The 112,528-nt window shown below is 63.5% G+C and carries 104 protein-coding genes and 4 tRNA genes (1 of these 108 cut by a window edge); 59 read left to right on the plus strand and 49 right to left on the minus strand.

Annotation, left to right across the window (positions count from 1 at the left end; genetic code table 11):
- Positions 1–91: 91 nt before the first annotated feature.
- Positions 92–1,474, minus strand: a complete 1,383-nt coding sequence (locus tag G473_RS0100685) for a sensor histidine kinase (protein ID WP_051329725.1) — start codon at positions 1,472–1,474, stop codon at positions 92–94.
- Positions 1,461–2,147, minus strand: a complete 687-nt coding sequence (locus tag G473_RS0100690; RefSeq protein ID WP_029011527.1) for a winged helix-turn-helix domain-containing protein — start codon at positions 2,145–2,147, stop codon at positions 1,461–1,463. The genes G473_RS0100685 and G473_RS0100690 overlap by 14 nt, the downstream gene beginning before the upstream one ends.
- Before the next feature lie 439 nt (positions 2,148–2,586).
- On the opposite strand from G473_RS0100690, the gene G473_RS24345 reads away from it, so the two are divergent.
- Positions 2,587–4,062 (plus strand): Do family serine endopeptidase, encoded by a 1,476-nt coding sequence (locus G473_RS24345; protein WP_051329726.1) that lies wholly within the window; start codon positions 2,587–2,589, stop codon positions 4,060–4,062.
- 117 nt (positions 4,063–4,179) lie between these two features.
- Positions 4,180–4,761, plus strand: a complete 582-nt coding sequence (locus tag G473_RS24350) for a DUF1003 domain-containing protein (protein ID WP_051329727.1) — start codon at positions 4,180–4,182, stop codon at positions 4,759–4,761.
- Here G473_RS24350 and G473_RS0100705 read toward each other — a convergent pair.
- The 5 genes from G473_RS0100705 to G473_RS0100725 form a co-directional block, all read right to left on the minus strand.
- Complete coding sequence (locus tag G473_RS0100705) at positions 4,752–5,456, minus strand: capsid assembly protein (protein ID WP_029011528.1); 705 nt, start codon at positions 5,454–5,456, stop codon at positions 4,752–4,754. The two genes, G473_RS24350 and G473_RS0100705, sit on opposite strands and share 10 nt — an antisense overlap.
- A 1-nt stretch (position 5,457) precedes the next feature.
- Positions 5,458–5,703 carry a Bbp19 family protein gene (locus G473_RS24355; protein WP_051329728.1) on the minus strand — a complete coding sequence of 82 codons (246 nt, stop codon included), beginning with the start codon at positions 5,701–5,703 and terminating at the stop codon, positions 5,458–5,460.
- A complete protein-coding gene (locus G473_RS24360) occupies positions 5,696–7,216 on the minus strand; it encodes a portal protein (RefSeq protein WP_051329729.1) in 1,521 nt (506 codons plus the stop codon). The genes G473_RS24355 and G473_RS24360 overlap by 8 nt, the downstream gene beginning before the upstream one ends.
- Position 7,217: 1 nt before the next feature.
- Positions 7,218–7,604 (minus strand): hypothetical protein, encoded by a 387-nt coding sequence (locus G473_RS30955; protein WP_245579960.1) that lies wholly within the window; start codon positions 7,602–7,604, stop codon positions 7,218–7,220.
- Positions 7,605–7,910: 306 nt separating this feature from the next.
- Positions 7,911–8,297: a hypothetical protein gene (locus G473_RS0100725; protein WP_029011529.1), complete on the minus strand. Its 387-nt coding sequence runs from the start codon at positions 8,295–8,297 to the stop codon at positions 7,911–7,913.
- 116 nt (positions 8,298–8,413) lie between these two features.
- Here G473_RS0100725 and G473_RS0100730 point away from each other — a divergent pair, with 116 nt between their 5' ends.
- The 5 genes from G473_RS0100730 (at position 8,414) to G473_RS0100745 (ending at position 12,578) form a co-directional block, all read left to right on the plus strand.
- Complete coding sequence (locus G473_RS0100730; RefSeq protein WP_029011530.1) at positions 8,414–9,061, plus strand: S24 family peptidase; 648 nt, start codon at positions 8,414–8,416, stop codon at positions 9,059–9,061.
- A 173-nt stretch (positions 9,062–9,234) separates the two neighbouring features.
- Positions 9,235–9,636, plus strand: a complete 402-nt coding sequence (locus G473_RS30130) for a hypothetical protein (RefSeq protein ID WP_154667201.1) — start codon at positions 9,235–9,237, stop codon at positions 9,634–9,636.
- Between the two features lie 321 nt (positions 9,637–9,957).
- The gene (locus G473_RS0100735; protein WP_154667202.1) at positions 9,958–10,308 is read left to right on the plus strand and encodes a hypothetical protein; all 351 of its coding nucleotides are present in this window, start codon (positions 9,958–9,960) and stop codon (positions 10,306–10,308) included.
- A 191-nt stretch (positions 10,309–10,499) separates the two neighbouring features.
- Positions 10,500–11,354 carry a glycosyltransferase family 2 protein gene (locus G473_RS0100740; RefSeq protein ID WP_029011532.1) on the plus strand — a complete coding sequence of 285 codons (855 nt, stop codon included), beginning with the start codon at positions 10,500–10,502 and terminating at the stop codon, positions 11,352–11,354.
- Between the two features lie 6 nt (positions 11,355–11,360).
- Entirely contained in the window at positions 11,361–12,578 is a 1,218-nt protein-coding gene (locus G473_RS0100745; RefSeq protein WP_084437548.1) for a glycosyltransferase, read from the plus strand.
- A 139-nt stretch (positions 12,579–12,717) separates the two neighbouring features.
- On the opposite strand, the gene G473_RS0100755 is transcribed toward G473_RS0100745, so the two are convergent.
- Genes G473_RS0100755 through glf form a run of 3 tightly spaced genes read right to left on the minus strand, consistent with a single transcriptional unit; the run spans position 12,718 to position 16,411 of the window.
- A complete protein-coding gene (locus G473_RS0100755) occupies positions 12,718–13,965 on the minus strand; it encodes an oligosaccharide flippase family protein (RefSeq protein WP_029011534.1) in 1,248 nt (415 codons plus the stop codon).
- Between the two features lie 14 nt (positions 13,966–13,979).
- On the minus strand, positions 13,980–15,215 hold the full coding sequence (locus G473_RS0100760) for a glycosyltransferase family 4 protein (protein WP_161630925.1): 1,236 nt from the start codon (positions 15,213–15,215) through the stop codon (positions 13,980–13,982).
- Positions 15,216–15,244: 29 nt separating this feature from the next.
- Positions 15,245–16,411: a UDP-galactopyranose mutase gene (gene glf / locus G473_RS0100765; RefSeq protein WP_029011536.1), complete on the minus strand. Its 1,167-nt coding sequence runs from the start codon at positions 16,409–16,411 to the stop codon at positions 15,245–15,247.
- Between the two features lie 632 nt (positions 16,412–17,043).
- Between glf and G473_RS30135 the strand changes: the two genes are divergently transcribed.
- On the plus strand, positions 17,044–18,054 hold the full coding sequence (locus G473_RS30135; RefSeq protein WP_035704873.1) for a glycosyltransferase family 2 protein: 1,011 nt from the start codon (positions 17,044–17,046) through the stop codon (positions 18,052–18,054).
- Positions 18,055–18,090: 36 nt separating this feature from the next.
- Here the strand turns inward: G473_RS30135 and G473_RS0100775 are convergent, their stop codons facing one another.
- From G473_RS0100775 to G473_RS0100795, 5 genes are all read right to left on the minus strand, one after another.
- A complete protein-coding gene (locus G473_RS0100775) occupies positions 18,091–18,864 on the minus strand; it encodes a gamma-glutamyl-gamma-aminobutyrate hydrolase family protein (protein WP_035704877.1) in 774 nt (257 codons plus the stop codon).
- A 63-nt stretch (positions 18,865–18,927) separates the two neighbouring features.
- Positions 18,928–19,578, minus strand: coding sequence for a LolA family protein (locus G473_RS24375; protein ID WP_035704880.1), 651 nt, complete (start codon positions 19,576–19,578; stop codon positions 18,928–18,930).
- Positions 19,579–19,817: 239 nt separating this feature from the next.
- Positions 19,818–20,495 carry a carbonic anhydrase gene (locus G473_RS24380; RefSeq protein WP_084437562.1) on the minus strand — a complete coding sequence of 226 codons (678 nt, stop codon included), beginning with the start codon at positions 20,493–20,495 and terminating at the stop codon, positions 19,818–19,820.
- 103 nt (positions 20,496–20,598) lie between these two features.
- Positions 20,599–21,243 (minus strand): LysE family translocator, encoded by a 645-nt coding sequence (locus G473_RS0100790; protein ID WP_029011539.1) that lies wholly within the window; start codon positions 21,241–21,243, stop codon positions 20,599–20,601.
- A gap of 52 nt (positions 21,244–21,295) precedes the next feature.
- A complete protein-coding gene (locus tag G473_RS0100795) occupies positions 21,296–21,748 on the minus strand; it encodes a MarR family winged helix-turn-helix transcriptional regulator (RefSeq protein WP_029011540.1) in 453 nt (150 codons plus the stop codon).
- 235 nt (positions 21,749–21,983) lie between these two features.
- Here G473_RS0100795 and G473_RS0100800 point away from each other — a divergent pair, with 235 nt between their 5' ends.
- The 3 genes from G473_RS0100800 (at position 21,984) to G473_RS24385 (ending at position 26,639) form a co-directional block, all read left to right on the plus strand.
- The gene (locus G473_RS0100800; protein WP_084437551.1) at positions 21,984–23,150 is read left to right on the plus strand and encodes an HlyD family secretion protein; all 1,167 of its coding nucleotides are present in this window, start codon (positions 21,984–21,986) and stop codon (positions 23,148–23,150) included.
- The gene (locus G473_RS0100805) at positions 23,147–24,727 is read left to right on the plus strand and encodes an MFS transporter (RefSeq protein WP_029011542.1); all 1,581 of its coding nucleotides are present in this window, start codon (positions 23,147–23,149) and stop codon (positions 24,725–24,727) included. Before G473_RS0100800 ends, G473_RS0100805 begins: the two co-directional genes overlap by 4 nt.
- A 121-nt stretch (positions 24,728–24,848) precedes the next feature.
- Entirely contained in the window at positions 24,849–26,639 is a 1,791-nt protein-coding gene (locus tag G473_RS24385; protein WP_051329731.1) for a potassium/proton antiporter, read from the plus strand.
- 3 nt (positions 26,640–26,642) lie between these two features.
- Here the strand turns inward: G473_RS24385 and G473_RS0100815 are convergent, their stop codons facing one another.
- Positions 26,643–28,628 (minus strand): ATP-binding protein, encoded by a 1,986-nt coding sequence (locus G473_RS0100815; RefSeq protein ID WP_029011543.1) that lies wholly within the window; start codon positions 28,626–28,628, stop codon positions 26,643–26,645.
- A 224-nt stretch (positions 28,629–28,852) separates the two neighbouring features.
- On the opposite strand from G473_RS0100815, the gene G473_RS0100820 reads away from it, so the two are divergent.
- From G473_RS0100820 to G473_RS0100830, 3 genes are all read left to right on the plus strand, one after another.
- A tRNA-Ile gene (locus G473_RS0100820) sits at positions 28,853–28,928 on the plus strand.
- Positions 28,929–29,024: 96 nt separating this feature from the next.
- A tRNA-Ile gene (locus G473_RS0100825) sits at positions 29,025–29,100 on the plus strand.
- Positions 29,101–29,236: 136 nt separating this feature from the next.
- Complete coding sequence (locus tag G473_RS0100830) at positions 29,237–30,022, plus strand: dioxygenase family protein (protein ID WP_029011544.1); 786 nt, start codon at positions 29,237–29,239, stop codon at positions 30,020–30,022.
- A gap of 3 nt (positions 30,023–30,025) precedes the next feature.
- Here the strand turns inward: G473_RS0100830 and phhA are convergent, their stop codons facing one another.
- Together phhA and G473_RS0100840 are read right to left on the minus strand one after the other, a co-directional pair.
- Entirely contained in the window at positions 30,026–30,946 is a 921-nt protein-coding gene (gene phhA / locus G473_RS0100835; RefSeq protein WP_051329732.1) for a phenylalanine 4-monooxygenase, read from the minus strand.
- Between the two features lie 180 nt (positions 30,947–31,126).
- The gene (locus G473_RS0100840; RefSeq protein ID WP_029011546.1) at positions 31,127–31,603 is read right to left on the minus strand and encodes an Lrp/AsnC family transcriptional regulator; all 477 of its coding nucleotides are present in this window, start codon (positions 31,601–31,603) and stop codon (positions 31,127–31,129) included.
- A 141-nt stretch (positions 31,604–31,744) separates the two neighbouring features.
- Here G473_RS0100840 and hppD point away from each other — a divergent pair, with 141 nt between their 5' ends.
- Positions 31,745–32,860: a 4-hydroxyphenylpyruvate dioxygenase gene (gene hppD / locus G473_RS0100845; RefSeq protein WP_084437552.1), complete on the plus strand. Its 1,116-nt coding sequence runs from the start codon at positions 31,745–31,747 to the stop codon at positions 32,858–32,860.
- 63 nt (positions 32,861–32,923) lie between these two features.
- Here the strand turns inward: hppD and G473_RS0100850 are convergent, their stop codons facing one another.
- Positions 32,924–33,706 (minus strand): NAD-dependent deacylase, encoded by a 783-nt coding sequence (locus G473_RS0100850; protein ID WP_084437553.1) that lies wholly within the window; start codon positions 33,704–33,706, stop codon positions 32,924–32,926.
- A gap of 122 nt (positions 33,707–33,828) precedes the next feature.
- Here G473_RS0100850 and G473_RS0100855 point away from each other — a divergent pair, with 122 nt between their 5' ends.
- A complete protein-coding gene (locus tag G473_RS0100855) occupies positions 33,829–34,296 on the plus strand; it encodes a low molecular weight protein-tyrosine-phosphatase (RefSeq protein ID WP_029011549.1) in 468 nt (155 codons plus the stop codon).
- A gap of 28 nt (positions 34,297–34,324) precedes the next feature.
- On the opposite strand, the gene G473_RS24390 is transcribed toward G473_RS0100855, so the two are convergent.
- A complete protein-coding gene (locus G473_RS24390; RefSeq protein ID WP_051329733.1) occupies positions 34,325–35,179 on the minus strand; it encodes a LytTR family DNA-binding domain-containing protein in 855 nt (284 codons plus the stop codon).
- A 140-nt stretch (positions 35,180–35,319) separates the two neighbouring features.
- Between G473_RS24390 and G473_RS0100865 the strand changes: the two genes are divergently transcribed.
- From G473_RS0100865 to mutS, 3 genes are all read left to right on the plus strand, one after another.
- A complete protein-coding gene (locus G473_RS0100865; protein ID WP_084437554.1) occupies positions 35,320–36,510 on the plus strand; it encodes an acyltransferase family protein in 1,191 nt (396 codons plus the stop codon).
- Between the two features lie 84 nt (positions 36,511–36,594).
- Positions 36,595–37,137, plus strand: coding sequence for a PAS domain-containing protein (locus G473_RS28825; RefSeq protein ID WP_154667204.1), 543 nt, complete (start codon positions 36,595–36,597; stop codon positions 37,135–37,137).
- Between the two features lie 111 nt (positions 37,138–37,248).
- Positions 37,249–39,930, plus strand: coding sequence for a DNA mismatch repair protein MutS (gene mutS / locus G473_RS0100875; RefSeq protein ID WP_051329735.1), 2,682 nt, complete (start codon positions 37,249–37,251; stop codon positions 39,928–39,930).
- A gap of 148 nt (positions 39,931–40,078) precedes the next feature.
- Here the strand turns inward: mutS and G473_RS0100880 are convergent, their stop codons facing one another.
- Positions 40,079–40,714 carry a MarC family protein gene (locus tag G473_RS0100880; protein ID WP_029011552.1) on the minus strand — a complete coding sequence of 212 codons (636 nt, stop codon included), beginning with the start codon at positions 40,712–40,714 and terminating at the stop codon, positions 40,079–40,081.
- Between the two features lie 273 nt (positions 40,715–40,987).
- Positions 40,988–42,352: a pentapeptide repeat-containing protein gene (locus tag G473_RS0100885; protein ID WP_051329736.1), complete on the minus strand. Its 1,365-nt coding sequence runs from the start codon at positions 42,350–42,352 to the stop codon at positions 40,988–40,990.
- Between the two features lie 295 nt (positions 42,353–42,647).
- On the opposite strand from G473_RS0100885, the gene G473_RS0100890 reads away from it, so the two are divergent.
- The 11 genes from G473_RS0100890 (at position 42,648) to nadC (ending at position 53,918) form a co-directional block, all read left to right on the plus strand.
- Positions 42,648–44,168, plus strand: a complete 1,521-nt coding sequence (locus G473_RS0100890; protein ID WP_029011554.1) for a methyl-accepting chemotaxis protein — start codon at positions 42,648–42,650, stop codon at positions 44,166–44,168.
- A gap of 242 nt (positions 44,169–44,410) precedes the next feature.
- On the plus strand, positions 44,411–45,769 hold the full coding sequence (gene ffh / locus G473_RS0100895) for a signal recognition particle protein (protein WP_029011555.1): 1,359 nt from the start codon (positions 44,411–44,413) through the stop codon (positions 45,767–45,769).
- Complete coding sequence (locus G473_RS28830) at positions 45,769–46,902, plus strand: GNAT family N-acetyltransferase (protein ID WP_051329737.1); 1,134 nt, start codon at positions 45,769–45,771, stop codon at positions 46,900–46,902. The genes ffh and G473_RS28830 overlap by 1 nt, the downstream gene beginning before the upstream one ends.
- Before the next feature lie 184 nt (positions 46,903–47,086).
- Entirely contained in the window at positions 47,087–47,440 is a 354-nt protein-coding gene (gene rpsP, locus G473_RS0100910; RefSeq protein ID WP_029011556.1) for a 30S ribosomal protein S16, read from the plus strand.
- A gap of 145 nt (positions 47,441–47,585) precedes the next feature.
- The gene (gene rimM, locus G473_RS0100915) at positions 47,586–48,218 is read left to right on the plus strand and encodes a ribosome maturation factor RimM (RefSeq protein ID WP_029011557.1); all 633 of its coding nucleotides are present in this window, start codon (positions 47,586–47,588) and stop codon (positions 48,216–48,218) included.
- A gap of 4 nt (positions 48,219–48,222) precedes the next feature.
- Positions 48,223–49,074, plus strand: coding sequence for a tRNA (guanosine(37)-N1)-methyltransferase TrmD (gene trmD / locus G473_RS24405; RefSeq protein WP_051329738.1), 852 nt, complete (start codon positions 48,223–48,225; stop codon positions 49,072–49,074).
- A 5-nt stretch (positions 49,075–49,079) separates the two neighbouring features.
- A complete protein-coding gene (gene rplS, locus G473_RS0100925) occupies positions 49,080–49,475 on the plus strand; it encodes a 50S ribosomal protein L19 (RefSeq protein ID WP_029011558.1) in 396 nt (131 codons plus the stop codon).
- A gap of 167 nt (positions 49,476–49,642) precedes the next feature.
- A complete protein-coding gene (locus tag G473_RS0100930) occupies positions 49,643–50,182 on the plus strand; it encodes a hypothetical protein (RefSeq protein WP_029011559.1) in 540 nt (179 codons plus the stop codon).
- Positions 50,183–50,396: 214 nt separating this feature from the next.
- A complete protein-coding gene (nadA, locus tag G473_RS0100935; RefSeq protein ID WP_029011560.1) occupies positions 50,397–51,407 on the plus strand; it encodes a quinolinate synthase NadA in 1,011 nt (336 codons plus the stop codon).
- 41 nt (positions 51,408–51,448) lie between these two features.
- Positions 51,449–53,059, plus strand: a complete 1,611-nt coding sequence (locus G473_RS0100940; protein WP_154667205.1) for an L-aspartate oxidase — start codon at positions 51,449–51,451, stop codon at positions 53,057–53,059.
- A 7-nt stretch (positions 53,060–53,066) separates the two neighbouring features.
- On the plus strand, positions 53,067–53,918 hold the full coding sequence (nadC, locus tag G473_RS0100945) for a carboxylating nicotinate-nucleotide diphosphorylase (RefSeq protein ID WP_029011562.1): 852 nt from the start codon (positions 53,067–53,069) through the stop codon (positions 53,916–53,918).
- Between the two features lie 18 nt (positions 53,919–53,936).
- Here nadC and G473_RS0100950 read toward each other — a convergent pair whose 3' ends face one another.
- The 4 genes from G473_RS0100950 to G473_RS0100965 all read right to left on the minus strand — a co-directional run bounded on the left by G473_RS0100950 (position 53,937) and on the right by G473_RS0100965 (position 59,371).
- On the minus strand, positions 53,937–54,995 hold the full coding sequence (locus tag G473_RS0100950; RefSeq protein WP_029011563.1) for a lysine-2,3-aminomutase-like protein: 1,059 nt from the start codon (positions 54,993–54,995) through the stop codon (positions 53,937–53,939).
- 93 nt (positions 54,996–55,088) lie between these two features.
- Positions 55,089–55,613 carry a methylated-DNA--[protein]-cysteine S-methyltransferase gene (gene ogt / locus G473_RS0100955; RefSeq protein WP_029011564.1) on the minus strand — a complete coding sequence of 175 codons (525 nt, stop codon included), beginning with the start codon at positions 55,611–55,613 and terminating at the stop codon, positions 55,089–55,091.
- 141 nt (positions 55,614–55,754) lie between these two features.
- Positions 55,755–57,569, minus strand: coding sequence for a DUF885 domain-containing protein (locus G473_RS0100960; protein WP_029011565.1), 1,815 nt, complete (start codon positions 57,567–57,569; stop codon positions 55,755–55,757).
- A 113-nt stretch (positions 57,570–57,682) separates the two neighbouring features.
- Positions 57,683–59,371 (minus strand): methyl-accepting chemotaxis protein, encoded by a 1,689-nt coding sequence (locus G473_RS0100965; RefSeq protein WP_029011566.1) that lies wholly within the window; start codon positions 59,369–59,371, stop codon positions 57,683–57,685.
- A gap of 287 nt (positions 59,372–59,658) precedes the next feature.
- Between G473_RS0100965 and G473_RS0100970 the strand changes: the two genes are divergently transcribed.
- Positions 59,659–60,675, plus strand: a complete 1,017-nt coding sequence (locus tag G473_RS0100970; protein WP_029011567.1) for an LLM class flavin-dependent oxidoreductase — start codon at positions 59,659–59,661, stop codon at positions 60,673–60,675.
- 6 nt (positions 60,676–60,681) lie between these two features.
- Here G473_RS0100970 and G473_RS24410 read toward each other — a convergent pair whose 3' ends face one another.
- Positions 60,682–61,485, minus strand: coding sequence for a DUF599 domain-containing protein (locus G473_RS24410; protein WP_084437555.1), 804 nt, complete (start codon positions 61,483–61,485; stop codon positions 60,682–60,684).
- A 140-nt stretch (positions 61,486–61,625) separates the two neighbouring features.
- On the opposite strand from G473_RS24410, the gene G473_RS0100980 reads away from it, so the two are divergent.
- Together G473_RS0100980 and thpR are read left to right on the plus strand one after the other, a co-directional pair.
- Complete coding sequence (locus G473_RS0100980; RefSeq protein ID WP_029011568.1) at positions 61,626–62,669, plus strand: aldo/keto reductase; 1,044 nt, start codon at positions 61,626–61,628, stop codon at positions 62,667–62,669.
- Positions 62,670–62,687: 18 nt separating this feature from the next.
- Positions 62,688–63,239, plus strand: coding sequence for an RNA 2',3'-cyclic phosphodiesterase (thpR, locus tag G473_RS0100985; protein ID WP_029011569.1), 552 nt, complete (start codon positions 62,688–62,690; stop codon positions 63,237–63,239).
- A gap of 18 nt (positions 63,240–63,257) precedes the next feature.
- Here thpR and G473_RS0100990 read toward each other — a convergent pair whose 3' ends face one another.
- Positions 63,258–63,947 (minus strand): Crp/Fnr family transcriptional regulator, encoded by a 690-nt coding sequence (locus G473_RS0100990; protein WP_029011570.1) that lies wholly within the window; start codon positions 63,945–63,947, stop codon positions 63,258–63,260.
- A gap of 314 nt (positions 63,948–64,261) precedes the next feature.
- On the opposite strand from G473_RS0100990, the gene G473_RS0101000 reads away from it, so the two are divergent.
- Entirely contained in the window at positions 64,262–64,717 is a 456-nt protein-coding gene (locus G473_RS0101000) for a hypothetical protein (RefSeq protein ID WP_154667206.1), read from the plus strand.
- A gap of 62 nt (positions 64,718–64,779) precedes the next feature.
- Positions 64,780–66,018 (plus strand): class I SAM-dependent rRNA methyltransferase, encoded by a 1,239-nt coding sequence (locus tag G473_RS0101005; RefSeq protein ID WP_035704930.1) that lies wholly within the window; start codon positions 64,780–64,782, stop codon positions 66,016–66,018.
- Positions 66,019–66,037: 19 nt separating this feature from the next.
- Here G473_RS0101005 and G473_RS24415 read toward each other — a convergent pair whose 3' ends face one another.
- The 5 genes from G473_RS24415 to G473_RS0101030 all read right to left on the minus strand — a co-directional run bounded on the left by G473_RS24415 (position 66,038) and on the right by G473_RS0101030 (position 72,405).
- Positions 66,038–67,345, minus strand: coding sequence for a type II toxin-antitoxin system HipA family toxin (locus tag G473_RS24415; protein WP_051329740.1), 1,308 nt, complete (start codon positions 67,343–67,345; stop codon positions 66,038–66,040).
- A complete protein-coding gene (locus G473_RS0101015; RefSeq protein WP_051329757.1) occupies positions 67,345–67,590 on the minus strand; it encodes a helix-turn-helix transcriptional regulator in 246 nt (81 codons plus the stop codon). Before G473_RS0101015 ends, G473_RS24415 begins: the two co-directional genes overlap by 1 nt.
- Positions 67,591–67,718: 128 nt before the next feature.
- Positions 67,719–70,385 carry a DNA translocase FtsK gene (locus tag G473_RS0101020; protein ID WP_029011575.1) on the minus strand — a complete coding sequence of 889 codons (2,667 nt, stop codon included), beginning with the start codon at positions 70,383–70,385 and terminating at the stop codon, positions 67,719–67,721.
- Positions 70,386–70,427: 42 nt separating this feature from the next.
- A complete protein-coding gene (locus G473_RS0101025) occupies positions 70,428–71,681 on the minus strand; it encodes an aminotransferase class I/II-fold pyridoxal phosphate-dependent enzyme (protein ID WP_051329742.1) in 1,254 nt (417 codons plus the stop codon).
- A gap of 385 nt (positions 71,682–72,066) precedes the next feature.
- A complete protein-coding gene (locus G473_RS0101030) occupies positions 72,067–72,405 on the minus strand; it encodes a P-II family nitrogen regulator (protein WP_029011577.1) in 339 nt (112 codons plus the stop codon).
- Between the two features lie 271 nt (positions 72,406–72,676).
- Between G473_RS0101030 and G473_RS0101035 the strand changes: the two genes are divergently transcribed.
- The gene (locus G473_RS0101035) at positions 72,677–73,921 is read left to right on the plus strand and encodes a UbiH/UbiF/VisC/COQ6 family ubiquinone biosynthesis hydroxylase (RefSeq protein WP_029011578.1); all 1,245 of its coding nucleotides are present in this window, start codon (positions 72,677–72,679) and stop codon (positions 73,919–73,921) included.
- A gap of 248 nt (positions 73,922–74,169) precedes the next feature.
- Here the strand turns inward: G473_RS0101035 and G473_RS0101040 are convergent, their stop codons facing one another.
- The 3 genes from G473_RS0101040 to G473_RS0101050 all read right to left on the minus strand — a co-directional run bounded on the left by G473_RS0101040 (position 74,170) and on the right by G473_RS0101050 (position 76,785).
- On the minus strand, positions 74,170–75,123 hold the full coding sequence (locus G473_RS0101040) for an acetyl-CoA carboxylase carboxyltransferase subunit alpha (protein ID WP_029011579.1): 954 nt from the start codon (positions 75,121–75,123) through the stop codon (positions 74,170–74,172).
- A 180-nt stretch (positions 75,124–75,303) separates the two neighbouring features.
- On the minus strand, positions 75,304–75,963 hold the full coding sequence (locus G473_RS0101045) for a CoA transferase subunit B (RefSeq protein WP_029011580.1): 660 nt from the start codon (positions 75,961–75,963) through the stop codon (positions 75,304–75,306).
- Positions 75,964–76,083: 120 nt separating this feature from the next.
- On the minus strand, positions 76,084–76,785 hold the full coding sequence (locus G473_RS0101050) for a CoA transferase subunit A (protein ID WP_029011581.1): 702 nt from the start codon (positions 76,783–76,785) through the stop codon (positions 76,084–76,086).
- 242 nt (positions 76,786–77,027) lie between these two features.
- Here G473_RS0101050 and G473_RS0101055 point away from each other — a divergent pair, with 242 nt between their 5' ends.
- A complete protein-coding gene (locus tag G473_RS0101055) occupies positions 77,028–77,657 on the plus strand; it encodes a MarC family protein (protein WP_029011582.1) in 630 nt (209 codons plus the stop codon).
- Positions 77,658–77,669: 12 nt separating this feature from the next.
- Here the strand turns inward: G473_RS0101055 and G473_RS0101060 are convergent, their stop codons facing one another.
- From G473_RS0101060 to G473_RS0101080, 5 genes are all read right to left on the minus strand, one after another.
- Positions 77,670–80,600, minus strand: coding sequence for a sensor histidine kinase (locus G473_RS0101060; protein WP_029011583.1), 2,931 nt, complete (start codon positions 80,598–80,600; stop codon positions 77,670–77,672).
- Positions 80,601–80,732: 132 nt separating this feature from the next.
- A complete protein-coding gene (locus G473_RS0101065) occupies positions 80,733–81,131 on the minus strand; it encodes a gamma-butyrobetaine hydroxylase family protein (RefSeq protein ID WP_051329743.1) in 399 nt (132 codons plus the stop codon).
- A complete protein-coding gene (locus G473_RS0101070) occupies positions 81,131–81,361 on the minus strand; it encodes a Trm112 family protein (protein ID WP_035704888.1) in 231 nt (76 codons plus the stop codon). The genes G473_RS0101065 and G473_RS0101070 overlap by 1 nt, the downstream gene beginning before the upstream one ends.
- A gap of 39 nt (positions 81,362–81,400) precedes the next feature.
- Positions 81,401–82,075 (minus strand): LON peptidase substrate-binding domain-containing protein, encoded by a 675-nt coding sequence (locus tag G473_RS0101075; protein ID WP_029011586.1) that lies wholly within the window; start codon positions 82,073–82,075, stop codon positions 81,401–81,403.
- A complete protein-coding gene (locus G473_RS0101080) occupies positions 82,072–82,995 on the minus strand; it encodes a thioredoxin family protein (protein WP_035704890.1) in 924 nt (307 codons plus the stop codon). The genes G473_RS0101075 and G473_RS0101080 overlap by 4 nt, the downstream gene beginning before the upstream one ends.
- Before the next feature lie 258 nt (positions 82,996–83,253).
- Here G473_RS0101080 and G473_RS0101085 point away from each other — a divergent pair.
- From G473_RS0101085 to G473_RS24420, 7 genes are all read left to right on the plus strand, one after another.
- Positions 83,254–83,328: transfer RNA gene (locus tag G473_RS0101085), tRNA-Gly, on the plus strand.
- Positions 83,329–83,369: 41 nt separating this feature from the next.
- Positions 83,370–83,444: transfer RNA gene (locus tag G473_RS0101090), tRNA-Gly, on the plus strand.
- A 252-nt stretch (positions 83,445–83,696) separates the two neighbouring features.
- The gene (motA, locus tag G473_RS0101095) at positions 83,697–84,557 is read left to right on the plus strand and encodes a flagellar motor stator protein MotA (protein ID WP_029011588.1); all 861 of its coding nucleotides are present in this window, start codon (positions 83,697–83,699) and stop codon (positions 84,555–84,557) included.
- 181 nt (positions 84,558–84,738) lie between these two features.
- Entirely contained in the window at positions 84,739–86,394 is a 1,656-nt protein-coding gene (locus G473_RS0101100; RefSeq protein WP_029011589.1) for a long-chain-fatty-acid--CoA ligase, read from the plus strand.
- A 116-nt stretch (positions 86,395–86,510) separates the two neighbouring features.
- Complete coding sequence (locus G473_RS0101105) at positions 86,511–87,035, plus strand: GNAT family N-acetyltransferase (RefSeq protein ID WP_029011590.1); 525 nt, start codon at positions 86,511–86,513, stop codon at positions 87,033–87,035.
- Positions 87,036–87,497: 462 nt separating this feature from the next.
- A complete protein-coding gene (locus tag G473_RS0101110; RefSeq protein ID WP_029011591.1) occupies positions 87,498–88,067 on the plus strand; it encodes a DJ-1/PfpI family protein in 570 nt (189 codons plus the stop codon).
- A 166-nt stretch (positions 88,068–88,233) separates the two neighbouring features.
- A complete protein-coding gene (locus G473_RS24420) occupies positions 88,234–89,103 on the plus strand; it encodes an endonuclease/exonuclease/phosphatase family protein (RefSeq protein ID WP_051329744.1) in 870 nt (289 codons plus the stop codon).
- A 46-nt stretch (positions 89,104–89,149) separates the two neighbouring features.
- Here G473_RS24420 and G473_RS0101120 read toward each other — a convergent pair whose 3' ends face one another.
- Positions 89,150–89,470 (minus strand): DUF1476 domain-containing protein, encoded by a 321-nt coding sequence (locus G473_RS0101120; RefSeq protein WP_029011592.1) that lies wholly within the window; start codon positions 89,468–89,470, stop codon positions 89,150–89,152.
- A gap of 158 nt (positions 89,471–89,628) precedes the next feature.
- Between G473_RS0101120 and G473_RS0101125 the strand changes: the two genes are divergently transcribed.
- From G473_RS0101125 to htpG, 6 genes are all read left to right on the plus strand, one after another.
- Entirely contained in the window at positions 89,629–90,381 is a 753-nt protein-coding gene (locus G473_RS0101125) for an NRDE family protein (RefSeq protein WP_029011593.1), read from the plus strand.
- Between the two features lie 193 nt (positions 90,382–90,574).
- The gene (purC, locus tag G473_RS0101130) at positions 90,575–91,339 is read left to right on the plus strand and encodes a phosphoribosylaminoimidazolesuccinocarboxamide synthase (protein ID WP_029011594.1); all 765 of its coding nucleotides are present in this window, start codon (positions 90,575–90,577) and stop codon (positions 91,337–91,339) included.
- A gap of 202 nt (positions 91,340–91,541) precedes the next feature.
- On the plus strand, positions 91,542–91,784 hold the full coding sequence (purS, locus tag G473_RS0101135) for a phosphoribosylformylglycinamidine synthase subunit PurS (RefSeq protein WP_029011595.1): 243 nt from the start codon (positions 91,542–91,544) through the stop codon (positions 91,782–91,784).
- 19 nt (positions 91,785–91,803) lie between these two features.
- The gene (locus G473_RS24425; protein WP_035704892.1) at positions 91,804–92,355 is read left to right on the plus strand and encodes a hypothetical protein; all 552 of its coding nucleotides are present in this window, start codon (positions 91,804–91,806) and stop codon (positions 92,353–92,355) included.
- Positions 92,356–92,401: 46 nt separating this feature from the next.
- Positions 92,402–92,908, plus strand: a complete 507-nt coding sequence (locus G473_RS0101145) for a hypothetical protein (protein WP_035704947.1) — start codon at positions 92,402–92,404, stop codon at positions 92,906–92,908.
- Positions 92,909–93,013: 105 nt separating this feature from the next.
- Complete coding sequence (htpG, locus tag G473_RS0101150; protein ID WP_029011597.1) at positions 93,014–94,888, plus strand: molecular chaperone HtpG; 1,875 nt, start codon at positions 93,014–93,016, stop codon at positions 94,886–94,888.
- Between the two features lie 201 nt (positions 94,889–95,089).
- On the opposite strand, the gene G473_RS0101155 is transcribed toward htpG, so the two are convergent.
- Together G473_RS0101155 and G473_RS24430 are read right to left on the minus strand one after the other, a co-directional pair.
- Positions 95,090–95,947 (minus strand): DUF4743 domain-containing protein, encoded by an 858-nt coding sequence (locus G473_RS0101155; protein WP_029011598.1) that lies wholly within the window; start codon positions 95,945–95,947, stop codon positions 95,090–95,092.
- Positions 95,948–95,961: 14 nt separating this feature from the next.
- Positions 95,962–97,236 (minus strand): TCR/Tet family MFS transporter, encoded by a 1,275-nt coding sequence (locus G473_RS24430; protein ID WP_051329746.1) that lies wholly within the window; start codon positions 97,234–97,236, stop codon positions 95,962–95,964.
- Positions 97,237–97,417: 181 nt separating this feature from the next.
- Between G473_RS24430 and G473_RS0101165 the strand changes: the two genes are divergently transcribed.
- The 8 genes from G473_RS0101165 to G473_RS0101200 all read left to right on the plus strand — a co-directional run bounded on the left by G473_RS0101165 (position 97,418) and on the right by G473_RS0101200 (position 105,429).
- Positions 97,418–97,597 carry a twin transmembrane helix small protein gene (locus tag G473_RS0101165; protein ID WP_245579961.1) on the plus strand — a complete coding sequence of 60 codons (180 nt, stop codon included), beginning with the start codon at positions 97,418–97,420 and terminating at the stop codon, positions 97,595–97,597.
- Positions 97,598–97,610: 13 nt separating this feature from the next.
- On the plus strand, positions 97,611–98,201 hold the full coding sequence (locus G473_RS0101170; protein ID WP_029011600.1) for a cob(I)yrinic acid a,c-diamide adenosyltransferase: 591 nt from the start codon (positions 97,611–97,613) through the stop codon (positions 98,199–98,201).
- 393 nt (positions 98,202–98,594) lie between these two features.
- On the plus strand, positions 98,595–99,344 hold the full coding sequence (locus G473_RS0101175; protein WP_029011601.1) for an electron transfer flavoprotein subunit beta/FixA family protein: 750 nt from the start codon (positions 98,595–98,597) through the stop codon (positions 99,342–99,344).
- 156 nt (positions 99,345–99,500) lie between these two features.
- The gene (locus tag G473_RS0101180) at positions 99,501–100,439 is read left to right on the plus strand and encodes an electron transfer flavoprotein subunit alpha/FixB family protein (RefSeq protein WP_029011602.1); all 939 of its coding nucleotides are present in this window, start codon (positions 99,501–99,503) and stop codon (positions 100,437–100,439) included.
- A gap of 131 nt (positions 100,440–100,570) precedes the next feature.
- Entirely contained in the window at positions 100,571–101,443 is an 873-nt protein-coding gene (locus G473_RS0101185) for a 3-hydroxybutyryl-CoA dehydrogenase (RefSeq protein ID WP_029011603.1), read from the plus strand.
- A gap of 154 nt (positions 101,444–101,597) precedes the next feature.
- Complete coding sequence (locus tag G473_RS24435; RefSeq protein WP_051329747.1) at positions 101,598–103,337, plus strand: L,D-transpeptidase family protein; 1,740 nt, start codon at positions 101,598–101,600, stop codon at positions 103,335–103,337.
- A 155-nt stretch (positions 103,338–103,492) separates the two neighbouring features.
- Positions 103,493–104,200, plus strand: coding sequence for a peptidoglycan L,D-endopeptidase MepK (gene mepK, locus G473_RS0101195; protein ID WP_245579962.1), 708 nt, complete (start codon positions 103,493–103,495; stop codon positions 104,198–104,200).
- Positions 104,201–104,334: 134 nt separating this feature from the next.
- Positions 104,335–105,429 (plus strand): potassium channel family protein, encoded by a 1,095-nt coding sequence (locus G473_RS0101200; protein WP_029011605.1) that lies wholly within the window; start codon positions 104,335–104,337, stop codon positions 105,427–105,429.
- A gap of 23 nt (positions 105,430–105,452) precedes the next feature.
- On the opposite strand, the gene addB is transcribed toward G473_RS0101200, so the two are convergent.
- The 5 genes from addB to G473_RS0101225 all read right to left on the minus strand — a co-directional run bounded on the left by addB (position 105,453) and on the right by G473_RS0101225 (position 112,096).
- On the minus strand, positions 105,453–108,434 hold the full coding sequence (addB, locus tag G473_RS0101205) for a double-strand break repair protein AddB (RefSeq protein ID WP_029011606.1): 2,982 nt from the start codon (positions 108,432–108,434) through the stop codon (positions 105,453–105,455).
- Positions 108,435–108,652: 218 nt separating this feature from the next.
- On the minus strand, positions 108,653–109,393 hold the full coding sequence (locus tag G473_RS0101210) for a nucleotidyltransferase family protein (RefSeq protein WP_029011607.1): 741 nt from the start codon (positions 109,391–109,393) through the stop codon (positions 108,653–108,655).
- A 21-nt stretch (positions 109,394–109,414) separates the two neighbouring features.
- Positions 109,415–110,446, minus strand: a complete 1,032-nt coding sequence (locus G473_RS24440; protein WP_051329748.1) for an aminoglycoside phosphotransferase family protein — start codon at positions 110,444–110,446, stop codon at positions 109,415–109,417.
- Complete coding sequence (gene tsaE / locus G473_RS0101220; RefSeq protein ID WP_029011608.1) at positions 110,446–110,904, minus strand: tRNA (adenosine(37)-N6)-threonylcarbamoyltransferase complex ATPase subunit type 1 TsaE; 459 nt, start codon at positions 110,902–110,904, stop codon at positions 110,446–110,448. The genes G473_RS24440 and tsaE overlap by 1 nt, the downstream gene beginning before the upstream one ends.
- A gap of 13 nt (positions 110,905–110,917) precedes the next feature.
- Positions 110,918–112,096: an ATP-binding protein gene (locus G473_RS0101225; protein WP_029011609.1), complete on the minus strand. Its 1,179-nt coding sequence runs from the start codon at positions 112,094–112,096 to the stop codon at positions 110,918–110,920.
- 209 nt (positions 112,097–112,305) lie between these two features.
- Between G473_RS0101225 and G473_RS0101230 the strand changes: the two genes are divergently transcribed.
- On the plus strand, positions 112,306–112,528 hold the 5' end (the start) of the coding sequence (locus G473_RS0101230; RefSeq protein WP_029011610.1) for an NAD(P)/FAD-dependent oxidoreductase. It continues 800 nt past the right edge of the window; 223 of the gene's 1,023 nt are visible here — the first part of the coding sequence; the start codon lies at positions 112,306–112,308; its stop codon lies off the right edge, out of view.

The following is a 112,528-nucleotide window of genomic DNA, read 5'->3' on the forward strand; positions in this document are numbered from 1 at the left end:
AAAGGAAAAAGGGAGATACAAGCTCACCCGCCGATGGCCAAACCATCGCACGGAGTGGCCGCAGCAGACATACAAGGGAGATTGGTATTAATCAGGCCGGGAACAGCAGGCTGACGCGCAGGCCCGGCTGGTCCATGCCGGGCCGGTGATCGTCCAGGCGCAACTCCGCATCATGCAGCCGGGCCACGGCGGCGGCCAGTGACAGGCCCAGCCCATGGCCCGGTGTGCCGCGATGGGCTTCCAGCCGCACAAACCGTTCCAGCACCTTGTCCCGCTGGTCGGCGGGGATGCCCGGCCCCTCATCGGCAACGGACAGCAGGGGGCGGCCCGTGCCGGCATCATGGCCGGCGGCCACCCGCACATGCCCGCCGGGGCTGGAATATTTGACCGCGTTCTCCACCAGATTGCTGGCAAGCTGGGCCAGCAATTGCCGGCTGCCGCGCACATGCACGGGGTCCTGGTTATGCAGTTCCAGGGTCAGGCCGCGCTCCTCGGCCAGGGGCTCGTAAAGCTCGGCCACCTCCGCCACCAGGGCGGACAGGTCCACCGGTTCAAAATCGGCCCGCGCCCGGCCGGTTTCAGCGGCGGCGATGGTCAGGATGGCGTTGAACACCCCCAGCAGCCGGTCGATCTCGCCTATCGCCTGTTCCAGCGTGGCGGCCTGCGGGTCGGTCAGGTTGGGGTCCAGTTGCGCCAGTTCCAGCCGGGCGCGCAGGCGGGACAGCGGCGTGCGCAGGTCATGGGCCACATTGTCGGTCACCTGCCGCATGCCCAGCATCAGGCGGCCGATCTCGTCCAGCATGCGGTTCAGCTTCATGACCAGCCGGTCGATCTCGTCGCCCGATCCGGTGGCCTCCAGCCGGTCGGCAAAGGAACCGGCGGTGATGCTGTCGATGGTGCGGTTGATCTTCTCAATCCGCTCCGCCACGCGGCGGCTCATGTAAAGCGCGCCGACGGTGCCGATCACCAGCGCCAGCGACACGGCCCAGATCATGCCCAGCAGGATTTGCCCGCGCAGCAGATAGCGGTCGGTCATGTCATGCCCGACCAGCAGCCAGCCCAGATCGCGCACCGGCAGGATGATGGCAACGGCGGCGCGTTTGGCTTTCGGCTCCGTCCGGTTTTTGATGTCAAACTCAATCCAGCCCGGCTGGCTGGTGGCGATGGGCCAGTTGGCCAGATTGCCGGCCACAATCTCCCCCGCCGGGGTGGCGATAGCATAGATCATGTCGCTGCGCTGGTCGGCTGACCGTTCCGATATCAGCCGCAGCAGACCGATGCGCCCGCGCTCATTCAGGGCGGTGGATAATTCCTGCACCTCCCGCAGCACGGTTTCTTCCGTATGGCGGTTGATGAAGCCGGCGGTGAACCAATAGACAACCCCCAGCACGATCGCCACCGACAGGGTGAACAATGCCAGATGGAAGGCCGCCAGCCGGAAGGTGGTGGTGCGGAAGAAGCTATGCAGGTTCACGTAAGGAATAACCAGCGCCGCGGACAGTATGGATCAGCGGCACCTCATGATCCTTGTCGATCTTCTGGCGCAGCCGGGCGATATGCACGTCGATGACATTGGTCTGGGGATCGAAATGATAGTCCCAGACATTTTCCAGCAGCATGGTGCGGGTCACCACATTGCCGGCATTGCGCAGAAGATATTCCAGAAGCTGGAATTCACGTGGCAGCAGGTCCACCGGCTTGGACCCGCGCTTCACGGTGCGGGCCAGCAGATCCATCTCCAGATCGGCGATCTGCAATTTGGTGACGGGGCCACCGGTGCCGGTGCCCTTGGTGCGGCGCTGCATCACCTCCAGCCGGGCCAGCAGCTCGGCAAAGGCGAAGGGCTTGGTCAGGTAATCATCCGCGCCGGCGCGCAGGCCCTTCACCCGGTCATCCACCGATCCCAGGGCCGACAGGACCAAAGCCGGCGTATCATTGCCGGTGGCGCGCAGCACTTCCAGCAGCGACAGGCCATCGCGGCCGGGCAGCATCCGGTCCACCACCAGCGCGTCATAGGGTTCCGATGCCGCCATGAACAGGCCGTCGCGGCCATTATCGGCATGGTCCACCACATGCCCGGCCTCTTTCAGGCCCTTGCACAGGTAATCGGCGGTGGCGCGGTCGTCTTCGATGACAAGGATTTTCATGATGGCGGCAGTCTAGCCTTTCCCGGCCCTGAAAAGAAGTGTGGCCGGGCGGTTGGGGGACCGCCCGGCCACCAGGCAGGGGTAATGGGATCGAGAGACAGCAGCCTTGGGAACGTCGGGGTGGGGAAGGGAGTTCCCGAAGGCTACAGGATCGACGGGCGGGGTAAGGGGGGGCAGGTGCCCGTCGATCCATGTCGCCACCTTAGCCCCCGCCCCCTGACAGACTCATTTCCTGAACATGAACAATCTTTCATCCGGCGATGTCTTGAACCGGGGCGGGTTTCTCCCCAACCACCGCCGCATGACAGATTTTTCATGGCCCTGTCAGGACGGCGTTGCCCGACCGGGTGCAGGATGCGTTCATCGAAAGAGCCGGTGGCGCCTTTGACCGAAGGGAAAGCCCCGGCCCTGGCAGCAAAGAATATATGGGAGTAATGGAATGACCGTCCTGAAGACTGGGGCCCTTCGCCGCAACATGGCCGCGGCCCTGCTTGCCGGCACCGCCCTGCTGGGCGGGTTCACCACCGGTCTGGTGCCCGTTGCCGCCGCCGCCCCGTCAGAGGTGCTGGAGCGCGGTGGGATCGCCGATCTGGTGGAGCGCGTGTCCCCGGCGGTGGTGACCATCACGGCTGCCAAGAATGCGCCGGAACGTCCCGTGATGCGGGACATGCCGCCGGGTTTTGAGGAATTTCTGCGTCGCTTCGGCGTGCCGGGCCTGCCCGGTGAAGGTGGCGGCGGTGGCAGCCGCGCGCCCCAGGCCCGGGCTTTGGGTTCCGGCTTCGTGTTCGATGCTTCCGGCTATGTCGTCACCAACCGTCATGTCATCGCTGACGCGGACGAGGTGACGGTGACCTTCCAGGATGGGACGGAACGTGCAGCCGAAATCATCGGCGAGGATGAGAAGACCGACCTTGCCGTGCTGCGGGTCAAGACCGACAAGCCACTGCCGGCCCTGAAATTCGCCGATAGCGACAAGGTGCGTGTGGGTGATGTGGCGGTGGCCGTGGGCAACCCGTTCGGCCTGGGTGGCACGGTTACGGCGGGTATCGTGTCTGCCCGGTCGCGGGATATCGGCTCCGGCCCCTATGATGATTACATCCAGCTTGATGCCTCCATCAATCGCGGCAATAGCGGCGGCCCCACCTTCAACCTGTCGGGCGATGTGATCGGCATCAACACGGCCATCTTCTCGCCCAATGGCGGGTCGGTCGGTATCGGTTTCGCCATCCCGTCCAACATGGCCCGGCCCGTGGTGGAAGCGCTGAAGGAAGATGGCAAGATCGAGCGTGGCTGGCTGGGTGTCAGCCTGCAGCCCATGACCCAGGAACTGGCCGATGGTCTGGGCTTGCCTCAGGATGAAGGTGCCCTGATTGCCTCGGTAGAGCCGAAAAGCCCGGCTGAGAAAGGCGGCCTGAAGGCTGGCGATGTGGTGCTGAAGGCCGATGGCAAGCCGATCAAGGATAGCCGCGATCTGGCCCGCCATGTCGGCATGGTCAGCCCCGGTACCAAGGTTGATCTCAGCGTATGGCGGGATGGGCGCGCGCGCTCCATGGATATCACCGTGGCCCAGGCGCCGGGCAGCACCGAAAGCCGCATTGCCCGTGGCGGCATGCAGAAAGAGGACGGCACCGAAGTGGCCGGCCTGAAGCTGACCACCCTGACCGACACCTGGCGTCAGCGCCTGGGTCTGGATGGGGAAGCATCGGGCGTTGTGGTGCTGGATGTGCCGGGCGATGTGGAAGGTCTGCGGGCCGGCGACCTGATCCAGTCGGTCAATAATACGCCTGTTGCCAAGCCTTCCGATGTCCAGGCCCAGGTGGCAGCCGCCGCCAAGGCCGGGCGCAAGAATGCCCTGGTCCGGGTCCGCCGGGGCGATAACAGCGCCTTTCTCACCATCCCGGTGAAGCCGGCATAAGGGTCCGACCGGAGCAGCGAAAGCGTTCATGATGGGGCGCGGCCGTGCTGGGGCTTGCCAGCGGCGGTCGCGCCCTTTCTCATGTGGGTTCTCTTTCCCAGCCAGGGATGAACGGGCATGAATGGCGAAATCCGGCAACTGGCCGAACAGCTTTTGGCCGACGGCGAATCGGTCCTGACCGACCGGGAACGGCGCGTTCTGGCCCGCATCGCCCATCGCCGTGCCATCAGCCGTAATGCGCGCGGGGATTATGAAGCGGGCATGAAACTGGGTGACCGGCTGGCCGATCAGGTGGCCCGCATCGGGGGGTCCTGGGGCTTCGTTGTCGGGTTCGGCCTGTTCATGCTGATCTGGATGGGGCTGAACGCGGCCTGGCTGGGGTTGGATTGGGACCCCTATCCCTTCATCCTGCTGAACCTGATGCTATCCACCCTGGCGGCGATCCAGGCCCCCATCATCATGATGTCGCAGAACCGGCAGGCGGCCAAGGACCGGGCCCAGGCCGCCATGGATTATGAGATCAATCTGAAGGCGGAACTGGAAATCATGGCCCTGCATGAAAAACTGGACCGCCTGCGCACAGGGGAGATGGGAGACATGCTGCGCCAGCAGCAGGAGGATATCCGTTCCCTGCGCGTGCTTCTGGAAGGGCGATTGGGGGCGGGCGGATCGCCCCCAACCTCTTCCCCTCAGCCATAGGCCCGGCGGAAACCGTCCGTGACCTGGGCGATGAAGCCGGGATCACGGTCCCGCCAATAGCGCGGGTCCGCCACCATGCGCTGCAGGGCTGTCAGGTCGGTGCCACCATCGGCCCCGCCGCCGCGCAGCGGTTTCGGTTCGCCCGGCCCCTCACTCATCATCCGATGCAGGGCCAGCACCCCATCGGCGGTGCTGGCCAGTGCCTGGACCAGCGGGGCCGGCAGGTTGCGTTCTGCCCAGGCCAGGATGGCGGCGGCCCGGTCATGCCATTGCGCGGTCCCGCCAAAATGGCTGATCAGCCGTTCCATCTCCCGGTCGGCCTCGAATTCCCCGGCCATGTCGCGCAGCAGCGGCATCATCCTTTCCGCCGCCAGATCATACAGAAGCTGCGCCTGTTCTACGGTGAAGCCAGCCGCCGCCAGCTTCTCGTTGATCTCGGCATCGGGCTGGAACAGGCCGTGGGCGCATTCAATCCGGTAATCGGCGGCCTGGACCGGCGGCGGGGGTGGCACTGGGGCGGACAGGCGGCGTTCCAGTTCCAGATAGGATTTCAGCAGCGCTTCCACCCGGATGGTGCCGCTTTTGGCGTCCCAGAATTTGACCGGCACATGATCCGGGCGCGGTGGCACCGGATTGTCGGTCACCGGGACCGGATCGGCGTCGGTGTGGGCGTCGTTCTGCATATCCATGTCCATCTTATTCCTCCTGTTGTGAAGCAAAGGGGGCGGCGGCCCCGCGCCGGGCCAGGGCGGCCAGCGACAGGACCAGGGCGCGCTGGCCTTCCAGATGGCGCAGCCGCGCCTCCGTAGCCTCGGGACCAAGCGCGATGTGGAAGAGTTGCCGGCGCAGATGCACCATCAGCAGCGCGCCATCGGCACTGGCGAACAGCCGGGCACAGGCCCGTTCCACGGCGCGGATATCGGGGGGATTGGCCTCATCCATACATCCCCTCCATCACCGGTTCGACGGGGGTGGCGGGCAGGGGCTTTTCCCGCCGGATCAGCGCCGGCGGCACGCCTGCCGCATCGGCCAGGAAGCGGGCACAGGCGGCAAGATCGACGGCATCCAGGGCATCCGGCCCCAGGGATGACACGCTTTCCAGCCAGCGCAGCGTCACTTCCGCATCACGCTGTGCCTGGGCACGGGCCAGGGGTGACAGGATGCGGATACTGGCGGCCCGGCCATCGCCGGTAATATCCGGCACCAGCCCGCGCCGCCGCAAAATACCCAGGCAGCGGCGCACCAGCGGCACCAGCAGTTCCGATTGCAGCCGGCCAAAGGTGGCGCCCAGCAGCCGGGTCATTTCCGCACCCCGTTCCAGCACCTCCGTCGCGGTCATGCGTGGCCCGTTGATTGGGGCCAGCCGGTCGGCCAGCAGGGCATGGCGGATGCGGGCGCGCAGATCATCCAGCACAAGCTGGCTGACATCAAACCGCCCCGGACTGGCCAGCGGCGTCAACCCGGCTGACCCTACGGCCTTGGGGATGATCGTTCCCGGCACCAGCCGGATCGCCGCCGGGTTCAACACCCCGTCATCATCCGCCTGCCAGATGCCGGTGACAGCGATGCTGGCATTTTTCAGCACCAGCTCCACCACCTTGTTGGCGGTCTTGATATCCGGCAGGGCTTTCATCACCGGGCTGCGACCATAGGTTTCCCCCGGCGCCTTCAACCAGCGGAAGGCGATGAAGGGCATGTCGGTGAAGCGGCCGCGTGACAGCAGCGCTGGTTCCTCCCCGCCCATCAGGACAAACCAGTTCCATCCGCCTTCTCCGTCCGGCTCCACCGCTTCGATCAGGGGGAAAGGATGGGCGGGATTGGCCATGCCCTGTTCCCGCACGGCAGCGGGCAGGGCCTCGGGGCCGAACCGTTCCTGCAAGGCGGCCAGGGGCAAAGCGGTGCGGCGGAACAGCCGGTCCAGCCGGCCCTCGCCCCCCTCCTCCAGCACCAGATCGGCCAGGGGAATGGCAGTGAAACGCAGGGCGGACGCAGCACCGGGGGCCGCTTCCTCCACCAGCAGGCAGCCGGTGCCGCCGGTGGCGACATCCAGCAAAGCCTGATGCGCCTCCACCGCGAAGTTGGACCGGTCCAACTGGCCCTGCAGCACCGTGGCGGCCTGTTCCAGCAGCGGGGCGATCTGGTCCTGCAGGTCCGGCGCCAGGGCGGGGCCGGGCACCAGTCCGGCCCATCGCGACCAGGGCGGGGTCAGTTGCGCCAAAAGGGCGGCGGCCAACTGATCCACCGCATCGGCGGCGGTGCCATCATAGAGAAAGTCGCCCCGCCGCTGGCCGGGGCTGGCCCCGCTGGTGAAGGCGGCGCTGTGCGGCAGGGCATGTTCATAACAATCCCGCCACAGCGGTTCCCAGGGGGCACGCCGGTTGGCAGCCTGGAGATAGCGTTCCATCAACAGGCGTGCGATGGCGTCATCAGGTGGGGGAGCGGAACGGTTTCCCATCTCATTCCCCCAGCAGGCTTTTGCGGCTGGGGGCCAGGGCACCCGGCGTCAGGATGCCGCGCCAGCCGGTCAGCACCGTGCCCGCCCGCCCGCCGGCCCGGCGCAGCAGGCTGCGTTCCCCGACGGTCAGGGCGGCACCTTCTTCCACTGCCGCTGCCGCCTCTGCTGTGGCGGTGGCGCTGGGCAGAAGCGGGGTGGGCGGGGCCGGCAGCGGGACGGCGGGCGGGGCATCGGCGGCGCGGGGCTTGGGCGCCGAGACGAGGCGGGCCATGGGGTTCCTCCTGTTGGACGGGCAAAGGGGCGGCGGGCCGCCCAGATGGCGGTAAAGCTGCCAGGGGGTGAGGATCAGCGGGGCGTGCAGCCCCAGCAGCCGCTTGGCGACGGGCAACGCAGCTCAAGGGGGCGATCAGTCCGCCCGGCCGCACCGGCTGCCGGCGGGGGGCTGCCAGGACAGTGACGCCATGGCGGGTGAACCAGCCGGTCAGCGCCGGTTCCGTCATTGCCGGGTGGCGGGTCACCTCCATCCGGGTGGAAAGCGGGTCAATGATGATCCAGCCATCGGTGTCGGGCAGGGCGATGAAGACATGACGGAAACCGGGGCGCAGCCAGCGCAACCAGCCGATGCCGGTGGCATCGCAGAACATCAGCAGGGCGCGATCTTCAGCCCTTTGCCCGGCCCTGCCGGCCGGATGGGTCATTGCACGATGCCCTTTTCCCGCAGGACCGGCGTCAACCGGTCCAGCGCCTCCCGCCACAACAGAAGCGCACGGGCGTCCTGGGTGCGGCTGGCATCGGGGGCCAGCATGCGGCGGCCATAATGGGCCAGCACCAGCAGATGCTCGCGCAATAACCGCCGTTGCCGGTACAGCCAGTCCAGAATGCGCAGCATGTCCACCGGTTCGCACGGGCGGGAGAACAGGCCCTGCCCGGCGCGAATCCGGGCACCGTCCTGGCGGGCCTGCTGCGCCTGGATGAACCAGAACCAGGCCTGTTCGGTATCCTCAAAGGGCGTGGCTTCCGTCAGGGGCGGGTGGGCGCGGGATGTGGTCTGGTTGGGGGTGGGGCGATGGGGGAAAAGCATCAAACGCCTCCGAGTAAGGAATATAATCCCTGTATCCCATCGCCATGCATTGATGTCAATGTATTTATGAAAATCATCCTAGGGACGGCGTTTCGTGATTCTGGGATACTTCTCCCATGCTCAAGCATACGGATATATGGCGGGCGATTGACCTGCTGGCCAATCGGCATGGTCTCTCCCCCTCGGGATTGGCCAAGCGCGGCGGCTTGGACCCGACGACCTTCAACAAGTCGAAGCGGACCACGCCCGATGGTAAGCTGCGCTGGCCCTCGACGGAGAGCATCGCCAAGGTTCTGGAAGCGACGGGTAGCAGCTTCACCGAATTTGTTAACCTGACCAGTGGCGACGCCACCCTGCCGGAACCGACCCCGGCGGCATTGCGCCGCGTACCGGTGATCGGCTATGCCCAGGCCGGGGCGGAAGGCTATTTCGACGATGCCGGCTACCCCTCCGGCACTGGCTGGGATGAGCTGGAATTTCCGCATGTTACGGACGAACATGCCTATGCGCTGGAAATTTCCGGCGACAGTATGGAACCGGTCTACCGCGATGGCGACATTATCATCGTCGCGCCCTCGGCCAGCCTGCGCCGGGGCGATCGGGTGGTTGTCCGTACCCGTGCCGGTGAAGTGATGGCCAAGCAACTCTCCCGCCAGACCGCCAACCGGGTTGAGCTGGTGTCCCTTAACCGGACCCATCCCGACCGCAGCCTCGCCATGAACGAGGTCAGCTGGATCGCCCGCATCGTCTGGGCCAGCCAGTAACGGCTTTATTGCCCTTTATCGTGGCTTATTCCCTGACCCGTCTACACCCAGATCGGTGAATAAGATGGGTTAGGTTGGCGTGAGTAACAATCATAAAAGAAGGCAGAAAAATGTTCGCCTTGCGGGCATACTTCCTTTGAAAACAGCTTGTTAACCATATAGAGAAGGGAAGCATGAAACGAGAAAAACTCGCAGTTTTATGTAGTGGTATTATTTTGGGGCTAGCTATAATTTTTTTACCTGATCAATTTTTATTCTCAAAGACTTCACCGAAATCATTTTGGACAGAATATTTTCCCTTACCTTTTGGGGCCGGTTGGTTCATTACATTCATCGTTTTGGTTCCTGTCATCTGGATTAATAACTCGGTATTGAGTGCCATCAAAGGCTCTATCGCCTCTTTATTGCTGTCTATTCTGATAGCAGTTCCAATATCTCTATCTATTATCGGTAGAACACTATCACCCAATGAATTGCTATATCAGTATCCTTGGGTCGGTATCATTTGTGTTCCGCCTTTGCTCATGCATATTATTTTGCGGTGGCTAACCTGTTTTTACGCCAAAAATCGCTAAAAAGCGGTATTGGCAACAAGGCGATGCTTCGCTTCGGTTGACCCAAAAGTGCAGCTTTTCTGAAACCGCTGCTTCCGGCTGCATCGGTGGGGCGCCGTTCCCCCCCCCCCAAGGAACATGGGCCTGGAGTCGCCTCTGCCTTTGGGGGGATAAGCCTGTCTGTTGGCCTCAAATCGCGGTTTGATGGCCTGTCGTTGGCTGGGATATCGGGTGCCCTCTCGCGAAAAATGGATTCACAAAAGAGTATTAGGATTTTTATCCTTTAAAATGGAGTTGGTGCAGTTTAGGTTGAGCCTCGGACTCTTTCCACATGGATGACCGATGTCCCAAACGCCTTCATCACCTGTGCCACCCCCTGACCTTGCTGCCGCCGATCCACTGAACCGTCTTCATCTGTCTTTTGATGGCCGGCCTCCGCCGATGGTGCGGCGGGTGCTGTTGGCGGGCGGGGAGGGGGCATGGGGCGCTCAATGGTGCGAAGGTCAGGCGCGTTTGACGGCCAGTCTTTGTGCCGATGCTGTGGGGGCTGTGGCTGTGCGCCGCTTGGCCCTCTCTGGCCGCGCGGTCCGGCGGGATCGCTGGCTTTTGCGCCTGACGGTGGCGGTGGCCCAGACGCGCCATCAGGCGGTTCATGCCTGGGTCATGAAGGCCAGCAGGCAGCCTGGATTCTGACGGAGTGAGGTGAATTAAGCCATGACTTCAGGGTGTTGTGAATTTTGGCTAGTTGGTCTAAAATCAACGACTTTTGTTTCTTATGAACCGGTTTAGAATTTTGAATGATACAGGTTGATGAGCATGTAAAATGCTAAATTCTATATATATGAGCCGATAGTCTATAATGTTGATTTTATTAGGAAAATGAGATGAATAAGGAATTGGATGTTTTTTTCGGCATAACTGTCGTTATTGTCACTCACAATTCACAAGCCTCAATGGCGCAGACAATGGATTGCCTGAAAAGGCAAACGGTGGCACCAAATGAGGTTATCATCGTTGATAGTGGATCATCTGATACTTCTTATCTGGATGAATATAAAGGATATGCGAAAGTTCTTCTTGAGAAGAATATCGGATTTTGTGCTGCCAATAATTTGGCCATTGATATTTCCAATAAAGAAAATGATGTATTGTTATTAAATCCAGATTTGTTTCTGCCAGATGACTGGATGGAAAAGGCGATATCGATTTTTAATTCGGAAAAATCCGTTAAGGTTGGCGCTTTTTCTGGGCCGCTTCTCGGGTATGATCTTGAGGCTGGGAAGCCCTCTGGCCTAGTTGATGTGCTGGGTATTTACCGGAAATGGTATGGTCTTTGGTTTAACCAGGGGCAGGGGCAACCGATAGAGAATGTCTCTATACCGGATAAGCCCTTTGAGCCGACGGCCCTTTGTGGCGCGCTGATGTTGATCCGTAGAAAGGTCCTGTCCCAGCTTCGGGCGCGGTGGGGCTTTGAGCTGGATCCATCCCTGTTCATGTATAAGGATGATATTGATCTTTCACTCCGGATCAAAGGGCTGGGATGGGATTTGCTCGTCCATCCTGAATTATGGGCCTATCATTGCCGGGGATGGGCAAAGGATCGGAACAAGGCCTCTGTATGGGGCCGGCGGATATCAGCCCTTAATGAAATAAAACTTGCCTACCGTTTTCGCTCTCCATTCATCATCATTTATATGATGAAATATTTTTATGTCCGATATATTGAAACGGGAAAATAAGTTGAAATGATAAAAATATTGCACCTTATTCCAGAAATCCCTGTTCCTACAACATCGGGCGGCAAGGTTGTTTTCCTCGGGCATATGAAGGAATTGGCGTCCACGCCAGGTCTGATCATGCACACCATATGTGTAGATGCCGATGGTGACCGGGAGGCGGGTGCCGCGCAACTGAAGGCCGATTATAAAAATTTTGAGGTTTTTCCGCGCGCTACGCCCAGGTTGGGGAGCGGATGGCGTGGAAAGATTTCTGCGTTGGATGTTTTCATCCGGTCGTCTTTTCCCCGTGCCTTTGCGGCGCGTAACAACGTTGCCGCCCGCTCCCGTATTGTCGAGCTGATGAAGGGGGGGGATGTGGATATGGTGATCGCCGATCACCTGACATCCATGGCCATGATGCCGCCCCCACCCTGGCCGGTTCCCGTCGTCATCATTAATCATAATGTTGAGCAGACGATCCTGCATCAGCAGGCATCCCTGTCGTCCTTCCCGCTGAATTTGGCATTGTCCATCGATGCCCGGCGCATGGCAGCGGTTGAGAACAAGGTCATCAAGGCTGCTGATCTGGTTGTTACCCTCACGCCCGAAGATGCAGCGGAACTATCGGACATTGGCGCGAAGACGCGGCTTTGCCCCTATATAATTCCGCCTGTTGAGGCGGGTTGGCACGATTGCGGTAACCAAGATATCCTGTTCGTGGGGTCTCTCGGTTACTTTCCCAACCGGGAAGCCATTGAATGGATGGTGCATGAATTGGCGCCGGCTTTGGAGCAGAAGCTTCCACCGGCGCGATTGCTGTTCGCTGGGGCCAAGCCGGATGATGTTCCCAAGGATTGGCCGGTTCGTTCGAATACAGTATTCCTCGGGCGGGTCTCTGACGAGCATCTGGCATCCCTTCATAGGGAGTCCGCGCTTTATTGCTGCCCCATGCGCTATGGCTCGGGGATCAAGATCAAAATCCTGGATGCCGCATCTTACGGCATGCCGATTTTATGTTCTGCGGAAGGGCGGAGCGGTATTTCCTGGCTGCCGAATGCGACATTGATCGATCGGACGGATCCGGCGCAACTGGCAGACAAAATTGCAGCGCTCCTTGCGGATCGTCCTGCCCTGCAGGCCATGGCAGGTTCCATAAAGGGCAGCCTGGGGCAGGTCGCCTCTCAGAGGAATGGTCTTCTCGGGACCATCATCCGCGATATCGTTAAAAAAGGAAAAGACAGTTAATAAATATCCGATTCCGGATTGGCATCATCGGCGACCGCCGCCGCACGGTCTTCGTCCGCGCACGCCAAGCCAAAGCATGTTTGCACGGGCAATTGAGCGCTTTGATCAGACCCTATAGGATCTGATCAAAGCAAGCATGTTAACGGAGTTTCCGATGGGCTAGAAAGAAGCGATAGCCCGAAATTAGAAAAACAAAACTTTCAGCGGATAAAATCGCAATTGCTGCGGCAATATGCATTTCTGTTCCCAGAAAATGCAGTATCAGCATGATGCCAAAATTTATGAAGGCCGCTGTCTTCAGCATCATGGCCCACAGTCCGTTTTCTCCGTAATTAAACATATATAAAGAAGAAAAGCATGTTCCTATGCCAACCAATAGGGGGACAGGGGCCAGGATGCGAAGCACGCGGGCAGATTCAAGAAAGTCTGGACCAAACGCCAGTAAGACCAGTTGGTCAGCACCCAGCATCATGATAAGCCCGCCCATAATGCCGACGCCACCCGTCAGTACCATGACTTGACGGATAAGGCGCAGGCCGGCGGCTGGATTGCTCGATGCTAAATTAGCGACGCGTGGCATGGCCGCTTGGATGATTGCAGCCAGAAAGCCTTTACCCGCCCCCAGACAGCGATCCGCGATATTGAACTGCGCTGCGGCCACGGGGCCACCAAACAATCCAACAATAAAAGTTTGTGCGACTGTATAAATCTGGATCACAAAATCAGCAGCAAATATACGCCACGCTTCTTTGATGCGTCTAAAAATAGCGTCTATCGCGGGAACTGATAAAACACTCCCAAAATGCCGGTTAATGAAAAGAAAAGAAACGATAGCCGGAAGAAGTGCTCCCACTGCGCTTAGGGTAATTGCAAGATTTGTGTCTTCCGGCCCTTTAACCAGAATGAATATTGCAATGACTCCGCATAATCGTCCCAACGTGGAACTGATGGCAATGACGCGAAACTGCTCCAAGCCTTGAAATAGCCAAGCCGGCGTAAGCAGGTTTAGAAATGCGATAAAGGGGACAAAGGGCAATACCACGCCCACGCCTGCTTCATGTGGAAGCCAACACCAGACTGCAAAAATGGCAGCGCTACACAGCCCGACCAGCGACATACGGATAGCATATGCTTCCGTGATAATTTTTGCGACGCGGGCTGGATCCGCCTTATGAACAGCGACTTCTCTTGCAGCGCTCCAATTAAAGCCAAAATCGCATATCACGCTCAACAGCGTGCCGGATGAAATCGCCCACGCATATTGCCCGAATTGAGCGGGGCCCAATGCGCGGGTAATGAACGGCAATATGAGCAATGGGATGAGGATGTTGGCTACATTGGTCAGTCCGATATAAGCGATATTCTTGATAATTTTCTTGTCGATCATTCTACTTGCCGCACTCAGGAGGGCTGCTCGCCATTAATAATGGCGCGGATATTGGCCTCCATGGCGTCGCCGGCGGCATCCCACGTCAATTTATGCGTCTCCTTCCAACCGGCGACCGCGATACGGTGACGATATTCATGGTCCCGTATTAACCGGATGAGACCATCAGCAACCGACCGTGGTGATTGGGGCGCTACAACTTCCGCCGTTTCCCCGGGTATTGCATATTGTTCTGTCCCGGGTTGGGTCGTCACAACCGGAAGGCCGCAGGCCATGGCTTCTGCCGGGAAAAGCGGGAAGCTCTCATACCACGACGCGGATAACAGGATATCGGATGCGCGATAGGCTTCGGCCAGCATGCTGGGCTGAAGAAAGCCAAGGCTCTTGTACGGCGCGATGTCATTATTGGGGGGGAGGGCGGCAGTACCGTACACATGCCATTCAATCTGATAGTCAGGCAACTCGCGCCGGGCGATGGCGGTGGCTTCCGCCATCTCCTTAAACCCTTTCCAAGCCACATTGCGGCCCCCATAGCTAATAAGGGTAACCTTCCGGTGATCAGCCGGGACTATTGGCTTAGGAGTGCCGTTGAAGACGGCATGATCAATGGCACTGGGCGTCAGCATGACGTTCGCCTCAGGCACGGCAGTTTTGACCTGATTTAACAGCCAGGGAGAATTGGCCATCATATTCAGGCCAATCTTATAAGACAGTGCCGCCCGTTTGCGGGTTTGATCTGGGTCTGAGCTGTCGTTGGCGAATACAACTTCATAATGCTGCATGAAATAGGCGAGCTTACCCGACCCAAACAGATAAACGGGTAGGGCTGTATCGTATTGAGTTGCTATGGTGATGTCAGCTTCAGGGATCAGCTTGCGCAATATCTGGGCGTGAACAGCCTGCTCCATCTCCGGTGTCCAGAGCTTTGGCATTGAGCAAACCAGCTTCATGAAATCCCGCCTTATATGGGCGGGGCTGCCTTTGGACTTGTTAAGCACCCACGTCGCCAGGCTGCCCACCAGGTCCAATCCTCCGGATATCGCGGATTGTCGGGGCCAATGCTGCAACGTTCCGAATTCTTTAGGGAACCAGTCCGGATTCAGTGAGGGGCGCGTGGGGATGAGGGTCACCTGATGGCCACGGCGATGAAGCTGGTGCGCATGTTCCAGAATACAAACGCTGCCACCCGTGAACTTTTCGCGATCAAGCGGGGGAATGATAATATTCACGCGCAAAGGGTGTGCAGCCATTTTGGTGCCTTGTTCTCTAGGCTGTGGAATCAGATGGAAAGGGGCTTGCCGGTGGTGAACCGCGGCGCAACTTGGGTGTCGAAGCATTTCAGCGCGGCACCGATTGCTTGATGCATATCCAGGTAACGATAGGTGCCCAGCCTGCCCCCAAAGATCACATTCGGCTCTTGGGCCGTCAGGGCCACATAACGCTCATACAGGTCGCGATCCTGCGGCGTGGCAATAGGGTAATACGGCTCATCACCAGCCTTCGCGAAGCGAGAAAATTCACGGGCGATAATTGTCTTCTGCCCGTCAAAAGGCCGCTCTGGATGCAGGTGGCGGAATTCGTGGATGCGGGTGAAAGGTATGTCCGCATCCGCATAATTCATGACCGATGTGCCCTGGAAATCAGGCGTATTTGCGACTTCCCATTCCAGATCGACAGTGCGCCAGCCGAGTTCTCCAAACTGGTAATCATAATAACGGTCGATCGCACCGGTATAGATCACCAGAGTCTTCGAAGGAATTAAGTGGCGAATATCAAAGAAATCCACCCCGAGCATGAGGCTGATCTTTGGATTCGACAGCATATTGCGGAAGATGGCCCCATAGCCGTCCCGCGGCATGCCTTCGTAGCGATCAAAGAAGTAGCGATCATCAAACGTAAAACGAACAGGCAGGCGACCGATGATGGAGGCGGGCAGCTGCTTGGGATCCGTTTGCCACTGCTTCATCGTATAGCCGCGGATAAAGGCCTCATAAAGGGGGCGGCCAATGGACTTGATCGCCTTTTCCTCCAGATTGGCAGGCTCCCCGATACTATCCGCCGCCATTTCGCGGGCGACCAGGGCTCGCGCTTCGTCTGGTGTGAAGTGACGCCCAAAGAAAGAAGATATCGTATGGAGATTGATCGGCATGGAGAAAACACGTTCACCATGCACTGTAAAGACGCGATGACGATAATCAGTAAACTCTGTAAATTTATTGATGTAGGTCCATACTTCCTCTGAATTGGTGTGGAAAATATGCGTGCCATAGGGATGGACTTCAATTCCGGTTTCCTGATTAATTTCAGAATAGCTGTTGCCACCGAAATGAGTGCGCTTATCGATGACAGCGACGGTCAGGCCCAGCTCCCGGGCTGCCCTTTCAGCAATAGTGGTGCCAAAAAAGCCGCTGCCAATAACAACCAGATCAAACCCGTCGAAATTCATGATGAAAAAGCCTTTCGATATAAGCTGCTTCAGCTTGCCGGAGAATATTTTTATAATTGCTGTCAGATATAACGCAAGTTACAGCAATGATACGCTGCCATGAGCAGGGGTCGGTTGAGCCATGAGAAAATAGTCCTGTGTCGCATTCGTCGCTTCCGGGCGGAATCTGTACTCTTCCATATGCGCTCTGGGTGCGCCCCTTTCCTGGGAAGAAGGCCGACCGCACATGGCCGGTCTTATAACGGCCTTTCGTCATGCCTGCAAAACCTGATTTCCCGGCTCGGCGCAAGCCAGCTTTAAAGCCGGATCCATGCGCGGGCCGGCGGCATCGTTGCCGTCCCTGGATCTGCCCGGGGCAGGCTCCCCTTCCCGTAGGCGATCATCCTCATGCGGAACCCGATGGCTGGTGGCCAGGGCATGCAGGAAGGGTGCCACCCGACGGGTTGCCTGAACATGGGGGATGCGGCAGTCGCAGGCGAGGCGCGCGCGAGACGGCTGGAAATGTATACGGCAGAAGGGTATCGTCCACCGTGCGGGCGCGGCGCTCCCCGATATGGTTGTAAAGATGGCTTGGCCCCCGATTTGGTAGTGATTAATTACCTTGCCTTAATTTGGGTAAATTGGAGTAAGTTGTGATATATTGTGTACTGGTTAATTGGAAAAACTGGAAAGACACCATTACTTGCCTGGAGAGCCTGCTTCAGCTTGAGGGGGAGATTCCGCGTATTATCATTTGCGACAATGGTTCGCCGGACGGGTCATTAGGCAAACTGGTCGATTGGGCGGAAGGGCGGCAGGCGGCAGATTTCAGTGGTTCTCCAATAGCCATCCGTCCTGCCGATAAGCCCCTCGCTTATACATGCCTGAGCGCGGATGAGGCGAAGTCAGGTGGGTTCAGTACCGATGCTGACCTGGTTTTTGTCGATATTGGGTATAATTCCGGCTTTGCGGCGGCCAATAATGTTGGCCTGTCTTACGCACTGTCCCGCAGAGACATGTCATTCGCCTGGATATTGAACAACGATACCGTTGCCGATCCTAAAAGCTTGATAGAATTGGCAAAGACCAGCCAGTCCACGCCCGGCTGCGGCATGTGTGGCTCGACGCTGGTCTATTATCACACCCCGGAAAAGATCCAGGCCTATGGTGGTGCCCGGATGGATTGGCGTTGGGCAACCTCCTATCATATCGGGGAGGGAAGCGACTTTGGCAGCCATCTTGCCGTTAAGAACATGCAGATGGATTATATTGTCGGTGCTTCCATCCTCGTTTCCAGGGAATTCCTCGACCATGTCGGGTTGATGTATGAGGATTATTTTCTGTATTTTGAGGAAATTGATTGGGCGGTGAGGGGGCGTGATAAATTTTCCCTGGCTTACGCTCCGCTAAGCTTGGTCTATCACAAGGAGGGTGCCTCCTCTGGTCTGAGTGTCCAGACGGAACCTCGCTATGGGGCACCTGCTGATTATTACCTGCATCGCAACCGCCTACTTTTCACCCGTCGCCATCGGCCCTGGATGCTACCTTTGGTGGCGGCACGTTTGTTAGGCGTCTTCGCGAATTCCATTCTCAAACGCCGCTGGGGGCGGGTGCGGATGTTTCTCACGCTCCATTTCTGGACCTCCAAGGGTAAATTGCCCTGAGACTTTGACTGGGGCCGTGTCCTGGCGGGGAAAGGTTTATCCCCGCCGACCCGCCGCATAGGCCCGCACGGCATCGCCAAAGGCGGTCAGTAAAGCGGCATAGGGCGGGTTTTCCCAGAAATGCCATTCCGGGTGCCATTGTACACCGATGGCAAAGCCGGGGCCGTCGGTCAGGCGAATGCCTTCGATCTGGCCATCGGGTGCCGTCGCTTCCACCGTCAGGCCGGGGGCCAGCCGGTCAATCCCCTGCTGGTGCAGGGAATTGACCATCATTTCCGTCTGGCCCGTGACCTGGGCGAACAGGCCGCCGGGCGTCAGCGCCACCTTATGGGCCGGGGCATATTGCACCTCGACCGGGGCTTCTTTCGGCTCCCGATGGTCCATGCGGCCCGGCACTTCCTGCACACGCGGATAAAGGGTGCCGCCCAGGGCGACATTCATTTCCTGAAAGCCACGACAGACAGCGAAAAGGGGCAGGCCCCGGGCCAGCGCGCCTTTCAGCAGGGGCAGGGTGGTGGCGTCGCGGTCCGTATCCAGCGGCGGGGTGATCATCGCGTCCGGCAGCCCATAATGGCGGGGATGCAGGTTGCTGGGGCTGCCGGTCAGGAACAGCCCGTCCAGCCGGTCCAGCAGGCTATCGACATCCCACCAATCGCCCAAAGCCGGGATCAGCAGCGGCTGGCAGCCGGCACCGTGGCTGACGGCACGGATATATTTATCGCCCACGACATGGAAAGGGTGTGGTCCCAGCTCCCGCGCGTCGCAGGGCAGGCCAACCAGGGGGGTGGATTTGGGCGCGGTGGACGGCATGGGCAACAATCATCCCCAGTCACGAAAGTCGGATAGGGGATGGTAGCTGCTGCCGGGCCGGCGTCAATCCCGGTCCCGGCCGCGGGTCGGGTTGCGGAAATAGAACAGGTTCCGGTTCAACGAGGCGCCGAATTCCGGATTCTGCAAGGCGACATCGGTGGTACGGCCCTGGGCATCCAGCACCCGCCATTGCCGCAGGGCGAACGGGCTTTCTTCAAAGACCAGGGTCAGGCTGCCCAGGCCCGGATCTTTGCTCTGCACCAGGGTGACTTCCAGCACCCCATCCTGGCGGGTCATGTCGGTGACATTCACATCGCCGGACAGGGTGATCCGGTCGCGCAGCAGGAAATCGGCCAGTGTGCTGCCGATGGGGGCGTTCTGCTGCTCCTTCACCTCCGCGTCCCAGTAATAGACGAACTTGCCATCGGCGACGATGAAGTCCTCTGCCGGGGGGGCGAAATCAATCCGCATCCGACCGGGGCGCAGCAGGGAGAAGGTGCCCTGCCGGCTGCGCCCGTCATCGGTGGTCTGGATGAAGGCGGATTTCAGGCTGGTGATGCCGTTCAGATAGGTCTGAACCTTCTCCAGCGTGGCGGGTTTTTCGGCGGCGGGCACCGGGGCGGCCAGCGCAGCGGTGGGCGACACCACCATCGCGGTCAGCGGGGCCAGGGCGAGGAAGGTGAAGGCCAGGGCGGCCGGCATTGTCTTGCGCATGGATGCCTGTCTAACGCCCGATCATGGCAGAAATCGGGGATAAGGACGGTAATACCAGGCCCGATGAACTGGACTCATCGGGTCTGGTTCGGCGGCGACTGCCGCCGCGCGGCACATGCCGCGTAGCCAAGCTGCCAAATGGCAGCGCCGGCGACTGAGGTCGGTGATCGGTGACGATTACCGAGACTTGGGATTATAGCCGGTGGCAACGCACCGCTCCCGCCCCTGGTTCCCCGATTTTATTCGCTTAAAGGTATGGAAGGAAGGCTGGTGCTGCGCAGACGGGGGCGGATCTGGGGGATGGGGTGGAACCCGCCCGATGCCTCGTCCAGGATATGCAACTCGGCGGCGCCCACATCGAACAGCATGCCATGCAGGCTCAGCTTGCCTTCCTGCTCCATGGCCGCGATCCAGGGGAAGGTGCGCAAATTGTTCAGCGACAGCTTCACCACGGCGCGTTCCAGCGTCGGCAGGTCCAGCGGTTCGCCAGGGGTGGTCACGTCGCGCACCTGCTCCAGGGCCGGATCGGCGATGGATACCCACTGGCTGATGAAGTCGCTGTTGGACTGGCTGCGATCATGGGTCAGGGCGGCGACACCGCCGCACAGGGAATGGCCCATCACCACCAGCGATTCCACACCCAGTTCCCGCACCGCAAATTCCAGGGCGGCACTGGTACCGTGATAATCCTCGCTCGGTTTATAGGGGGGCACGAGGTTCGCCACATTCCGGATCACGAACAGGTCGCCCGGTTGTGCTGCGAAAATCAGGGTGGGATCGACCCGGCTGTCACAGCAGGTGATCAGGGCTGCTTTCGGTTTCTGGCCCGCCCAAGCCAAGGTGCGGAACAAACCGCGCTGATGACGGAAATTGGTGCGGCGGAACTCGCGGAACCCGTCGATCAAGTCCTTCAGCATGCGATCGTCCTCTGAAGCCAGCATTTCGTCGCGCAAAATGCGCCGGGTCGCTCCCCTTGTCCAGAAAACGCAATATTCAGGACCACGCGGGTGGCCCATGCGTTCACAGCGCAGCCAGCGCCAGCAACAGCCCCGCGGCGATCAGCAGCAGCCCGGTTCCCCGGTTCAGCCATAAGGTCGCCCGGCGACCAGACAGGCGGCGGGCCAGCGTCCGGCCCCCGGCGGCATAGGTCATGATCCAGCCGAACTCGATCACCAGCATCACCGCGACCAGGATGGAAAGCTGTGGTGCCACCGGCTGGGCCGGGTCCAGGAATTGCGGGAAGAAGGCGGCCATGAAGATCAGCGCCTTGGGATTGCTGGCCGTGATCAGCGTACCCTGCATGAACAGGCCGGCGCGGCTGCCTTCCCGCCCTTTCCCGGTGACGGCGGAGGCCGCTGCCGCCTCTTCCCCTTCAGCCGGTACCGGTGCGCGCAGGGCCTGCACCCCCAGCCAGACCAGATAGGCCACACCCAGCCATTTGAAGATCATGAAGGCGGTGGGCGACGCGGCCAGCAGCACGCCCAGCCCCAGGGCTGACAGGGCGGCCAGCATGCCCAGGGCCGCACACATGCCGATACCGCCCCAGGCCGCCCCGCCCAGCCCGTGCCTCACCCCCATGCTCAACGCCGACAGCATGTTCGGTCCCGGCGTGGCCGACAGGAAGAAGCAGGTGGCAAGGAAAATGCCCAGCGTCTGGATATTCATGATGGCGGGTGCGGCTCGGGTGCGGGGTGGGGGAAATGCCTTGGCGCCCTGGTCAGATGGTTTTGACCGGGGCGCGGCTCTGATCGTTATTGGCATCGACCAGGCGTCGCAGCAAGCCCAGGAAAACGTGGCGCTCGCCTGCGTCCAGCGGGGACAGCAGCCTTTCACTGATCCGGGCCAGGGGTTCCTCGCTGCGGGCCATGAAATCGGCCCCTTCCGGCGTCGGGAAGGTCAGCCTTGCGCGCCGGTTATGGGGGGCCACTTCGCGCCGGATCAGCCCACGCGCCTCCAGCCGGTCCAGCACGCCGGTCACGGTCGTCCGGTCCAGGGCGGCGCGCGATCCCAGCCAGGTCTGGTCCTGCCCCGGATGGGCCGCGATCAGCGACAGCAGCCCGAATTGCGGCGGGGTCATATCCATCATCGCCGTCTCTTCCAGAAACAGCGCGACACTGATCTGCCAGAGCCGGCGGATCAGGAATCCCGGCATCGCTTCAAGCTGGTCCATCGTTTTTCCTGCCATGGTTCCGGCACTTGTTCGGTGTGCCGTTGGAGAAGGTCTAGGAGGCAAGGTAGGCGTTGCCGGCATGGGGTTCCCACTATTCCGCTGCGTGGCTCCCATGCGGATTGTGCGCTGCACAGTGAAATTCAGCGTACTAATATTCAGCATACTGAAAATAAGCATGCAAGAGTCTTGTCGTGACGCGACCGGTTGCGACCCTCCTGCAAGGAAAGCAACCATCATGTCCGTTGAACCCACCCGCCCCGTCCAGACCGATCCCGCCCCCTCATCCAGCCCTGCGGCAGCCCATGACCATGGGCCGGGGGCATTGGGCGCGCGACCCCGCTCGGCCCTGGTGGGGGGGCTGCGTCGGCTGGCAGTGCCGCTATTTGCTGTCGCCAGCGTTCTGGCGCTGGTGCTGGTCGCGACCGACCGTTGGGAAGGCTGGGTAGGGGCATCGGATATCCAGGTGACGGACAATGCCACCATCCGCGCGGATATCAGCCGCCTGGGAGCCAGGGTGTCAGGGGCGGTGCGCCATGTCGCGGTGGCGGATTATCAGAAAGTGAAGGCGGGTGACCTGCTGCTGGAGATTGACCCGGCCGAATATCAGGCTGCGGTGGATCAGGCGGCAGCCTCTGTCGCCAGCGCCAGGGCGGCCCTGGACAATCTCGCCAACCAGATGGACCAGCAGCGTGCTGCCATCGCCCAGGCCGATGCGAAGCGGCTGGCCGCCCAGGCTGGCAATCGACAGACCCGGCTGGAAGAGGAACGGCAGGCCGATCTGCTGAAACGGGGCCTTGCCGGTACCCGGCAGAAGCTGGAACAGGCCAGCGCCGACCATGACAAGGCCTCGGCGGAAGGACAGGCTGCCACGGCGGCGCTGGGCGCCGCCCACAGCCAGTTGGATGTGCTGAAGGGGCAGGAGGCGCAACTGGCCGCCAGCCTGCGTGCGGCGGAAGCTGCGCTGGAGGCGGCACGCCTGCGCCTGTCCTATACCCGCATCACCGCCCCCGTGGATGGGGTGGTGGGGGAAAGGCTGGTGCATGAAGGGGATTATGTTGCGGTGGGCGCCAGCCTGATCGCTGTGGTGCCGCTGCCGCAGGTCCATGTCACGGCCAATTACAAGGAAACCCAGCTTACCCGCGTCGTGCCGGGGCAGAAGGTGGATATCAGGGTCGATATGTTCCCCGGCCAGGAAATCCATGGCCATGTGGCGCGGATGGCGCCGGCCAGCGGCTCCACCTTCGCCCTGCTGCCGCCGGACAATGCCACGGGCAATTTCACCAAGGTGGTGCAGCGCATCCCGGTGCGGATTGAACTGGAGCCCGGCCAGCCGCTGCTGGATCGGCTGCGTCCTGGCATGTCGGTGGAAACCCGCATCCATACGGATCAGGCTGGGTCATGAGTGCGGCCACGCCCGTCAGCGACGGCCCGATCTCCGTCGGCCGTCGCTCCCATCATCCGCTGCTGGCGGTCGCGGCGGTGCTGCTGGGCGCCTACATGACCAATTTCCATTCCCGGATTTTCTCCACCGGTCTGGCGGACCTGCGCGGCGCCTTCGGGCTGGGCATGGATGAAGGGGCGTGGCTGTCCACCATTGCCCAGGCGCCGCAAATCCTTATCGCCCCCTGCGTGGCCTGGCTGGTCACCGTGTTCGGGGTGCGCCGGGTGCTGGTGGTGCCGGCTTTCCTCTATGGCGCCCTGTGCCTTGTCACCCCCTTCATCCGCGATAGTGGCGGGTTGATGCTGATCCATGCGGTGGAAGGGTTGCTGCTGGGCCTGTTCGTGCCGGCCACGCTGACCGTGATCCTGCGCAACCTGCCCATGAAATGGTGGGTGCCGGCGGTGGCGGTCTATGTGTTCCGGCAGGCATTCGCCATCAATTCCGGTATCGATCTGGTCGGGCTTTATACCCAGGACTGGGGCTGGCAGTGGCTGTACTGGCAGGATGTGGTGCTGGCACCGCTGATGGGCCTGTGTGCCTGGGCCGGCGCCCCGCGGGAACCGGTGGACCCCGATCTGCTGCATCGGGCCGACTGGGGCGGCATGCTGCTGTTCGGGTCGGGGCTGGCCATGCTTTATATCGCGCTGGACCAGGGCAACCGGCTGGACTGGCTTGAATCCGGTCTGGTGACGGCCTTCCTGGCCGGGGGTATCCTGCTGCTGCTGCTGTTTGCCATCAATGAATGGCTGGTGGAACAGCCCTGGGCCAGCGCGCGGGTGTTGCTGTCGCGCAATCTCGGTCTCACCCTGCTGGTATCGTTGCTCTATACCTTTGCCTCCGTTTCCAACTCTGCCCTGATCCCGAATTTCCTGTCGACGGTCGGTCATTTGCGGCCGGAACAGGTGGGGCCGCTGCTGTTGCAATGGGGGGCCCTGCCGCTGCTGGTGCTGATGCCGCTCTGCGTCTGGCTGCTGGGGCGGGTGGATGCGCGGGCGCTGGTGATTGTGGGCCTGTCCGCCTTCGGGCTTGCCGCACTGATGGGCACGGGCGTCACGCATGACTGGCGGCTGGATGATTTCCGCCTGATGCTGTTGCTTCAGGCGGTGGGGCACTGCTTCACTTTCCTGCCCATCGTGGTGCTGGCGCTGGCCAATACCAACCCCGCCCGCGCCACCACCGTTTCCGCCTATATCCAGGTATTGCGGGTGGATGGGGTGGTGCTGGCCTCTGCCTTGGCCACCACGGGCCTGCGTCTGTCGGAACAGCTTCACTCCAACCTGATCGGGCTGCATCTGCCCCAGGGCGACAAGGCGGTGACCGATGCGGTAGGCGCCCTTGGCCATGCCATGGCCGGCCAGGGGCAGGCGGCGGCACAGGCGTTCGGCCTGTCCAATCTGGCATCCCTGGTGCAACGGGAAGCGACGGTTCTTTCCTATATTGACGGGTTCTGGGCCTGCTTCGCCCTGGCGCTGGCCGGTATCCTGACCATCGCGCTCACCACCCGCCCGCCGGCCGGTCCCTTTACCCCCGCCCGATAGCCGCATCCGACCAAAATCTCACCGACCTGGACCAAAGGTCAGGTGCGCGCCATGTGCTGTTTCCGCCACAATAGTGGTGTGGGTGCCATGCCTGCACACGCAACGGGGAAGGGGCGGGCGGTTGACAGCGATCAACGAGATCATATTCCTGGTCGGGCTGCTGTTGCTGCTGGCCATCCTGGCCGGGCGGGTCTCCTCCCGTCTGGGTGCGCCCTTGCTGCTGGTCTTCCTGGGGCTGGGCATGCTGGCGGGGGAGGATGGGCCCGGCCGCATCGCCTTTCATGATTTCCACATGGCTTATCTGCTGGGCAGCATCGCCCTGGCCGTCATCCTGTTCGATGGCGGGTTGCGCACCCGGCTGGAGACATTCCGCCTTGTCCGCAGCCCGGCCCTGGTTCTGTCCACAATCGGGGTGCTGGCGACGGTTCTGGTCACCGGGGCGCTGGCATCCTGGGTGCTGGGTCTCGGCTGGGCGGAAGGGTTCCTGATCGGCGCCATTGTCGGCTCCACCGATGCGGCGGCGGTGTTCTTCCTGCTCAATCTGCGGGGCATGCGGCTGCGCGGCCGGGTGGCGGCAACGCTGGAGGTGGAATCTGGCATCAATGACCCCATGGCGGTGCTGCTGACGCTGCTGGCGGTGGAACTGGTGACGGTGGCGGGGCCGGTCGCCCCGCTGGATCTGGTGCTGGAACTGGTGCGCCAGCTTGCCGGCGGCACCCTTCTGGGGCTGGGGGCGGGCTTTCTGCTGGTGTGGCTGGTCAACCGGCTGGATCTGGCGGATGGGCTTTATCCCATCCTGGCCTTGTCCTTCACCCTGTTCCTGTTCGGCGGGGCGCAGGCGGCGGGCACGTCCGGCTTCATGGCTGTCTATCTGGCTGGGCTGATCCTGGGCAACCGCCGGCACAAGGCGGACCGGCTGATCCGGCGCTTCCATGATGGTCTGGCCTGGCTGGCCCAGATCGGCCTGTTCGTCATGCTGGGTTTGCTGGTCACTCCATCCCGGCTGGAGGCGCAGTGGCTGCCCGGTGCCCTGGTGGCGCTGGGCCTGATGCTGGTGGCCCGCCCGCTGGCGGTTTTCCTCTGTCTCGCCCCCTTCCGCTATACGCTGGCGGAGCGGGTTTATGTCAGTTGGGTCGGCCTGCGCGGCGCGGTGCCCATCGTGCTGGCAACCATTCCCGTACTGGCCGGCGTGCCGAACGCGCAGGTCTATTTTGGCGTGGCCTTTGTTGTCGTGCTGCTGTCGCTGCTGGTCCAGGGCTGGACGGTGGGCCCCTCGGCCCGGCTGCTGGGCCTGCTGGCGCCACCCCAGCCGGAACCGCCCACCCGTGCCGATGTTGACCTGCCCGGCGGCACTGGGCAGCTTGCGGTCTTCACCGTGGCGCGTGACAGCGAGGCGGCCCTGCGCGGTCGGGGCCGGCTGATCATCCCCGAAACGGTGCAGATGCTGGCCCTGATCCAGAATGGCCGCCCCGTCCGGCCAGAGGATGCAGTAGGGCTGCAACCCGGCGACACGGTGTTGGCCATGGGGGACAGCGACGCGCTGGCCGTGATGGACCGGCTGTTTGGCCGCCGGGCTGCCAATGGCACGGCTGACCGCCCGGCCGGGGATTTCCAGGTTCAGGGCGATATCCCGGCCCAGTCGGTGGGGCTGATCTATGGGTTTGAAGCCGGCGCGATGGGCCACCGGCCGCTTTCCGCCTTCATCCGGCAGACATTGGGTCGCGATCCGGCCTTGGGCGACCGGCTGCGGGTGGGAGAAATTGACCTGATCGTCGCCGCTGTGGAGGAGGGGGAGGCCTCCCTGGTCGGGATTGATCTCACGCCGCCAGTTTCCGGCTGGGCGGCTTTGCGTGCCCGGCTGACCGGGTTTGGTAATTTTTGGCGCCGCCGACCGCCGTCAGCGCAGATATAGAGGTTACTTGCCCCCATGGGCGGCCAGCAGGCGCTTGGTTTCAGCCGGGTTGGCAGTCATGGGGATGGAGAATTTCACCACCGTGCCCTGGCCGGGGGCGCTGTCCAGCATCAGCTCACCGCCATGGCGCAGCACCAGATCGCGCACCAGCGTCAGGCCCAGACCGGTGCCGGTTTCGCCCTGCGTGCCCGGCCGGCTGGTTTTCGGCCCCGTTTCCATCGCCTCTGCCAGCAGGTCCGGCTCCATCCCCACACCCTTGTCGGTCACCGCCACCTCCAGCCGGTCACCCATGGCGCGCGACGTGACATGCACCGCCCCGTCAGGATGGCTGAACTTTACCGCATTCATCAACAGGTTGCGCAGCACGGCCAGGATCATGGTGCGGTCGGCCAGTACCCAGCGGTCGCCGACCGCATCCAGGATCTGGATATTCTTGGCCTGGGCTGTGGGCGTGACATCGCGGATCGCATGGGCCACCACATCCCGGATGGGGAAGATGGCCGGGGCGAAGGGCGTGCCCGACATCTGCACCCGCGACCATTGCAGCAGGTTTTCCAGCAGGTCGAAAACCTTACGCGCCATTTCATGCACCGACCGGGCGAAATCGGCTGTCTGGTCGGGGGCCATGCGCGGGGCATGGTCGGCCAGTTCCTGGGTCATGCCCAGCATAGAATTGAAGGGCCCGCGCAGATCGTGGGAGATCAGGGAGAAGAAGCGCGTCTTCTCCCTGTTCAGGAAATCCAGCTCATCATGGGCGGCGCGCAGGTCGGTCAAGGCCCGCTCCGCAGCGGCCCTGGCGTCGCGTTCGGCCTGCATGGCGGCATCGCGTACGGCCAGCGACCGCTGCGTCAGCCGCCGCGTCACGAACAGCACTACGGTCAGCGCCGCCAGAAATCCGATGACGGAAATCAGCACATCTTTCATTGCCGGTACCAGGATATTCAGTGGCGGCACGATATAGACGACCCGCCACGGGGCCTGCTCCAGCGCGGCTGACACCAGGAATGGTTCTGAGATGCCGCGCGTGGCACCGTCCGCGGTCAGGCGTTCCGCCGCGTCGGGGACCAGTTGCTCCAGCCGCAGGGGTTCCTGTTCCAGCGCGCTTCCAGTACGCAGAATGATGGTGCCCTCACCATCGATCAGCAGCATCTGGGAGCCGGACCGGGTAACGGCTCCCAGTTTCTGCTTCAGCCCTTCCAGCAGCAGTTCGATCGTGAAGGTGCCGAAATAGCGGCCATGCAGCGACAGTGGCAAGGACAGGGCCGCCGTTGCCGCCGGGCCTTTCTGCGACAGGGTCCAGACTTGCTTTTCCCCAGGGTTCATCTGGGGGGCGGCCTGACGGAAAGGCGGATATGTCACGACCTGCAACAGCAGGTCGCTATCATCACTATGGATCCAGGGATGCACCGCCACCATGCCGCTGACAGACGCATAGATCAGCCGGTTCGTATCCGGAACCAGGCTGCTGGTCACGGCCATCAATGGCAGCATCTGCACCGCCATGGCCGCTTCCTGGCGCCAGATATCCCGGTCGGGCCGGGAAATGCCGGGCTGCTGGCTGGCATCCAGGTCCGACATGGCGATGATATTGCCGATCTGTTCCGTCAGATAGGGCGGGGGCAGCCGGTTCAGCGTATAGGCCTGATCCGGCTGGTCGCCTGGGTTGCTGGACAGCAGGGCCGACAGCAGGGGGCTGCGCGGCACATCCTCGGGCGCTGGATATTCGGCATAGAAATATTCCGCCCGCTGGCGCAGGGCGGCCAGATGGCCACCGGCGATCTGGAACTGCCCGTCCAGGGCGGCGGCCCGGGCGCGAATCTGGCTTCCGATAATGGTTTCAATGGCGGCGATGCGGTCATTGATATGGGACCAGAGCAGATATCCGCCCAGCAATGCCCCGGCAACCAGGGCCACAATCAGCACGCGGTCCGTCCGCGCCGTCCCGGTAACGGGATGCGTCTTGATGCTTGCCGCTTGGGATCGCTTCATGCCTTTGCCTGTTCCGGCGTGCCCCCTTTTCCGCGTTCACCACGCCGGCAAGGATGCTCTATCGTTTCATCAGGAATCTCTACCACCAATCCTGGCATGGCGGCAACGAAAGGGGGTGCCGCGACTGTGGTTCCGTCGGGTATGGTCGGAAGGATAGCGGAAAATTTTTGACGATTTCTGTTGACAGGTCAGCCCCGCCCCCTTATCACCGCGCTCCACGAGATGGGCGCGTAGCTCAGGGGTTAGAGCACTCGCCTGATAAGCGAGAGGTCGGTGGTTCGATTCCACCCGCGCCCACCATCCCGTCTCAACCTGCGCTTTGCAGGGTGAACCGGCCGGCGTCAAGCCGGCTTTTGTGTTTCTGGTGTGCGGGCGATCAGGCCGCCATCATGGGATGGGCGCGTAGCTCAGGGGTTAGAGCACTCGCCTGATAAGCGAGAGGTCGGTGGTTCGATTCCACCCGCGCCCACCATTCTTCCAGCAGCATCAGCTTGATGATCGGGTCGGCCTCGCGCCGGCTTTTTGCATTTCTGGGCCGGTGGCGGCGGGCCTTGTCCTTTGGGCAATTTACCCGGCATCCTGGGATCAACCATTCCAGGGTCAACGCCATGTCCTGTCTGCCTTCCATTTTCATCTCTCATGGCTCGCCCATGCTGGCGCTGGAGCCGCAGGCGCCGGCCCACCAGTTTCTGCGGGATTTGGCGGGGATGCTGCCCCGCCCCACCGCCATCCTGGCCGTCTCCGCCCATTGGGAGACGGTGGAGCCGGCCCTGTCCCTGGCAGCGCAGCCGGCGACGATCCATGATTTCCGCGGCTTTCCGCCAGCCCTCTATGCCATGCGCTATCCGGCGCCTGGCGCGCCGGCCCTGGCGCATCAGGCGGCGGATCTGCTGGCGGGTGCCGGCTTCGCCCCCCAGCTCAGCCCCGACCGGGGGCTGGATCATGGGGCCTGGACGCCGCTCAGCCTGGCCTGGCCGGCAGCGGATATTCCCATCACCCAATTATCGGTGCAGCCGCGCCGCGATGCCGCCTTTCATGCAGCCATCGGTGCCGCCCTGCGCCCCCTGCGCCAGCAGGGGGTGCTGATCCTGGGGTCGGGCAGCTTCACCCATAATCTGATGGAGTTTCGCGGTCAGGCGCCGGACGATCCCGTGCCGGACTGGGTCAGCCGCTTTGCCGACTGGATGCGTGCCGCCCTTGTGGAAGGGCGAACCGCGGATGTGCTGGCCTGGGACCGGCTGGCGCCGGAGGCACGGCGCAACCATCCCACGCCCGAACATCTCTGGCCGCTTTACAGCGCGCTGGGCGCGGGGGAGCCGGGACGGCCGGCACGGCTGCTCCACAGCAGCATCGACCGCGCTATCCTGGCAATGGACGCCTTCGCCTTCGATTAAGCCTTATACCGTCCGGCCCGGCCCATAAAGCCGGTCGGATGGCAGCACGCCGGTGGGGTCGATTTCCGGCATGGCCTTCACCTGGGTATAAAGCGGGCCGAAATCGCGTTCCGTCGCCTGGAAAAGCTGGTCGTAGCTGTCCAGCACGAAATATGTCGCCTGATAATTATCGATCCGGTAGCGGGTGCGCATCACCCGTTCCAGATCGAACCCCACCCGGTGCGGCTTGGCGCTGTCGATGCAGAATTGCGTCTCCCCGCTGGAAGACAGCATGCCGGCGCCATAGGCGCGCAGGCCATCGCGCGTGGCGATCAGGCCGAATTCCACCATGTACCAGTAAAGCCGGGCCAGTTGTTCCAGCGCGCCCGCTGCGATGGCCTGGGGGCCCTTGGCACCATAGGCCTGCAGGTAATCGGCAAAGACCGGATGGGTCAGCAGCGGCACATGGCCGAAGAAATCGTGGAACACATCCGGTTCCACCAGATAATCCATCTCGTCCGGCCGGCGCAGCCAGTTGGTGACGGGGAAGCGCCGTGCGGCCAGATGCTCGAAAAATTCCTTTTCCGGGATCAGGCCGGGCACGGCGACAAGGCGCCAGCCGGTCGCCTTTTCCAGCACCTCCGACGCGCGGCGGAAATCGGGGATGCCGTCTGCCACATCCAGCCGGCGTAAGCCTTCGATAAATTCCGGTGCCGCATAGCGCGCCAGCAGGGCCGACTGGCGGCGATAGAGCGTGCGCCACAGCCCATGTTCTGCCGCCGTATAATGCTGCCAGCCCTGGTCGATCGTGTAATCGGCCGCCATCTGGCGGTAATCGCCGCGCAGGGCCGTACCGGTCTTACCGCTTTCTGCCACGCGGGCGGCAAAATCGCCGCCGCCTTTATCGCCCCGCCCGGCATCTTGGTGTCCGGTGTCATTGCGCATGGTCGCTTCCTCCTCCCATGGGGATGCTTATCTGCGCAATTTTACCGCTGCCGGGCGGCCATTATCTTGCGGATGTGCTCAGGTGCTCACCATTCGGCGCAACATCTGCCGGGAAAACCATGTGGTCACCGCCATATTCTGCCGACGCTGTAGGTGCGCTGCGGCAAGGGGGAAGGGGGATCAGCCGGCTTTGGGCAAAGGCAGGGAGGTGGAATGTTTCACCACATCCAGCACAAAGCTGGATTTCACCTCCTTCACCCCCTTGATCGACAGCAGCTTGCGCATGGACAGCTCGGCAAAGGCGTCCAGATCCTCCACCACCACCTGCAGCAGATAATCCATCGTCCCCGTCATGACGAAGCAGGACACCACTTCCGGCAACAGCAGGATACCGCGACGGAAATCGGCATCGCCTTCCGCATTCTGGTCGATCTTGATCTCCACGAAGGCGACCACGCCCATGCCCAGCTTGCGGCGGTCCAGGATGGCGGTATAGCCCTGGATATAGCCCTGCTCCTCCAGGTCGCGCACCCGGCGCAGGCAGGGGCTGGGCGACAGGCCCACCTGTTCCGCCAGATCGACATTGGAAAGGCGGCCGTTGCGCTGCAATGCGGAAAGAATGCGGATATCTGCCGCGTCCAAACCGTTGGTTCCCATTTTCTGCCCCCAAGTCGAGATGTTGAGCAATTTCTCACCAGAGAGTGCCCGATTTTCCCGTCACTTCGCAAGGACATGCCCCGGCCCCTGCCCGTATCATCCGAAACAAGTTATCGACCAAACCATTCCAGGGAGGATGACATGGCTGACGGCGGCACCGCGCGCGTGGAAAATGGCAAGCTGGTGGGTGACCTGTGGGAAAACCCCATGGGCACCGACGGTTTTGAATTTGTCGAATATACCGCCCCGGATGTGGCGGCTTTGGGTGCCCTGTTCACCACCATGGGCTTCACCAAGGTGGCGACCCACCGGTCCAAGAAGGTCGATCTCTATCGCCAGGGCGACATCAACTTCATCGTCAATGGCGAGGCGGACAGCCTGGCCCAGCAATTTGCCCGCGACCATGGCCCCAGCGCCTGCGCCATGGCCTTCCGGGTCAAGGATGCCGCGTTTGCGCATAAGCGCGCCATCGACCTGGGGGCCAAGGAGGTGAAGGGGGCCATAGGCCCGATGGAACTGAACATCCCGGCCATCGAAGGGATCGGCGGCAGCCTGATCTATCTGGTGGACCGCTATAAAAGCCCGGCTTCCATCTATGATATCGACTTTGTGCCGGTGGAAGGGGCGGACCAGAACCCCGTCGGCTGCGGTCTGGTGGAGGTTGACCACCTGACCCACAATGTCCATCGCGGGCGCATGGACTATTTCTATGATTTCTACAGCAAGCTCTTCAATTTCCGGCAGATCCGCTATTTCGACATTGAAGGCAAGCTGACGGGGCTGAAAAGCCGGGCGCTGACCGCCCCCTGCGGCAAGATCCGCATCCCGATCAATGAGAGCGCCGGCGCCGAAGGCCGGGTTGATCAGATTGAGGAATATCTGCGCGAATATAAGGGCGAAGGTATCCAGCATATCGCGCTCTCCACCAACGACATCATCAAGACCTATGATGCGTTGAAGGCGAACGGCATCACCTTCATGACCCCGCCGCCGGCAACATATTATGACATGCTGGAAGAACGGCTGCCCGGCCATGGCCAGCCGACCGAGGAACTGCGCCAGCGCGGCATCCTGCTGGATGGGGCACCGGGCGGCGGCTTGCTTTTGCAGATCTTCACCGCCACCGTGATCGGCCCGATCTTCTTTGAGATCATCCAGCGCAAGGGCGATGATGGGTTCGGCGAGGGCAATTTCCGCGCCTTGTTCGAGAGCATCGAGCGCGATCAGGTGGAACGTGGCGTGCTGAAGGGCGATTGATTGCCTTTAGGCCGGGCCTAGATGGCGGGGGGCGTTTCGGTGCCCCCCGTTTGTTTTTCAGGCTCAGCGTATCGCCAGCAGGGCATCCACCAGGGCAGGCACCGTCTGGCTGGCAGGGCCATACAGGCCGCTATGGAACAGATGCGCCCCGTCTGTTGCTTCCAGATTGACCTCTACCGTCACCGCCCCGGCGGCGCGGGCTTCCGCCACAAAGCCGGCGGCAGGATAGACATTGCCCGATGTGCCGATGGAGATGAACAGGTCGTTGGGTTCCATCGCTTCCAGCGCATCGCCGATCCTGTCCATGAAGAGCGGCATTTCCCCAAACCAGACGATATGCGGCCGCAGATAGCCGACCCGCCCGCAAGCGGGGCAGGTGTCGGTATCGGACAGGTCACCCGTCCAGGGATGCAGCCCGCCGCATTCGGTACAGCGCGCCTTCATCAATTCCCCATGCATGGCGATCAGGTCGGTGGAACCGGCCCGGTCATGCAGATCATCCACGTTCTGTGTCACCAGCAGCACCGGCCCCTGCCATTCCCGTTCCAGCCGCGCCAGGGCGTGATGGGCCGGGTTGGGCTGGACGGCAGGGTCCAGCAAGGCCTGGCGGCGGGCATTATAGAAACCCTGCACCTTGTCCGGATCGCGGGCAAAGGCGCCGGGCGTTGCCACATCCTCCAGCCGCACCTGGGCCCAGATGCCATCGGCATCGCGGAACGTGTGCAACCCGGATTCCCGGCTGATCCCGGCCCCTGTCAGGATGATGATGGCGGCATCGGGGCGCAGCCGGCGCAGATGGCGGGCGAGATCATCGGGCAGGGAAGCGGGGGCGGGCAGGGGTGACATGGGTTTTGATTGGCCGGATGGTGGCGGAAAGGATGGTGATGCTATCATCCCCATCCTTGCAGGCCCAGACCATGGGACGCGGCCTGCCTCTCACCCGCCTTCTTGTTGGATAGAGACTTTCAATGCCTGCCATCCTGTTTGTCTGCACGGGTAATATCTGTCGTTCCCCAACCGCAGAGGGGGTGTTCCGCCATCTGGTGGCGCAGGCGGGGCTGGAGGACCAGTTCACCATCGATAGCGCCGGCACCCACGCTTATCATGTCGGGGAGCCGCCGGATCACCGCTCCGCTGCTGCGGCGGAACGGCGCGGTTATGATCTCAGCCCGCTTCGCGCCCGTGCGCTGGTCCCGGCGGATTATGACCGGTTCGACCTGCTGCTGGCGATGGATCGCGGCCATCTGGAGATTATGCAGCGCAAGCGCCCCGCCGGCAGCCGGGCGGAACTGTCCCTGTTCCTGGACCATGCCCCGGCGCCCCTGAAAGGCCGCGACGTGCCCGACCCCTATTATGGCGAGGGCCGCCATTTCGGGGAGGTGCTGGATCTGGTGGAAGCAGGTTCACGCGCCCTGCTGCGCAAACTGACGGCGTAAAGGGCAGGGGTAACGCTCTGGTGTCCTGTTATCCCTCCCCGCGCAAGGCGGCCAGGGCCTGGGGATAGCGGCGGGAGAGCGGGATATTCTGCCCATCTGTCAGGGTCAGGGCATAATCACCTGACCCTTCCGGTGCCAGTGCCCGGACATGGGCGGGATTGACCAGCCAGGACCGGTGTGTGCGCAGGAAACCCTGCGCGCCCAGACTTTTGCCAAGCTGGGTCAGCGTGGTCCGCATCAGGGGGCGGGTGCCGTCCTTCAACAGGAATTCCACATAATTCCCGGCTGATTGAGCGGCCAGGATATCGGCTATTGGCACCCGCAGCAGCCGTGCCCCGTCCCTTATATCCAGGCTGGGCGGCCCCAAGGGTGCTGTTGGCAGGGCTGGCACTTTGGCCGGGGGGATCGCTTCCCCTTCCGGCATCCGGGCTGCTGCCTGGGGACGCCCCACGCCATGGGCCAGGAAAATGGCCGCGATAACGACATAGGACAGCACGTCTTTGCGGAATTCATAGAGCATCACCTCCGGGCTCAGCCGGAAATAATAATCCAGGTCGAACAGGTGATTGCACAGGGCCCGCAACCCCGCCATCCCCAGCACATGCAGCAGGGAGAACAGGCAGGCCCCCATCAGGTGGGTCACCGCCTGCCGCTGCCAGGGCGCCGTGACCGGCACCTTGGCCAGGGCAAGGCCAGCGATCCAAGCACAGGCCAATATGGCGATGGCGCTGGTCCCTTCCGTCATCACCGGGAACCACCAGGCGACCGGCCGGCCCAGCCAGGTCCGGTTCTGCAGCTCTGTGAAGACATTGATGCTGTTGGAGACCAGCAGCAGCAGGCAGAGGGAGAGATAGGGCTGCCAGCGCAAGAAGGTGCCGTTCATCCCGCCCCGCGCGCCGTTTGTCCCAGCCGTCCCGCCCGGCATCCCAGCGGCATCGCCATCCGTCCCTGGTGCCTTGCCGTCCCCGGCCCGGTCGCGCCTATCAGGGCCATCGACGATCCTGTCAGGCTCTTGAGGTGACGATGAATACCGCACTGCTATCCGCTCCCCGGATCGATACAGGCCCCGGTCCCACGCCTGGACGGCTGGCCTTTCTGGATTGGGTCAGGGTGGGCGCTTTCGGCCTGCTGATCTTCTACCATGTCGGCATGTTTTATGTGACCTGGGACTGGCATGTGAAGAGCGACCATGCCGGTCATGGGCTGGAACCGCTGATGCTGCTGACCAATCCCTGGCGGCTGACCCTGCTGTTCCTGATATCCGGGGTGGCCACCCGCTTCATGGCCGACAAACTGCCCCTGGCGCCGCTGTTGCGGGCGCGGCTGGCGCGGCTGGGCATTCCGCTTCTGTTCGGCATGGCGGTGCTGGTGGCGCCCCAGCCTTATTACGAGGTGGTGGAAAAGCTGGGCTATGGCGATGGTTTCATCGCCTTCTATGCCCGCTATCTCAGCTTCGATGGCAGCTTCTGCCGGGGCGATGATTGCCTGATACTGCCAACCTGGAACCATCTCTGGTTTGTGGCCTATCTGCTGGTTTACACTCTGGTGCTGGGCGCGCTGCTGGCACTGTCACCGCGCCGGCTGGCAAACCCCTTACCCCCGGCCTGGATGGTGCGCGGCCCCTGGCTGCTGGTGCTGCCGGTCCTTTTCCTGGCGCTGCTGCGCCTGTTCCTGCTGCCGCATTTTGAGATTACCCATGCGCTGGTGGATGATTGGTACAATCACGCCATGTCGTTCAGCGCCTTTCTGTTCGGGTTCGCCATCGCCCGGCAGGATCGGGTCTGGGCACGGGCAGAGGCATTGCGGGTGCCGGCGCTGCTGCTGGGGCTGGTGACCTGGATCGCCTTTGCCACCTATGTCTGGCAATATCGGGAAAGCGACCCGCCAGAGGCGCTGCGCATGGTGATGCGGATTATCTATGCCGGGCAGCAATGGGGCTTCATCATCGCCATCCTGGGCTTTGCCCGCCGCTATCTGAACCATGGCAACCGCTGGCTCTCTTATCTCAGCGTCGGGGTCTTTCCCTTTTACATCATCCATCAGACCGCCATCGTCGTGGCTGCCCACCATCTGAAGGCGCTGGGCCTGCCCGTGGTGCTGGAAGCGGTGCTGCTGATTGCCATCACCATCGCTGCCTGCCTGCTGACCTATGAGGCAGCACGCCGCATCCCCGTCCTGCGACCATTCTTCGGGCTGAAAAGGGGCGGCGGCTAAGCAATTCTTTACATATTGGCGCGCAAGATCGTTTCTGGCGCCGAGACAGGAGGTGCCAGCGTTTTTCGGGGTGGGAATTTGCAGTTGGCGGCGGCAATGGCGGAACAGGCGGCGGATACCGCCGGAGTGGCGGATGTGAGACTGCGCGAGCTGGTGGCCTATTGGGCCGGCCTGCGCGGTGACCGTGCCGCCCCGCCGCGTGCCGCCCTGGACCCCGCCGGCATGCTGGCGCTGTTGCCCTGGGTCGCCCTTCTTGATGTGCAGCAGGACGGGTTCCAGCTACGGCTGGCCGGCACGGCGCTGGAGGCGATCTGCGGCCGGTCTTTGACCGGCGTGCGGCTGGCCCAGCCTGCGGTTGACGGGATCGACCCGGACCTTCTGGACTGGCTGCGCCATGCCTGCCACGCCCGCGTTCCCCTTTCCCTTCAGGCGGTGGTCACGACAAGGCGCGGCCCCGGTCGCCTGCAGGCCGTGATCCTGCCTTTGTCCAGCGATGGGGAGAGTGTGGACAAGCTGTTGTGCGGCTGCGTGCCGGTTGGTGGCATGCGCAGCGGCGGGGCCTTGTTCCGCCGCGACGATCCGGCCCTGGCGCTGACCAATGTCACCGCTATTACCTTGATGGTTTGACGGCGGCTTTGGCTGGTGTAGGGTCCGCCCATCGGACCCCTTTGCCTGCCCAAAGCTGTCACCTTGTCCAAAAACACCAGCACTGCCAGTCCCGCCGCCCCCGTTTCCCCCATGATGGTCCAGTATCTGGACATCAAGGGGCAGCATCCAGGCTCGCTGCTCTTCTATCGCATGGGCGATTTTTACGAGCTGTTCTTTGACGACGCCGTGCAGGCGGCGGCAGCGCTCGACATCACGCTCACCAAGCGCGGCCAGCATCAGGGGGAGGAAATCCCCATGTGCGGCGTGCCGGTGCATTCCCATGAACAATATCTGCTGCGGCTGATCCGCCAGGGTTTCCGTGTCGCCATCTGCGAACAGACGGAAGACCCGGCGGAAGCGAAGAAGCGTGGTTCCAAATCCGTTGTCCGGCGGGAGGTGGTGCGCGTCGTCACCCCCGGTACCATCACCGAGGATGGCTTGCTGGATGCCCGGTCGAACAATTATCTGGCGGCCTTGGCGGAAGCCGGCGGCGAGGGTGGCCTTGCCTGGCTGGACCTGTCCACGGGCGAGTTGACCCTGGCCCCGGTGGACCGCGCCGGGCTGGGGGCAGCATTGGCAAGGCTGGCACCGGGGGAGGTGCTGCTGCCCGAACGGCTGTTCCAGTTGGACGAGTTGGAGCCGGTCTGGGGTGAATGGCGCAACCGCCTGACCATCCAGCCCAATGCACGGTTTGACAGCGAGAATGGCCGCCAGCGCCTGCTGGCGCTTTATGGCGTGGGTACGCTGGATGCGTTCGGTGCCTTTACAAGGGCAGAGGTGGCCGCCGCCGGTGCCCTGGTCGATTATGTGGAACTGACCCAGAAGGGAAGGTTGCCGCGCTTTGATACGCCGCGCCGCCAGGGCGCGGGGCAGGTGCTGGAAATTGATCCCGCCACCCGTCGCAACCTGGAACTGACCCGTACCATGACCGGCGACCGGCGTGGCAGCCTGCTGGCCGCCATCGACCGCACCGTGACGGGTGCCGGCGCACGCCTGCTGGCCGCCCGGCTTTCAGCGCCTTTGACCGATCCGGCCCGCATTGCCCGGCGGCTGGATATGGTGTCGCTGCTGGTGGAACAGACGCATCTGCGCCTGGATATAAGGGCAGAGCTGGGCCAGACGCCGGATATGGAACGTTCCCTGTCACGGCTGACACTGGATCGCGGCAGCCCGCGCGATCTCGCCTGCATCCGCGATGGACTGGCCCGCGCCGTGGCGTTACGCGGGCGGCTGGCCTATGGCGATGCCGGGCCGCTGCCGGAAGGTTTGGCGCGGGTGGCCAATGGGTTGCTGGGCGGTGAAGGGGCGGATCACGAGGCGCTGATCGACCTGTTGTCGAAGGCGTTGGGCCCGGAACTGCCGCTGCTGGCCCGCGATGGCGGCTTCATCGCGGCGGGATATTCCGCCCCGCTGGATGAGTTGAAGGGCCTGCGGGATGACAGCCGCCGGCATATTGCCGGGCTGCAGGCGCACTATGCTGACCAGACGGGCATCCAGTCCCTGAAGATCCGCCATAATAATGTGCTGGGCTACTATATTGAGGTAACGGCCCTCCATGCCGACAAGCTGATGTCGGAAAAGCACCGGGCCGATTTCATCCACCGCCAGACCATGGCAGGCGCGGTGCGCTTCACCACCGTTGCCCTGTCGGAGCTGGAGCGCAAGGTGGCGGAGGCTGGTGACCGGGCGCTGGCGTTGGAACTGGACCTGTTTGCCAAGCTGGTGGCCGAGGTGGTGGCGAAAGCCGATTACATCGCCGCCACTGCCCGCGCGCTGGCCACGCTGGACGTGACGGCGGCCCTTGCCGAACTGGCGGTGGAGCGCAACTGGTGCCGCCCGCATTTGAGCGATGATCTGACGTTTGAGATCAGCGCCGGCCGGCATCCGGTGGTGGAGGAAGCGCTAGCCGACCAGGGCGGCGGGGCCTTTGTCGCCAATGATTGCGGCCTGTCGCCCGGCCAGCGCCTGTGGCTGCTGACCGGCCCCAACATGGCCGGTAAATCCACCTTCCTGCGCCAGAATGCGCTGATTGCTGTGCTGGCGCAGTTGGGGGCCTATGTGCCGGCATCCAGCGCCCATATTGGCGTGGTGGATAAGCTGTTCAGCCGCGTGGGCGCGGCGGATGATCTGGCGCGCGGTCGTTCCACCTTCATGGTGGAGATGGTGGAGACGGCCACCATCCTCAATCAGGCGACCCGCCGGTCGCTGGTGATCCTGGATGAGATCGGGCGCGGCACGGCAACCTTCGACGGTCTGTCCATCGCCTGGGCCTGCGTGGAACATCTGCATGAGGTGGCAGGCTGCCGGGGCCTGTTCGCCACCCATTATCACGAGTTGACGGCGCTGGCGGCCAAGCTGGCCGAGCTTTCCTGCCACACGATGCGGATCAAGGAATGGCGTGGCGAGGTGGTGTTCCTGCATGAGGTGGCAGCCGGATCGGCCGACCGTTCCTACGGCATCCATGTCGCCCGGCTGGCCGGCCTGCCGCCGGCGGTGATCCACCGGGCCGAACAGGTGCTGAAAATCCTGGAAAAGGGCGATCAGGCCAGTGCCGCCACGCGGCTGGCCGATGACCTGCCCTTGTTCGCGGCCCTGGCGAGGCCGGCACCGGCGCCTGTGGCGGCACCCGACCCGGTGGCCGCCGGCCCGTCAGTGGTGGAAGGGGCCTTGCGGGATATCAATCCCGACGACCTGACCCCTCGTCAGGCACTGGAGGAACTCTACCGGCTGCGCCGCCTCCTGACGGAAGGTGAGGGCGGCGACGGAAAGTGATCATACCAGAAGCCCGGTGAGTGGAACTCATCTGGCTTCTGGTACGGCGGCGACCGCCGCCGCGCCGCACATGCGGCGTAGCCAAGCCAACAGATGTTGGCGCCGGCGATTGAGGCTGGTGATCGGCTACGATCACCAGGACGGGCTATTACGTCATCCAGCCGGGGAACAGGGCGCGCAGGCCGGCGGCGATGATTTCGACCGCCACGGCAGCCAGCAGCAGGCCGGTCAAGCGGTTCATGATGTTCAGCCCGGTCTGGCCCAGTTTGTTGCCGATCGGCACGGCCAGCCGCAGGGTGACCAGCAGGCCGGCGCAGACCACCAGGATGCAGGCGACCAGCACGGCGAAATGTTCCCAGCCATGGCCGCGCTGCGCCTCGATGATGACGGCGGAGATGGAGCCGGGACCGGCCAGCAGCGGCAGGCCCAGCGGCACGACGCCGATGGCGGTGCGCTGGCCCGCCTCATCCGCTTCCTGTTCGGTATGTTTCACGGCGCTGACCGTGGCATTCAGCAGCGACAGGGCGATCAGCAGCAGCACGATACCGCCACCGACGCGGAAGCTGGCCAGACTGGTGCCCAGCACGGTCAGGATGGCGTCACCTAAGAAAACCGAACTGACCAGCACCGACGCGACGGTCAGCACGGCTGACTGGGCGATGCCGTTGCGTTCCTTCCGCGAACGCCCCTCCGTCATGCCCAGGAAGATGGGAATGGCGGCAAAGGGGGTGAGGATGGCGAACAGGGCGATCAGGAAACGGGAATATTCAGACCAGGCTTCCATGGCAGTCCGGTGGAGAAGTTATGTATGGGGCTGGATGGGTGGGGCGTTGGGGTGATTGTCGCTGACCGGTGCGGGCCTTGAGGGGGGCACCGGTTGCAGCCCCTTTTCAACCATCTGTGAATTTGGTCCGGGCGACAAGGGCTGTAACAGGCCACCCGCGATCAAGCCGGCGAAGCTACATCAAGCCGCCATGGGGGATAAGGGCGAAGTTGGTTAAAACCCTGCCGCCGCGTGTACGGCTGCCATGAGGGGCGGGCAGGGCAAGGCTGGGGATCAACGCCGGGGCAGGCCGATGGCTCCCAGGGTGCGGGCGTCGGTCAGATCGGCATCGGTCAGGTTGATTCCCTCGCACCGGGCGCCGGAAAGGTCGGCATTCACCATACTGGCGCCCGACAGGTTGGCCCCTGACAGGTTGGCGCCCGTGAGGCTGGCCTGGGTCATCACCGCCCGCTGCATATCCGCCCCGGTCAGGTCTGCCCCGTCAAAACGGGCGCGCAGCAGGTTGGCACTCCACAGCCTTGTCTGGTTGCTCTGGATCTGCACGGGCCCGATCTCTGCCCCTGCCATGCGGGCACCGGTCAGTGTTGTGCGTTCCAGCGAGGCGCCGCGCAGATCGGCCCCGGTCAGGTCGGCGTCGCGCAGATCGGCCAGGGACAGGTCAGCCATGGGCAGGATGGCGCCAGAGAGATTGGCGCCGCGCAGCATCGTGCAATGCATCAGGGCGGCGGACAGGGTGCGGCCGGACAAATCCTGGCCCGCCAGATCAACGCCGGACAGGTCCGCCCGCACCCCCTGCTTGCCCTGGCTGTCCACCCATTGCCGGTGATCATCCAGCATGCGGTTCAGGTCGCGCCCATCCTCCCCCAGCGTCCGGCAGGTGACGGCACCCGTCAGGTTGGCGACGGCGCGGGTGGCATCATCCATGATCACGCCGATCAGGTCGGCGCTCATGAAGCGGGTGGCGCCCAGATCGGCCCCGGACAGGTTGGCCCCGTTCAGCTTGGCGCCGGACAGGTTGGCCTCCCGCAGGTCGGCGCCCTGCAGGTCGCACCCGGTCAGGTTGGAATTGGTCAGGTTGGCGCGGATGAATTTGGTGCCGCGCAGGATGGCATCCGTCAGGTCCGTCTGCATGATGAAGGCATTGGACACCCGCGCCCGTGACAGGTCGGCGGCGCGGATGGTTGCCACCGACATTTCGGTGCTGACCTGGATCGCCTCAAACTCATGCGGGGTGACATCGCCATTGGCACGCACATGCATGATGGTGCCGTCGCGCAGGTCGCAATCGGCCAGCACCGCTTCGGACAGGACCGCCCCGCGCAGACACGCCCCGCGCAAATCGGCTTTGCGCAGGTCCGCCCCTTCCAGATTGGCCAGCCGCAGGTCTGCGGCATAGAAATTGGCCTGTCGCAGATTGGCGCGCGTCAGCCTTGTGCCGAACAGCTTGGCGCCCGACAGGTCGGCATCGGTCAGGTCCAGCCCCGACAGGTCCATATGGGAAAGGTCGCGCAGCTTCAGCATGGCGCGCATGCCCCCGGCCTGCCCGCGCAAAAAGGCCTGGTGCCGGCCGACAATGGCCTGCAATTCGGCCGCCGAGATGCGTGAGCGGTTCGGCTCCTGCCCCATTACTTGCGTCATCTTCGCTCATGCTCCCGACCGATACGGGTTACCCAGTGTGACTATAGCCCGGAGGGTATTCAACAATGCATATGAGTTTCAGGGGCTGGGGCACAAGCGAAGACTAGGGGGTATGCCCCACGTTGCCATCTATTAAAAAATTGTTAATCAAATAGATTTGCACAATATATGATTGCTAATATATGTTTATTATACGTAAGGATGGGATTCTACGGATTTCGCATCCCTCTATTCTCAGATACTCAATGTAAGGAGGTGCCACCCGAAGGGGCCCGGCCAGAGCCAGGATGAACGGATGTTTTTTGGTAAATCGACGCGCACGACGGATGCCGAGGACGAGGCGGTAAAGCAGATGAACCTGCTGGGCCGTTATGCGGGCGTCGGGTTATGGGACGCCTTGTTGCATGATGGCGACCCGATGCATGCCCAAAGCCGCTGGCGTTGGTCGGATGAATTTCGGCGTCTGCTGGGGTTCGAACATGGGGACCAGAACGGCTTTCCCAATATCGTCAGTTCCTGGGCTGACCGGCTGCATCCGGATGATGCCGCTGCCACCTTCTCTGCTTTCAGCGCCTGTCTGAATGATCGGAGCGGTCGCACGGGATATGATGTAACCAACCGCCTGCGGATGAAGAATAACGAATATCGCTGGTTCCGTGCCGTCGGCGGGGTTTCTCGCGATGCACAGGGTCGGCCGTTGCGCGCCTGCGGGTCGCTGATTGATATCCATGATCAGAAAAACCAACTGGAACGCATGGATCTGCTGGACCAGCATGCGGGTGTCGGCCTCTGGGATGCGCTGCTGCATGAAGGCGATGCGATGCATCCGAAAAGCCGCTGGCGCTGGTCCAATGAATTTCGCCGCCTTGCCGGTTTCCGGGATCAGAGTGATTTTCCTGATCTGGTCAATTCCTGGTCCGATCGGCTGCATCCGGACGATGCCGGCCCCACCTTCGAGGCGTTCGGGGCCTGCATGGCCGATAAGACGGGGCGGACTCCCTATGATGTCGCCTATCGGATGAAAGTGAAGGATGGCAGCTATCGCTGGTTCCGGGCCGTCGGCGGTGTCGCGCGGGATGCCCAGGGCCGGCCGCTGCGCGCCTGCGGTTCCCTGATCGATATCCATGGCCAGAAGATGGCCGAGTTGAAGCAGCAGGAGGCGGAAAAGGAAAGAAGGCGCGTCATCCTGGACATTGCCGACACCCTGACCTCGCGCGTGGAAGAATCGGCCAATCGGGCCAACAGCAATACCCAGACCGTGGCATCGGCCACGGAGGAACTGTCCGCCTCCATTGCTGAAATCAGCGAGCGTGCCACCAAGGCTGCCGCCGCTGCTGCCAACGCCTCCACCGAGACCGGCCGCACCAACGAGGCGGTGCAGGCCCTTGTGACGGCGAGCGAACGGATCGGCGTCGTGGTGAAGCTGATCAATGACATTGCCAGCCAGACCAATCTGCTGGCCCTCAACGCGACGATTGAGGCGGCCCGTGCCGGCGATGCCGGCAAGGGCTTTGCCGTCGTGGCCACGGAGGTGAAATCCCTGGCCAAGCAGACGGCCAGTGCCACTGACGAAATCGCTGAGCAGATATCGTCGGTGCAGCAGGAGGCTAACCGCGCCGTTGCCGCCATCCGCGGCATCGGTACCATCATTAATGATGTGCAGGGCATTTCCGCCACCATCGCCTCTTCGGTCGCCCAGCAGGACGCCGCCACCCGGGAAATTTCCGCCAGTGTCAGCCATGTCGCGCGGGATATCAGTGAGGTGACGGAAAATGTGCGCGGGGTGACCCAGCAACTGCGTGGCTCTAGCCGGTAACGCATCAAGGGGTGGGGGCCCCATCAGGCCGGGTTTGCAGTTCAGCCTTCCCGGGCTGATGGTTGACTCAACGCCCCCACCCCTGTATCACCGGCCATCATTCCGGGATGGGCTTGTGCTGTTCCGGTTCGGTCTATCGGCGCTGAGGCGCCCCGCCAGTCCGCGAGTGTCGCGCACTGGCGCTTTTGCGTTTGGGGATACCTGATCGTAAAAGACAACGGGTGCGACGGCAGGAGGATGGTATGTTCGACGGTTTGACGGGACGGCTTGGCGATATTTTCGACCGCCTGCGCAAGCGCGGGGCGTTGTCGGAGGATGACGTCAACGCGGCGCTCCGCGAAGTCCGCATCGCGCTGCTGGAAGCCGACGTCGCCCTGCCCGCCGTGAAGGCTTTTGTCTCCGGCGTGAAGGAAAAGGCCATCGGGACGGAGGTGCTGCGCGGCATCAATCCGGGTCAGATGGTCATCAAGATCGTCCATGACCATCTGGTGGAACTGCTGGGCAGCACGGTTGAAGAAATCAACCTGACGGCCACGCCGCCGGTGCCGATCCTGATGCTGGGCCTGCAGGGCTCGGGCAAGACCACCACATCCGCCAAGATCGCCCTGCGCCTGAAGAACCGGGACAAGAAAAAGGTCCTGATGGCGTCGCTGGACACGCGCCGCCCCGCCGCCCAGGAACAGTTGAAGGTTCTGGGTGACCAGACCGGTGTGGCGACCCTGCCCATCATCAAGGGCCAAACCCCGGTGGAGATCGCCAGGCGCGCCATGGAAACGGCGCGCCTGGAAGGCTTTGACGTGGTCATGCTGGATACGGCCGGCCGCCTTGCCATCGACGAGGAGTTGATGGATGAGGTGGTGGCCATCCGCGACGCCACCAAGCCGGTGGAAAGCCTGCTGGTCGTGGATGCCATGACCGGTCAGGACGCCGTGACCGTCGCCACCAATTTCAATGACCGCGTGGGCATCACCGGCATCGTCATGACCCGCATCGACGGCGATGCGCGCGGCGGTGCGGCCCTGTCCATGCGCCATGTCACCGGCAAGCCCATCAAGCTGATGGGTGTGGGTGAAAAGACCGACGCGCTGGAGCCATTCCATCCCGACCGTATCGCTGGCCGTATTCTGGGCATGGGCGACGTGGTCAGCCTGGTGGAAAAGGCCGCCGAGAGCATCGACAAGGAAGAAGCCGAAAAGCTGGCGAAGAAGCTGGAAAAAGGCGGCTTTGACCTGGACGATATGCTGACCCAGATGCGCCAGATCTCCAAGCTGGGCGGCATGGGCGGGATGCTGAACCTGCTGCCCGGCGTGGGCAAGATCAAGGAACAGCTCAAGGGCGCCAATATTGATGAGAGCATCCTGAAGCGTCAGGAAGCCATCATCCTGTCCATGACCAAGAAAGAGCGTAAGAAGCCGGATATCCTGAATGCGTCGCGCCGCCGCCGCATCGCGCTGGGCGCCGGGGTGACCGTGGCCGACGTGAACCGCCTGATCAAGCAGTATCAGGATATGTCGGAAATGATGAAGAAGATGAAGAAGATGGGCCAGAAGGGCCTGATGCGCCAGGGCCTGGGTGCCCTGATGCCCAAGGGCCTGCGCTGATGGTTCTGCCGGCAGGCCAGTCTGCAGGGGCGGCGAATACCGCCCCTGACCATGCAACGCTGATAACGGCGCGGCTTGTGCTGCGCCCGATCTCCGAGGGCGACCTGGAGGCGGTGCATGGCCTGCTGACCGATCCGGACAGCATGAAATACTGGTCACACCCGCCGCATGACGATCTGGAACAGTCGCGGGCATCGCTGAAACAGGCGATGCTGGATGATGGGACCTGCCGTACCTGGGCCATCACCACCGATGGCGGCAAATGCCTGGGCTGGGCCACCATCTTCCTGGTCAAGGACCGCATGGGCTGGACCGGCTATATCCTGGCGCCGGAGTTGCGCGGCCAGGGGCTGGCGGAAGAAGCCATGCGCCCCGTGCTGAATTACGCTTTCGATGTCTGGGGTCTGCACCGGCTGGGTGCCACCATCGATCCGCGAAACCACGCTTCGGGCGGGTTGCTGCGGCGGCTGGGCTTTGTCCAGGAAGGCCACCAGCGCCGTGACTTTGTTTACGGCACGGACTATCTGGATACGGGTGTTTTCGGCCTGCTGGCCGATGATTGGCGTATCCGCCGCGACCAGCCGGTCTCCGTACCGGTGCTGCGCGAAGGACCGGTGGTGCTGCGCCCCTTGCGCGCCCGTGACGCCGATGCCCTTCATGCCGCCTATGGCGATGCGGACAGCATGCGTTACATGCCGCATGCCCATTATGACAGCATCGACCAGACGCGCGCCAAGATCGCCAGCATCGTTGCCGGTGTCAGCGCCAGCCGCAACTGGGCCATCACCAGCGATGGTGGGGAATGCCTGGGTTGGGCCCTGCTGCATAAGGAAACCACGGCGCAGGTCGAACTGGGCTATGTGCTGGTGCCGGCCGCCCGTGGACGCGGGCTGGCCAAGGCCGCCGGACTTGCCCTGCTGCGCCATGCCTTCATCGACCTGGGCAAGAACCGGGTGGAAGCCGTGCTGGACCCGCGCAATCTGGCCTCTGCGGCTGTGCTGCGGGCGTTGGGCTTCACCCTGGAAGGCGTGCGCCGCCAGTGCTTTTCCCGCGAGGATGGGGTTGTCGACAGCGCCATCTACGGTCTTCTCGGCGCCGAATGGGCCGATCAGCAATTGCGGGGGAAGGGCTGATGCGTCGCCCCCGCTTTCCCATGGTGGCCGGTCGGGCGCGTCCGCGCGCCGCCGGCCTTCCATCCCGTGGCGCCCGCCAAGGGTGCCACATCCCTCCCGTCTTTCGTGCCCGATCTGGACGGGCACAGGCTTCAGACGGTCTGTCCCATCCAGAGAACTGCTTTTAAACCAAGGAAGTAATCAAATGTCCGTGAAGATCCGTCTGGCCCGTGGTGGCTCCAAGAAGCGTCCGTTCTACAGCATCGTCATCGCCGACACCCGCGCCCCGCGCGACGGCGCCTTCATCGAGAAGGTCGGCACCTACAACCCGATGCTGGCCTCCGATCATCCGGAGCGCGTGGTGCTGAAGGAAGAGGCCATCAAGGGCTGGCTGGCCAAGGGCGCGCAGCCGACCGACCGCGTTGCCAAGTTCCTCGGCAAGGCCAACCTGATCGCCGCCCCGGCCATCAGCGAGACCCCGAAGAAGTCCGCCCCGAAGGCGAAGGCCCAGGAGCGCGCCAAGCTGGCCGCCAAGGCCGCTGAAGCCGCTGCCGAATAATGAGGCGACGGGCCGGGATGGCACCACCATCCCGGCCCGGTGGTTTCTAGAGCCACCTGCGTTTAATTGAACGCAAGATGGCTCTAGCAGAGTCTGTCTGCGAGCGGATTCACGCCAAAAGGCGATCCGCTCTAAGGAAAGAGTAATGACCGATCGCGTTTGCGTCGCCCAGATCATTGGATCGCACGGGGTGCATGGGCGTCTGCGGGTGAAGAGCTTCACCGCCGACCCGGAAGCCCTGTTCGATTACAACCCGCTGACCGACGAGGCCGGCACGCGCCAGTTCACCCTGCGCATGACCGGCATGGGCAAGGACCATCTTCTGGTCGAGGCCAGCGGCGTGAAGGGGCGTGATGCCGCCGACGCGCTGAAAGGCGTGCGCCTGTTCGTGGACCGCGACCGCCTGCCCGCGATCGAGGATGAGGACGAGTTCTACCATACCGACCTGATCGGGCTGGTAACCGTGACCGAGGGCCCGGAAGGCGATGTCGCCTTCGGTGCCATCAAGGCCATCCATGATTTCGGTGCCGGCGACATGCTGGAGATCAACCATGTCTCCGGCAAAACCGTCTTCATCCCCTTCAGCCGCGCCTGTGTGCCGCTGATCGACGTGAAGGCGTCGCGCGTGGTCGTGGAACCGCCCGTCAACCTCTTCACCCCGGCCAAGCCGGACCCGGAAGAGCTGGCGGAAATGGGCGGCAAGCTGGACCTGGATGACGAACCGGCAGCGGACGACTCGGGCGAAAACGCAGCGGCGGAGACGGGCGAGGCCCGTTGATCCCATGTCCGACGCGCAAAGCCCCCATACGCCGGCTGAACAGCCCGCCTTCCATGTCAGTGTTTTGACCCTGTTCCCGGAGATGTTTCCGGGCACATTGGGCCTGTCACTGGCCGGAAAGGCGCTGGAACGCGGCATCTGGGCGCTGGAAACGCTGGACATCCGCGAATTCGCGCGCGATAAGCATCGCTCCGTGGACGACACCCCGTTCGGCGGTGGCCCTGGCATGGTGATGCGGGCGGATGTGCTGGATGCAGCCATCCGGGAAGCATTGGCCCGGCAGGAAGCCAAAGGCATCAAACGGGGTCGGCTTGTCTACCTCTCCCCGCGCGGTCGCGTGCTGGATCAGGCTCTTGTGCGAGAGATCGCGCAGGAAGGGTCCGTCACATTGCTGTGCGGGCGCTATGAAGGGGTGGATGAGCGGGTCATCCAGGAACATCACCTGGAGGAGGTTTCTCTGGGTGATTTCGTGCTGTCCGGTGGTGAACCGGCGGCCCTCTGTCTGATCGACGCCGTGGTCCGGCTGCTGCCGGGCGTCATGGGCAACGTGGAGACGGCAGGGGAAGAGAGTTTTGAGCGGGGATTGTTAGAGTATCCCCATTATACGCGGCCACCCGTCTGGAATGGCCGTGCGGTGCCGGAAGTCCTTTTTTCCGGTCACCATGAGAAGGTCCGGGCCTGGCGGCTCGAACAGGCAGAACAGATCACAGCGGCCCGACGGCCGGACCTGTGGTCCGCTTACCTGGAAAGCCGCCCGACCCCAAAGGTGAAGAAACGCCGAGCCCGTCGGGCATCGGCCGAGCCAACCAAAACCACCGAAACCCCGGACGGGAGCGGTGGCAGTACCGAAGGATGAGTATTATGAACATTCTGCAGAAGCTGGAAGCCGAACAGGTCGCCAAGCTGACCGAAGGCAAGAAGATCCCGACCTTCTCCCCCGGCGACACCGTGAAGGTGAACGTGAAGGTGACCGAAGGCACGCGTGAGCGTATCCAGGCCTATGAAGGCGTTGTGATCGCCCGCAAGAATGCCGGCATCAATTCCAGCTTCACCGTCCGCAAGATCTCCTACGGCGAAGGTGTGGAGCGCGTGTTCCCGCTGTACAGCCCGCGTCTGGACAGCATCGAACTGGTCCGCAAGGGTCAGGTCCGTCGCGCCAAGCTGTATTACCTGCGCGGCCTGACCGGCAAGTCCGCTCGTATCGCCGAGCGCACGACCGGCCGCGGCATGAAGAACGGCCGCTCCATCGCCGAGTGATTATACAGCCCCTTCAAGGGCTGTGAGTATGCAAACGCCCCGCCGGGTCTCCGGCGGGGCGTTTCGCTTTTCTTAATCTTACGGATAGCGTCACCCATCCTTTGATGGACAGGGGACGGCCTGACGGGCACCATGATTGGATCATTTGAAACGAACGGGCGATCCCCATGCCTGGTTCCCTTGATCCGATTGCCGCCGCGCCCGCTGAATCCGGTGACAGCCTGCACCTGATGCTACAGCCCCTGCTGCCCTGGTGGCGGGGGCTGCCCGTAGCGGAAAAGGGCGTGCCGCTGTGGCAGGGCGATCTGGTGTTCGATCTGAAACCCTGGATGGGCCATATGCTGATGGTCCGCTTTCCGGCGGGCGGGGCGTCTCCCCGCTACACGCTCTATGGTTCGGAACTGGTCAGCTTCAGCGGCCATGACCTGACAGGCCGGGAAATCCATAGCGGCAACAATCCAGGTTTTCAGGAAGCGTCAAAGGCCTATCTGCAATGCCATGCCGCCCGCAGGCCCCATTGGGGGCGCCTGCGCGTGGACCTGCCACACGGCCTGAAGGTGCGATATGACCGGCTGCTGCTGCCTTTCATGTGCGCGGATGGCGATGCCCGCGTCCTGGGCGTCATCCGGTTTGATTTTAACCTGCCCCGCAACTGGCGACGGGAAGATTTCACTTTGGCAGTGGAACAGGAACGGTTGTTGAGCTGAAAAAAGCCGTCCACCCAGCAAGAATGTTGCGTCGCACATATGCATGATGTGCCTATCGGCACTGTGACACAGGCGTGACATGCGCCTTACACAGGCTTGACACCCCTTATACTCTGAGCGAGCATAAGGGGGAGTAATGCTCAGTTGGAGCATAAGTCAATCCTGTTGCCGTCTCCCGCCGGGTGGAAAGGGAACGGCCCCGGAGTGCTAGTCGATGAACGCTGCCGATCTGGCCTATACCCCCGCCATCGCTGAGGCGACAAAGCCGATCTATGAAAAGGTCCGCTCTATCATTCCGGAAGTGGAATGGCCGTTCCATGCCCCGCTGGTCCATGCGATCAACCGGCTGAAGAAGGAACGCAACGCCATCATCCTGGCGCATAATTATCAGGCGCCGGAAATTTTCCACACGGTGGCGGATATTGTCGGGGACAGCCTGCTGCTGGCGCGCAAGGCGGCGGAGACGGAAGCCGATGTGATCGTGCTGGCCGGCGTGCATTTCATGGCGGAGACGGCCAAGATCCTGTCGCCGGAAAAGACGGTGCTGATGCCGGCCATGGATGCCGGCTGTTCTTTGGCCGACAGCATCACCGCAGCCGATGTGCGCCTGCTGCGGGAAACCTATCCCGGCGTGCCGATTGCCACTTATGTCAACACGTCTGCCGCCGTGAAGGCGGAGAGCGATGTGTGCATCACGTCCGGCAACGCGGTGGAGGTGATCAACTCCCTGCCGGGGGACGAGGTGCTGTGCATCCCCGATGAATATCTGGCCAAATGGGTGGCGACCCAGACCACGAAGAAGGTCATCGCCTGGAAGGGCCATTGTGAGGTGCATGAGCGCTTCACGGGGGAGCAGTTGCGGGCCTACCGCACCCAGTTCAAGGGTGACCTGACCATCATCGCCCATCCGGAATGCCCGCCGGAAGTGCTGGCGGAGGCTGATTTCGTCGGCTCCACCGCCAAGATGCAGGATTATGTGGAAGGCCAGCAGCCCAAGCGCGTGCTGCTGATCACCGAATGTTCCATGGCCGATAATCTGGCGGCCACCAACCCGGCGGTGGAGTTTGTCCGCCCCTGCAACCTGTGCCCGCATATGCGCCGCATCACCCTGTCCAACATCCTGGAAAGCCTGCAGACCATGCAGCCCCAGGTGCATGTCGATCCGGCCATCGCCGGCCGGGCACGGCTGTCGGTGGAACGGATGCTGGCGGTGGGCAAGAAGTAAGCAGCGGTTGCTTGACCGGCCCGGTGCGTGAGGGAACGAGAATGCAGATGCGGCAGGCTGATATCGTCATTATCGGGTCCGGCATGGCCGGGCTGGTCGCGGCTTTGCGGCTGGCCCCGCGCCGGGTGACGCTTTTGACCAAGACGGACGATCTGCCCGGCGGGTCCAGCCATTGGGCGCAGGGCGGCATCGCGGCTGCCATCGACCCGGCCGACAATCCCGCCGACCATGCCGCCGATACGGTGGCGGCCGGTGCCGGCCTGACCGATCCCGCCATGGCCGATCTGTTGACGGCGGAAGGGGCGACCCGGCTGGCCGCATGGGTGGAAGCAGGCCTGCCCTTTGATCGCACGCCGGAAGGCAGGCTGTGCCTGGGCCGGGAAGCAGCGCATGGCGCGGCCCGTGTGCTGCATGCCGGCGGTGATGCCACCGGCCGCACCCTGATTGCCGATCTGGCCGCCCGCGTGCGCGCCGCCGCCCATGTGACGGTGGAAACCGGTGCCTTCGCCTGGGATCTGGTCACTAGCCGCCAGGGCGCCATAGCCGGGGTGCTGGCCCATCATGGTGATGCCGGCTGGGTTCTCCACCGCACCGGCACTGTGCTGCTGGCAACCGGCGGCATCGGCCAGCTTTACCGCCACACCACCAACCCGGTAGAGGCGACGGGCGATGGTCAGGCCATGGCCGCCCGCGCCGGGGCCGTATTGGCGGATATGGAATTTGTTCAGTTCCACCCCACCGCCTTTGCTGCCGGTCGCATGGGCCAAGTGCCCCTGCTGACGGAAGCGCTGCGCGGGGCCGGCGCCCGGCTGCTGGACGGGGATGGCAACCGCTTCATGGAAGCCGAACATCCGCTGGCTGAGCTGGCGCCACGTGACATTGTCGCCAAGGCTATTGGCCGCCGCGTGGCCGCCGGGCAGCCCGTCTATCTGGATTTGCGCGCCATCTGGGCGGCCGGCGGGGCCACGCAATTCCCCACCGTGGCCGGCATCTGTGAAGCTGCCGGGATTGACCCGGCGGAAAGCCCGGTGCCGGTGGCGCCGGCAGCCCATTACCATATGGGCGGCATCGTCACGGATGAAGAGGGCCGCACCAGCGTGCCCGGCCTTTATGCGGCGGGGGAGGTTGCCTGTACCGGTGTGCATGGCGCCAACCGGCTGGCCAGCAATTCCCTGCTGGAAGCCCTGGTCTTCGCCGAACGCGCCGCCGCCCACATCCTGGCAAGCCCCGCTATCGCCCCGGCCCCCGTGGCCCTGCCGGACATGCCGGCCACGGGGGCCCCGCCCCAGGCGGCACGGGAAGCGGCCTTGCAGGCTGCGGCGATCATGGCGGAAGGGGCGGGGCTGTTGCGCGATGGGGCCGGTTTGGCCCAGGCGCAGACGGAATTGGCCGCCCTGGCAGCGAGTACGAGCGATGAGCGCATCCTGCTGGAAGCCGATGCCATCCGGCTGGCCGGGGAATGGCGCAACCGCCTGCTGGTATCCGGCCTGATCCTGAAGGCGGCTGCCGCCCGGCAGGAAAGCCGGGGCGCGCATCAGCGCGCCGACTGGCCGGCGACACGGCCGGAATGGCGTCGCCGCCAGCACCTTACCATTGACGGTCTACTGACCGACCGGGCCGCCTCCCGGCCCGCCTTCCTGATTGACCGGTGATTGTGTGATGACCCTGCCGCTTTACCCCCTGATGTATGATGGCCTGATCCGTGCCGCCCTGGCGGAGGATCTGGGCCTGGCCGGGGATTTGACCACGGATGCCTGCGTGCCGGCCGATGCCCGCGCCAAGGCCTTGTTCCGCGCCCGGCATGACGGGGTGGTGGCGGGGCTGGATGCAGCGCTGCATGCCTTCGCTTTGCTGGACCCGTCCTTGCGCATCACCACCCATGTAGGTGATGGCGACAGGATCGCACCCGGCACCGTGCTGGCAACAGTGGAAGGGGCGGCCCGACCGATCCTGTCGGCTGAACGCACGGCCTTGAACCTGCTGGGCCGGCTCTGCGGCATCGCGTCGGAAACGCGGCGGCTGGCCGACCGGATCGCGGGTACGGGCGCGCAGATCGTCTGCACCCGCAAGACCACGCCCGGCCTGCGCGCGCTGGAAAAATATGCCGTCCGCGTCGGCGGCGGCGGCAATCACCGCTTTGCGCTGGATGATGCCGTGCTGATCAAGGACAACCATCTGGTCGCGGCGGGCGGCCTGCGCGCGGCGGTGGAGCGTGCGCGGGCCTGCGTCGGCCACATGGTCAAGATCGAGGTGGAGGTTGATACGCTCGACCAGTTGGCGGAGTTGATCGACCTGAAGGTCGATGCCGTGCTGCTGGACAATATGGATGTGCCGACGCTGAAGCGCGCCATTGCCATGGTGGATGGGCGCATGATCACGGAAGCATCCGGCGGCGTGACGCCGGACACGATCCGGGCCATTGCCGAGACGGGCGTCACCCTGATCTCGCTGGGCTGGCTGACCCATTCGGTGAAGAATTTCGATATCGGCCTGGATTTCGATCCGGCGTGATGACCCGGGGCGGGTAGCCTATCCCTTATAAGGATGCCGCTGCCCGCGCGGGTCTTCCACGATCCAGGCATCGTCGCCATCCTGGGTCAGGTAATCCTGGCCCAGGGGCACCTTGCCATGGCCGCCGGGTATATCCAGCACATAGGTGGGCTGGCAGATGCCGGACACGTCGCCGCGCAACTCCCGCATCAGGGCCCGGCCTTCAGCAATGCTGGTGCGGAAATGGGCCGTGCCCTTGGCCAGATCGCCATGATGCAAATAATGCGGCTTCACCCGTGCCGATATCAGGGCGCGGAAGGTGCGGGTCAGCGTCGCCACATCATCATTCAACCCGCGCAGCAGCACGGTCTGGGCCAGCATCGGCAGGCCGGCATCCACCAGCCGGCCGATGGCCGCCACCTGATCGGGTCCCAATTCCTGCCAATGGTTGGAATGCAGCATGATCCAGGTGGGGATGCGCGCCCCCTTCAAGGCGGCCACCATCTCCGCATCAATCCGGTCGGGATCAACCACGGGCACGCGGGTATGGATGCGCACCAGCCCCAGATGCGGGATGGCGTTCAGCCGCGCGATCAGATCCCCCATCCGGCGGGGGGACAGGATCATCGGGTCGCCGCCGGTCAGGATCACTTCCCAGATCTGCGGATTGCCGGCGATATAGGCCAGCGCTGCTTCCAGTTCCGCCTCGTCCAGCGCTTCTGATCCCGGTCCCACCATCTCCCGCCGGAAGCAGAAGCGGCAATAGACCGGGCAGGCATGGACCGGCTTCAGCAGCACCCGGTCATGATAGCGATGGGTGATGCCCTTTACGGGGGTGAAGGGTTCATCCCCGATCGGGTCGGCCAGTTCCGCCGGCTGGATGTCCAGCTCCCGCGCGTCGGGCAGGAATTGGCGGCCCACCGGGTCATTCACATCGGCGGGGTTGATCCGGTCGGCCATGGCCGGCGTTACCGCCACGGCGAATTGTGCCGCCACCTGTTCCAGGGCGGGCAGCGCATCAGGCGCAATCAGCCCATGATCGGCCAGATCCTGGGGGCGGCGCAGCGTGCGGGTGGGGGAAAGACGGTCGCGGGGCATGGGCCGATAGGTGCCCCCTTGGCCCAACCCGGTCAAGGGGTGCCGGGGCCGATGCAGCCATGCCGGCAGCAAGGGGACCGGGGCGATCCTGGCTCACAAAGGCAGGTGCTGCCCCGCCTCATGCGCCAGCAGCCAGCGCTTGCGCTCCAGCCCGCCGCCATAGCCGGTCAGGGTGCCATTGGCGCCGATCACCCGGTGGCAAGGCACGATGATGGCGATGGGGTTGGCGCCATTGGCCAGCCCCACGGCGCGAACCGCCTTGGCCAGCCCGATCCGGGCCGCCAGCCCGCCATAGGAGAGGGTCTGACCGGCGGGGATGGTGCGCAGCGCCTGCCAGACCTGACGCTGGAAGGGCGTGCCGGCAGTATGGGTCTCAATCCCCTCAATCGCGGTCACCTCGCCCGCGAAATAAGCCTCCAGCCGGTCACGTAATGTTTGGGGTGCGGCACCGGGCGACAGGCTGACGGCACCATAATGGCGGGCCAGCAGCCGGTCCATCCGCGGCCGATAATCATGGAAATCCAGCGCCCGCAGCCGGCCCTGCCCGTCGGTGACCAGATACATGGTGCCGACCGGGCTTGCCATTTCATCCAGGAAAAGGGGAAGAGGCGTTGTCATGGGGGCCTGTCCGTTTGCCGATAGGGGGGCAGAGTAACCCCGCCCCCCGCCGCCGTCTCGCGGTTTTCGGACATGGTCATTGTTGAGGCTTGACTCAACAATTCAGGGGGATTTGATCGCAGTGAAGCGCCTTAATCCCGATTAAGCCTTGGACCAAGCCTCAACTTCTTCGGCCAGAACATCCAGCGGGATACGGCCATTGCGCAGCACCGTATCGTGGAAGCCCTTGATGTTGAACCGGCTGCCCATGCGCTTTTCAGCCGCCGCCCGCAGTTCCATGATCTTCAGCATGCCGATCTTGTAGGAGGTGGCCTGCGCCGGCCAGCCGATATAGCGGTCGATCTCGCGCGCGGCGCCATCAACATCCATCGGCGTGTTTGTCGTGAAATAGGTGATGGCCTTTTCCCGGTCCCATTTCTTGGCATGGATGCCGGTATCCACCACCAGCCGCACGGCGCGCCACAGCTCTGCCACCAGCCGCCCGTAATCGCTGTAAGGGTCCTGGAAGCCGCCCATCTCCTTGGCCAGATTCTCGGTATAGAGCGCCCAGCCCTCGGCAAAGGCGGAATAGCCGCCGCCGAATTTCTGGAAATCCGGCACGCCTTCCAGTTCCTGGGCGATGGCGATCTGCATGTGATGGCCGGGAATGCCCTCATGATAGGTCAGCGTTTCCAGCCCATAGATCGGCCGGGCGCGCATATTGGACAGGTTGGCATAGAAGATGCCGGGCCGGCTGCCATCGGGCGACGGGCTGTTATAGAAGGCGCTGGGGGCGGATTTCTCACGGAACGGCTCCACCGCCCGCACTTCCATCGGCGCCTTGGGCTGCAGGCCGAAATAGGCGTCCAGCCGGGTGCGGATCACGTCTGTATAGTCGCGCGCCTTTTGCAGATAGGCGGCTTTCCCCTCTGGTGTGTCGGGGAAATAGAACCGGTCATCATCGCGGGTATAGTCGAAGAAGGCGGCCAGATCGCCCTTGAAATCCACCTTCTTCATGATGGCGCGGATATCGCCATGGATGCGCGCCACTTCCGACAGGCCGATCTGGTGAACCGCGCCCGCCGTCAGCGGCAGGGAGGTCCAGCGCTTCAGGCAGGCGGCATAGAAAGCCCCGCCATTGGGCAGGCGCCACACGCCATGGTCCGGGTTGGCACGCGGTGCCGCCCCTTGCAGCCATGCGATCAGCGAAAGATAGGCCGGCTGTACCGCGCTGGTCAGCGCCTGCTCGGCTTGCGCCAGCAGGTCGGCCCGCTCCCCTTCCGGCAGCTTTTCCAGCTTCGCCTTCAGGTCAGCATAAAGCGGGGCGTCGCTGCCAGCACTGGCCTGGAAGGGGCGGCCGCTGATCTGGTTGCGGCAGGCCTGGATCAGGTCGGGGAAGAAATAGCGCGGCGGCAGGATGCCGGCAGCATCGGCTTCTTTCAGCGTTTCTTCGGTCTGGCCGAAATAGCGGGGAAACTGGTTGAGGCGGGAAATGTAAGCCAGATAATCGGCCCGGTCCGCCACCTTGTGCTGGTTGATCAATTGCACCGGCAAGCTGGTATGGGGGCCGCCCACCAGGGTCATGGCGTAATCATGATGGCGCCAGCGATATTGTTCACGCGACTGTTCCAGCCGCAGTTTCAACAGCTTTGCGTAAAACCGCGCGCGTTCCGACAGGTCCGGGCTGGTCAGCCGGGCCAGTTCCGCCAGATCGGCGCCATCCTGGGCATGGTCGGCGGCGGCACGGGCGGGACCAACCTCGTCAAGCTGGTCATAGCCGGTCTTGCGGCCCAACTGCATGGCCCGCAGGGGGCTCTGCGCCAAGTCACGCTCAAACATGGCCTGGAAGAAATCATACAGCGCCTTGTCCGCCGGATTGGCGCTGTCCTGGGTTTGGGCCCAGGCGGCCAAGGGCGGCAGGCAGACACCAGCGGCCAGCACCCCACCGGCCTGGAGAAGGAAACGTCGATGCAACATGTGAAGACCCTGTCCGAATTATTGTTTCAGCCAGGGTGATGGAAAAATGCCTCGCCGGTCAAGCCAGCCCGGCAAGGGGAGGGGACGGAAGGAAACCCTTCCGCCCCACACCATTACCCGGCGCGGACGCGCTGGATGAAGCGGTCGACTTCCTGACGCAGGGTTTCCGCCTCGCGTGACAGGCTGCTGGATGCATCCAGTACATTGCTGGCGGACTGGCTGGTGCTATAGGCGGTCTGCTGCACACCGCTGATATTGTTGCTGATTTCCTGCGTGCCGACGGCGGCCTGCTGGACATTGCGGGCAATCTCGCGGGTAGCGGCGTCCTGCTCTTCCACGGCAGCAGCGATGGTGGTGGAGATTTCGTTGATCTCCCCGATGGTGCGGGTCACTTCCAGCGTGGCGGAAACCGCGCTGCCGGTGGCCTGCTGGATGGCGGCGATACGCGCGGAAATATCCTCCGTTGCTTTCGCGGTCTGGCTGGCCAGGCTTTTCACCTCACTTGCCACGACGGCGAAGCCCTTGCCGGCATCGCCGGCGCGGGCGGCTTCGATCGTCGCGTTCAGCGCCAGCAGGTTGGTCTGGCCGGCAATATCAGCGATCAACTGCACCACGGCGCCGATGGCTTCGGCTTCCTTGGCCAGGGCCTGGATGGTGCGGTTGGTGCCTTCCGCCCGTTCCGTCGCCGTGCGGGCAATGGTGGCCGAGGTGCCAACCTGGCGGCTGATTTCACTGATGGAACTGGTCATTTCTTCCGCAGAGGCAGCAACCGTCTGCACATTGGCGGAAGTCTGCTCCGTGGCGGCGGAGACAATGCCGGTCTGGCTGCGGGCCTGCTCGGCGGCGCTGGACAGGCTCTGGGCATTGGCGTTCAGTTCGGTGGCGGCAGAAGCCACCAGCGACACCACGCCCATCACGCTGGCCTCGAAATTATCGGCCAGTTCCAGCAGCGCCTTGCGACGCTCGGCCTCGGCGCGGATTTCCGCCTGCTTGGCTTCCTCTTCCAGTTGACGGGCGCGGATGGCATTGGCCTTGAAGGTCTCCAGGGCGGCGGCCAGCTTGCCGATCTCGTCCCCCCGGCCCAGGCCCGGCACGGTGACGGTCAGGTCGCCACCCGCCACCTTGCCCATGGCGCCGGTTACATCACCGATAGGGCCGGAGATGGTGAAGCGGGCGATATAGAAGGCCAGCCCGCCAAACATCAGCAGGCCCAGCCCGCTCAGCGTCAGGACGAGATTGCGGGAGAAAATGGAATCGTCTGTAAGTTGGTCGGACAAGGCAGTCATCTCCTGCCTGACCTGATCCGTCAGCTTCACATTGGCATCCCGCAACGCATCAAGGGTGGGGTCGAAGGACGCATTCAGAATATTAAGGGCCTCCTCGTTCCTGTTGGACAGGGCCAGAGGCTTGATCTGATCATAATATTTCATCAACTCTTCGAACTGAGATCGAAGTTGGGCAATATCCTGACTATGCTCAGGGGCTTCCTGGATTATTTTGGTATAAGCGGTAAATATGGCTTCCTGATTCCGACTGACATTTTCGACCGCAGCCTGCATCCGGCTCTGATCTGTTTGGGCGATAAGCTTATAGGTCTGGCGACCAACGGCGGTAATCGCGCGGTTGGCGCGGGCAAGCTCAATCGTGGCGGCCACGTCGTTATTTAGCAGGTCGCTATAACTATCATCGACTGTCATCAAACGCTGGGTGGCGAAAATTGCGGCGAACAGGGTCAGCAGTGCCATCAGGGCAATGATGCCGAGGATACGTGCCGATATGCTGAAGCGGGAGAGAGCCATCATCGCACCAAGGTCATAAAGCGTTAAGGTTGTCCGTTTTTTGCACAACCTTCGGTCTATCTCCACAGCCCGTCCGGATATCTATTCTTTTGGTTACATATGAAACATATATTGGAAAGAAGAGAAGGGGGTGGCATTTATTAATATTTATAATCATATGCGGTTCTTGATATTATTTTGGTTTTTTATGGTTATTGATTGGTATGCGTAACGAGTGTGCGGCGTCACATCCACCGCTGCCGTTGCTGCGTTAAGGCTCTATCTGTTTCCCGTCAGCAGGGCTTGCCGCCATGAATGCCATTCCCTTTTCCGTCCTTGACCTGTCGCCGGTTCCCATGGGCGCCAGTGTGGCCGACGCGCTGCATAACAGCGCCGATCTGGCTCGCCATGCCGAAGGTCTGGGATATCGGCGTTATTGGCTGGCGGAACATCATTCCATGCCCGGCATCGCCAGCGCCGCCACATCCGTGGTCATTGGCCATGTCGCAGCGGCGACCCGTCATATCCGGGTGGGGGCGGGCGGCATCATGCTGCCCAACCATTCGCCATTACAGGTGGCTGAACAGTTCGGCACGCTGGAGGCATTGTTTCCGGGCCGGATTGATCTGGGGCTGGGCCGTGCGCCGGGCACCGATGGCGCCACGTCGGCCGCGCTGCGCCGGACACTGGCGGGCAGCGCCGATCATTTCCCGGCCGATGTGGTGGAGTTGCTGAATTATTTCGGTCCCGCCGACGCCCTGGCCCGGGTGCGGGCCGTGCCGGGAGAGGGGATGGAAATCCCGGTCTGGATCCTGGGCTCCTCCCTGTTCGGGGCGGAACTGGCGGCGGAACTGGGCCTGCCCTATGCCTTCGCCTCCCATTTCGCACCCGATTATGTGGTGGAGGCGCTGGAGCTTTACCGGTCGCGCTTCCGCCCGTCGGACCGGCTGGCCAAGCCCTATGCGATGGTGGGGCTGAATGTCTATGCCGCCGATGATGATGCCACGGGCCGCCTGCTTTTCACCTCCATCCAGCAGCAGTTCCTGGCGCTGCGCCGGGGTAATCCCGGCCTGCTGCCGCCGCCGGATGGGGAGATTGAAGCGCGGATGAGCCCGCAGGAAGCGGCTGGGGTGCGCCGGGCCCTGGCTTTCTCCGCCATCGGGGGGCCGGAAGCGGTGCGTGACCGTATCGCCGCCCTGCTGGCACTGGCCAAGCCGGACGAGGTGATGGTGGCGGCGCAGATTTATGACCATGCCGCCCGCAAACGCTCTTACAGCATCCTGGCAGATGTGTTGCGGGACAGCGGGCTGGGGACGCTGGGCGCGTGATGCGCCTTAAATCCCCTTGCTTAACCTTTCCCTGGCATGGGTCGGGCTTTCCCCCATGCCCTGTGCCGTGTAGCGGGCGACGGCGTCAAAAGCAGCAGAGCGGAATTGCCGCCGCCACAAAACATAGGTGACCAGCACCACCAGCCCCATGAAAATATAGGGATGCACCATCCAGCCCAGGCTGGCGAAGGCATAGTAATAGCCGCGCAGGCCCCGGTTGAAGCTGGTGATGGCCAGGGTCATCATCTTGGCGGCGGCCTTGGCGGTGATGGTCGCCTCTTCCCCCGGTTCCAGCGGCGCACCGCCGACCAGGGCGATGGTGTAGTTGAACTGCCGGACCGCCCAGGTGAAGCAGAAGAAGCTGTAGACGAAGATACCCAGCAGCAGCACCAGCTTCATCTCGAACAGGGTGCGCTCCGTGGGCTGGGTGAAGCCCAGTTCCATCACCACCTTGTGCGATGCCTCAGCGGAGGCCAGCACGCCCAGCAGGCCGGCCAGCACCAGCACCGTGGTGCTGGCGAAGAAGGAGACGGAATGGATCAGATGGCCGATCAGCATGCTGTCCATCACCCGGTTGTCCCGGTACAGCATGTTGGTCATCCAGCGGATGCGGATACGCATCATATGCTGGTTCAGGCTGACGGGGCTGCCCTGGCGCCTGTCGGTCAGCCAGCCATACCCCCACCAGGTGGCGATGAACAGCACCAAGGCGGCAAGGTCCAGCCAGGACAGGGAGAAGGGCAGTGCCATGGAAACGGCCATCGTCTTATCGGTTCGATAGGGTGGAAGAAGACTGTATTTCAATGACATTCCCTATCCCTGCCGTCCAGCGCGATTGCGTGGCCTCGGACCTGGGGGGATGGGCTGTCTTTCTTTTGGGGGTGGTGCCGGCGATCCTGCCGGCCTATCTCTGCCGTAACCCGATATCCTGCTAATAGGGAAGCCGTTCCATGGAACATCGCCGGCTTGGCCGCACCGACCTTTCCGTTCCCGTCATCTGCCTGGGCACCATGACCTGGGGCAACCAGAACAGCGAGGCCGAAGGCCATGCCCAGATGGATCTGGCGCTGGATCATGGGCTGACCTTCTGGGACACGGCAGAAATGTACGCCGCCCCTCCCGCCGCCGAAACCTATGGCCGGACGGAGGAGATCATCCGCACCTGGTTCGCCCGCAACGGGCGGCGCCAGGATATCGTGCTGGCCAGCAAGGTGATCGGCAATGCCGATGGCGGCTTCCCCTATGTCCGGGGCGGCGGTGCCAGGGCTGACCGGGCCAATATCCTGGCGGCGGTGGAAGCCAGCCTGAAGCGGCTGGGCACGGATTATATCGACCTGTACCAGCTTCACTGGCCCGACCGCACGGCTGACCGGTTCGGCCGTACCATCGCCAACCCCGTCGCCGCGGTGGACGAGGTGGCGATTGAGGAGACGCTGGGCGTGTTCGATGATCTGGTGCGCCAGGGCAAGATCCGCCATGTCGGCATTTCCAATGAAACCGCCTGGGGCACCATGCGCTATGTGCTGGCGGCGGAGAAAATGGGGCTGACGCGCATCGTCTCCATCCAGAATCCCTATAGCCTGCTGAATCGCAGCTTTGAGATGGGGCTGGCCGAGGTGGCGCTGCGGGAGGATGTGGGGCTGCTGGCCTATTCCCCGCTGGCCGCCGGTACGCTGACCGGCAAATATCTGGATGGCGCGATGCCGGCCGGTGCCCGCCGCGCCATTGACGGGCGGAAATCCCGCTATGACACGCCGCGCGCCGATCCGGCGGTGAGGGCCTATCTGGATATTGCCCGCCGCCATGGGCTGGACCCGGCGCAGATGGCCATCGCCTTCACCATCGCCCGGCCCTTCACCACCAGTTCCATCATCGGCGCCACCAGCCTGGAACAGCTCCGCATCGCCATCGGTGCCGCCGATCTGGTGCTGTCGGATGATGTGATGGCGGAACTGGATGCGGTCCACGCCGCCAATCCCAACCCCTGCCTGTAACCAGGGAGGGTAAAGGGGGTGCTGCGGCTTTTCATCGGTATCGGCCTGCCGGAAGGCGTGCGTGACGGGCTCTCCCGTTGCGCATCCGGCCTGCCCGGCGCCCGCTGGGTGGCGCCGGAGAATTACCATCTGACGCTGCGTTTCATCGGGGAGGTGGATGAAGGTGTGGCAGAAGATGTGAACGAGGCTCTCGATCTCGTCGTTGCCCCGCCCTTCACCCTGACGCTGGACGGGCTGGGCAGTTTCGGCAAGGGGCATAAGGCCCGCGCGCTCTGGGCCGGGGTGGCCCCGTCCGATCCGCTATTGCACCTGCAGGCCAAGGTGGAATCGGCCCTGGTGCGCGCGGGCCTGGCCCCGGAGGAGCGCAAATACAGCCCCCATGTCACCCTGGCCTATCTGGGCGGGGAAACGCCGGCGGAGAAGCTGGGCCGCTATATGGAGGCGAATGGGCTGCTGCGGGAAGGGCCGTTCCCGGTCGATCATTTCACGCTGTATGAAAGCGTGCTGGGCAAGACCGGCCCCACCTATCACCCGTTGCAGGATTACCCGCTGGGCGGCTGGCAACCGTGACCTTTCACGCGGCAGGGATCAGGCGGCGCCGTCCGCCAGATCCTGCAGCCCGTCGCGGTCATTGATGCGGACCTTGCCGCCTTCCAGCAGGGCAATGACATTGCTGGTCTTCAACTGGGTGAAGGTGCGGCTGACCGTTTCCGTGGTCAGGCCCAGATAATCGGCAATGTCCGACCGGCTCATCGGCACATGGACGGGATTGTCCTTGAAGCCGCGCCGCACGGCCCGCTGCGACAGCAGCAGCAGGAAGGAGGCGATGCGCTCCTTCGCGTTCTTGCGGCCCAGCAGCAGCATCTGGTCCTGGGCGGCGGCCAGCTCGTTCGACGCCATGGCGAACAGCCGGCGCTGCATCTTGGGATATTCTTCCAGCAGCGCTTCCAGCCGGCGGCGGGGGAAGCGGCAAAGCGTGGCGGATGTTACCGCCTCTGCCGAATAGGCATAAGTGTCGTTCACCGACAGGCCCAGGAAATCACCCGGCAGCAGGAAACCGGTAATCTGGCGCCGCCCGTCAGGCAACAGCTTGTACAGCTTCATGGTGCCAGAGGTGACGTTGAACAGCATGTCGGCCCCATCCCCTTCAGAGAAGAGGGTGTGGCCGGTATCCACCTTCATGTTGGTCAGGATTTCTGCCAGACGGCGCAGTTCTTCCGCCTCCAGTGCCGAACAGACGGAAAGGGAACGTACCGGGCAGGCACCGCACGGGTTCATGTCCGCCTGTGCCACCTGCGCCGCAAGGCTGGCCGGTGCGCCGGCCTTGTGATCCAGAGCTGTCGTCATTACCGCAGGCCCCCTGCCCATTCGTTCCACCGGCTGCGCCATCCGCCACCGGGCGGGTGATCCACTCTATCGATGATGCGCTCACCGATCAACGCGGCCCCACAACCATTCAGGTGTTTACCTATACCCTTTTGATTATGAGGCAGCGTTGACCTGGATCAAAGCGCCGATGTGTCGCTGCTGGCAGAAAGGTGACGCAGGATGTTTTCCCCCCCGCCATCCGACCAGCCGAAGACCGGACCCAAATGCTGCTTGATCGTTTCACCGTCACGCCATTGGATCGCCGTCGTGTCGATCAGGCCTTCCCCCTGATCCAGGCGGGCCGGTCCGGCATCACCCGCGAGGAATGGCACGCCTATGCCGACTGCATGGTCGCAGCGGCTGATGGCGGTATCCGGCTGGCGCAGGCCGATCATGGCTATATCCATGGGCTTTATGCGTTCCAGGTCCTGCCCAGCCCCCGCCATGGCAAAGTTTTGCAGGTGGATATGTTCCTGGCGCTCGACATGTTCGAGCAGGAGGAGGCGATCGACCTGCTGCTGCGCGACATGGATAGTGAGGCTCTGGCGCGGGGCTGCGGGGCCGTACATCTGCATCTGCCGCAGGCCGAAAGGCCGGCGGCCCCGTCGCGCGCGCTGGAACGCGCCATCAGCCATGGCCATCATCGGGAAGATCTGCGCCTGTGCCGCGTGCTGGTCTGACGCGCAAAGCCTGAACGGGTGCCGCCCTTGGCGCTTTCAGGGCGGCATTGTATTTTCCGGGCATGACTGAGAATGCTGCCGCGACGGCCCCCGACACCACCCCTGTTGCCAAACCTGCCGCCCTGCCGGTGATCCGCCTGCAGGCGGGCCGGCACAAGCGCGCCCAGCATGGCCATCCCTGGATCTATTCCAACGAAGTGGACATGGATAAGGCCGCCAAGGCGCTGCCGGCTGGCTCTGTTGTGCGCGTCACCGATGCTGGCGGGGCCACGCTGGGCATCGCCACCTTCAACCCGCATACGCTGATCGCCTCGCGCTTCCTGTCGCGCGATGCCGCCACGGTGATTGATACCGGCTTCTTCGTGAACCGCATCCGCCGGGCGCTGGAAATCCGGGAACGGCTGTTCGACCGGCCCTTCTATCGCCTGATCCATGCCGAAAGTGACGGGCTGCCGGCGCTGATCATCGACCGCTATGGCGATGTGGTGGTGGTGCAGGCCAACACTGTGGCCATGGATCGTCGTCTGCCGATGATCCTGGCGGCCTTGGACGAGGTGCTGAACCCCCGCGCCATCGTGTTGCGCAATGACAGCGCCGCCCGCACCTATGAAGGCCTGCCGGAGGAAGTGCGGGTGGCCAAGGGCTCTGTGGAGGGAATGACCCCGCTGGAAGAAAACGGCGCCACCTTCTTCGCTGACCTGTCGGAAGGCCAGAAGACTGGCTGGTTCTTTGACCAGCGCGACAATCGCGCCTTCATCGCCAACCTGTCCAAGGGCAAGACGGTCGTCGATTTCTATACCTATGCCGGTGGTTTCGGCGTGCTGGCGGCCAAGCGCGGCGCCAGCCATGTCACCCTGGTGGACCGCTCGGCCCTGTCACTCTCCATCGCAGCCAAGGCGGCGGAGGCCAATGGTGTGGCCGACCGGGTGGACACGGCCAAGGGCGATGCCTTCAACCTGATGGACCAGTGGGTGGCAGAGGGGCGGACATTTGAGGTGGTGATCGCCGACCCGCCGGCCTTCGTGAAGTCCCGCAAGGATTTGGCCGTGGGCAGCCGCGCCTATCGCCGCATGACCAAGGCGGCGGCCCGGCTGGTGGCGCCGGGCGGCATGCTGCTGGTGGCAAGCTGTTCTCACAACATGGAACCGCCCTTGTTCCACCAGGAAGTGGCACGCGGGCTGGGCGAAGCCGGCCGCCAGGGCCGTATCCTGCGCTTTGCCGGCGCCGGGCCGGACCATCCGGTGCATCCGTTGCTGCCGGAAACCCAGTATCTGAAGGCCATGGCCTTCGCGCTGGATTGATGCCCTGAAGGTGGCTGGCTCAGCTTCCCTGAAGCCAGCCACCGCCGCGCAGGGCGAAGGGGCGGGTATCCACTGTCACCGGCTTGCCGATAATCTCGCCTAGTTGCATCGCGCGCTGACCGATGCAGGATAGGATGTGCCCAAAAGGGGCTTTCTCACTGAAGGGGGGCTCCTGACACAGCGCGCGTGCCTGAAGCACGATGGTGCTGGCCATACGATAGGCTTCGCTCAGAAACGCACGGCGACCGGCGGCTGTCGAAGGGGCCAATCCTTCAATATCGGCCAGCGTGATGTCGGATGCTCGCCGCGCCGCGCCGATGGCCATAGCGAAATCCTCAGTTAAGGTCGGGTAGATCCGGGTACAGACCAGATCATAGGCTGGAGCCAGGATCGGCGCCCGGCTTGGCTCTTCATAAAGAAGGCTGCTATTCTTGGCATGGGCATCGGCATTGCCGATCAGGAAATTGAACAGCACCCGGCGGCGGAATTCCTGTTCGGCCAGGGCCGGAACCCGGACGCGCTTGAGCAGAGCTAGGCAGTCCGGCAGCGCCGGTCCGATTTGAGCGCCCTGGTCATCGAACTGATATTTGCGCTCCGGCGGATGTCCCAGCGCCTGGCACATATCCTCCTGATGCTGTTCCGTGACATGGTGATGCCCGTCCACCACCCGGTCATAGCGGGTCACCAGCAGACAGGGAATGCCGCCGAAGGCGCGTAGTGCCACGGGTGCCACATCCAGCCCCATCCGCTCGGCCAGCCGCATGCAGAAAGCCTCGTTGCGGACAATATCGGCATAGTCACTGTTGGCGGCGATCTTGACGATATGGGTGGAAGGCGAACCACCCAAGGGCCTGAAGATGCAATCGTCGAAAATGGTCACCGCTGTCTTGGCCTGGGCGCCGGCCAGGGACAGCCGCACCCGGCCATCACTGGAGAAATTGGGGTCGGTCGGCAGCCGGCGCGCCAGTTGGGCGAGATCGGCATCATCCATCAGCTCATAATCGGCGGCGATGGTGGGGGCGGCACCGGGCGGCAGCAGCCGCACGGCACCAGCGCATTCCCCGCCATAGGCTTCCAGCAGGCGGAATGTCTCATAGGGCTGCAGCCGCTTATTGGCCGCCGCATGGCGCAGAGCTTCGCCCTCCGGCAGCAGGCCGGCGAAGAAGGGGCGGCAGGCCTCATCGGCATAGGGTTCGGCGCGCACCGGCAGGCTGAGCGACAAGGGCGGCACATCCGACCCGGCATAGGCAAAACGCAGCCGGCCCTGATCCTCCACGGTCAACGTGCCCACGGGTCGGTCACCGAGGAAAATGTCCAGCCGGTCCATCACCGTACCCGCGCTTCCAGATCGATGCCCAGGGCCGTCAGCAGTTCAAGGGTTTTGCCGATCTCCGCCGTGGGCTTGCCGTTCTCAATGCCATTGACAAATTCCAGGCTCAGCCCCGCCAGGGCCGCCAATTGCCGCTGGGTCAGTTTCAGTGCCTTGCGGCGCGCGCGGATGGCGTCCCCGATATCGGCGGTGCTGGCAATCCGCGTCGATGGTTGACCAGCCCCTTGGGCGAAGAAGAACATGGAGCCTTCCATGATCGGTTATCACCGATCATGGAGTTCATTGGCCGGCTTTGGCAATGAAAATTCGGTGTACGCCGAACTTTTGGCGCAACCCGCCTGTCCAGCGACAGACGATCAGCGTACGCCGATCAATTCACCCGTTCATTATCGTCGATATTGCGGGCCAGCACTTCGCGCTTGCCGGCATGGTTGGCCTTGCTGACCACGCCTTCCTTTTCCATCCGCTCAATCAGGCGGGCAGCGGAATTGTAGCCGATGCGCAGATGGCGCTGGATGAAGCTGGTGGAAGCCTTGCCTTCCCGTGCCACCACGGCCACCGCCTGATCATAAAGATCATCGCCGGATGTGCCAGCGCCACCGCCGCCGCCGTCACCGCCGCTGGCTGTGGCGGGGTCGAACTCCTCTTCCTCTTCCGTCACGGCATCGACATAGGACGGTTCACCCTGCGCCTTCAGGAAGCGGACGACCTGTTCCACCTCGTCATCGCGCACGAAGGGACCGTGGACGCGGGTGATGCGGCCGCCGCCGGCCATGTAGAGCATATCGCCCTGGCCCAGAAGCTGCTCGGCCCCCTGTTCGCCCAGGATGGTGCGGCTGTCGATCTTGCTGGTGACCTGGAAGCTGATGCGGGTGGGGAAATTGGCCTTGATCGTGCCGGTGATCACGTCCACCGACGGGCGCTGCGTCGCCATGATCAGGTGGATGCCGGCGGCACGCGCCATCTGGGCCAAGCGCTGGATGGCCGCCTCGATATCCTTGCCGGCCACCAGCATCAGATCTGCCATTTCGTCCACGATCACGACGATATAGGGCAGTTCCGACAGGTCCATCGGCTGCTCTTCCTCGATCGGCTTGCCCGTATCGGGGTCATAGCCGGTCTGGACGCGGCGGGTCAGGATTTCGCCGTTGTCGCGCGCTTCCTTCAGGCGGGCGTTGTAGCCATCGATATTGCGCACGCCCAGCTTGGACATGTTGCGATACCGGTCCTCCATCTCCCGCACTGCCCATTTAAGCGCCACAACCGCTTTTTTCGGATCGGTGACGACGGGGGCCAGCAGATGCGGGATGCCTTCATAGATCGACAGTTCCAGCATCTTGGGATCGACCATGATGAAGCGGCACTTGTCCGGCGGCATCCGGTACAGAAGCGACAGGATCATGGTGTTGATGGCGACGGACTTGCCCGAACCGGTGGTGCCGGCCACCAGAAGGTGGGGCATGCGGGCCAGATCGGCGATGATCGGCCCGCCGCCAATATCCTTGCCCAGAACCAGCGGCAGCTTCTGCTGGCTCTTCTCATAGGCGTCCGACATCAGCAATTCGCGCAGGTAAACGGTTTCGCGACGCTGGTTCGGCATTTCAATGCCGATGGCGTTGCGGCCTGCCACCACAGCCACACGCACGGAAACCGCGCTCATGGACCGCGCGATATCGTCAGCCAGGCCGATGACGCGGGCGGATTTCAGGCCGGGGGCGGGTTCCAGCTCATACAGGGTGACGACGGGGCCGGGGCTGACCTTCACGATCTGGCCACGGATGCCGTAATCCTCCAGCACGCCTTCCAGCATCTCCGCATTGCGCTGAAGCGAGGCTTCATCCATGGCGGGGCCGGCGCCGGGCGGCGGTAGTTGCATGATCTCCACGGGCGGAAGCTCATGTTCGCTGCGCACTTCCGGTTCCAGATGCAGGGCAGGCTGGCGGGCCTTCTCCATCTTGCGGGCGACATCGGGCAGGATCGGCTTGGGCCCGCGTTCCACCACGGGGGCGGGACGGCGGCGGTCATCCCCGGCGGCAACCGGGGCGGGGCGGGGAACATCCACCTGCAGCATCGGCTGCGGCGACGGCGCCATGGCAGGATCGCCGGCGGGGGGAACGGAAAGGCTTGGTGCGGTGCGGGGCGCGGCCTGAGCGCCGGCAGCGGCCCCGGCAGCCGCCCGACGGGTGGGCAGGCGGGTGCGCAGCGCCTCGGCCTGGCGCCGCAGCCTTGCCATCAGCCCTTCGCTGGGGATCGCCGCCGGTCCGCCGGCAGGGGCAGTTTCCATGGCGGGGGACCAGCGGCCGCCCCCCATGGCCACCTGCTGCTGCTGGCGCGTGGTGGCGGTGGCCGACCGCTGGGCGGCGCGGTTGGCAAACCACAGGCGGGCGGTGCGGATATTCTCCCGCAGGTCACGCAGCGGGATGGCCAGTGCGGCCAGCAACGCCAGCAGGAAGGGCCCCAGCAGCACAAGCGTCAGCAGGGGCAGGGCCGCCTTACCGGCAAAATCGCCAAACAGCTTGGCCAGGGGGTTGACCAGCATCAGCCCGGCGCTGCCGCCATTCGTTGAATTGCCGGTGACGGCGATCAGCAGCATGGCCGCCAGCAGCACGGCCACCAGGGCCGCCGGCACCCGCCACGGCCAGTTGGGGATGGGCCGGTGACGGAACAGGGAAAGGCCCCAGCCGGCCAGGACCAGCACGATGACAAAGGCGCCCATGCCCAAAGTCTGCCACAGCACATCGGACAGATAAGCGCCGGGCAGGCCCATCATGTTGCGGATGGCCACCGTCTCGTCCGGTACCGCCGTGCTCCAGGACGGGTCGCGGGAATGATAGCTGGCCAAGGCTGCGGTCAGGGCCAGGGCCAGCCCGACCACGCCCAGCCCGGCAATCTCACGAAGCCGGCGCTTCAGGAAGATCGCGGTCCCTTCCGGCAATAGCCGAGTCTTGCGCCGGCCGCCCCCCGTGGCGGGTGCTGGCGCGCCAGATGCCGGCCGGCGACCGGATGGGGCGGGGCGGGGGGAGGGACGGCTCGGCATGGCACTCTCTTGAAACGCGAGACGACAACAGATTGGGGCGGATCAGGCCAGGACGCGGCCCAGCCGTTCCAGGGCCAGCCCTGTGCTGGGCGTATCATGCACCAGGGCGACGCGGATATAGCGGTCACCATGGTTGTAACCATCTTCGTTCGGCTGGGTCAGATAGGCGCCGGGCAGCACGCGGATGGCCGCTTCCTGCCACAGGCGCTTTGCCGCTTCTTCCCCATTGGCGCAGACAGAACTGACATCCAGCCACAGGAAAAACCCGCCCTGGGGGCGATAAAAGCCCAGCCGGTTGCCCAAGGCCGCTTCCGCCGCATCAATATTGGCGCGGTAGAATTGCCGGTTGGCCTCCACATGCGCTTCGTCCTGCCACAGGGCGATGGACGCGGCCATGATGGGCAATGGCATGCCGGCCAGGGAATAGTTGCGCAGGCGGGTGAACAGTTTCACCAGATCGGGATCGCCCGCAACGAAGCCGGAACGAAGCCCGGCGGCGCTGGATCGCTTCGATAGCGAATGGAATGCCAGCAGGTTGTTCAGGCTACCACCCATGGCGAGCGCGGCCTGCATGGCCCCCGCCGGCGGCGCCTTGTCCCACAGCTCGGCATAACATTCATCGACGGCCAGCACGAAACCATATTGCCGGGCCAGTGCCAGGGCGCGCTTCAGATAATCCAGGCTGGCCACGGCCCCTTGCGGATTGGCGGGGGTGCAGAGATAGAACAGGGCCGTGCGCGCCCATGTCTGCTCATCCACCGCATCCAGATCGGGCAGGAACCCGGTCTCCCGCGTCGCATCCAGCAGAATCGGTTCCGCGCCCGCCATCACGGCTGCCCCCTGATAGACGGCATAGAAGGGGTTGGGCAGCAGCACAGCCGGCTTTCTTCCATCCTTCTTCGCCGGGACCACCAGTTGCGCCAGCAGATAGAGGGCTTCCCGCGTGCCACTGACCGGCAGGATGCAGCGATCCGCGTCAACCATCGCATCCGGCAGCCCATAGCGGCGCCCAAGCCACCCGGCCACGGCCTGACGGAAATCGGCCGTACCTGCCACGGGGGGATATTTGCCCCAGGATGTGGCATGGGCTGCCATCGTCTCCAGCATCAGCGCGGGAGGCTGGTTCTGCGGCTCGCCCACGGTCAGGATGGTGGGGGTGGCATTGGCGCGGGGCGACACATCGGCCAGCAGGGCCGCCAGCCGGGGGAAGGGATAATCGCTGAGGTTTCCCAACCGATCATTGCTGGGGAACGGGGAGGGGGCGGGGGAGAGGCCGCCTGCGACCGCTACACTCATAGATATCCTGCTGGCGCTGAAACGGGGCGGCGACGGCTCTCTGCCGCGCCTGTTGCCGGATTGTACTCCGTCCGCCACCCGCGGCACAAGCAGGGGCCAAACCGGACCTTAAGCGCCAAGAAATGGTTTATTCCAAAGGCTTGTGGATAATTTCTGAGAAAGCCGTTGAAAACTTTTGCAAATAGTTGATCTGATTACGTGATTTTGGAGAACGAATCAGGAAAACAGGGGCGGAAATCTCTGCTCTGGCTCGTTTATCCACAAGCGGATTACCCCTTTTGCCACAAGGCAGAACGCAAAGGCCCGGCACATCGCGGGGGATGTGCCGGGCCTTTTACGTCGGGTTACGTTGGCGGGGCGACTGCCCTGCCTGTCCGTCCCGCGCTTACAAGGCGTCGGCGTTCTGTTCGCCGGTGCGGATGCGCACGGTCTGGACCACATCCATGACGAAAATCTTGCCATCGCCGATGCGGCCAGTATTGGCGGCCTTCTGGACGGCATCCACCACGGCATCGACCAGATCGTCGGTCACTGCCACTTCCACCTTCACCTTGGGCAGGAAGCTGACGGAATACTCGGCCCCGCGATAAATCTCGGTCTGCCCCTTCTGGCGACCGAAGCCCTTAACCTCGGAAACGGTCAGGCCCTGGATACCGAGAGCCGTCAGGGCCTCGCGCACCTCGTCCAGCTTGAACGGCTTGATAATGGCCACGACGAGCTTCATTGCGCTCTCCCTTCCTTTTGCATGGAACAGATCTGAACGAATGGTCTTCCGGCGCCGGCCGTCGCGACCAGTGCTGTTGTCCACAGTGTAACTTACAAGAACCGTGCCGCGACTGGTTTTCGCGGAACTGGTGGGGTATAGCCGTGCCAGCGCTGACCATCAGGCGCAACCATGGGCAGATGTTGGTCAAAAATTGTGCAATTCATGCCCGAAACCGCCTGCGACTGAAGGTATGCTGGACATGCCGCCAAGAACGCCCAATTCTTCATCCATGGAAACGCAGATCCCCCCCTCCCTGATCCCGGACCATGCGGGCGATGTGATCATCGTCGGCGGTGGTCTTGCCGGTCTCAGCCTCGCCTGTGCCCTGGGCACGGCGGGCGTCGCCACCCTGGTCGTTGATCGCGACCCGCCGGAACAGCAGCTTGAACCGGAATTTGATGGCCGGACAACGGCCATTTCCTATGGTTCCGCCATGGTGCTGGAAGGGGCGGGCATCTGGCGCCATCTGGACGGCCAGGTGGGCCCGATGCTGGATATCCGCGTCACCGACCAGAACAGCCCGCTCTTCATGCATTATGATCACCGCGATGTCGGTGATCAGCCCTTTGGCTGGATCATCGAGAATCGGCATCTGCGTCAGGCCCTGTTCCGCCGGCTGGCGGAATTGGACAGCGTTACCCACATCACACCCGTGGCGGTGAAGGGGATGGCGCGCGATGGCAGCGGTGTACTGGTGACGCTGGAGGATGGCCGCCGCCTGTCGGGCCGGCTGGTCGTGGGCGCGGATGGGAAGAAGAGTTTCTGCCGCGAGCATGCCGGCATCCGGCAGATCGCCTGGACCTATCAGCAGCACGCCATCGTCTGCAGTATTGAGCATGAGAAGCCGCATGGCGAGGTAGCGGTGGAACTGTTCCTGCCCGCTGGCCCGTTCGCCATGCTGCCGCTGGCCGGTGGCCACCGCACCAGCATCGTGTGGAGTGAGCGGTCGGACATGGTGGATTTCTATATGGGCCTGCCGCCGGAGCGGTTCCAGGCCGAGCTTCAGTCCCGGGTGGGTGACTGGCTGGGCAGGGTGACGCCGATCGCCGGTCGCTGGGCCTATCCGCTGGGTCTCAGCCATGCCGAACGCTATGTCGATCAGCGCCTTGCCCTGGTCAGCGAAAGCGCCCATGGCATGCACCCGATTGCCGGCCAGGGGCTGAATGTCGGTATCCGCGATGTCGCGGCCCTGGCCGAGGTGGTGGTGGATGCGCTGCGCCTGGGGCTGGACCCTGGCGCGCCGGATGTGCTGGAACGGTATCAGCGCTGGCGCCGCTTCGACACGGTGGCCCTGCTGGCGGCGACCGACACGCTGACCCGTCTGTTCAGCAACAATATCGGCCCGCTGGCGCTGGCCCGGCGTCTGGGCCTTGCCACCGTCAACCGCCTGCCGCCGATGAAAAAGCTGTTCATGCGCCACGCCATGGGCATTGTGGGCGAACTGCCGCGTCTGGTGCGGGGAGAGGCGCTGTAATACCAATCCGCCGAGGGTTTGACCCTTGGCGGATTGGAGGTCGGCGACCGCCGACCCGCGCCACATGGCGCATAGCCAAGGGCGCGGATGCGCCCGCCCGGCGCCTGAGGGAGCGCAAATTTCCCTGGATCGGTCACGATCCAGGGAAATTAGTATAAAAGCGCCTCCCCCCACGGGGGATATGAAAAAGGCGGGCCGGTCATCCGGTCCGCCTTTTGCATTTGTCGGCTTCAGGAGAGAGAAAGGCCTCAGCTCAGGCCCTTCTGCCCCATATCCAGGAATTTCTGGCGGCGGTTATGGCGCAGCGTGCCACCATCCTGCCCGCGCAGACCTTCCAGCGCGTCTTCAATCGCGTTGCCCAGGGCGTGCATCGTCTCTTCCCGACGGCGATGGGCGCCACCGATCGGTTCCTGCACCACACGGTCAATGACGGCCAGATCCTTCAGATCCTGTGCCGTCAGGCGCAGGGCCTGGGCGGCATCGGCGGCATTGGACGCTGAGCGCCACAGGATGCCGGCGCAGCCTTCCGGCGAGATCACCGAATAGATCGAATGTTCCAGCATCAGCACGCGGTCAGCGGCGGCAATCGCAATCGCCCCGCCCGACCCGCCTTCACCGATGATGGTGGACACCATCGGCACCTTCAGGCGCAGACAGGTCTCAATCGACTTGGCGATGGCTTCAGCCTGGCCGCGCTCTTCCGCCGACACGCCGGGGAAGGCACCAGCCGTATCGACCAGCGAGATCACCGGCAGGTGGAACCGGTCGGCCATCTGCATCAGGCGCTGGGCCTTGCGATAACCCTCGGGCTTGGCCATGCCGAAATTGTGCCGTACGCGGCTTTCGGTATCGTTGCCCTTTTCCTGGCCGATCACGACCACGGAACGGCCGCGGAAACGGCCCAGCCCGCCGACAATCGCCCGATCCTCGCCAAACAGCCGGTCACCGGCCAGGGGCGTGAAATCAGTGATCAGCGAATGGATGTAATCCAGGCAATGCGGCCGGTTCGGGTGGCGAGCCACCTGCACCTTCTGCGCCGGGGTCAGCTTGGCGTAGGTGGAGCGCAACAGCTTGTCCACCTTGTCCTGCAGCTTCTTGACCTCGTCGGCGATGTTGAGATCGCCGCCATCGGCCAGATGGCGCAGTTCCTCGATCTTGGATTCCAGTTCCGCGATCGGCTTTTCAAATTCAAGGAAGTGCATCGGGGTGATGGATTCTGCCCTTTGATGAAGCCGGCTGCTTAACATAAGTGCGACCGGGGGGCCACCCTGTTCCTGCGCAGGGCAGCGGTGTAGCACCGTATGCAGCCTGACTGGCGGTAAGTCGGGTGGAGGGCGGGGGCATGGCTTGGCGCCGCCCCGCAGCCCTCCACCCGAAGCGGATCAGAGGGCGACCGTGAAGTCAGCCTCTGTCTTGCTCTTGATCTCTTCCACCGTCACGCCGGGGGCCAGTTCCACCAGCTTCATGCCGCCATCGCCATGCTTGTCGATGGCAAAGACGCCCAGATCCGTAACCACCAGATCCACCACCCGCGTGCCGGTCAGGGGCAGGGAACAGGCCTTCAGCAGCTTGGGTTCCAGGGCACCGGTCTTTTTGTCGATGGCGCAATGCTCCATCACGACCACGACCTTTTTGACACCGGCGACCAGATCCATGGCGCCGCCCATGCCTTTGACCATCTTGCCGGGGATCATCCAGTTGGCCAGATCGCCATTGGCGGCCACCTGCATGGCGCCCAGCACGGACAGGTCGATATGCCCGCCGCGGATCATGGCGAAGCTGTCGGCACTGCTGAAATAGCTGCTATAGGGCAGTTCGGTGATGGTCTGCTTGCCGGCATTGATCAGGTCGGGGTCTTCCTCTCCCTCGAAGGGGAAGGGGCCCATGCCCAGCATGCCGTTTTCAGACTGCAGGGTCACCTGCATGCCCTCGGGGATGTAATTCGCCACCAGGGTCGGGATGCCGATGCCCAGATTCACATAAAAGCCGTCGCGCAGTTCACGCGCTGCACGGGCGGCCATCTCGTCACGGGTCCAAGCCATTTTACTGTCTCCTTGTTCCCTCAGGCGCCGGGCGGGCGCATCCGCGCCCTTGGCTTGCGCGCGATGCCGCGCGGGCCGGCGGTCGCCGGCCTCCCGACGCCCGCCGGGGCGGGCATCGGGTTAATCGCGCTTGCGCGTGGTGCGTTGCTCAATGCGCTTCTCGTGGTTGCCCTCGATGATGCGCTGCACGAAAATGCCGGGTGTATGGACATGGTCGGGGTCAATGGTGCCCACATTGACCAGTTGCTCCACCTCCGCCACCGTCACCTTGCCGGCCATGGCCATCATCGGATTGAAGTTCCGTGCGGTCTTCCGGTAGATCAGGTTGCCTTGCGTGTCGCCCTTCCAGGCCTTCACGATGGACAGGTCGGCGCGCAGCCAGCTTTCCATCACATAGGTCTCACCGTCGAATTCCCGCAATTCCTTGCCTTCCGCCACCAGCGTGCCCACGCCGGTCTTGGTGAAGAAGGCGGGGATGCCGGCCCCGCCGGCGCGGATGCGCTCAGCCAGGGTGCCCTGCGGGTTGAATTCCAACGCCAGCTCGCCCGACAGATATTGCTGCGCGAACAGCTTGTTCTCCCCCACATAGGAGGAGACCATTTTCGCGATCTGCTTGGTTTCCAGCAACTGGCCCAGGCCGAAGCCATCCACGCCGGCATTGTTGGAAATCACCGTCAGGCCCTTGACGCCGCTTTCCTTGATCGCGGCAATCAGGTTTTCCGGGATGCCGCACAGGCCGAAGCCCCCGGCCATGATGGTCATGTCGTCGCGCAGCAGCCCTGCCAGGGCCGATACGGCATCGGTATAGACTTTCTTGCTCATGATGGTTGCCCGTCGGCCTCCTCCGGTCCAGGGGTCGGAACGTAATTGTTTTTATGGTTCCGCACTATGGCAGTGCAACATACGCTCACCTATCGGACAGCGCAAATAGGCAAGACGGCGGCGGCTCCGCCCCATTCCCGGCCATATCAGCCCTTCCATCCAAGCGTTTTACAGGTGATGGGCGACAGCTTATCCCTCGGGGCCATCCCCTTTTCCCCTCTCTGATTGTTGCGGACGCCGTCATGACGGACCTGGTCCTTTCCACCTTCATTGCCTTTTTTGTCACCATCGACCCGATCGGGCTGGGGCCGATGTTTGCCGGCCTGACGGCGGGCATGGATGCCAAGCTGCGCCGCCGCACCGCCATCAAGGGCGTGACCATCGGTGCGGGCCTGCTGTTCGGTTTCGCCTTCGTGGGGGAACTGCTGCTGAATTCCCTGGGGATCAGCACCGGCGCCTTCCGCATCGCCGGCGGCATCCTGCTGCTGCTGGTCGCGATCGAGATGGTGTTTGCCCGCGAAAGCGGCCTGCGCACCGCAACGGAGGATGAAAAGCAGGAAGCCCGCCACCGGGCCGATATCTCCGTCTTTCCGCTGGCCATCCCGCTGATCGCGGGGCCGGGGGCCATGACATCGGTGGTGCTGCTGATGGGGCGGACAGGTGGCGACCTGCCGGGCCAGATGGTTGTGCTGGGCGTGCTGGCCGGTGTGCTGCTGGCGACGCTGGTGGTGCTGCTGTTCGCGGGTGAGGTATCAAAGCTGCTGGGCGTGACCGGCATCAATGTGATCAACCGCGTGCTGGGCATCCTGCTCACCGCACTTGCCTGCCAGTTCGTGATCGACGGCATCATTGAAAGCGGCGTGCTGCGGTAAAAGCCTTTCCACCTACCTGGCAGGCGGGGGCTGGACCGGCAGGCGGATCAGGAACCGCGTGCCCTTCCCCGGTTCGCTTTCCAGCATGATCGTGCCCCCCAGGGGGCCGGTCACCAGATCATGCACAATATGCAGGCCCATGCCGGTCCCGCCGGCATCGCGGCGGGTGGTGAAGAACGGGTCGAACGCCCGCTCCCGCACATCTGCGGCCATGCCGGTCCCATTATCGGCCAGGACCAGGGTGATATATCCCTCATGTTCCGGCTGGGCCTCGATGGTGATGGCCGGCTGGGGCACGCCGGCCAGACCATGGATCACGGCATTCTGCACCAGATTGCTGACAATCTGGGCCAGGGCGCCGGGCAGGGTGGTGACCATGATGCCGGGCGGTCCCATGATCTGTGTCGCCACGCCGCGCTGGCGCAGCATCGGGGTCAGGCTTTTCAGGATATCGGCCAGATACTCCACCAGATCCAGGCGTCGTGCCGCCTCGCTGCTGCGGTCGGCGGATACCTGGCGGAAACTGCGGACCAGCCCGGCGGCCCGTTCCAGATTGCCGGTCAGGATGCGCAGACCATCCTCCAGTTTTTCCAGGAACTGCTCCAGCGCCGTGCGTTTCAGCCGGTTCTCCGTAAAGGAGTCGGCAATCTCGTCCCGCTCATTCTGCAAATGAGTGGACAGGGTCAGGGCGATGCCCAGGGGGGTGTTGATCTCATGCGTGATGCCGGCCACCAACTGGCCCAGGGAGGCGTGGTTTTCCTGTTGCAGCAACTGGTCGCGGGTGGCGCGTAATTCCGACAAGGCATTGTCCAGCCGCGTATAGGCGGCGGCATTGGCCAGCGCGATGGCGCCATAGGCAGACAGGGTGCGGAAGATCAGCTTTTCACGCTCGCCATAGGCATTATCCTGCTGCGTCTGCACCGTCATGACGCCCAGCAGATTAGATCCGGCCAGCAGCGGCGCCAGCAGCAGCGTGCGCATGAACAGGGTGCCGGGAATATGGGAGGGGGCGCTGGTTTCATGCGCCCCGCGCAGCACCAGCAATTCCTGCCGCTCCCGCGCACAGCGGGCCACCAGCGATATGGGATCGGACAGATGGCGCCAGATGGTCGGCAGGGCGCGTGCGCCTTCCAGGCCATGGCACAGCTCCAGATTCTCTCCCGATGCATCCAGCAGATAGATTGAAAAGGCATCGGCCGGCATCAGGCTGCCGGTATGGCGATGCAGGGCCTCGAAAACGGTTTCCGTATCCAGGCTGGCCGTAATTTCCTGGCCAATACGCCCCAGCAATTCCAGCGTGTCTGTCGCCTCCTGCAGCGCGGTGGCGCGGTCGGTCTCGAAGGCGGCCAACTGGCGGTGATAGGCCCCTTCCGCGCGCAGACGCTCCGTCTCGAACTGGGCCTGCATGCTTAACAGCCGGTCATTGACCTCCCGGCTGTGGATCAGGCTGCGGGCCTTTCCGGCCTGGCGTTCATAATCCAGGGCGGCGCGCAGATCGCCCACGGCCTCATGGGCGCTGGCCAGATCGGTCAGCAGGTCGCCCGATATCGTATAGCCATCGATCGACCGGCCCAGGGCCAGGGCGCGGTGCAGGAAATGCAGCGGGGCTGTCTCTCCCGGTGAAAGCGTGGGACCGGGCAGGTCGGGGAAATGGCCATGCAGCAGCGCCAGGCTGCGCAATACCTCGATTTCCCGCCACCGGTCCCCCCGGCTGGCCACCAGATCAGCGGCGGCGGCCAGGGCACTCGCCGCCTCTTCCCCACGTCCCAATTCCAGCAAGGCGCGACCCCGGCCGCATTGGGCCTCCGTCAGCAGGTCACCCTGTTCCAGATCGGTGGCGATATCGGCCAGTTCGTCAAACCAGCGCAGGGCACTGGCGGCATTGCCGGTATCCAGATCCAGGTGCCCCATATGCTCGCAGGCGATGGCATGGTTACGCGACCGGCCGAAGGGGCGCAGCCATTCCATCGCTTCCAGCAGCAGATGCCGCGCCCGGTCGGGCTGGTGCAGGCGGCGCAGCGTGTTGCCCATGCCCCGCAGGCACAGGCCCACCGCCGCCGGCCAGCCGGTGCCGCGTGCCATGGCATGCGCCCGCTCCCGCCACAGGAACTCGCTGACGTAATCATTCAGGTTGGCATGGGCGGCGCCGAGATTGCCCACAAGCAGGACGGCCAGCCGTATTTGACCGGCCAGGACAGCCTGATCACATCCCCGCTGATAATGGACCAGGGCACCGGTGAAATCGCCTTTGCTGAAGTATAGTCCGCCCTCAACATAGGCCATCACCGCATGCAGGCCCGGATGGGTGATGCCGGATGCGGTCGCGCGCAGGTCTTCCCATTGGCGGGCCACCGCCCCGGCATCGGTAAAGGTCTGGTCGCGGGCCATCCAGGCGGCTGCCAGATGCTGGCGAATCACATCCCCGGTGCGCTGGTAAAGCGCCAACGCCTCCCGATGGCATTCCAGCCGGCGGCGGGTCTGTCCCTGGTCCAGGGCCAATAGGGCTTCCACCATCCGGGCGTCGCCCTCGCCCAACGGATCGCCGATGCGGCGGAACGTGTCTCGCGCACCGGCCAGCAGGGCCTCTGCCTGCTCCAGTTCTGCGAAAAGGGTTTTGCCTTCCGCCTTGGTCAACAGCAGTCGTGCCGTCAGCCGGCGCAACTCCCGCTCCTGGCCGCCCCCGGCATGGGGCAGGAGAGCCATGGCTTCGGCCACCATCTCCAAAGCCCGTCGCGTATCCCGCTGGCGGAGATACCAGGCGAGGCTGGTCAGCAGCAGCAGCCGGTCGACCGGGTCCCTGGTCGCGGCAAGCGCCTGCTCCGCGCTGTCAACCTGGTCGGCCAAACCATACAGATCCAGGTCGCCACTGCGCGTTACATCAAAGGAACGCACATTGCTGTCGGTCGCATCGCCCTGGGGCGCTGCCCGGCCGTCCTCAGCCATTGTCGCGTCCTTGCCTGCCATCCACCATCTGGACCCCGCAGCACCGATCAGCGCTGCGGCGCAGCGCGGACCTTCACCAATATTGCACACCCGGAACAGAGTACAACTTATATTGGGGTTGCCGCGATGTGATCAGGTGCTGGATCGGCTCAGACCCCGCTCACCCAGGGCGTTGAGATAAGCTTGCCATTTTTCGCCCCGGTCGCGCCCCAGTTCATAAAGATAGGTCCAGGTATAAAGGCCAGTATCGTGACCATCATCAAAGCGCAACCGCACGGCATAATTGCCCACCGGTTCCACCCCGATGATCGCTACTGCGGCCTTTCCGGCAACGATACGCTTCTGCCCCGGCCCATGGCCCTGCACCTCAGCAGACGGGCTCTCCACCCGGAGATATTCTGCCGACAGTGCAAACTCCATTCCGTCATCGAAACGGATGTGCAGAAGTTGCTCCACCCGTTGCAGGCGGATCGCCTCAGGCCACCGGCCAGTGCCGGTGGGTTCGGATACGAAACGTTCTTCGCTGGCCATCAGCCGGCCTGATTGTCGATCTGTCGCGCCTCATCCACCAGCATGATGGGAATGCCATCGCGGATCGGATAGGCAAGGCTGGCACTCTCGCTGATCAATTCCTGGGCGGCGGCATCATAGCGCAGCGGCCCCTTGGTCAGCGGGCAGACCAGGATTTCCAGCAGGCGGGGATCGACCCGCGCGGCTGTCGGCGCGTCGGGGGCGGGGGTCGTTTCCGTCACATCGGCCATGTCGGCTCCTTCCAAATCAATACCGGCGGGCAGGGCCGGTCAGTGGCGCATATTATCGCCATCATTGCCCTTGTCGTGGACTGCCATTTCGATCAAGGCAAGCAGCATTTGCGCACGCCGATACTGACCGTCGGCTTCCAGCAGGGCCTGTTTCTCCGTGGCGTCGAACGGGCAGATCATGGAAAGCGAGGTGATCAGCCGGTCATCGGGAGCCTGCTGGATGGCGTCCCAGTTCGCGTCAATTCCCTGCTGCTGGAAGTAGGCACGCAAGGCCGGGCCCAGCCGGTCGCGGTCCAGCAGCGTGCCCTCCTCCGGTGTCACCGGTTCCAGATCGGTGCGGAAGGGTGACCAGTCAGGCACGACTCGGCGATATCCGCGCAGCGGGGGCAGTTCTGACGCGACATTAAAGCGGCAGATCCCGGTCAGCGTGATCAGCAGCCTTCCATCATCGGTTTCGCTGAAACTGGTGATGCGTCCGGCACAGCCGGTACGGTACAGCGGCGGAGTTTCCCCCTCCGCCACCGGTGCCAGGGGCTGGATCATCCCGATCAGCCGGGGAGCGGCCAGCGCGTCCTGCACCATGTTCAGGTAGCGCGGCTCGAAAATGTTCAGCGGCAGGCGCCCTTCGGGCAACAGCAGCACCCCGGTCAGGGGAAAGACCGGGATGCTGTCGGGCAATTGCCCGAAGGCCAGATCGAAGGAACGGCCGCTCATGCGAACAGCAGGGAGGAAAGCTTGCGCCGGCCAGACACGGTCAGCTTGTCGGTATGGCCAAATGCCTCGAACAGTTTCAGCAACTGGGTGCGGGCGGCGCGCTCGTTCCATTCCCGGTCGCGGCGCACGATTTCCAGCAGGCTGTCCACCGCCTCCTCGTTGCGGCCGGCGGCATAAAGCGCCAGGGCATAATCATAGCGGGCCTGGTGATTGGCGGGATCGGCATCCACGGCGGCTTTGAGCTCGGTCAGCGGGCCAGCTTCCTCAGCCTGACGGGCCAGTTCGAGCTGAGTGCGAATCGCGGCCAGTTCTGGCGACTTGGCCATGGATGCCGGCGCGTTTTCCAGCATCTCGGTCACGCCCTCGTGCTGTCCCACCGCCATCAGGCAGCGGATCAGACCGGCATAGGCCGCGGCATTCTCCGGCTCTTCGGCCAGGATATTATTATAGATATCGGCGGCTCCGTGCAGGTCACCCTCATCCAGCAGGGCCTTGGCTTCTGCCAGGATGGCCGCAATATCAATGGCGCCTTCGCCGCCGGACAGCTTCACCAGACGTTCGATGAAGCTCTTGATCTGGCTTTCCGGCAGCGCGCCCTGGAACCCATCCACCGGGCGGCCCTGGAAGAAGGCATACACGGTGGGGATGGACTGCACCCGCAACTGGCCGGCAACGGCGGGATTCTCGTCGGTGTCGATCTTCACCAGCTTGACGGCACCCTTGGCGGCCAGCACGGCCTTTTCCAGGATGGGGCCCAGCGTTTTGCACGGACCGCACCAGGTCGCCCAGAAATCGACGATGATGGGCACTTCCCGCGATGCCTCGATGACATCGGCCATGAAGCCGGCATCGCTGCCATCCTTGATCAGGTCGGCGGCGGTGGGCTTGGGTCCGGCATTGTTCAGCGCGTTGGGCAACATGGGGGCTTCCTGGATCGATCCGTCTGGCGGTTGCCGCTATGGCCGGCGGGCAGGGTGCTGCCGGCTTCGCGGGGTTCATGATCGTTATATAGAGCGCAGATGCCCCCCCCGCAAAGGGGCGCCGTACCGGATTGGCCATGCCATGGTGGTCGATCAAAAAAAGATGAAGGACGGCGAAAAATTCTCTTGCACCTAAAAAGTTCCTGGCTATATTCCGCGCTCACCGCCGGGGACGACCCGGACGGCTTCGGAAATTGGGCGGGCGTAGCTCAGGGGTAGAGCACAACCTTGCCAAGGTTGGGGTCGAGGGTTCGAATCCCTTCGCCCGCTCCATGATCCGAAAATACAGGTCTTTCAATGACCAAACTGGCGATGCGGGCGTAGCTCAGGGGTAGAGCACAACCTTGCCAAGGTTGGGGTCGAGGGTTCGAATCCCTTCGCCCGCTCCAGTTTGAACCATTGACCTGCTATCCGAAAAAGCGCCCGCTGGGGCGCTTTTTTCGTTTCTGCTTCCCAAAGACCGTTTCCATCGCCTGAACGCATGGCCCGATGATCATCCGGCCCATCCAGGAAATGCCGTCAGCCGTGCGGAATGCCAAAGCCTGACCCGATGGCCCGTTGGTTTTGACTCACCATTCGTTTACCTTGCTCCCTCATTGTGACGGCATCGATCTGGATGTCTCTCTCCTCCGGGGTAGCGCATGTTCGCCATCATCGGCCTCGTCGGCGTGTTTTTCTGTGTGTTCGGTGGCTATGTCATCTTCGGTGGTAAGCTCGGCATCATTATTGAGGCCTTGCCGAAGGAGATCATGATCATCGGTGGTTCCGGTGTCTCCTCCTTCCTCATCACCAACAGTGCCCACACGGTCAAGGCGTGCGGCAAGGATGTGAAGAAGATCTTCGGTGGCTCGCGATTCCATAAAAAGGAATATATCGAGCTGCTGTCGCTGCTGTACCAGATATTGAAAACCATGAAGAGCAAGGGTGTGCTGGCGATTGAACAGCACATCGAAAAGCCCATGGAGAGTAATATCTTCAACGCCTATCCGGCGGTGATGAAAACCAATCTGACCATCAAGTTCATCGCCGATTACCTGCGCATGTTCTCCATCGGTGTCGATAACCCGCACGAGATGGAAAGCCTGATGGAGCAGGAAATCGACAAGATGAAGCATGAGGATATGCATTCCTCCCACGCCATCCAGGGTCTGGCAGACGCGCTGCCGGCACTGGGTATCGTGGCGGCGGTGCTGGGCGTGATCAAGACCATGGCGTCGATCTCCGAACCGCCGGAAGTGCTGGGCAAGCTGATCGGTGGCGCGCTGGTCGGCACCTTCATGGGTATCTTCCTCGCCTATTGTCTGGCCGCTCCCATCGCCGGGCGCCTGAAGGGCATCGCGGAGGAGGAGAGCCAGTTCTATGGCGTGATCAAGACCGCCATCGTTGCCCATCTCGGCGGCTATGCGCCCCAGGTCTCCATCGAAGCGGCCCGAAAAAAGGTGCCGACGGAGTACATGCCTGATTTCAACGAGTTGGAAGAACTCTTGTCCCAGATCAGCTAAGCCCCGGCGGGGTTTCGGCGTTGGAAATAAGCCAGGGGGTGGCCAGTCGGGCTGCCCCCTTTTTCTTGAGGCCGATGCTGGCGGCTAAAAATTTAAACGCCTGTTCAATTCCGTCTGGCAATCGTCCCCCACTGCCCCCACTCTCTTCCCAAAGCCAAAAATACCAGGGAGGAGGATCAGTATGCTGCAGGGACTGATGATGGACCGCCCGTTGCTGACCACGGGCCTGTTGCGCCACGCGGCGCTGAATTATGGCGAGCGGCCGATCAGCTCGCGTTTCGCGGCGGAGCCGGCCCATCGCTATACATGGCGCGATGCCTGGAACCGGGCGGGCCAACTGGCCCATGCGCTGCTGGCGCTGGGCATCAGGCCGGGTGACCGGGTAGGCACCCTGGCCTGGAACGACCATCGCCACATGGAACTTTATTATGCCGTGCCCGGCATCGGCGCCGTCTGCCACACGATCAATCCCCGCCTGTTCCCCGACCAGATCACCTATATCGTCAACCATGCCGCCGATCGCTGGCTGTTCGTGGACCCGATGTTCCTGCCGCTGGTGGAACAGCTCTGGCCCCGGCTGGAAGGGGTGGAAGGCGTGGTGGTGCTGACCGCACCAAGCCTGATGCCGAAAAGCACCGTCATTCCCCGCCTGCTCTGTTTTGAGGATTTGCTGCACGGCCAGCCGGTCGATTTCGACTGGCCGGAATTTGATGAGAATACGGCCTGCGGCCTTTGCTACACGTCCGGCACCACGGGCAATCCCAAGGGTGTGCTGTATAGCCACCGCTCCGCCGTGCTGCATGCCTATGGCGTGGCCTGCGCGCCGGGGCTGGATTTCCGGTCGGGGGACAATCTGCTGGTGGTGGTGCCGCTGTTCCACGCCAATGCCTGGGGGTTCCCCTATGCCGGGGCGATCATCGGCGCCACGCTGGTGCTGCCGGGGCCGAAGCTGGATGGGCGCAGCGTCTATGAGCTGATGGAGGCGGAAAAGATCACCGTTTCCAGCGGCGTGCCCACGGTCTGGCTGGGGCTGCTGGCCCATATGCGGGCCACGGGCGCGCGGTTTTCCACCCTGCGTATGGTGACGGTGGGCGGCTCTGCCCTGCCGCGTGCCATGCTGGAAGAGTTTGAGCAGACCCATGGCGTGAATTGCTGCCAGGGCTGGGGGATGACGGAACTGTCACCCGTCGGCTCCATTGGCGGCCTGTCCCCGACAGAGGCGGCCTTGCCGCTGGCCCAACAGCATGATGCCAAGATGCGGGCGGGCCGGCCGATCTATGGCGTGGAAATGCGCATCATCGGTGCCGACGGGCAGGAATGCCCGCGCGATGGCAGCACCTATGGCGAACTGGTGGTGCGCGGTCCCTGGGTTGCCCGCGCCTATTACAATGACGAGGCTGCCAATCGCAGCGCCTTCACCGCGGATGGCTGGTTCCGTACTGGCGATGTCGCGGTGATCGGGCCGGACGGGGCCATGGCCATCGTGGACCGGGCCAAGGATGTCATCAAATCCGGCGGCGAATGGATCAGTTCCATCGATCTTGAAAACGCCGCCATGGGCCATCCCGGCGTGCAGGAGGCGGCGGTGATTGGCGTGCCCCACCCCAAATGGGTGGAACGACCGCTGCTGCTGGTGGTGAAGCGGCCCGGCACCGACCTGGACCGGGAGACGCTGCTGCGTTTCCTGGAAGGGGAGGTGGCCCGCTGGTGGCTGCCGGACGATATCCTGTTCGTGGACACACTGCCCCACACGGCGACCGGTAAATTATTGAAGACCGAATTGCGCAAACGCTATCTGGACCATCCGCTGCCCGGCGCCCCGGCAGCGGCGGAATAGGCGGGGCAGGGCAGGGAAAGGGGCCGGTCTGTGAAATGCTTCACAGGCTGGTGGATAGGGGGTGGGGTACCCATTTGCCCACCCCTTCTTCCGTTCGGATTACGGCGCCGACGCCCATGATGATCCCTGATTTCCCGGCTCACTTCACCAGCCACCTGTCCCGCCTTGGTGCCCGCCCGGCCCTGCCCGGTGATCGGCCGCTGCTGCGCCGGATTATCACGTTGGATACAGAAAATATGCTGGAGGACGTTCCTGCTGATGCAAGGCGCATGATTGTTGCTGTTCAGGCGGAAGGGCGCCTGAATCTGGCGCGGCGCGGGTATCCGGCAGCGACCTGCCTGCTGCTGGAGGCTGGGGAGGAAGTGGTTGGATTGGTGATGGTGGATTTGCGGCGCGGCCTTGCGCTGCTGCTGGAACTGATCATCCTGCCGCCCTGGCGGGGCCAGGGATATGGCCGGGAGGCCCTGGCCGGTCTATGTGCCCAGGCGGATGCTGGCGGGTGGGTATTGGAAGCCAGTGTTTTTTACGATAGCCCCGTTCGCCGTTTTTTTCACAAAGCCGGCTTCGTGCCGTCGCGTGAGGAGGGGCTGGAACTGGTGCTGCTGCGCCATCCGGCAGGGCGGAAAGGGGCCGCCGGTTGAGGCAGGACATTCCGTCGGGCTGACCCCGCAGCATGGTCGTTTTTAAAACCCTGAAATCTCGTTTCAAAAAGCCACTGAAGCATTGCATTCATGTGGATAAAATCCACGCTCGCCATGCGCGGATGGCAGGTCTGCCCGAATTGAGGATTGACCCGGGGCGTGCAAAGGGCCAATTAGCGCGCCATGCAAGAAAAGACGTAACCCGCCCTCAAAGCCCGACCGGCGCTTGCGGGGCTGCCATGGCGCTCCATCCGTTTTGGATCGGATGCGGCGAATGCCATTGGCCGATCCCGCCCCGTCCGGTCCCAGGTGACCGGGGCCAGGCCTGATATTCAGGCCCTCATGGGAGATTTTCTCGGCATGACGCTTTTACACCATGGCCCGGCCATGGTGCTGCCGCCCGCGATTCCGGCGCCCCGGGCCCGGAACCGCTGACAGGCCCAACCAGAAGGAGACGAGACCTTGACCGAACAACTGCTTGCCGGAAAGAACATTGCCATCCTCGTGGCCAATGGCTTTGAGGAACTGGAAATGACCGAACCGCAGCGCGCTCTGCTGAAGCAGGGGGCGAAGCCGAAGATCATTTCCCCGGAGCAGGGCCTGGTCAACGGGTGGCACGGCGCCGCCTGGGGCCATTATTTCCCGACCGATCGCCATGTCGGCGATGTGCTGGCCGCTGATTTCGATCTGCTGGTCCTGCCGGGCGGTGACCGTTCGGTGGCCAAGCTGGCCTCCAACCCGCACACCCGCCGCATCATCGGCAGCTTCATGGATGCCGGCAAGGGCGTTGCCGCCTTTGGCCGCGGTGTGGAGCTTCTGGCCGTGGCCGACCGGGTGAAGACCCGTGACCTGACCGGTCCGGAAAGCATCAAGGATACGATGGAAGCCGCTGGCGCCAAGTGGTCCGAGGATGCGATCGTCACGGATCGTTTCCTGGTCACTGCCCAGTCGAACGAAGACATGAGCGAGATCATCGATGCCATGATCCGCACCTTCGTGGCAGCGGTTGAACAGCGCAAGCAGGCCGCCTGATCAAGGTCTCGTCTGCCCGCCGGCCCCAGGGCCGGTGGGGCACTGTTACAGGGGCGCCCCGGCACGGTCGGGCGCCCCTTTTTTCCGTCTTTATCCCTTTGGTGGCATCCTTTGGCGGGGTGCGGGCGTTAAGATGGCACCTGCCATCGATACCGGAACCGGATGAATGACGCTGCCCCCGCCACCGTCCCGTATTGCCCCCGCCATGGCCCTGTTGCGGCGCCTGCGTCGCCGCCCCGGCATGCCGGATTTCCACCGGGTGGCAGCCGCCATCCCCGATGAACGGCACGACAGGCTGCCCGATGGGTTCAGCCCGCTGCACATCGCAAGCTGGAATGTCCATTCCTGTGTCGGCATTGATGCCCGTTTCGCACCCGACCGGATCGCGGCGGTCATTCGCTCCCTGGAAGTGGATGTAATCGGCCTGCAGGAAGTGGGCTGGCACCATCGGGGCGAGGTGGGGCTGGACCAGTTCGCCTTTCTGGCGGCGCAGACGGGCATGACAGCATTGGCCGGCCCGACCAAACATCACCGCACGGCCCATTATGGCAATGCCCTGCTGACCCGGCTGCCCGTGCTGGGGCACGACCTGATTGACCTGTCGGAGAAGCTGCGGGAGCCGCGCGGCGCGCTGGCGGCGCATCTGGAGGTGCGACCGGGGGTGGAGGCACGGGTCATCGTCGCCCATTTCGGGCTGGACCCGTGGGAGCGCAATGCCCAGGTCGCCCGAATCCTGGCTTACCTTGACGGGGCACGGCCCCTGCCCACCATTTTCATGGGCGATCTGAATGAATGGCTGCCGTCGGCGCGGTGTCTGCGCCGTCTGTCCGCGCGCTTTCCGGACTGCGCCGCCCCCCGCAGCTTCCACGCGAAGCTGCCAACCTTGCGGCTGGACCGGATTTTTGTCTCCGGAGAGGCTTGTCTGGCCCGCTATGGGGTGGTGCGGACCAAGGTGACACGGCTGGCGTCAGACCATCTGCCGGTCACAGCCTTGATCGGCGTTCCCCCTGTCCAGGGGGGAACGGGCAGCCCCTGACGGATAGGCCGCCCGTTCTCACCGGTGGTCTGCACCACCGGCAATATCAGCCCTGCTGGATCTGCTGCCGGGCGGTTTCCAGCATCACATCCATCTGCTTTTCCAGACGATGTTCGGAGATGTCCACGCCCTTGGCTTTGAAATCAGCCAGGATCTTGCGGACGATATCCTTGTGGCCCGGCTCCTCGAAATCCACGGCGACCATCTGCTTGCCATAGGCTTCGGCATCGTCGCCCGTGATGCCCATCTGTTCGGCAGCCCAGATGCCGATCAGCTTGGCGCGGCGGGCCTGGATGCGGAACATCACTTCTTCGTCATGCTTGAACTTGTTCTCGAACGCCTGTTCGCGGTCATCGAACGTGGTCATCGCGAATCCTCTAAATTCTGTACGGGCTGAGCATATATATACCCATCCCCTGACATCCACCATGGGCGCCTTGGGTGCAACAGTTTATGTGACCCTTTGCACTCGGCGGGTAGTTAATTTTTCTTACAAATCATTTACTTGCAGGAAGGTTTTCCGTCATGTGCTCCGTCATTATCCTCCGCCGACCCGGCCATGACTGGCCTTTGCTGCTGGCCGGCAACCGGGATGAGATGGTGAACCGTCCCTGGAAGCCGCCGGCCCGCCACTGGCCCGACCGACCGGAAGTGCGCGCCGGCCTGGATGAGACGGCGGGCGGTTCCTGGCTGGGGGTGAATGATCATGGCGTGGTCGCGGTGATCTTGAACCGCCAGGACACGCTGGGGCCGATGCCGGGCAAACGGTCGCGTGGGGAACTGGTGCTGGACGCGCTGGATCATGCCGATGCGCGCGACGCGGTGGACGCGCTGGCCGATCTGGATGGAAGGGCCTATCGCCCCTTCAATCTGGTGATCGCGGATAACCGCGATGCGTTCTGGCTGTGCCTGCCGGCCGATGGCGCCCGTATCCAGGTGAAGCCGATCCCCAACGGCCTGTCCATGCTGACAGCGTCTGACCTGAATGATGACAGTTCGCCCCGGCAGAAATTCTATCGCCCCCTGTTCCAGGCGGCAGCCGTGCCCGATCCCGACAAGGGCGACTGGGCGGGGTGGGAACAGTTGCTGGGCAGCCGCATCTGGGATGGGGATATCGGCCCGCGCGGTGCCATGTGCGTGGTAACGCCGATCGGATTTGAAACCGGCAGTTCCGCCACCGTCGCCCTGCCGGCGGCGGCACGGCTGGGCACGCCCCCGGTTTTTCGCTTCGCCCCCGGCCGCCCGGACCGCACGGCCTTTGCCGATGTGGCCCCCTGAGACCTGTCGGGGAAGGGGAACAGCCTTGTCAGACCGGTGTCGATACCCTGCACTGAGGCGCCCGCATCGCTGCTTCCATTGTGCTGACGGTCGTTGCTTGCTATAGGGAGGGCTTCGGACCCTCCGCGGGGTGGCATAACCCCGCTGCGGGTCCGTTCCCCTTTTTGCTGGAACGATTGCTGGACACCAACCCATGACCCGACGCCGGCGCATCTACGAAGGCAAGGCGAAGATTCTGTATGAGGGCCCCGAGCCGGGTACCCTGGTCCAGTACTTCAAGGACGACGCCACGGCGTTCAACGCCCAGAAGAAAGGCACGATCACCGGCAAGGGCGTGCTGAACAACCGCATCAGCGAGTATCTGATGCAGAAGCTGGGCGAAATCGGCATCCCGAACCATTTCGTGCGCCGCTTGAACATGCGTGAGCAGTTGGTGCGCGAGGTGGAGATCATCCCCATTGAGGTGGTGGTCCGCAACATCGCCGCCGGCAGCCTGACCAAGCGGTTCGGCATTCCGGAAGGCACGCCGCTGCCCCGCTCCATCGTCGAATATTACTTCAAGAACGACGAGCTGGGCGATCCGATGGTCTCGGAAGAGCATATCACCGCGTTCGGCTGGGCTGCCCCGCAGGACCTGGATGACATGCTGTCGCTGGCGCTGCGCACCAATGATTATCTCAACGGCCTGTTCCTGGGCATCGGCCTGAAGCTGGTCGATTTCAAGGTGGAATTCGGCCGCCTGTTTGAGAATGAAGAGATGCGCATCATCCTGGCCGACGAGATCAGCCCGGATAATTGCCGTCTGTGGGACGCCAAGACCAACGAGAAGCTGGACAAGGACCGTTTCCGCCAGGATCTGGGCAATGTGGCCGAGGCCTATCAGGAAGTGGCCCGCCGTCTGGGCATCCTGCCGGAAGCCGGCCCCGGCGACCATACGGCCCCTAAGCTGGTGCAGTAACGCTTGCAAGGCCGCACGGTCTGGTGAGAGATGAAAAGGCTGGAACGGTGCTGCCGTTCCAGCCTTTTTTATTCCGGGCGGGCTGACCTGTGCGGGAGCAAACCTTCCCTGCGTCCAGCCGGTAGGTTTCTGCATCGCCAAGCCGGGCGGTTTTTGCTATCCCACCGCCATTGATTTCTGCCTCAAGACAGCGGGTGCCCCTATGAAGGCCAAAGTCATCGTCACCCTGAAAAACGGCGTACTGGATCCCCAGGGCAAGGCCATCGGCCATGCGCTGACCAATCTGGGCTTCGACGGCGTCGGTGAAGTGCGCCAGGGCAAGCTGATCGAGCTGGAAGTGGCGGAAACCGATCCGGTCAAGGCCAAGGCCCAGATCGAGGAAATGTGCCGCAAGCTGCTGGCCAATACCGTGATCGAGAATTACTCGATCGAACTGGTGGCCTGATCACAGGTCGGACGGAGCAATGGCAAGGCGGCTTCTGATTGGCATGATGGTGGCGGCGGCTGGACTGCCCTTTTCCACCACCGTATGGGCACAGGACGATGCGCGCACCGTTCTGGCCTGTGGCGATCTGACCGATGCCCAGGCCCGCCTGGCCTGTTTCGACCGGATGCTGCCGGCGTTGCGCCGGCATTTCGGCCCCGATACGGCTGTGGGGACAGCGGCTGCTGTTTCCCCGCCGGCTGTGGCGGCCGTGGCGCCCCCTGTTGCCCCAGCAGCCCCTCCGCCGAAGGAAAGTTTTGGCGGGCCGCAATTCAACCGGCCTGCGCCGGAAGCGCCCCCGCGTGAGGATGTCGATTTCATCGATGCGGTTGTGACAGCCCATCGGGTCAATCCGCGCGGTTTGACGATTCTCACCCTCGATAATGGTCAGGTCTGGATCCAGACCGAAACGCCGACCTTGCTCATCAAAGGTGAGGGACGGCGTATTCGCATTGAGAAAGCCGCCCTTGGCGGGTACAGACTGACAGGTGAAGGCCTTGGTCGGGCCTATTGGGTGAAACGCGCCCAGTAAGGGGTATTGCCCTCCCGACCGGCCAATGCTGTTCGGGATGGATCTGATGCGCCTTGCCCTTGCTGCCCCGCTTTCCTGCGGTCTGCTGTTTCTCGCTTTTGCCGGACAGGTTTCCGCTGGCCCGGCTGACGTGTTGAAATGCACGGAAATTGCCGAGGCTTCCGCCCGGCTGGCCTGTTTTGACCGTACTGCCCCCAGCCTGCGCGATGCGCCCAAGCCGCCGGCCCCGCCGGCCCCGCCGGTGGCCGCTGTGCCGCCCGTGCCGCCGGAACAGCGTTTCGGTGCCGAGCGGCTGGAGAAGAAGGACCAGCCCGCCGCCTTGCGGGAGGAGCCGGAAGCCATCACGGCGGTTTTGAAGGAAGCCCGCGAGGGTGAACCCAACCGCTGGGTCTTCCTGCTGGATAATGGGCAGGTTTGGCGCCAGGTGGTGGCGCGTGGCCTGAAGGGCGTCAAGCCGGGTAGCAAGGTGACGGTGGAAAAGGCCGTTCTCGGCTCCTATTCCATGACGATTGAGGGGGTGCCCGGTCTGATCAAGGTCAGCCGCGTGAAATAGTCGGGGGCGCTTCGCGTCCCCTTGCGTATCCCCGATACATGTCCCATATCGACGACCGGCTTATTCAAGCCGGTCGAATGCCGATATTTGCAAATGGTGAGAGAGATGAGCGAGGAACGGCTCAGTTTCCAAGCCGAGGTCAGCCGCCTGCTGGATATCGTGGCGCACAGCCTCTACTCGGACAAGGAAGTCTTCCTGCGGGAACTGATCTCCAACGCATCTGACGCGTGTGACAAGCTGCGCTATGCCGCGCAGACTGATGCCGCGCTGATGCAGGGCGATCCGGACCTGAAAATCCGCCTGTCCGTGGACAAGGATGCCGGCACCCTGACCATCGCCGATAATGGCATCGGGATGAACCGTCAGGATCTGGTGGACAATCTGGGCACCATCGCCCGGTCCGGCACGTCCGCCTTTGTCAAGAACCTGTCGGGCGATGACAAGAAGGATGTCAGCCTGATCGGCCAGTTTGGCGTCGGTTTCTATTCCGCCTTCATGATCGCCGATACGGTGGCGGTTTATTCCACCCGCGCCGGGGAGGCCCATGGCTGGCTGTGGACCAGCGATGGCAAGGGTAGCTTCACCGTGGCCGAGAGCGCCGATGCGCCGGCGCGGGGCACCCGGATCGTGCTGCATGTGAAGGCGGACGAGAAGGATTTCCTGGAGGATCACCGGCTGCGGTCGGTGGTGAAGAAATATTCCGACCATATTGCCGTGCCCATCCTGCTGGGGGATGAGACGGAGTCGGTCAATGCCGCCAACGCGCTGTGGACCCGCTCCAAGTCGGACGTGACGCCGGAGCAGTATAAGGAATTCTACCACCATGTCGGGCACAGCTTTGACGAGCCGTGGCTGACCTTGCATTGGCGCGCCGAGGGCGTGATCGAATATACCGGCCTGCTGTTCGTGCCGCAGCAGCGCCCGTTCGACCTGTTCGACCCGCGCCGTGCGCATCATGTGAAGCTCTATGTCCGCCGCGTCTTCATCACGGACGAGGCGGAAGGGCTGGTGCCCCCCTATCTGCGCTTCCTGCGCGGCGTGGTGGATAGCGAAGATCTGCCGCTGAATGTCAGCCGCGAGATGCTTCAGCACAATCCGGTGCTGGCCAAGCTGAAGGCCGGCATCGTCAAGCGCGTGCTGGGTGACCTGAACAAGAAGGCCGCCGATCCCGAACAGGCCGCCGATTATGCCCGCTTCTGGGAAGCCTTTGGCCCTGTGCTGAAGGAAGGGCTGTACGAGGACTTCACCCACCGCGACGATCTGCTGAAGTTGCTGCGTTTCCGCACCACCGCCAGCAATGGCGACCTGGTGAGCCTGGAAACCTATATCGGGCGGATGAAGGAAGGGCAGGACGCGCTCTACTACATCACCGGTGAGGATGCGGCGGCCCTGGCCAAAAGCCCGCAGATCGAAGGATTCCGCGCCAAGGGCGTGGAAGTGATCCTGCTGACCGATCCGGTGGACGAGTTCTGGCTGGGCTCCGTGCGCGAAGCCCAGGGCAAGGTGTTCAAATCCGTCACCCGCGGCGGGTCGGACCTGTCCAAGATCAAGGGCACGGACGCTGAGGAAAAGAAGGACGATGCCGAGAAGCCGGCGGAAGGCGATCTCGCCTCCCTCACCGCGCTTTTGAAGCTGACGCTGGGCGATGCGGTGAAGGATGTCCGCAAGTCTGAACGGCTGACCGACAGCGCCGTCTGTCTGGTCGCCGATGATGGCGACATGGATATCCACCTGCAGCGCCTGCTGAAGCAGCATGGGCAGTTGGGCGATGCCGGTGCCACCCGTGTGCTGGAGATCAACCCCACCCATCCGCTGATCCGCCGTCTGGCGGAAAAGGCGAGCCAGGACGGGGCGGCCACAGCGCTGGAGGATGCAGCCTTCCTGTTGCTGGACCAGGCCCGCATCGTGGAAGGGGAAACCCTGCCCGACCCGGTGGCCTTTGCCCGCCGCATGGCCGCCTTTGTGGAGCGGGGATTGTAAGGTTTAGATCGCCCTCACATTGTTGTGCCTCCCCCGCGAAAGCGGGGGTCTAGGGGCCAAGGGCACCAATGCGTGGTTCTTGGTGGCCCCTGGATCCCCGCTTTCGCGGGGAAGGCAGCCCTATCCACAAGGAATAAGTCAGTCCCTTCACGGGAACGGCGATAAAAGAGGCTTCACCTTAAACCGTGCACCCTCCAGGCCCTACACCGCCCCCCGCAGTCCCCGGCACAGGGCGATGTAATCCGGATGGTCCGGGGTCAGCCAGCCATGGCGGATCAGGAAGTCGATCACCACCAGATTGACGTTGAACTTCCAGTCATCGCTGTCCCGCACGCTGGCGGCCACCTCATCCAGCGGCCAGAGCTCGAATCGTTCCACCTCGCCATCGGTATTGCGGGGGATGAAATCCTCGTCCAGTTCCAGGTCGTAGGTGAACAGATAGTCGGGCTTCAGGCCGCTTTTCTTCTCCATCACATAATGGATGATCCCGACCGGGCGGGCCTGACGCGCCAGTTCGGGCGGCAGATCGGCTTCTTCCCGCGCTTCCTTCAGCAGATTGTCAGTCAGGCTCAAGCCCGCCGGCTGCCCGCCGGCGACCAGATTGTCGTACTGGCCGGGGGCGATGCCGCGATCCATGGCGCGTTTGCCGACCCAGAGATGGATACCATCCCGGCGGCGCACGAAACCGTTAATATGCAGCCCATAGGCATTGATGCCGAAAAAGGGGACGGCGGCACGGTCGATCCGCAGCAGCGGTTCCGCCCCCCAGCTTGTCAGCACCGGATACATCTCCCGCCGCAGGGGTGGCAGCGCGCCAGCGGCCACCAGCCCTTCCAGCATCTGGGCCAGGGCGATGGTGCGGGCGTCCGGATCGGTTAGCGTCGGATCAAGTGTCAGATCCTCCCCTTCCGCCAGGAACGGGTGACCCAGGGCCAGCAACCGGTCGCGGAAGGCCGGCCGGACCCAGCCGACATCATGCCCCGCGACCCGGAAGCGCCGGAACCCGGAAAGGTCATGACGGTTGCAGGCCTGGATGTGGCGCAGGAAACCTGTAGGCATCGCACTCTCCCTTATCAGGCGCTTTCCGCCGGGATGGGGGCCGAAACGGGGGTGGGTGTCGGGGTTCGGCGCAGGGCCCAGGCGGCAATAAACACCGCCAGGACCAGCATGGCCCCGCCAAAATAGAAGGGCATGCCGGGGATGGGCACTGTCGCACCCGTTGCCGTGAAGCGAGCGAACAGTTCCGCCCCGATCAGGGGCGCGAAGATGAAGGTCAGGCTCTGCACGCTGGCCAGCGCGCCCTGGACCGATCCCTGTTCATCGGCGCCCACGGTGCGGGACACCACGCTCTGGATGGCGGGGGAGCTGATGCCGCTCATCGCATGGACCAGGATGAAACTGTAGAAGAACAGGCCGCCCGTGGCGCTGCCATAGCCGATATAGGCGATGGCCTCCAGCGACAGGCCCAGCAGGATGGTTTTCGGTTCCCCCAGCCCGCGCACGATGCGGGAGATCAGCACCCCCTGCACAATGGCGGTGGCCAGCCCGACGGCGGCCAGCGACAGGCCGTTATCCAACTCCCCCCAGCCATAGCGCTTGGTGGTGTACAGCACCCAGACGGTCTGCAGGATACCCATGGCCAGCACGGCACAGGTGCGCGAAGCGGCCAGCCCCAGCACGGCGGGATGGCGGGCCAGCGCCTTCAGGCTGCCGATGGGGTTGGCACGCCGCCAACTGAAGGGGCGGCGGTTGGCGGGGGCCAGCGACTCGGGCAGGACGAACAGGCCGTAGAGGAAATTCAGCCCCGCCAGCCCGGCCGCGACCATGAAGGGCAGGCGCAGATGGATTTCCCCCAGCAATCCGCCCAGGGCCGGCCCGGCGATGAAGCCGATGCCGAAGGCCGCCCCCACCATGCCGAAATTCCGCGCCCGGTTCTCCGGCCCGGAAATGTCGGCGATATAGGCATTGGCGGCGGTGATATTGGCTGCCGTCAGCCCGGCGATCAGGCGCGCCGCCAGCAGCCAGCCCAGCCCCGGCGCAAAGGCCATGAAAAGCTGGTCGATCCCGGCCCCGGCCACCGATGCCAGGATCACTTTGCGCCGGCCGAACCGGTCCGACAGCGCCCCCAGCACGGGTGCAAACAGGAACTGCATGATGGAGAAGCTGGCCACCATCAGCCCCAGCCACCAGGCCGCCGATGCATCGTCGGCGGAAAAATGCTGCACCAGGGCCGGCATCACCGGGATCACCAGCCCGAAGGTCAGCACATCCAGGAAAATGGTGACCAGGATGAAAGGGATACCGGCCTGACGGCGCGGGCTTCTGGCATCGGTGGCAGGGTGGGACATGCTGGTTTCCGGCTGTATCGGCTGCGGCGGACATATAGCAGAAGCCCAAGGGGCCGTCGCGCCACGGCTGCGCCCCATCCAGGCTGCGGGCACGCTTAAATGCGGCATGCGGACGCTTTATCGCGGTCCCCCCTGGGCGACGGGCCGGGGACGCGCTATATCAGGGCCCATGAGCGGAATATTGATCATCCTCATGGTTGCGGCGATGCTGGCCACGCTTGGCGTGCTGGTGGTCGGCCTGTTTGCCATGGCCCGTGGTGGCGAGTTCAATGCCAAGCATGGCAATCGCCTGATGTGGTGGCGCGTGCGCCTGCAGGTGGCGGCCCTGGTGCTGTTCGCCCTGGCCTTCATGGCCTCGTGACGGGACCGCACCCATGGTGAAGCTGAACCGTATCTACACCCGTGGCGGTGACAAAGGGGCCACATCCCTGGGCGATGGCAGCCGCGTGCCCAAGCATGATCCGCGCGTGGCCGCCTATGGCACGGTGGACGAGGCGAATGCCGTGCTGGGGTTGGCGCGCCTTCATACCTGTGTGCCGGGGGCGGGGGCGCTGTTGGCCGATGCCGACGCCATGCTGGCCCGCATCCAGAATGATCTGTTCGACTTAGGTGCCGATCTCTGCACCCCGGAACAGGAAAACCCGCCCTATCCGCCGCTGCGCATCATTGATGCCCAGGTGGACAGGCTGGAGGCGGAAATTGACCGCATGAATGCGGAACTGGCGCCGCTGAACAGCTTCATCCTGCCTGGTGGCAGCCCGGCTTCCGCCTATCTGCATCAGGCGCGCACCGTCATCCGCCGTGCAGAACGGGAAATGACCCTGGCGGCGCAGACAATCAGCATCGGCGCACCGGCGCTGAAATATGCCAATCGCCTGTCCGATCACCTGTTCGTGATGGCGCGCTATCTGAACGATAAGGGCGCTGCCGACATCCTCTGGGTACCGGGCCTGACCCGCGGCTGAGTGTCACCATGTGGTGACGCGGGGGAGGCTTGCATTTTCGCGCGGCGTGATTATCATTTTACCATTACGTAATCGTAAGCCGAATGGGCCGATGCGACCGATTATTTCGTGTCCCGGCAGGAGAGGTGAACGAAGGAAAGGAACGGGTTTTTGGGTCTTTCGTCGACGCTGTGACTGTGATTTGGCGTGAAATGGAAAGGAAATTTCGTAAATCCATTTCACCGCGCATTCTATTGACAGGTGCAGTGCAGCAATCCTATTTTCCAGGCCGATTTTTTACGGGCTGGACGACGGGCGGCGAATGCCCAATCCTGTGCCTCAACGCAAGGCTGAAAGCCGGAGATGGGGCGGGTGTCCTCACCCGTTACCTGATGCAAAGCTAGGGGATCGCCAATGAAAGTCCTTGTCGCTGTCAAGCGCGTGGTTGACTACAACGTTAAGGTCCGTGTGAAGGCGGATGGTAGCGGTGTCGAGCTTGCGAACGTGAAGATGTCGATGAACCCGTTCGACGAGATCGCCGTGGAAGAGGCGGTGCGTCTGAAGGAAGCGGGCAAGGCGACGGAAATCATCGTCGTCTCCATCGGGCCGACGGCAGCGCAGGAGACGATCCGCACCGGTCTCGCCATGGGTGGTGACCGGGGCGTGCTGGTCCAGACCGATGCCGAGGTGCAGCCGCTGGCCGTCGCCAAGCTGCTGAAGGCCGTCGTCGCGAAGGAAAGCCCCGATCTGGTGATCCTGGGCAAGCAGGCCATTGATGATGACAGCAACCAGACCGGTCAGGCGCTGGCGGCGCTGCTGGGCTGGGGCCAGGGGACGTTCGCGTCCAAGGTGGTTCCGGGCGACGGCAAGATGGCCGTGACGCGCGAGATCGACGGCGGCCTGGAGACGGTGGACCTGAAGCTGCCGGCGGTGGTGACCACCGACCTGCGCCTGAACGAGCCGCGCTATGCCTCCCTGCCCAACATCATGAAGGCGAAGAAGAAGCCGATTGAGGTGCTGGACCCGGCGGGCCTGGGGGTGGACATCACCCCGCGCCTGACCACGCTGAAGGTGGCCGAGCCGCCCAAGCGCAAGGGCGGCGTGAAGGTTGCCAGCGTGGCCGAACTGGTCGCGAAGCTGCGCGACGAAGCGCGCGTGATCTGAGCAAGGCTGCCCCTCGCTGCTTTCCCCGCGTAAGCGGGGATCCAGGGGGGATGATCGCAACGTCGGCGCCTGTGGCCCTGGATCCCCGCTTACGCGGGGGCGGCAGGTTGAGCAGGGGACAAGGTGGCGCCCCCTTAGAATTCCGATGAGGATGTCATGAGCATTCTGGTAATCGCCGAACCCTCCACCGGCGCTGTGAAGAAGCCGACCCTGACGACGCTGGGTGCGGCGGCGAAGATCGGTGGGGAAACCCATGTGCTGGTCGTCGGTCAGGGCGTGGCGGATGCCGCCAAGGCCGCTGCTGCTGCTGCCGGCGTGACCAAGGCCCTGGTCGCCGATGGGGCTGAATATGCCCAGGGGCTGGCCGAGAATCTGGCCCCGCTGGTGGTGGCAGCCGTGAAGGCAGGTGGCTATGGCCATGTGCTGTTCCCGGCCACGACCTTTGGCAAAAATCTGGCGCCGCGCGTGGCGGCCTTGCTGGATGTGCAGCAGATCAGCGAGATCAGCGGCGTCGTGTCTGCCGACACGTTCGAACGGCCGATCTATGCCGGCAACGCGATTGCCACGGTGCAGTCGGCGGATGCGATCAAGGTCATCACCGTGCGCGGCACCGCGTTTGAGGCGGCGGGCGAGACCGGCGGGGCCGGTGCGGTGGAAAGCCTGTCGGGCACCGGCGATGCCGGCTTGTCCAGCTTTGTCGGCGCGGAACTGACCAAGTCAGAACGCCCGGAACTGACCTCGGCCCGCGTGATCGTGTCGGGTGGCCGTGGCATGCAGTCGGGCGACAATTTCCCGATGCTGGACGCGCTGGCCGACAAGCTGGGCGCCGCCGTGGGTGCATCGCGCGCGGCAGTGGATGCCGGTTTCGTGCCCAACGATTATCAGGTCGGCCAGACCGGTAAGATCGTGGCCCCGGAACTCTACATCGCCGTCGGTATCTCTGGTGCAATCCAGCATCTGGCCGGCATGAAGGACAGCAAGGTCATCGTCGCCATCAACAAGGACGAAGAGGCCCCGATGTTCCAGGTGGCCGATTACGGCATCGTGGGCGATCTGTTCAAGATCGTCCCGGAACTGACTGAGGCACTGGGTTAAGCCGAAAAGGCGGGGAGGGCGCTTTTGTCCTCCCCTGTCCTTTCGTCGCGGGGGGCAGGCTGGTCTTTCCGTGGCACATTGGTGCCAGGAACCGGTTTCCATAATTTCAACCCGATAACGGGGATGGCGTGATGATCGAGAAGGTGGGTGTGATCGGCGCCGGACAGATGGGCAGCGGCATCGCCCATGTCTGTGCGGTGTCAGGGCTTCAGGTCGTGCTGTCGGATCTTTCCGCCGACCAGCTTGCCAAGGCTGTGGCCGGGATTGCCAAAAATCTCGACCGGCAGGTGAGCAAGGGCAAACTGTCGGCTGAGGATAAGGATGCGGCCATGGCCCGCATCACCACCAGCACCGATCTCGCGATCTTCAACGATAGCGATCTGGTGATCGAGGCGGCGACCGAAAGCGAAGAGGTCAAGCGCCAGATCCTGAAGGCGCTGGTGCCCAACCTGAAGCCGTCGGCCATCATCGCCACCAACACCTCTTCCATTTCCATCACCCGTCTGGCTGCCGCGACCGATCGGCCGGCCCAGTTCATCGGCATGCATTTCATGAATCCGGTGCCGGTGATGCAGTTGGTGGAACTGATCCGGGGCATTGCCACGGATGATGACACGTTCCAGGCCATCAAGGCCCTGACCGTCAAGCTGGGCAAGACGGCGGCGATTGCGGAGGATTTCCCCGCCTTCATCGTCAACCGCATCCTGCTGCCGATGATCAACGAGGCCGTCTATACGCTGTATGAAGGCGTCGGGTCGGTGGAAGCCATCGACACCGCCATGAAGCTGGGGGCCAACCACCCGATGGGGCCGCTGGAACTGGCGGATTTCATCGGTCTGGATACCTGCCTGTCCATCATGCAGGTGCTGTATGAGGGGCTGGCGGACAGCAAGTACCGCCCGTGCCCGCTGCTGGTGAAATATGTTGAGGCCGGGTGGCTGGGCCGCAAGGTCGGTCGCGGCTTCTATGATTATTCCGGCCCCACCCCGCGTCCGACGCGGTAAGCCCGTGAAAGCCACCGGCGACTGTAAGCCGGTGGCGCCCCTCCCCTATCCTGGCAACTGCCAGTTGTTGCTTTGCAACGAAATTGGCGGCGAACCGTTAAGTCTTTGATGATAGGCTGTTGACGGGTGCCGAGGGTGCCGGGAGGGGTTTTCCGTGAATTTGCGTTCCATCCGCTGTCGCTTTGGCCGCCCTTTGATCAGGCTGGCCGTTCTGCCCCTGGCAGCCCTTGTTCTTCTCTCCCCCCTTTCCGCTCGTGCTGATGCGCCCAGCGTAACGGCAGCCATCCAGTCCCGCCTGGTCAGCGGCGTCGGCTTGCCCAAGGGTGACCGCGACGGCCAGGATCTGGAAATTATTGGCCGGTTCTATGAAACCCATGCCATGGCGCCGCTCTGGATCAGCGGGGGGCGCCCCAATGAAAAGGCCCAGTCCTTGCTTGCCGTGCTGGGCGCGGCGGATGCGGATGGGCTGGACCCACGGGATTATGGTGTTCCCCGGATCGCCCCGCTGCTGGAACGGGGCGACAGCGCCGACGCGCTGGCTGAGCTGGAATTGCTGCTGACGCAAAGCGCGCTTTCCTTCGGGCGCGACCTTGCCACCGGCCGGCTGGAGCCGAGCCGTGTTGATTCCGAGCTTTATGTGGAAAAGCCGGTATTGGATTCCGCCCTGCTGCTTCAGCAATTGGCGAACAATGCTGATCCGGCGGCCGTGCTGCTGCCGCTGGCCCCGTCGCGGCCGGAATATCTGGCGCTGCGCGAAGCGCTGGTCCTGTATCGCGGGCTGGCCAAAAATGGTGGCTGGCAGCCGGTGCCCGAGGCCGAACAGTCGCTGCGTCCGGGGGAAAAGGATGCCCGCCTGCCGGCCCTGCGCTCCCGCCTGCGCATCACCGGCGAATTGCTGATGACGGCCCCGATCCCGGAAGATCCGGAGCTTTACGACGAGGCGGCGGCTGTTGCGGTGAAGCTGTTCCAGGCCCGTCATGGGTTGGAACCGGATGGGGTTGTCGGCAAGCAGACGATCCTGGCGCTGAATGTCCCCGCCGAACAGCGGGCCGGCCAGATCATGATGAATATGGAGCGCTGGCGCTGGATGCCGCGTGACCTGGGGCAGAGCTATCTGCTGGTCAATCTGGCGGCCTTCGGCCTTTCCATGTTCGATCATGGCAAGGTGGTGCATGAGGCGCGGGTCGTGGTGGGCACCACCTCCACCCGCACACCCGTCTTCTCCCGCAACATGACCTATATGGAAGTGAACCCCTACTGGCATGTGCCGTACAAGATCGTGCGGGATGAGATCATGCCCAAGGTGCGCCAGGATCCGGATTATCTGGCCAAGCATGGCTATGAATTGCTGCCCGGCAACGGCGTGCGGCAGAAGCCTGGCCCGCAGAACAGCCTGGGCCGCATCAAGATGATGTTCCCGAACGAGTTCGACATCTATCTGCATGACACGCCGTCCAAGGCCCTGTTCAACCGGGCGCGGCGCAGCTTCAGCCATGGCTGCATCCGGGTGGAACATCCGTTCGATGTGGCGGAAACCATCCTGCGCCTGACGGGTACGACGGATTGGGATCGCCCGAAGCTGGATGCGGCACTGGAAAGCGGCCAGCGTACGGTGGTGCGGCTGAAGCGACCGATCCCGGTCTATATCTCCTATTTCACGGCCTTCGTCGCAGCCGACGGCAAGGTGAATTTCCGCAGCGATATCTATGGGCGCGACCGGAAGCTGGCCAATGCCATGCATGCCGCGGGCATGCGCTGGGATGGCGTCGCGGCGGAAGCCCGCACAGCCAGCACGGCGGCCGGCGGGGCCGCGCCGATGATTTCCCCCTCCGCCCCGGCGCCGAATGGTGGCAATGGAACCCCGGCGGCGGGATCGGGGAATCCTACCCCTTGATCGTGCTTGTTTTTCCTAATTGTTCCCTTGGAAAAATGACCTAGGCCATTCGTCCATTTGTTGCTTGCATCCCCGGTTTCGATCTGCCATGACTGCAATCGTGTCCTGCGGCGCACGCGGGCTACCCCAAAAGATTGCGGAATGGAGTGTCTCCCGTGCAACGGTCGCGGGAGGTGGCAGAGACGGAAGGGATACGCACGATGGTGGCACGGCCGACGACGACCGACCTGATCCTTGGCAACGCCACCGCTGACTCTCCTACCCCGTCCCCTTCTTCCCCATTGGTTCAGACTGTTGATGGTGAACGGCGCGGCTTCCTGCGCCGGATCGGCGGGCTGGTCCTGGGGGCCGGTGCCGCCATCGCCATGCCGACCATCCTGACCAACCCGGCCGATGCGGCCCCGCTCTCCTCCCCCCGCCGCAGCCTGTCCTTTGTGTCGCCGCACACGTCGGAAAAGCTCAAGGTCACGTATTTTGCCGATGGTCGCTATCTGCCGACCGCGCTGTCGGATGTGAATGAGATGCTGCGCGACTGGCGCACGGGTGAACAGGGCAAGATGGACCCCAAGCTGCTGGACCTGCTCTATCAGCTTCGCCTGCGCCTGCGGACGGAAGAGCCGTTCCAGGTGATTTCCGGCTATCGCTGCCCCAAGACCAACGCGATGCTGGCCTCCAAGTCCGATGGTGTGGCGAAGAAGAGCCTGCACATGCAGGGCAAGGCCATTGACATCAATGTGACGGGCCGCCAGCTTGCCAAGATCCGTCAGGCCGCTGTCGATCTGAAGCTGGGCGGCGTGGGCATCTACAGCAAGTCCAACTTCGTGCATGTGGATACCGGTTCGGTCCGCTACTGGGGCGCATGACGCCACCATGATGGCCCCCTGACGACGGGCGCCAGGGCGGGTCTTTGCGGCCTCCCCCCTATTGTTTCTCCCCCACTGGACAATTCCGCGCTTTTGCGGCACGCCTCTCCAGCACTGCTGGTAATGGAGAGGCGATGTTCGCGCTATTGCTGCGCTTGATGCGCAAGCCCGGTCTGGCTGCTGGCGACGAACTGGTGAAGGCCCGCCTATGGCGGCTGGGCGGTTGGGTTGCGGTGGTCTGTGCGGCCCATGTCGCCGCCATGATGCTGCTTGAGGGCATGGGCCTTGGCGATGCCTTGTGGCTGACGGCCACCACCATCGTCACCGTCGGCTATGGCGACCTTTCTGCGAAAACCGATATCGGCCGGATCGCTACCGTTCTGCTGCTCTATGTCGGCGGCATTTTCGTCGTTGCCAGCCTGGTTTCGGCTCTGGCCGAATGGTATGGCCGCAAATATGAACGCAAGGCCACGGGGGCCTGGGAGTGGAACTTGTCCAACCATCTGCTTCTCATCGGGGAACCCAGCGGCGATGTCGTGCAGCATGTCGGCCGGCTGGTCGATCAGGTGCGCGCGCATGAGGATTGGGCCGGCGTGCCGGTCCAGATGCTGACCCGCGCCTTCGCGGATGGACGTCTGCCGGTGGCGCTTGCCGATCGCGGGATCGTGCATGTCACCGGATCGCCGGTCGATTCGCAGGCACTTGCCCGGTCTACGCCGGAAAAGGCGCGCTGCATCCTGGTTTTCTCCAACTCCGAAACGGACCGCGAGGCAACGGCGCGGGTATTGGATACAGTGCTGCGTCTGCGCGAACGGGCGCCCACCGTTCCGCTGGTGGCGGAATGTGTGGATATTGGCGACCATGAAAGGCTGACCCGTCTGGGTCAGGCCCAGCCGATCCGCGTCATGCACGGCTATCCGGAGGTGGCGGCCCGCGCCATTGTCAGCCCCGGCTCCGAAGCGCTGATTGAGCAGCTTTTCACCGCCGAAGGCGATGAATGCCGCCGCATCGACCTGCCGCGTGTGTGGGAGGGTGAATGGCTGGACCTGTTGGTCACGCTGGCGAAGGCTGGTATCGGCACACCCATTGGGTGCCGCTGCGTCGAGACGGGCGCCATCCTGTCCAATCCGCTGGGCCGCCGGGTGAAAACCGATGCCCTGTTCCTGATCGTTGGCGATGCGCGCCAGGCCAGGGCGGCGGCGGATACGGCGAAGCTGCTTTTCACCTGACGGGCAAGCGGGGGAACCGCCCCTTACCCTTCCTCCCCCCCGCCGGCTGACCATTCCGCGATACGGGCCAGATGGGCGTAATCGGTGAAGCGGGGAGCCCAGGCGGGGCGGGGCTGGCTGCGATAGGGCATGGTCGGATCGTCAAAGGCTGCGATCAGCGCCAGCAGCCCGTCGCGGGCATCAGCGGCCAGTTCCGCCGTATCATCACGCAGGCGCAGGATGGTGCCGGCCGGGTCACCCCCGGTCAGACGCCAGAATTCCAAGCCATCCACTGCTGCCGGGCCGATGCCGGTAAAGCCGCCGGCCTCGGCAATCAAGGCTTCCAGCGGTAATTGCGGTGCCTTGCCCAGCCGCACCTCCTTGCCGGTGGGTGGCTGGCCGGTTTTGTAATCCACCAGCACCACGCCGCCCGTGGCGGTGCGGTCAATGCGGTCGGCCTTGGCGGTCAGGATGAAATCGCCGCCGGGGGCGGGCAGGGTGATGCTGCCCGTCACCTCGGTCGCCAGCGGCTTTGTTTCAGGGCGGCGGGCCGATTCGGCTTCCAGGAACCAGGCGGCCACCCGTTCAAACCGGGGCCACCAGAAGGCTTGCACCCCCGGCTGGTCCAGCAGGTCGCCAAAGGCCTGCCGGCCACAGGCCAGCAGTTCTGACAGGGCGTTGGGTGGCAGGTGATTGGGATGGCGCTGGATGAACAGTTCCAGCGCCTTGTGCAGGATTTCCCCCCGTTCCGCCGCGCCCGGATCGGCATCGATCGGCTCCAGCGCTTCCAGGTCCAGGATTTTGCGGGCATAGATGGCGTAGGGGTCGCGCATCCAGGTTTCGATCTGCGTCACGGACAGCCGGCGGGGCCGGGCGGTCACGGGCGGGGTGGGGGCCGGGGCCGGGCAGGGGCGTACCCGCGCCGGCCGGTCCAGGGCCTGATGGATGGCGCGGTAGCGTTCCGCCGCTACGGCAATCTCCCCCCGCCGGCCCGCCTTGGCCAACACCGTGTCCAGCCGCAGCAACCAGCGCGACGGCACGGTCGGCGTGCCATCCACCCGTTCCGACCGGGAAAGGTAAAGCGTGCGCGCACCGGTGGCCTGGGCAAAGTCATGCGCCGCCTGTCCCACCTGCTGTTCCGGCGATGGCAGGCCGAAGCGGGTGCGCATGGGGCGCGACATCCAGGGGTCGGGCGGCGGGGCGGGGGGCCATGTCCCCTCGTTCAGCCCGGCCAGCACCATCACGTCAAACTGCTGCAGCCGCGCTTCCATCAAGCCCAGGATATGCAGGCGCGGATGCAGGCCAAAGGCCGGGCGCACCGGCCTGCCTGACACCAGCACCTCCATCAGGCCGGCATAATCGCGCCCGCCCATCAGGGGATATCCGGCAGCGGCATCGCGCAATTCATCAATGAAATCCGCCGCCGCCTCGCCATCCTTGTCGCGCCATAACCGCTCGTCGCCGGGTTCTTCTTCCAGGGCGGCCATGGCTTCCGCCGCACCGACATGCAGGCGCAGCCAGTCGATCAGTTCCCGGCTTTCCCCATCCTGCACGGCGGCGACAAAGGCGCCCAGCCGTGCATCCAGCCGGTCCACCAGGGCCAGCAGGTCGGCCTTCAGGGCGGGATTGTCCAACTGGCGGCGGGAGGCATTTTCCAGCGCCCGGCGCAGCCCGTCCAGCCCGGCGGCGGGGCGGGGGCCGCGCAGCACGGCCTTTTCCAACTGGCGGCCCAGCCGGCGCAGGGCACCCGCCGCCAGCCCACCCCCGGCCAGCGGATGTTTCAGCAGCGACAGCAGCGGGATAGGGGCACCCTGCACGGCGAAATCCGCGATCACGCGCAGGAAGCTGCCCACCGGCGTCTGGGCCAGGGGGCGGCCAGCACTGTCATCCACGCTGATGTTCCAGCGCCGCAATTCCGTCGCCACCCTTCGGGCCAGATTGCGGTCGGGCGTTATCAGGGCGGCGGTGCGTTCCGGCACCTCCAGCGCTTCGCGCAGGATCAGGGCGATGATGCCAGCCTCCTCCTGCGGGGTGGTGGCGTCAATCCGGTGCAGCCCGTCCAGCGCGGCGGGGTCGATGGCTTCCATGTCGCGCCAGGCTTCCGTCGTGCCGGCGGGGCGCATGGCCTCTGCAATCAGGCGGGTACGGGCGGCGGGGCTGGCGGGGCGGATCGTGCCCGGCACCGGCCAGGGCTTCACGGCCTCGCGTTCCACCCCCAGCCGGCCCAGCAACTGTTTCAGCGCGAATTGGGGATGCGCCTCGTCCAAGGCGGCCCAAGTATCGGCGTCAATATCCTGGTCCAGGCCGGGCAGAACCACAGCCCCCTGTGGCAGCCGGGCGATGGTGGCCAGCAGGTCGGCGGCGGCGGGGATGGTGCCGGTGGAGCCGGCGGCGATCACCGGATGGTCGGGCGGGTTCAGTTCCAGCGCCTTGGCAAAGGCGGCCAGCCGGTTGTTGCGCTCCGTCGCCGGGTCCACCAGTCCCAGTTCACCCAGAATGGCCGGCCACTGGTCGATGATGATGGACAGGAAGGACAGGGTGACCTGCCAATGTTCGGCATAATCCTCCGGCACCAGGGTGCGCAGCCGGTCGAAATCCAGCCCTTCCGTCTGGGCCTGGTCCAGCAGACGCGCCAGCTCCCGCCCCAGCCGGGCGGCCTGGGCCTTGGTCTTGGCGAAATTGTCGCCGGCGGCCAGCACGGCGCGCGACAGCAGCAATTGCCGGCGTAAGGCCCCGATGGCTGGCGGCAGGTCCAGACCGCCCGCCACGCCGGCCAGCCCTTCCAGCATCAACGCCACTTCATCGGCATCCACATCGCCCAGCGGTGCCATCCGTGGCAGCAGCACGGGCCGCCCGCCGGACAGGCGCAAAAACGCCTCCCGCAGCGACCGCCCGGCGCGCGCCGTGGGCAGCAGGATGGTGAAGCGGCTCAGCGCCAGCGCATCCCCGCCCGCCCGCACCCAAAGCCCGGCGGCCAGCGCATCAACGAAGGACAGGTTTGGCGGCAGGGTGAAGATGGTGGGCATGGGGACCGGGGGCTTGGGGAAAAGGTGTCAGATGAAGCATGGCGCCACCGCAATTCTTCCGTCCTTCCCGCGAAGGCGGGAAACCATGCGACGTGGCAGCCTTCACACTATTTCCCAGTGGGAAGCGTTTGCTGGATTCCCGCCTTCGCGGGAATGACGGTGACAGAGTGGAAATGCCGGTGACAAAATATCTTTATTGCCGATGGAAGCGATGCCCCTTACGGCACCACTTCCCGGCCCGCCGGGTCGCGTAAGTGCGCATCCACCAGCGGCACGGCGTCGGGCGTGCCGACATGGTACCAGTTGCCATCATGGCGCAGCCCGTACAGCCGGCCGGCGGCTTCCGCCTCCCGCCAGATCACGCTTTGGGAAAAGGCACCGGCGGGGCGGTCATGGAACAGTTCCGGCTTCATGATGGCCACGCCCGCCATCACGAACGGGCTGACCTCACCCTCCACGCGGGAGGAAAGCAACCCGTCCGGGTCCATATGGAAATCGCCGCGCCCGTCATAGCCGATGGCGGTGGCCGTTGGCGTTACCAGCAGCAGGCAATCCATCTTCGCCGGGTCCCAGGCCTGGGCCAGCCGCGTCAGCGCGGGCACCGGCCCGTCCAGCCAGACAATATCGGCATTGATGGTGAAGAAGGGGGCATCGCCCAACAGCGGCAGGGCGTTGCGGATGCCGCCGCCGGTTTCCAGCACCTCTTTCTCGTGCGAACAGGTGATGCGGGGGGCGGGGGCGGTGCGGGCGGCCAGATGGGCGTTGATCTTGTCGGCCAGCCAGTGGGTGTTCACCACCGCCTCTTCCACGCCGGCCTGGGCCAGCCGGTCCAGCACATGGTCCAGCATCGGCTGCCCACCAACCGCGATCAGCGGTTTCGGCACGGTCAGCGTGATCGGCCGCATCCGCATTCCCAGTCCGGCGGCCAGCACCATGGCCCGCTTCGGCATGTCACCCATTCATCATTCTCCCAAGGGGCGTCAGGCCCCCTCTTTCGCCAAATTCAGAATATGCCCCACCGCGCCATCCGGGGGCAAATGGTCGGCCATGAAGGCGGCGACAGGGGCCAGCAATGGATGGCGGATCGCGTGGGCAAACTGCCCCCAGACACGGGGCAGGAAGGCCAGTTGGCGACGGCTGCCGCCCTGGGCGCAAAGCTGCGCCACCCGGCCCAGGATGCGGGCATGGCGCATCGCCCCCATCACAGCATAGCTGGCGTTGAACGCATCCGGTTCAACCCCTGGCCGGGCTGCCAGATAGCGCTGGCGCATCGCGGCCTGGATATCCGGCGGCACATCGCGCCGTGCATCTTCCAGCAGGGACAGCAGGTCATAGCTGACCGGGCCGATGCCGGCATCCTGCACATCCAGCAGGCCGCAGGCTTTCACCCCGTCGCGGTCTGGCAGCCACATCAGGTTGCCGGGATGGTAATCCCGCAGCAGCAGGCTGACCGGCAGCAGGCCCAGCACGCTTTCCAGCACCGCCCGCCACGCCCCATCCAGGGCCGTTCGGGACAGGGCCGTCAGCGGCTGGCCCGCGGCGGTGAAATAGGCATCGCCAAACAGGCCGACCTGGGCGCTGAACAGGGCCAGATCATAGCGGGGCAGGCCCGCCGCCCCCGGCTGGTCCAGCCGGAAATGGTCATGCAGGTGGATCAGCACATCGGTTGCCACCTGGTAGAGCGGCCAGGGATCGGCTCCGTTTTCCAGCAGCCGGGCAAAACTGTCATCGCCATAATCTTCCAGCAGCAGCAGCCCCTGATCGGGTGCTGCGGCGTGGATGGTGGGCGCAGACAGGCCGCAGCCGCGCAGCAGATCACAGACCTGGATGAAGGGCGGCACCTGCGCCGCACCCGCCCCTTCCGCATCCATCAGGATGGCGCTGGGCGGCGGACCTGCGGCTTGGGTCAGCCTTTCATACCGCCGGGTGGACCAGTCGGCCCCCATGGCAACCCGTTCGGCCTCCTGCCAGCCGGCATCGGCCAGAAAGCGGATGATGTCTCCTTCCCGCATCACGCCACCTCCGCCAGCCGTGCCGCCCATTTGCCCCGCCCCGTCAGGGTAGCGCGGCGGCTGTCCGGGCCGGTGATGGTGATGTCGATATCCAGCCGGTCGGGCGGCATCAGTGGTCCCAGCCGGTCCGGCCATTCCACCAGCGCGCAATCCTGCACCGCCTCCTCCCAGCCCAGTTCCACCACTTCCGCCGGGTCGGTCAGCCGATACAGGTCAAAATGCCAGAGCGGCGGAGACAGGTGATCATACTGCTGCACCAGGGTGAAGGTGGGGCTGGGCACTTCCTCTGCCGGGTCATCGGCCAGATGGCGGATCAAGGCCCGGCAGAAGGCGCTTTTGCCGGCGCCCAGATCGCCGCGCAGGGCCAGCATGTCGCCGGCCCGCAGCCAGCCGGCTACCTTCGCGGCCAGGGCCGCCGTGGCATCTTCATCGGCAAGATCAAAAACAAGGCTGGTCATCTGATACAGGCCCTTAAAACGGAAACGCCATGATGCGTTTCATGAAACCGTCGAACAAGGGAACCGTGAAGGCCGTATCACCATGGGACGGGCTGTAGAGCATCCCCTTGGCGATCAGGCTGTTGCGGGTGGGGGCCACCGTGGTGACGGGCCGGCCCAGTTTTTCGGCGATATCGCCGGACCGGTGCGGCCCCGCCCCCAGTTCCGCCATGGCGCGCAGATAGCGTTTTTCCGCAGGCGTCAGCCGGTCGAACCGGACACGGAAAAAGCTGGCATCCAGTTCGGCCAGGGCGGCGGCGGTTGCCGCCTCGGCATCCTGTTGGGTGATGGGGCTGGATCTCGCCAGATCCCAGCTATGTTTGCCCCATTCCTGCAGGAAATAGGGATAACCGTGGGTCTGTTGGATGATCTCTGCCACCGCCCCCTCGGCAAAGGCCACATTTTCCCGCTCCGCCGGGCGACACAGGGCCAGCCTGGCCGCTTCTTCATCCAACTGGTCAATCGGCACATATTCAAACAGCCGCTCCGCATAGGAACGGGCGCGCCCGGCCAGCCCCAGCAACTGGGGCAGACCAGCGGCAAACAAAGCCACGGGCAACTGGTTCTGATTGGCCCGGTGCAGGGCCGCGATCAGCGATCCCAATTGCTCTTCCCGAATATACTGCAATTCATCAATCAGGATGATGATGGCGGTCTTCTGCGCCTTGGCCGCGCGGCCCACCGTATCCAGCAGATCGACCAGATCGGTTTCCAGATCGCCCGTGCCGCCGGGGCCATCATCCCCGCCATCCAGTCCGATCTCGATATCCTCGTATTTGATCTTCAGCGCCCGCGCCAAACCGCTGACGGTGCGCAGAACCCCACTGAAGCCGGCCTTCATGGCCTCCATCCGGCTCAGCTTGATCAGGGTGGAGCGCAGCGAGGGCAACAAGGCGGCGGGAAGCGACTTGCCCTCCGGTGCCTCTATATGGACGGTTGCTATTTCCTGCGCCTCGGCATCCAATCGCACCTTGTTCAGCAGCACCGTTTTGCCGACGCCGCGCAAGCCATAGAAAATCATGCTGCGCGAAGGACGCCCGGCCTTGATACGGTTCAGCGCGATAGAGGCCCGTTCGACAATATCATCCCGCCCCGCCAGTTCAGGCGGCGGATAGCCGGCACCGGGTGCGTAAGGATTGATCCGCGGGTCCATATCAAGCGACCTTACCTTAGTTTATGAGTTTTATATAAATCATCGAAAGATTGGCATAAAGGCCATTCTGAGGAAAGTTATGTCAGTTTAACAAAATTTCATAAATTGGCATAAACTTCCTTGATGCTCATCGCCGGGGCTTGCGATTCCCGGCGAAACGGGGCACCTAGACCGGCGATCTGTCACCGGTTGCCGGAAAGTGTGCGCCAATGTCCCAGTCCCCGAACCGCCATTCCACCGATGTCGTCATTATCGGCGCCGGCCCTGTGGGGCTGTTTGCTGTGTTTGAATGCGGCATGCTGAAAATGCGCACCCATGTGGTGGATGCGCTGGACATGCTGGGCGGGCAATGCACGGCGCTTTACCCGGAAAAGCCGATTTACGACATTCCGGCCCATCCTTCCATTGATGGCGCCGATCTGATCGACCGGT

Source organism: Niveispirillum irakense DSM 11586 (genome assembly GCF_000429645.1).
GTDB lineage: Bacteria > Pseudomonadota > Alphaproteobacteria > Azospirillales > Azospirillaceae > Niveispirillum > Niveispirillum irakense.

What these genes read in the sequence shown, in the direction of transcription:
- G473_RS0100690 (WP_029011527.1), bottom strand. Translation starts at nt 2,147, where the DNA reads ATGAAAATCCTTGTCATCGAAGACGACCGCGCCACCGCCGATTACCTG.
- G473_RS24345 (WP_051329726.1), top strand. Translation starts at nt 2,587, where the DNA reads ATGACCGTCCTGAAGACTGGGGCCCTTCGCCGCAACATGGCCGCGGCC.
- G473_RS24350 (WP_051329727.1), top strand. Translation starts at nt 4,180, where the DNA reads ATGAATGGCGAAATCCGGCAACTGGCCGAACAGCTTTTGGCCGACGGC.
- G473_RS0100705 (WP_029011528.1), bottom strand. Translation starts at nt 5,456, where the DNA reads ATGGACATGGATATGCAGAACGACGCCCACACCGACGCCGATCCGGTC.
- G473_RS24355 (WP_051329728.1), bottom strand. Translation starts at nt 5,703, where the DNA reads ATGGATGAGGCCAATCCCCCCGATATCCGCGCCGTGGAACGGGCCTGT.
- G473_RS24360 (WP_051329729.1), bottom strand. Translation starts at nt 7,216, where the DNA reads ATGGGAAACCGTTCCGCTCCCCCACCTGATGACGCCATCGCACGCCTG.
- G473_RS0100725 (WP_029011529.1), bottom strand. Translation starts at nt 8,297, where the DNA reads ATGCTTTTCCCCCATCGCCCCACCCCCAACCAGACCACATCCCGCGCC.
- G473_RS0100730 (WP_029011530.1), top strand. Translation starts at nt 8,414, where the DNA reads ATGCTCAAGCATACGGATATATGGCGGGCGATTGACCTGCTGGCCAAT.
- G473_RS30130 (WP_154667201.1), top strand. Translation starts at nt 9,235, where the DNA reads ATGAAACGAGAAAAACTCGCAGTTTTATGTAGTGGTATTATTTTGGGG.
- G473_RS0100735 (WP_154667202.1), top strand. Translation starts at nt 9,958, where the DNA reads ATGTCCCAAACGCCTTCATCACCTGTGCCACCCCCTGACCTTGCTGCC.
- G473_RS0100740 (WP_029011532.1), top strand. Translation starts at nt 10,500, where the DNA reads ATGAATAAGGAATTGGATGTTTTTTTCGGCATAACTGTCGTTATTGTC.
- G473_RS0100745 (WP_084437548.1), top strand. Translation starts at nt 11,361, where the DNA reads ATGATAAAAATATTGCACCTTATTCCAGAAATCCCTGTTCCTACAACA.
- G473_RS0100755 (WP_029011534.1), bottom strand. Translation starts at nt 13,965, where the DNA reads ATGATCGACAAGAAAATTATCAAGAATATCGCTTATATCGGACTGACC.
- G473_RS0100760 (WP_161630925.1), bottom strand. Translation starts at nt 15,215, where the DNA reads ATGGCTGCACACCCTTTGCGCGTGAATATTATCATTCCCCCGCTTGAT.
- glf (WP_029011536.1), bottom strand. Translation starts at nt 16,411, where the DNA reads ATGAATTTCGACGGGTTTGATCTGGTTGTTATTGGCAGCGGCTTTTTT.
- G473_RS0100775 (WP_035704877.1), bottom strand. Translation starts at nt 18,864, where the DNA reads ATGCCGTCCACCGCGCCCAAATCCACCCCCCTGGTTGGCCTGCCCTGC.
- G473_RS24375 (WP_035704880.1), bottom strand. Translation starts at nt 19,578, where the DNA reads ATGCGCAAGACAATGCCGGCCGCCCTGGCCTTCACCTTCCTCGCCCTG.
- G473_RS24380 (WP_084437562.1), bottom strand. Translation starts at nt 20,495, where the DNA reads ATGCTGAAGGACTTGATCGACGGGTTCCGCGAGTTCCGCCGCACCAAT.
- G473_RS0100790 (WP_029011539.1), bottom strand. Translation starts at nt 21,243, where the DNA reads ATGAATATCCAGACGCTGGGCATTTTCCTTGCCACCTGCTTCTTCCTG.
- G473_RS0100795 (WP_029011540.1), bottom strand. Translation starts at nt 21,748, where the DNA reads ATGGACCAGCTTGAAGCGATGCCGGGATTCCTGATCCGCCGGCTCTGG.
- G473_RS0100800 (WP_084437551.1), top strand. Translation starts at nt 21,984, where the DNA reads ATGTCCGTTGAACCCACCCGCCCCGTCCAGACCGATCCCGCCCCCTCA.
- G473_RS0100805 (WP_029011542.1), top strand. Translation starts at nt 23,147, where the DNA reads ATGAGTGCGGCCACGCCCGTCAGCGACGGCCCGATCTCCGTCGGCCGT.
- G473_RS0100815 (WP_029011543.1), bottom strand. Translation starts at nt 28,628, where the DNA reads ATGAAGCGATCCCAAGCGGCAAGCATCAAGACGCATCCCGTTACCGGG.
- G473_RS0100830 (WP_029011544.1), top strand. Translation starts at nt 29,237, where the DNA reads ATGTCCTGTCTGCCTTCCATTTTCATCTCTCATGGCTCGCCCATGCTG.
- phhA (WP_051329732.1), bottom strand. Translation starts at nt 30,946, where the DNA reads ATGCGCAATGACACCGGACACCAAGATGCCGGGCGGGGCGATAAAGGC.
- G473_RS0100840 (WP_029011546.1), bottom strand. Translation starts at nt 31,603, where the DNA reads ATGGGAACCAACGGTTTGGACGCGGCAGATATCCGCATTCTTTCCGCA.
- hppD (WP_084437552.1), top strand. Translation starts at nt 31,745, where the DNA reads ATGGCTGACGGCGGCACCGCGCGCGTGGAAAATGGCAAGCTGGTGGGT.
- G473_RS0100850 (WP_084437553.1), bottom strand. Translation starts at nt 33,706, where the DNA reads ATGTCACCCCTGCCCGCCCCCGCTTCCCTGCCCGATGATCTCGCCCGC.
- G473_RS0100855 (WP_029011549.1), top strand. Translation starts at nt 33,829, where the DNA reads ATGCCTGCCATCCTGTTTGTCTGCACGGGTAATATCTGTCGTTCCCCA.
- G473_RS24390 (WP_051329733.1), bottom strand. Translation starts at nt 35,179, where the DNA reads ATGAACGGCACCTTCTTGCGCTGGCAGCCCTATCTCTCCCTCTGCCTG.
- G473_RS0100865 (WP_084437554.1), top strand. Translation starts at nt 35,320, where the DNA reads ATGAATACCGCACTGCTATCCGCTCCCCGGATCGATACAGGCCCCGGT.
- mutS (WP_051329735.1), top strand. Translation starts at nt 37,249, where the DNA reads ATGATGGTCCAGTATCTGGACATCAAGGGGCAGCATCCAGGCTCGCTG.
- G473_RS0100880 (WP_029011552.1), bottom strand. Translation starts at nt 40,714, where the DNA reads ATGGAAGCCTGGTCTGAATATTCCCGTTTCCTGATCGCCCTGTTCGCC.
- G473_RS0100885 (WP_051329736.1), bottom strand. Translation starts at nt 42,352, where the DNA reads ATGACGCAAGTAATGGGGCAGGAGCCGAACCGCTCACGCATCTCGGCG.
- G473_RS0100890 (WP_029011554.1), top strand. Translation starts at nt 42,648, where the DNA reads ATGTTTTTTGGTAAATCGACGCGCACGACGGATGCCGAGGACGAGGCG.
- ffh (WP_029011555.1), top strand. Translation starts at nt 44,411, where the DNA reads ATGTTCGACGGTTTGACGGGACGGCTTGGCGATATTTTCGACCGCCTG.
- G473_RS28830 (WP_051329737.1), top strand. Translation starts at nt 45,769, where the DNA reads ATGGTTCTGCCGGCAGGCCAGTCTGCAGGGGCGGCGAATACCGCCCCT.
- rpsP (WP_029011556.1), top strand. Translation starts at nt 47,087, where the DNA reads ATGTCCGTGAAGATCCGTCTGGCCCGTGGTGGCTCCAAGAAGCGTCCG.
- rimM (WP_029011557.1), top strand. Translation starts at nt 47,586, where the DNA reads ATGACCGATCGCGTTTGCGTCGCCCAGATCATTGGATCGCACGGGGTG.
- trmD (WP_051329738.1), top strand. Translation starts at nt 48,223, where the DNA reads ATGTCCGACGCGCAAAGCCCCCATACGCCGGCTGAACAGCCCGCCTTC.
- rplS (WP_029011558.1), top strand. Translation starts at nt 49,080, where the DNA reads ATGAACATTCTGCAGAAGCTGGAAGCCGAACAGGTCGCCAAGCTGACC.
- G473_RS0100930 (WP_029011559.1), top strand. Translation starts at nt 49,643, where the DNA reads ATGCCTGGTTCCCTTGATCCGATTGCCGCCGCGCCCGCTGAATCCGGT.
- nadA (WP_029011560.1), top strand. Translation starts at nt 50,397, where the DNA reads ATGAACGCTGCCGATCTGGCCTATACCCCCGCCATCGCTGAGGCGACA.
- G473_RS0100940 (WP_154667205.1), top strand. Translation starts at nt 51,449, where the DNA reads ATGCAGATGCGGCAGGCTGATATCGTCATTATCGGGTCCGGCATGGCC.
- nadC (WP_029011562.1), top strand. Translation starts at nt 53,067, where the DNA reads ATGACCCTGCCGCTTTACCCCCTGATGTATGATGGCCTGATCCGTGCC.
- G473_RS0100950 (WP_029011563.1), bottom strand. Translation starts at nt 54,995, where the DNA reads ATGCCCCGCGACCGTCTTTCCCCCACCCGCACGCTGCGCCGCCCCCAG.
- ogt (WP_029011564.1), bottom strand. Translation starts at nt 55,613, where the DNA reads ATGACAACGCCTCTTCCCCTTTTCCTGGATGAAATGGCAAGCCCGGTC.
- G473_RS0100960 (WP_029011565.1), bottom strand. Translation starts at nt 57,569, where the DNA reads ATGTTGCATCGACGTTTCCTTCTCCAGGCCGGTGGGGTGCTGGCCGCT.
- G473_RS0100965 (WP_029011566.1), bottom strand. Translation starts at nt 59,371, where the DNA reads ATGATGGCTCTCTCCCGCTTCAGCATATCGGCACGTATCCTCGGCATC.
- G473_RS0100970 (WP_029011567.1), top strand. Translation starts at nt 59,659, where the DNA reads ATGAATGCCATTCCCTTTTCCGTCCTTGACCTGTCGCCGGTTCCCATG.
- G473_RS24410 (WP_084437555.1), bottom strand. Translation starts at nt 61,485, where the DNA reads ATGTCATTGAAATACAGTCTTCTTCCACCCTATCGAACCGATAAGACG.
- G473_RS0100980 (WP_029011568.1), top strand. Translation starts at nt 61,626, where the DNA reads ATGGAACATCGCCGGCTTGGCCGCACCGACCTTTCCGTTCCCGTCATC.
- G473_RS0100990 (WP_029011570.1), bottom strand. Translation starts at nt 63,947, where the DNA reads ATGAACCCGTGCGGTGCCTGCCCGGTACGTTCCCTTTCCGTCTGTTCG.
- G473_RS0101000 (WP_154667206.1), top strand. Translation starts at nt 64,262, where the DNA reads ATGCTGCTTGATCGTTTCACCGTCACGCCATTGGATCGCCGTCGTGTC.
- G473_RS0101005 (WP_035704930.1), top strand. Translation starts at nt 64,780, where the DNA reads ATGACTGAGAATGCTGCCGCGACGGCCCCCGACACCACCCCTGTTGCC.
- G473_RS24415 (WP_051329740.1), bottom strand. Translation starts at nt 67,345, where the DNA reads ATGGACCGGCTGGACATTTTCCTCGGTGACCGACCCGTGGGCACGTTG.
- G473_RS0101015 (WP_051329757.1), bottom strand. Translation starts at nt 67,590, where the DNA reads ATGTTCTTCTTCGCCCAAGGGGCTGGTCAACCATCGACGCGGATTGCC.
- G473_RS0101020 (WP_029011575.1), bottom strand. Translation starts at nt 70,385, where the DNA reads ATGCCGAGCCGTCCCTCCCCCCGCCCCGCCCCATCCGGTCGCCGGCCG.
- G473_RS0101025 (WP_051329742.1), bottom strand. Translation starts at nt 71,681, where the DNA reads ATGAGTGTAGCGGTCGCAGGCGGCCTCTCCCCCGCCCCCTCCCCGTTC.
- G473_RS0101030 (WP_029011577.1), bottom strand. Translation starts at nt 72,405, where the DNA reads ATGAAGCTCGTCGTGGCCATTATCAAGCCGTTCAAGCTGGACGAGGTG.
- G473_RS0101035 (WP_029011578.1), top strand. Translation starts at nt 72,677, where the DNA reads ATGGAAACGCAGATCCCCCCCTCCCTGATCCCGGACCATGCGGGCGAT.
- G473_RS0101040 (WP_029011579.1), bottom strand. Translation starts at nt 75,123, where the DNA reads ATGCACTTCCTTGAATTTGAAAAGCCGATCGCGGAACTGGAATCCAAG.
- G473_RS0101045 (WP_029011580.1), bottom strand. Translation starts at nt 75,963, where the DNA reads ATGGCTTGGACCCGTGACGAGATGGCCGCCCGTGCAGCGCGTGAACTG.
- G473_RS0101050 (WP_029011581.1), bottom strand. Translation starts at nt 76,785, where the DNA reads ATGAGCAAGAAAGTCTATACCGATGCCGTATCGGCCCTGGCAGGGCTG.
- G473_RS0101055 (WP_029011582.1), top strand. Translation starts at nt 77,028, where the DNA reads ATGACGGACCTGGTCCTTTCCACCTTCATTGCCTTTTTTGTCACCATC.
- G473_RS0101060 (WP_029011583.1), bottom strand. Translation starts at nt 80,600, where the DNA reads ATGGCTGAGGACGGCCGGGCAGCGCCCCAGGGCGATGCGACCGACAGC.
- G473_RS0101065 (WP_051329743.1), bottom strand. Translation starts at nt 81,131, where the DNA reads ATGGCCAGCGAAGAACGTTTCGTATCCGAACCCACCGGCACTGGCCGG.
- G473_RS0101070 (WP_035704888.1), bottom strand. Translation starts at nt 81,361, where the DNA reads ATGGCCGATGTGACGGAAACGACCCCCGCCCCCGACGCGCCGACAGCC.
- G473_RS0101075 (WP_029011586.1), bottom strand. Translation starts at nt 82,075, where the DNA reads ATGAGCGGCCGTTCCTTCGATCTGGCCTTCGGGCAATTGCCCGACAGC.
- G473_RS0101080 (WP_035704890.1), bottom strand. Translation starts at nt 82,995, where the DNA reads ATGTTGCCCAACGCGCTGAACAATGCCGGACCCAAGCCCACCGCCGCC.
- motA (WP_029011588.1), top strand. Translation starts at nt 83,697, where the DNA reads ATGTTCGCCATCATCGGCCTCGTCGGCGTGTTTTTCTGTGTGTTCGGT.
- G473_RS0101100 (WP_029011589.1), top strand. Translation starts at nt 84,739, where the DNA reads ATGCTGCAGGGACTGATGATGGACCGCCCGTTGCTGACCACGGGCCTG.
- G473_RS0101105 (WP_029011590.1), top strand. Translation starts at nt 86,511, where the DNA reads ATGATGATCCCTGATTTCCCGGCTCACTTCACCAGCCACCTGTCCCGC.
- G473_RS24420 (WP_051329744.1), top strand. Translation starts at nt 88,234, where the DNA reads ATGACGCTGCCCCCGCCACCGTCCCGTATTGCCCCCGCCATGGCCCTG.
- G473_RS0101120 (WP_029011592.1), bottom strand. Translation starts at nt 89,470, where the DNA reads ATGACCACGTTCGATGACCGCGAACAGGCGTTCGAGAACAAGTTCAAG.
- G473_RS0101125 (WP_029011593.1), top strand. Translation starts at nt 89,629, where the DNA reads ATGTGCTCCGTCATTATCCTCCGCCGACCCGGCCATGACTGGCCTTTG.
- purC (WP_029011594.1), top strand. Translation starts at nt 90,575, where the DNA reads ATGACCCGACGCCGGCGCATCTACGAAGGCAAGGCGAAGATTCTGTAT.
- purS (WP_029011595.1), top strand. Translation starts at nt 91,542, where the DNA reads ATGAAGGCCAAAGTCATCGTCACCCTGAAAAACGGCGTACTGGATCCC.
- G473_RS24425 (WP_035704892.1), top strand. Translation starts at nt 91,804, where the DNA reads ATGGCAAGGCGGCTTCTGATTGGCATGATGGTGGCGGCGGCTGGACTG.
- G473_RS0101145 (WP_035704947.1), top strand. Translation starts at nt 92,402, where the DNA reads ATGCGCCTTGCCCTTGCTGCCCCGCTTTCCTGCGGTCTGCTGTTTCTC.
- htpG (WP_029011597.1), top strand. Translation starts at nt 93,014, where the DNA reads ATGAGCGAGGAACGGCTCAGTTTCCAAGCCGAGGTCAGCCGCCTGCTG.
- G473_RS0101155 (WP_029011598.1), bottom strand. Translation starts at nt 95,947, where the DNA reads ATGCCTACAGGTTTCCTGCGCCACATCCAGGCCTGCAACCGTCATGAC.
- G473_RS24430 (WP_051329746.1), bottom strand. Translation starts at nt 97,236, where the DNA reads ATGTCCCACCCTGCCACCGATGCCAGAAGCCCGCGCCGTCAGGCCGGT.
- G473_RS0101170 (WP_029011600.1), top strand. Translation starts at nt 97,611, where the DNA reads ATGGTGAAGCTGAACCGTATCTACACCCGTGGCGGTGACAAAGGGGCC.
- G473_RS0101175 (WP_029011601.1), top strand. Translation starts at nt 98,595, where the DNA reads ATGAAAGTCCTTGTCGCTGTCAAGCGCGTGGTTGACTACAACGTTAAG.
- G473_RS0101180 (WP_029011602.1), top strand. Translation starts at nt 99,501, where the DNA reads ATGAGCATTCTGGTAATCGCCGAACCCTCCACCGGCGCTGTGAAGAAG.
- G473_RS0101185 (WP_029011603.1), top strand. Translation starts at nt 100,571, where the DNA reads ATGATCGAGAAGGTGGGTGTGATCGGCGCCGGACAGATGGGCAGCGGC.
- G473_RS0101200 (WP_029011605.1), top strand. Translation starts at nt 104,335, where the DNA reads ATGTTCGCGCTATTGCTGCGCTTGATGCGCAAGCCCGGTCTGGCTGCT.
- addB (WP_029011606.1), bottom strand. Translation starts at nt 108,434, where the DNA reads ATGCCCACCATCTTCACCCTGCCGCCAAACCTGTCCTTCGTTGATGCG.
- G473_RS0101210 (WP_029011607.1), bottom strand. Translation starts at nt 109,393, where the DNA reads ATGGGTGACATGCCGAAGCGGGCCATGGTGCTGGCCGCCGGACTGGGA.
- G473_RS24440 (WP_051329748.1), bottom strand. Translation starts at nt 110,446, where the DNA reads ATGCGGGAAGGAGACATCATCCGCTTTCTGGCCGATGCCGGCTGGCAG.
- tsaE (WP_029011608.1), bottom strand. Translation starts at nt 110,904, where the DNA reads ATGACCAGCCTTGTTTTTGATCTTGCCGATGAAGATGCCACGGCGGCC.
- G473_RS0101225 (WP_029011609.1), bottom strand. Translation starts at nt 112,096, where the DNA reads ATGGACCCGCGGATCAATCCTTACGCACCCGGTGCCGGCTATCCGCCG.